General features: G+C 64.4%; 108 protein-coding genes and 1 pseudogene (1 of these 109 running past the window's edge). 60 read left to right on the forward strand and 49 right to left on the reverse strand.

Translation table 11 applies throughout. From position 1 onward, the window contains the following. Nucleotides 1-77 precede the first annotated feature (77 nt). The 13 genes and pseudogenes from PIN01S_RS19065 to gap all read right to left on the reverse strand — a co-directional run bounded on the left by PIN01S_RS19065 (nt 78) and on the right by gap (nt 14,915). Complete coding sequence (locus PIN01S_RS19065) at nt 78-881, reverse strand: putative bifunctional diguanylate cyclase/phosphodiesterase (RefSeq protein ID WP_169715851.1); 804 nt, start codon at nt 879-881, stop codon at nt 78-80. Between the two features lie 237 nt (nt 882-1,118). Continuing rightward, nucleotides 1,119-3,938: a bifunctional diguanylate cyclase/phosphodiesterase gene (locus PIN01S_RS19070; protein WP_084337885.1), complete on the reverse strand. Its 2,820-nt coding sequence runs from the start codon at nt 3,936-3,938 to the stop codon at nt 1,119-1,121. Between the two features lie 96 nt (nt 3,939-4,034). Further along, the gene (locus PIN01S_RS19075) at nt 4,035-5,093 is read right to left on the reverse strand and encodes a protein-glutamate methylesterase/protein-glutamine glutaminase (protein WP_084337887.1); all 1,059 of its coding nucleotides are present in this window, start codon (nt 5,091-5,093) and stop codon (nt 4,035-4,037) included. Beyond that, entirely contained in the window at nt 5,090-5,602 is a 513-nt protein-coding gene (locus tag PIN01S_RS19080; protein ID WP_084337889.1) for a chemotaxis protein CheD, read from the reverse strand. The genes PIN01S_RS19075 and PIN01S_RS19080 overlap by 4 nt, the downstream gene beginning before the upstream one ends. Further along, nucleotides 5,595-6,464 (reverse strand): CheR family methyltransferase, encoded by an 870-nt coding sequence (locus PIN01S_RS19085; protein ID WP_084337891.1) that lies wholly within the window; start codon nt 6,462-6,464, stop codon nt 5,595-5,597. The genes PIN01S_RS19080 and PIN01S_RS19085 overlap by 8 nt, the downstream gene beginning before the upstream one ends. Further along, the gene (locus tag PIN01S_RS19090; protein ID WP_084337893.1) at nt 6,461-6,985 is read right to left on the reverse strand and encodes a chemotaxis protein CheW; all 525 of its coding nucleotides are present in this window, start codon (nt 6,983-6,985) and stop codon (nt 6,461-6,463) included. Before PIN01S_RS19090 ends, PIN01S_RS19085 begins: the two co-directional genes overlap by 4 nt. A gap of 58 nt (nt 6,986-7,043) precedes the next feature. Further along, entirely contained in the window at nt 7,044-7,757 is a 714-nt protein-coding gene (locus PIN01S_RS27635) for a methyl-accepting chemotaxis protein (protein ID WP_439958248.1), read from the reverse strand. 195 nt (nt 7,758-7,952) lie between these two features. After that, a pseudogene (locus PIN01S_RS27640) lies at nt 7,953-9,587 on the reverse strand (MCP four helix bundle domain-containing protein); the annotation flags it as partial. After that, nucleotides 9,584-11,761: a chemotaxis protein CheA gene (locus PIN01S_RS19100; RefSeq protein WP_084337897.1), complete on the reverse strand. Its 2,178-nt coding sequence runs from the start codon at nt 11,759-11,761 to the stop codon at nt 9,584-9,586. The gene PIN01S_RS19100 and the pseudogene PIN01S_RS27640, both read right to left, overlap by 4 nt. Nucleotides 11,762-11,774: 13 nt before the next feature. Continuing rightward, entirely contained in the window at nt 11,775-12,083 is a 309-nt protein-coding gene (locus PIN01S_RS19105; RefSeq protein ID WP_084337899.1) for an STAS domain-containing protein, read from the reverse strand. 16 nt (nt 12,084-12,099) lie between these two features. After that, nucleotides 12,100-12,468 carry a response regulator gene (locus PIN01S_RS19110; protein WP_084337901.1) on the reverse strand — a complete coding sequence of 123 codons (369 nt, stop codon included), beginning with the start codon at nt 12,466-12,468 and terminating at the stop codon, nt 12,100-12,102. A 9-nt stretch (nt 12,469-12,477) separates the two neighbouring features. Then, complete coding sequence (locus tag PIN01S_RS19115) at nt 12,478-13,629, reverse strand: methyl-accepting chemotaxis protein (protein WP_084338111.1); 1,152 nt, start codon at nt 13,627-13,629, stop codon at nt 12,478-12,480. 287 nt (nt 13,630-13,916) lie between these two features. Continuing rightward, complete coding sequence (gene gap, locus PIN01S_RS19120; RefSeq protein ID WP_084337903.1) at nt 13,917-14,915, reverse strand: type I glyceraldehyde-3-phosphate dehydrogenase; 999 nt, start codon at nt 14,913-14,915, stop codon at nt 13,917-13,919. A 327-nt stretch (nt 14,916-15,242) separates the two neighbouring features. On the opposite strand from gap, the gene PIN01S_RS26975 reads away from it, so the two are divergent. From PIN01S_RS26975 to PIN01S_RS27230, 8 genes are all read left to right on the forward strand, one after another. Then, on the forward strand, nt 15,243-16,427 hold the full coding sequence (locus tag PIN01S_RS26975; RefSeq protein ID WP_084337905.1) for a glycosyltransferase: 1,185 nt from the start codon (nt 15,243-15,245) through the stop codon (nt 16,425-16,427). Further along, nucleotides 16,427-17,632 carry a glycosyltransferase family 4 protein gene (locus PIN01S_RS19130; protein ID WP_084337907.1) on the forward strand — a complete coding sequence of 402 codons (1,206 nt, stop codon included), beginning with the start codon at nt 16,427-16,429 and terminating at the stop codon, nt 17,630-17,632. Before PIN01S_RS26975 ends, PIN01S_RS19130 begins: the two co-directional genes overlap by 1 nt. 16 nt (nt 17,633-17,648) lie before the next feature. Continuing rightward, the gene (locus PIN01S_RS26465) at nt 17,649-18,221 is read left to right on the forward strand and encodes a hypothetical protein (RefSeq protein WP_139198585.1); all 573 of its coding nucleotides are present in this window, start codon (nt 17,649-17,651) and stop codon (nt 18,219-18,221) included. 18 nt (nt 18,222-18,239) lie between these two features. Continuing rightward, nucleotides 18,240-18,803 carry a hypothetical protein gene (locus PIN01S_RS26470; protein ID WP_139198584.1) on the forward strand — a complete coding sequence of 188 codons (564 nt, stop codon included), beginning with the start codon at nt 18,240-18,242 and terminating at the stop codon, nt 18,801-18,803. A gap of 56 nt (nt 18,804-18,859) precedes the next feature. Then, nucleotides 18,860-19,414 carry a hypothetical protein gene (locus tag PIN01S_RS26475; protein ID WP_139198583.1) on the forward strand — a complete coding sequence of 185 codons (555 nt, stop codon included), beginning with the start codon at nt 18,860-18,862 and terminating at the stop codon, nt 19,412-19,414. A gap of 21 nt (nt 19,415-19,435) precedes the next feature. Then, complete coding sequence (locus PIN01S_RS26480; protein ID WP_139198582.1) at nt 19,436-19,660, forward strand: hypothetical protein; 225 nt, start codon at nt 19,436-19,438, stop codon at nt 19,658-19,660. 39 nt (nt 19,661-19,699) lie between these two features. Further along, nucleotides 19,700-20,269 carry a hypothetical protein gene (locus PIN01S_RS26485; protein WP_139198581.1) on the forward strand — a complete coding sequence of 190 codons (570 nt, stop codon included), beginning with the start codon at nt 19,700-19,702 and terminating at the stop codon, nt 20,267-20,269. 118 nt (nt 20,270-20,387) lie between these two features. Then, nucleotides 20,388-27,917, forward strand: a complete 7,530-nt coding sequence (locus PIN01S_RS27230) for a calcium-binding protein (protein ID WP_169715852.1) — start codon at nt 20,388-20,390, stop codon at nt 27,915-27,917. 284 nt (nt 27,918-28,201) lie between these two features. On the opposite strand, the gene PIN01S_RS19145 is transcribed toward PIN01S_RS27230, so the two are convergent. Then, the gene (locus tag PIN01S_RS19145) at nt 28,202-28,873 is read right to left on the reverse strand and encodes a COG3650 family protein (protein ID WP_084337913.1); all 672 of its coding nucleotides are present in this window, start codon (nt 28,871-28,873) and stop codon (nt 28,202-28,204) included. Nucleotides 28,874-28,940: 67 nt separating this feature from the next. Between PIN01S_RS19145 and PIN01S_RS19150 the strand changes: the two genes are divergently transcribed. Beyond that, nucleotides 28,941-29,342: a DUF488 domain-containing protein gene (locus tag PIN01S_RS19150; protein WP_084337915.1), complete on the forward strand. Its 402-nt coding sequence runs from the start codon at nt 28,941-28,943 to the stop codon at nt 29,340-29,342. A 4-nt stretch (nt 29,343-29,346) separates the two neighbouring features. Here PIN01S_RS19150 and PIN01S_RS19155 read toward each other — a convergent pair whose 3' ends face one another. Then, nucleotides 29,347-29,946 (reverse strand): short chain dehydrogenase, encoded by a 600-nt coding sequence (locus PIN01S_RS19155; RefSeq protein ID WP_084337917.1) that lies wholly within the window; start codon nt 29,944-29,946, stop codon nt 29,347-29,349. A 108-nt stretch (nt 29,947-30,054) separates the two neighbouring features. On the opposite strand from PIN01S_RS19155, the gene PIN01S_RS19160 reads away from it, so the two are divergent. Then, nucleotides 30,055-30,969: a LysR family transcriptional regulator gene (locus PIN01S_RS19160; protein WP_084337919.1), complete on the forward strand. Its 915-nt coding sequence runs from the start codon at nt 30,055-30,057 to the stop codon at nt 30,967-30,969. 193 nt (nt 30,970-31,162) lie between these two features. On the opposite strand, the gene flhA is transcribed toward PIN01S_RS19160, so the two are convergent. The 7 genes from flhA to PIN01S_RS19195 all read right to left on the reverse strand — a co-directional run bounded on the left by flhA (nt 31,163) and on the right by PIN01S_RS19195 (nt 37,941). Further along, the gene (gene flhA / locus PIN01S_RS19165) at nt 31,163-33,259 is read right to left on the reverse strand and encodes a flagellar biosynthesis protein FlhA (protein ID WP_084337921.1); all 2,097 of its coding nucleotides are present in this window, start codon (nt 33,257-33,259) and stop codon (nt 31,163-31,165) included. Then, on the reverse strand, nt 33,256-34,395 hold the full coding sequence (gene flhB / locus PIN01S_RS19170) for a flagellar biosynthesis protein FlhB (RefSeq protein ID WP_084337923.1): 1,140 nt from the start codon (nt 34,393-34,395) through the stop codon (nt 33,256-33,258). Before flhB ends, flhA begins: the two co-directional genes overlap by 4 nt. Then, nucleotides 34,388-35,188, reverse strand: coding sequence for a flagellar biosynthetic protein FliR (gene fliR / locus PIN01S_RS19175; RefSeq protein WP_084337925.1), 801 nt, complete (start codon nt 35,186-35,188; stop codon nt 34,388-34,390). Before fliR ends, flhB begins: the two co-directional genes overlap by 8 nt. Nucleotides 35,189-35,193: 5 nt before the next feature. Next, nucleotides 35,194-35,466, reverse strand: coding sequence for a flagellar biosynthetic protein FliQ (locus tag PIN01S_RS19180; RefSeq protein ID WP_084337927.1), 273 nt, complete (start codon nt 35,464-35,466; stop codon nt 35,194-35,196). 515 nt (nt 35,467-35,981) lie between these two features. Next, nucleotides 35,982-36,740: a flagellar type III secretion system pore protein FliP gene (gene fliP / locus PIN01S_RS19185; protein ID WP_084337929.1), complete on the reverse strand. Its 759-nt coding sequence runs from the start codon at nt 36,738-36,740 to the stop codon at nt 35,982-35,984. Beyond that, nucleotides 36,737-37,105, reverse strand: coding sequence for a flagellar motor switch protein FliN (gene fliN, locus PIN01S_RS19190; protein WP_084337931.1), 369 nt, complete (start codon nt 37,103-37,105; stop codon nt 36,737-36,739). Before fliN ends, fliP begins: the two co-directional genes overlap by 4 nt. Continuing rightward, on the reverse strand, nt 37,102-37,941 hold the full coding sequence (locus PIN01S_RS19195) for a FliM/FliN family flagellar motor C-terminal domain-containing protein (protein ID WP_084337933.1): 840 nt from the start codon (nt 37,939-37,941) through the stop codon (nt 37,102-37,104). Before PIN01S_RS19195 ends, fliN begins: the two co-directional genes overlap by 4 nt. A gap of 527 nt (nt 37,942-38,468) precedes the next feature. On the opposite strand from PIN01S_RS19195, the gene PIN01S_RS19200 reads away from it, so the two are divergent. The 9 genes from PIN01S_RS19200 (at nt 38,469) to flgN (ending at nt 46,549) form a co-directional block, all read left to right on the forward strand. Next, nucleotides 38,469-39,860 carry a sigma-54 dependent transcriptional regulator gene (locus tag PIN01S_RS19200; RefSeq protein WP_084337935.1) on the forward strand — a complete coding sequence of 464 codons (1,392 nt, stop codon included), beginning with the start codon at nt 38,469-38,471 and terminating at the stop codon, nt 39,858-39,860. A gap of 17 nt (nt 39,861-39,877) precedes the next feature. Then, a complete protein-coding gene (fliE, locus tag PIN01S_RS19205; protein WP_084337937.1) occupies nt 39,878-40,210 on the forward strand; it encodes a flagellar hook-basal body complex protein FliE in 333 nt (110 codons plus the stop codon). A gap of 20 nt (nt 40,211-40,230) precedes the next feature. Next, on the forward strand, nt 40,231-41,919 hold the full coding sequence (fliF, locus tag PIN01S_RS19210; protein ID WP_084337939.1) for a flagellar basal-body MS-ring/collar protein FliF: 1,689 nt from the start codon (nt 40,231-40,233) through the stop codon (nt 41,917-41,919). Beyond that, on the forward strand, nt 41,891-42,955 hold the full coding sequence (locus PIN01S_RS19215; RefSeq protein ID WP_084337941.1) for a FliG C-terminal domain-containing protein: 1,065 nt from the start codon (nt 41,891-41,893) through the stop codon (nt 42,953-42,955). Before fliF ends, PIN01S_RS19215 begins: the two co-directional genes overlap by 29 nt. Nucleotides 42,956-42,966: 11 nt before the next feature. Beyond that, the gene (gene fliH, locus PIN01S_RS19220; RefSeq protein WP_084337943.1) at nt 42,967-43,659 is read left to right on the forward strand and encodes a flagellar assembly protein FliH; all 693 of its coding nucleotides are present in this window, start codon (nt 42,967-42,969) and stop codon (nt 43,657-43,659) included. A gap of 5 nt (nt 43,660-43,664) precedes the next feature. Next, nucleotides 43,665-44,990, forward strand: coding sequence for a flagellar protein export ATPase FliI (gene fliI, locus PIN01S_RS19225; protein ID WP_084338113.1), 1,326 nt, complete (start codon nt 43,665-43,667; stop codon nt 44,988-44,990). Then, nucleotides 44,990-45,415, forward strand: a complete 426-nt coding sequence (locus PIN01S_RS19230; RefSeq protein ID WP_084337945.1) for a flagellar FliJ family protein — start codon at nt 44,990-44,992, stop codon at nt 45,413-45,415. Before fliI ends, PIN01S_RS19230 begins: the two co-directional genes overlap by 1 nt. A gap of 415 nt (nt 45,416-45,830) precedes the next feature. Beyond that, nucleotides 45,831-46,112 carry a flagellar biosynthesis anti-sigma factor FlgM gene (flgM, locus tag PIN01S_RS19235; protein WP_084337947.1) on the forward strand — a complete coding sequence of 94 codons (282 nt, stop codon included), beginning with the start codon at nt 45,831-45,833 and terminating at the stop codon, nt 46,110-46,112. Beyond that, nucleotides 46,109-46,549 carry a flagellar protein FlgN gene (gene flgN / locus PIN01S_RS19240; protein WP_084337949.1) on the forward strand — a complete coding sequence of 147 codons (441 nt, stop codon included), beginning with the start codon at nt 46,109-46,111 and terminating at the stop codon, nt 46,547-46,549. Before flgM ends, flgN begins: the two co-directional genes overlap by 4 nt. 15 nt (nt 46,550-46,564) lie before the next feature. On the opposite strand, the gene PIN01S_RS19245 is transcribed toward flgN, so the two are convergent. Continuing rightward, the gene (locus tag PIN01S_RS19245; RefSeq protein ID WP_084337951.1) at nt 46,565-47,215 is read right to left on the reverse strand and encodes a DUF2931 family protein; all 651 of its coding nucleotides are present in this window, start codon (nt 47,213-47,215) and stop codon (nt 46,565-46,567) included. After that, nucleotides 47,212-48,819 (reverse strand): T6SS phospholipase effector Tle1-like catalytic domain-containing protein, encoded by a 1,608-nt coding sequence (locus PIN01S_RS19250; RefSeq protein WP_084337952.1) that lies wholly within the window; start codon nt 48,817-48,819, stop codon nt 47,212-47,214. Before PIN01S_RS19250 ends, PIN01S_RS19245 begins: the two co-directional genes overlap by 4 nt. A 357-nt stretch (nt 48,820-49,176) precedes the next feature. On the opposite strand from PIN01S_RS19250, the gene fliD reads away from it, so the two are divergent. The 8 genes from fliD (at nt 49,177) to PIN01S_RS19290 (ending at nt 55,413) form a co-directional block, all read left to right on the forward strand. Then, entirely contained in the window at nt 49,177-50,505 is a 1,329-nt protein-coding gene (gene fliD, locus PIN01S_RS19255; protein WP_084337953.1) for a flagellar filament capping protein FliD, read from the forward strand. After that, nucleotides 50,502-50,900 (forward strand): flagellar export chaperone FliS, encoded by a 399-nt coding sequence (gene fliS, locus PIN01S_RS19260; RefSeq protein ID WP_084337954.1) that lies wholly within the window; start codon nt 50,502-50,504, stop codon nt 50,898-50,900. The genes fliD and fliS overlap by 4 nt, the downstream gene beginning before the upstream one ends. Further along, the gene (locus PIN01S_RS19265) at nt 50,884-51,195 is read left to right on the forward strand and encodes a hypothetical protein (RefSeq protein ID WP_084337956.1); all 312 of its coding nucleotides are present in this window, start codon (nt 50,884-50,886) and stop codon (nt 51,193-51,195) included. The genes fliS and PIN01S_RS19265 overlap by 17 nt, the downstream gene beginning before the upstream one ends. 3 nt (nt 51,196-51,198) lie before the next feature. Next, nucleotides 51,199-52,305 carry a flagellar hook-length control protein FliK gene (locus PIN01S_RS19270; RefSeq protein WP_084337958.1) on the forward strand — a complete coding sequence of 369 codons (1,107 nt, stop codon included), beginning with the start codon at nt 51,199-51,201 and terminating at the stop codon, nt 52,303-52,305. Between the two features lie 62 nt (nt 52,306-52,367). Continuing rightward, nucleotides 52,368-52,847, forward strand: a complete 480-nt coding sequence (locus tag PIN01S_RS19275; RefSeq protein ID WP_084337960.1) for a flagellar basal body-associated FliL family protein — start codon at nt 52,368-52,370, stop codon at nt 52,845-52,847. Between the two features lie 9 nt (nt 52,848-52,856). Continuing rightward, nucleotides 52,857-53,591, forward strand: a complete 735-nt coding sequence (locus PIN01S_RS19280) for a FliA/WhiG family RNA polymerase sigma factor (protein ID WP_084337962.1) — start codon at nt 52,857-52,859, stop codon at nt 53,589-53,591. A gap of 2 nt (nt 53,592-53,593) precedes the next feature. Beyond that, nucleotides 53,594-54,466 (forward strand): flagellar motor stator protein MotA, encoded by an 873-nt coding sequence (motA, locus tag PIN01S_RS19285; protein WP_084337964.1) that lies wholly within the window; start codon nt 53,594-53,596, stop codon nt 54,464-54,466. Further along, entirely contained in the window at nt 54,463-55,413 is a 951-nt protein-coding gene (locus PIN01S_RS19290; protein WP_084337966.1) for an OmpA family protein, read from the forward strand. Before motA ends, PIN01S_RS19290 begins: the two co-directional genes overlap by 4 nt. 247 nt (nt 55,414-55,660) lie before the next feature. On the opposite strand, the gene PIN01S_RS19295 is transcribed toward PIN01S_RS19290, so the two are convergent. From PIN01S_RS19295 to flgA, 4 genes are all read right to left on the reverse strand, one after another. Next, nucleotides 55,661-56,116 carry a hypothetical protein gene (locus PIN01S_RS19295; RefSeq protein ID WP_084337968.1) on the reverse strand — a complete coding sequence of 152 codons (456 nt, stop codon included), beginning with the start codon at nt 56,114-56,116 and terminating at the stop codon, nt 55,661-55,663. Beyond that, nucleotides 56,113-56,943 carry a winged helix-turn-helix domain-containing protein gene (locus tag PIN01S_RS19300; protein ID WP_084337970.1) on the reverse strand — a complete coding sequence of 277 codons (831 nt, stop codon included), beginning with the start codon at nt 56,941-56,943 and terminating at the stop codon, nt 56,113-56,115. The genes PIN01S_RS19295 and PIN01S_RS19300 overlap by 4 nt, the downstream gene beginning before the upstream one ends. Before the next feature lie 360 nt (nt 56,944-57,303). After that, the gene (gene lafA, locus PIN01S_RS19305; protein ID WP_084337972.1) at nt 57,304-58,182 is read right to left on the reverse strand and encodes a lateral flagellin LafA; all 879 of its coding nucleotides are present in this window, start codon (nt 58,180-58,182) and stop codon (nt 57,304-57,306) included. Between the two features lie 276 nt (nt 58,183-58,458). Next, the gene (flgA, locus tag PIN01S_RS19310; RefSeq protein WP_244506005.1) at nt 58,459-59,271 is read right to left on the reverse strand and encodes a flagellar basal body P-ring formation chaperone FlgA; all 813 of its coding nucleotides are present in this window, start codon (nt 59,269-59,271) and stop codon (nt 58,459-58,461) included. Nucleotides 59,272-59,349: 78 nt separating this feature from the next. Between flgA and flgB the strand changes: the two genes are divergently transcribed. The 14 genes from flgB to PIN01S_RS19380 all read left to right on the forward strand — a co-directional run bounded on the left by flgB (nt 59,350) and on the right by PIN01S_RS19380 (nt 71,357). Beyond that, nucleotides 59,350-59,715: a flagellar basal body rod protein FlgB gene (gene flgB / locus PIN01S_RS19315; protein WP_084337974.1), complete on the forward strand. Its 366-nt coding sequence runs from the start codon at nt 59,350-59,352 to the stop codon at nt 59,713-59,715. Nucleotides 59,716-59,719: 4 nt separating this feature from the next. Beyond that, nucleotides 59,720-60,148 (forward strand): flagellar basal body rod protein FlgC, encoded by a 429-nt coding sequence (gene flgC, locus PIN01S_RS19320; protein WP_084337976.1) that lies wholly within the window; start codon nt 59,720-59,722, stop codon nt 60,146-60,148. Continuing rightward, nucleotides 60,148-60,828 carry a flagellar hook assembly protein FlgD gene (gene flgD / locus PIN01S_RS19325; RefSeq protein ID WP_084337978.1) on the forward strand — a complete coding sequence of 227 codons (681 nt, stop codon included), beginning with the start codon at nt 60,148-60,150 and terminating at the stop codon, nt 60,826-60,828. The genes flgC and flgD overlap by 1 nt, the downstream gene beginning before the upstream one ends. A 21-nt stretch (nt 60,829-60,849) precedes the next feature. Beyond that, nucleotides 60,850-62,037, forward strand: coding sequence for a flagellar hook protein FlgE (gene flgE, locus PIN01S_RS19330; protein WP_084337980.1), 1,188 nt, complete (start codon nt 60,850-60,852; stop codon nt 62,035-62,037). Between the two features lie 8 nt (nt 62,038-62,045). Further along, nucleotides 62,046-62,777, forward strand: coding sequence for a flagellar basal body rod protein FlgF (locus PIN01S_RS19335; RefSeq protein ID WP_084337982.1), 732 nt, complete (start codon nt 62,046-62,048; stop codon nt 62,775-62,777). A 16-nt stretch (nt 62,778-62,793) separates the two neighbouring features. Then, nucleotides 62,794-63,579: a flagellar basal-body rod protein FlgG gene (flgG, locus tag PIN01S_RS19340; RefSeq protein ID WP_084337984.1), complete on the forward strand. Its 786-nt coding sequence runs from the start codon at nt 62,794-62,796 to the stop codon at nt 63,577-63,579. An 8-nt stretch (nt 63,580-63,587) separates the two neighbouring features. Then, on the forward strand, nt 63,588-64,250 hold the full coding sequence (gene flgH / locus PIN01S_RS19345) for a flagellar basal body L-ring protein FlgH (protein WP_170837212.1): 663 nt from the start codon (nt 63,588-63,590) through the stop codon (nt 64,248-64,250). A gap of 12 nt (nt 64,251-64,262) precedes the next feature. Beyond that, on the forward strand, nt 64,263-65,366 hold the full coding sequence (locus PIN01S_RS19350) for a flagellar basal body P-ring protein FlgI (protein WP_084337985.1): 1,104 nt from the start codon (nt 64,263-64,265) through the stop codon (nt 65,364-65,366). An 11-nt stretch (nt 65,367-65,377) separates the two neighbouring features. Then, nucleotides 65,378-66,574, forward strand: coding sequence for a lytic transglycosylase domain-containing protein (locus PIN01S_RS19355; protein WP_084337987.1), 1,197 nt, complete (start codon nt 65,378-65,380; stop codon nt 66,572-66,574). Continuing rightward, on the forward strand, nt 66,571-67,938 hold the full coding sequence (flgK, locus tag PIN01S_RS19360) for a flagellar hook-associated protein FlgK (protein WP_084337989.1): 1,368 nt from the start codon (nt 66,571-66,573) through the stop codon (nt 67,936-67,938). The genes PIN01S_RS19355 and flgK overlap by 4 nt, the downstream gene beginning before the upstream one ends. A 29-nt stretch (nt 67,939-67,967) precedes the next feature. Then, a complete protein-coding gene (gene flgL, locus PIN01S_RS19365; RefSeq protein WP_084337991.1) occupies nt 67,968-68,882 on the forward strand; it encodes a flagellar hook-associated protein FlgL in 915 nt (304 codons plus the stop codon). 17 nt (nt 68,883-68,899) lie between these two features. Then, nucleotides 68,900-69,940, forward strand: a complete 1,041-nt coding sequence (locus PIN01S_RS19370) for a hypothetical protein (protein ID WP_084337993.1) — start codon at nt 68,900-68,902, stop codon at nt 69,938-69,940. A gap of 15 nt (nt 69,941-69,955) precedes the next feature. Beyond that, the gene (locus tag PIN01S_RS27645; protein WP_425287684.1) at nt 69,956-70,516 is read left to right on the forward strand and encodes a hypothetical protein; all 561 of its coding nucleotides are present in this window, start codon (nt 69,956-69,958) and stop codon (nt 70,514-70,516) included. Between the two features lie 475 nt (nt 70,517-70,991). Further along, complete coding sequence (locus PIN01S_RS19380; RefSeq protein WP_084337997.1) at nt 70,992-71,357, forward strand: histone-like nucleoid-structuring protein, MvaT/MvaU family; 366 nt, start codon at nt 70,992-70,994, stop codon at nt 71,355-71,357. 262 nt (nt 71,358-71,619) lie between these two features. Here the strand turns inward: PIN01S_RS19380 and PIN01S_RS19385 are convergent, their stop codons facing one another. Then, nucleotides 71,620-72,498, reverse strand: coding sequence for a DUF6279 family lipoprotein (locus PIN01S_RS19385; protein ID WP_244506004.1), 879 nt, complete (start codon nt 72,496-72,498; stop codon nt 71,620-71,622). Between the two features lie 227 nt (nt 72,499-72,725). Between PIN01S_RS19385 and PIN01S_RS19390 the strand changes: the two genes are divergently transcribed. Beyond that, nucleotides 72,726-72,905, forward strand: a complete 180-nt coding sequence (locus PIN01S_RS19390) for a hypothetical protein (RefSeq protein ID WP_084337999.1) — start codon at nt 72,726-72,728, stop codon at nt 72,903-72,905. 12 nt (nt 72,906-72,917) lie between these two features. Here PIN01S_RS19390 and PIN01S_RS19395 read toward each other — a convergent pair whose 3' ends face one another. Continuing rightward, entirely contained in the window at nt 72,918-73,445 is a 528-nt protein-coding gene (locus tag PIN01S_RS19395; protein WP_084338001.1) for a hypothetical protein, read from the reverse strand. Nucleotides 73,446-73,570: 125 nt separating this feature from the next. On the opposite strand from PIN01S_RS19395, the gene PIN01S_RS19400 reads away from it, so the two are divergent. Further along, nucleotides 73,571-74,473 (forward strand): NAD(P)/FAD-dependent oxidoreductase, encoded by a 903-nt coding sequence (locus PIN01S_RS19400; protein WP_084338003.1) that lies wholly within the window; start codon nt 73,571-73,573, stop codon nt 74,471-74,473. 5 nt (nt 74,474-74,478) lie between these two features. On the opposite strand, the gene PIN01S_RS19405 is transcribed toward PIN01S_RS19400, so the two are convergent. Then, a complete protein-coding gene (locus PIN01S_RS19405; protein ID WP_084338119.1) occupies nt 74,479-75,657 on the reverse strand; it encodes a GGDEF domain-containing protein in 1,179 nt (392 codons plus the stop codon). 165 nt (nt 75,658-75,822) lie between these two features. On the opposite strand from PIN01S_RS19405, the gene PIN01S_RS19410 reads away from it, so the two are divergent. Continuing rightward, nucleotides 75,823-76,899 (forward strand): M4 family metallopeptidase, encoded by a 1,077-nt coding sequence (locus PIN01S_RS19410; protein ID WP_084338005.1) that lies wholly within the window; start codon nt 75,823-75,825, stop codon nt 76,897-76,899. Continuing rightward, nucleotides 76,896-77,219 (forward strand): protealysin inhibitor emfourin, encoded by a 324-nt coding sequence (locus tag PIN01S_RS19415; protein ID WP_084338007.1) that lies wholly within the window; start codon nt 76,896-76,898, stop codon nt 77,217-77,219. The genes PIN01S_RS19410 and PIN01S_RS19415 overlap by 4 nt, the downstream gene beginning before the upstream one ends. A 175-nt stretch (nt 77,220-77,394) precedes the next feature. On the opposite strand, the gene PIN01S_RS19420 is transcribed toward PIN01S_RS19415, so the two are convergent. Then, nucleotides 77,395-78,105, reverse strand: coding sequence for an rRNA pseudouridine synthase (locus PIN01S_RS19420; protein WP_084338009.1), 711 nt, complete (start codon nt 78,103-78,105; stop codon nt 77,395-77,397). A 122-nt stretch (nt 78,106-78,227) separates the two neighbouring features. Here PIN01S_RS19420 and PIN01S_RS19425 point away from each other — a divergent pair, with 122 nt between their 5' ends. Then, nucleotides 78,228-79,382, forward strand: coding sequence for a PQQ-dependent sugar dehydrogenase (locus PIN01S_RS19425; RefSeq protein ID WP_084338011.1), 1,155 nt, complete (start codon nt 78,228-78,230; stop codon nt 79,380-79,382). A gap of 360 nt (nt 79,383-79,742) precedes the next feature. Here PIN01S_RS19425 and PIN01S_RS19430 read toward each other — a convergent pair whose 3' ends face one another. Together PIN01S_RS19430 and PIN01S_RS19435 are read right to left on the reverse strand one after the other, a co-directional pair. Beyond that, nucleotides 79,743-81,659, reverse strand: coding sequence for a sodium:solute symporter family protein (locus PIN01S_RS19430; RefSeq protein ID WP_084338013.1), 1,917 nt, complete (start codon nt 81,657-81,659; stop codon nt 79,743-79,745). 87 nt (nt 81,660-81,746) lie between these two features. Beyond that, nucleotides 81,747-82,463, reverse strand: coding sequence for a TorF family putative porin (locus PIN01S_RS19435; RefSeq protein WP_084338015.1), 717 nt, complete (start codon nt 82,461-82,463; stop codon nt 81,747-81,749). A 533-nt stretch (nt 82,464-82,996) separates the two neighbouring features. On the opposite strand from PIN01S_RS19435, the gene PIN01S_RS19440 reads away from it, so the two are divergent. Both PIN01S_RS19440 and PIN01S_RS19445 read left to right on the forward strand, forming a co-directional pair. Beyond that, nucleotides 82,997-84,166: an MFS transporter gene (locus PIN01S_RS19440; protein ID WP_084338121.1), complete on the forward strand. Its 1,170-nt coding sequence runs from the start codon at nt 82,997-82,999 to the stop codon at nt 84,164-84,166. A 63-nt stretch (nt 84,167-84,229) separates the two neighbouring features. Next, nucleotides 84,230-85,066 (forward strand): CvfB family protein, encoded by an 837-nt coding sequence (locus PIN01S_RS19445; RefSeq protein ID WP_084338017.1) that lies wholly within the window; start codon nt 84,230-84,232, stop codon nt 85,064-85,066. Between the two features lie 4 nt (nt 85,067-85,070). Here PIN01S_RS19445 and PIN01S_RS19450 read toward each other — a convergent pair whose 3' ends face one another. Further along, complete coding sequence (locus PIN01S_RS19450) at nt 85,071-85,646, reverse strand: DUF488 domain-containing protein (protein ID WP_084338019.1); 576 nt, start codon at nt 85,644-85,646, stop codon at nt 85,071-85,073. Next, entirely contained in the window at nt 85,643-85,855 is a 213-nt protein-coding gene (locus PIN01S_RS19455) for a hypervirulence associated TUDOR domain-containing protein (RefSeq protein WP_084338021.1), read from the reverse strand. Before PIN01S_RS19455 ends, PIN01S_RS19450 begins: the two co-directional genes overlap by 4 nt. A 221-nt stretch (nt 85,856-86,076) precedes the next feature. Here PIN01S_RS19455 and PIN01S_RS26490 point away from each other — a divergent pair, with 221 nt between their 5' ends. From PIN01S_RS26490 to PIN01S_RS19485, 5 genes are all read left to right on the forward strand, one after another. Further along, nucleotides 86,077-86,721 (forward strand): ATP synthase subunit B family protein, encoded by a 645-nt coding sequence (locus PIN01S_RS26490; protein ID WP_090257274.1) that lies wholly within the window; start codon nt 86,077-86,079, stop codon nt 86,719-86,721. After that, nucleotides 86,721-87,161, forward strand: coding sequence for a phage holin family protein (locus PIN01S_RS19470; RefSeq protein ID WP_084338027.1), 441 nt, complete (start codon nt 86,721-86,723; stop codon nt 87,159-87,161). Before PIN01S_RS26490 ends, PIN01S_RS19470 begins: the two co-directional genes overlap by 1 nt. Then, a complete protein-coding gene (locus PIN01S_RS19475; protein ID WP_084338029.1) occupies nt 87,161-87,892 on the forward strand; it encodes a DUF3618 domain-containing protein in 732 nt (243 codons plus the stop codon). Before PIN01S_RS19470 ends, PIN01S_RS19475 begins: the two co-directional genes overlap by 1 nt. 266 nt (nt 87,893-88,158) lie before the next feature. Continuing rightward, the gene (locus tag PIN01S_RS19480; protein ID WP_084338030.1) at nt 88,159-88,434 is read left to right on the forward strand and encodes a DUF3509 domain-containing protein; all 276 of its coding nucleotides are present in this window, start codon (nt 88,159-88,161) and stop codon (nt 88,432-88,434) included. Between the two features lie 1,033 nt (nt 88,435-89,467). After that, complete coding sequence (locus PIN01S_RS19485; RefSeq protein WP_084338031.1) at nt 89,468-90,982, forward strand: M4 family metallopeptidase; 1,515 nt, start codon at nt 89,468-89,470, stop codon at nt 90,980-90,982. 54 nt (nt 90,983-91,036) lie between these two features. Here PIN01S_RS19485 and PIN01S_RS19490 read toward each other — a convergent pair whose 3' ends face one another. Both PIN01S_RS19490 and PIN01S_RS19495 read right to left on the reverse strand, forming a co-directional pair. Further along, nucleotides 91,037-91,216, reverse strand: a complete 180-nt coding sequence (locus PIN01S_RS19490; protein ID WP_084338032.1) for a PFL_1563 family small protein — start codon at nt 91,214-91,216, stop codon at nt 91,037-91,039. A gap of 83 nt (nt 91,217-91,299) precedes the next feature. After that, the gene (locus PIN01S_RS19495; RefSeq protein WP_084338034.1) at nt 91,300-91,509 is read right to left on the reverse strand and encodes a cold-shock protein; all 210 of its coding nucleotides are present in this window, start codon (nt 91,507-91,509) and stop codon (nt 91,300-91,302) included. Between the two features lie 362 nt (nt 91,510-91,871). Here PIN01S_RS19495 and PIN01S_RS19500 point away from each other — a divergent pair, with 362 nt between their 5' ends. Continuing rightward, nucleotides 91,872-93,371, forward strand: a complete 1,500-nt coding sequence (locus tag PIN01S_RS19500; protein ID WP_084338036.1) for an FAD-dependent oxidoreductase — start codon at nt 91,872-91,874, stop codon at nt 93,369-93,371. Nucleotides 93,372-93,410: 39 nt separating this feature from the next. On the opposite strand, the gene PIN01S_RS19505 is transcribed toward PIN01S_RS19500, so the two are convergent. From PIN01S_RS19505 to PIN01S_RS19515, 4 genes are all read right to left on the reverse strand, one after another. Then, nucleotides 93,411-93,965 (reverse strand): NAD/FAD-utilizing enzyme apparently involved in cell division, encoded by a 555-nt coding sequence (locus PIN01S_RS19505; protein ID WP_084338038.1) that lies wholly within the window; start codon nt 93,963-93,965, stop codon nt 93,411-93,413. Between the two features lie 280 nt (nt 93,966-94,245). After that, nucleotides 94,246-94,524: a VF_A0006 family four-cysteine protein gene (locus tag PIN01S_RS19510; RefSeq protein WP_084338040.1), complete on the reverse strand. Its 279-nt coding sequence runs from the start codon at nt 94,522-94,524 to the stop codon at nt 94,246-94,248. A 107-nt stretch (nt 94,525-94,631) separates the two neighbouring features. Continuing rightward, nucleotides 94,632-94,763, reverse strand: coding sequence for a hypothetical protein (locus PIN01S_RS27365; protein WP_280141671.1), 132 nt, complete (start codon nt 94,761-94,763; stop codon nt 94,632-94,634). Nucleotides 94,764-94,916: 153 nt separating this feature from the next. Next, a complete protein-coding gene (locus PIN01S_RS19515) occupies nt 94,917-96,134 on the reverse strand; it encodes an esterase-like activity of phytase family protein (protein ID WP_084338042.1) in 1,218 nt (405 codons plus the stop codon). A 208-nt stretch (nt 96,135-96,342) separates the two neighbouring features. Between PIN01S_RS19515 and dgt the strand changes: the two genes are divergently transcribed. After that, on the forward strand, nt 96,343-97,836 hold the full coding sequence (gene dgt, locus PIN01S_RS19520; protein ID WP_084338044.1) for a dGTPase: 1,494 nt from the start codon (nt 96,343-96,345) through the stop codon (nt 97,834-97,836). A gap of 5 nt (nt 97,837-97,841) precedes the next feature. On the opposite strand, the gene PIN01S_RS19525 is transcribed toward dgt, so the two are convergent. Both PIN01S_RS19525 and PIN01S_RS19530 read right to left on the reverse strand, forming a co-directional pair. Continuing rightward, on the reverse strand, nt 97,842-98,090 hold the full coding sequence (locus PIN01S_RS19525; protein ID WP_244506003.1) for a hypothetical protein: 249 nt from the start codon (nt 98,088-98,090) through the stop codon (nt 97,842-97,844). Nucleotides 98,091-98,175: 85 nt separating this feature from the next. Further along, nucleotides 98,176-98,919 carry a polysaccharide deacetylase family protein gene (locus PIN01S_RS19530; RefSeq protein ID WP_212633087.1) on the reverse strand — a complete coding sequence of 248 codons (744 nt, stop codon included), beginning with the start codon at nt 98,917-98,919 and terminating at the stop codon, nt 98,176-98,178. A 130-nt stretch (nt 98,920-99,049) separates the two neighbouring features. Here PIN01S_RS19530 and PIN01S_RS19535 point away from each other — a divergent pair, with 130 nt between their 5' ends. Next, nucleotides 99,050-99,298: a hypothetical protein gene (locus PIN01S_RS19535; RefSeq protein ID WP_084338048.1), complete on the forward strand. Its 249-nt coding sequence runs from the start codon at nt 99,050-99,052 to the stop codon at nt 99,296-99,298. 211 nt (nt 99,299-99,509) lie between these two features. Here PIN01S_RS19535 and PIN01S_RS19540 read toward each other — a convergent pair whose 3' ends face one another. From PIN01S_RS19540 to PIN01S_RS19560, 5 genes are all read right to left on the reverse strand, one after another. Further along, complete coding sequence (locus PIN01S_RS19540; RefSeq protein WP_084338050.1) at nt 99,510-100,232, reverse strand: 4'-phosphopantetheinyl transferase family protein; 723 nt, start codon at nt 100,230-100,232, stop codon at nt 99,510-99,512. A gap of 469 nt (nt 100,233-100,701) precedes the next feature. Beyond that, a complete protein-coding gene (locus PIN01S_RS19545) occupies nt 100,702-101,487 on the reverse strand; it encodes a dienelactone hydrolase family protein (RefSeq protein ID WP_084338052.1) in 786 nt (261 codons plus the stop codon). 216 nt (nt 101,488-101,703) lie between these two features. Continuing rightward, nucleotides 101,704-102,087 (reverse strand): putative zinc-binding protein, encoded by a 384-nt coding sequence (locus PIN01S_RS19550; RefSeq protein ID WP_084338054.1) that lies wholly within the window; start codon nt 102,085-102,087, stop codon nt 101,704-101,706. Nucleotides 102,088-102,180: 93 nt separating this feature from the next. Continuing rightward, complete coding sequence (gene narL, locus PIN01S_RS19555) at nt 102,181-102,834, reverse strand: two-component system response regulator NarL (protein WP_084338056.1); 654 nt, start codon at nt 102,832-102,834, stop codon at nt 102,181-102,183. Between the two features lie 19 nt (nt 102,835-102,853). Beyond that, nucleotides 102,854-104,737 (reverse strand): histidine kinase, encoded by a 1,884-nt coding sequence (locus PIN01S_RS19560; protein ID WP_244506002.1) that lies wholly within the window; start codon nt 104,735-104,737, stop codon nt 102,854-102,856. Nucleotides 104,738-105,069: 332 nt separating this feature from the next. On the opposite strand from PIN01S_RS19560, the gene PIN01S_RS19565 reads away from it, so the two are divergent. The 4 genes from PIN01S_RS19565 to PIN01S_RS19580 form a co-directional block, all read left to right on the forward strand. After that, a complete protein-coding gene (locus PIN01S_RS19565) occupies nt 105,070-106,671 on the forward strand; it encodes an MFS transporter (RefSeq protein ID WP_084338057.1) in 1,602 nt (533 codons plus the stop codon). 22 nt (nt 106,672-106,693) lie between these two features. Next, nucleotides 106,694-107,152, forward strand: a complete 459-nt coding sequence (locus PIN01S_RS19570) for a universal stress protein (RefSeq protein WP_084338059.1) — start codon at nt 106,694-106,696, stop codon at nt 107,150-107,152. 29 nt (nt 107,153-107,181) lie between these two features. Beyond that, entirely contained in the window at nt 107,182-108,669 is a 1,488-nt protein-coding gene (locus PIN01S_RS19575; RefSeq protein WP_084338061.1) for an MFS transporter, read from the forward strand. A gap of 74 nt (nt 108,670-108,743) precedes the next feature. Next, nucleotides 108,744-111,938, forward strand: the 5' portion of a protein-coding gene (locus PIN01S_RS19580) for a nitrate reductase subunit alpha (protein WP_084338063.1). It continues 561 nt past the right edge of the window; 3,195 of the gene's 3,756 nt are visible here — the first part of the coding sequence; its start codon is at nt 108,744-108,746; the stop codon falls past the right edge of the window.

A 111,938-nucleotide genomic window follows, 5' to 3' on the forward strand; every position in this document is an offset into this window, starting at 1 on the left:
GCATTACCATCCTGCGGTGGGCCTTTTCTTTTACAGCGGTTCTTTCAGCCAGCGTATGCCGTGGATCGGGTGGGCGCTCAGAGCGCTGCACCCGTATCGAACAGCAATTGTTCGAAGGTTTTCTTCGCCATGGGACGGCCGTAGAGGTAGCCCTGGGCGCTGTGGCAGCCGTAGCGTTGCAGCATTTCTTCTTGGGAGGGGTCTTCGACGCCTTCGGCCATCAGGCTCATGTTCAGGCTACGGCCAAGAGAAATGATCGCTTTGACCAGTTCCGTGCTCTCGCTGTCGCGTTTCATGTTGCGGATGAAGAATCGGTCGATCTTCAGGCTATCCACGGGGAGGTGCTTCAGGGGGCTGAGCAGCGACGCACCCTTGCCGAAGTCGTCGATGGCGATGGAGACACCCAGGTCGCGCAGTTGTTCGAGGGTTTCGCAGGCGGCGCCGTTGTCGTGCTGGAGCAAGGCTTCGGTGACTTCCAGGGTAAGCCATTCCGCTTCGCATCCGGTGATCTGGAGAGTGCGGCAGACCGAGGCGAGCAGGTCGTTCGGGGCGAACTGGTGCGGCGACAGGTTGACGGCGATCGTCAGGACACGTCGCCGGTCCTGGTTCCAGTCCACGGCGGTCCGGCAGGCGTTGTGCAGGACCCACTCGCCGATGTCGACGATCAGCCCGCTCTCTTCGGCGATGGAAAGGAATTGGTCGGGTGTGAGCTGGCCCTTCTCGGGGTGGTTCCAGCGCAGCAGGGCTTCCGCGCCGATGAGCAGGCCGGTGCCGAGATCGACCTGCGGCTGGTAGTACACCTCCAATTCGCCGTTCTGTTGGGCCTGGCGCAGATCGGCGGCGATGGCCTGGCGCTTCGGGTGGGTCGTGGGCTGGTTCAAGGTGGACTCTCCGTCCGAAGCGATTCAGCGTTGCAAAAAGTGTTTCTTCCGCATGATTTTGCACCATGAAGAAGAGTGGCTAATTGATATCAAAATGATGCTTCTCCGGGGTTGGGAACCACCATCGGATGCGACTGATTTTCGGGTAAGCCGGCTGGGACGAGGGGTAGGAAATTTCCTAGTTTCCCTGGTTTTGCTCTCCAGCCGTTTTCTTTGCCTCGCTCTCCGACCTTGGGTTCATCGGTCGGCGAGCAGTCGTTCGAAGGCTTCTTTCGGCATGGGGCGGCCGTAGAAGTAGCCTTGGGCGTTGTGGCAGCCATAGCGTCGCAGCAGGGCCTCCTGGGAGGGTTTTTCGACGCCTTCGGCGATGAGGGTGAGGCGCAGGCTGTGGGCCATGGAGACGATCGCCTTGACCAGCTCGGCGCTCCGCTTGTTGTGCTCGATATCGCGGATGAAGGAGCGGTCGATCTTCAGGGTTTCCACCGGGAAGCGATTCAGGTAGCCGAGCGCCGAGTAACCGGTACCGAAGTCGTCGATGGCGATGGAAAAGCCCATGTCGCTCAGTTGCTTCAGGGTTTCGCGCACCACCGGGTTGTCGTCCAGCAGCAAGCCTTCGGTGATTTCCAGGCCGAGCCAGGCGGGCCGGCAGCCGGTGGCTTGCAGGGCATTGCACACCGAGGCGAGGAGGTCGTTCAGCTTGAACTGGCGGGGCGAGAGGTTGACGGCGACCTTGATACGGCGCCGCCGGTCGCGGTTCCATTCCACCGCCGTGCGGCAAGCGGTGTGCAGGACCCACTCGCCGATGTCGACGATCAGGCCGGTTTCTTCGGCGATGGAGATGAAGTGGTCGGGCTGGATCAGGCCATCCCGTGGATGGTTCCAGCGCAGCAGGGCTTCCGCGCCGATCAACAGGCCACTGCTCAGGTCGATCTGCGGCTGGTAGTACAGCTCCAGTTCGCCGTTCTGCCGGGCATGGCGCAGGCTGGCGGCGATGGCCAGACGCTGGGTGGTCTTTTGGGTCAGGCTCGGCGTATAGAACTGGACATTGTTCCGTCCCTGTTCCTTGGCGTGGTAGAGCGCGGTGTCGGCGTATTGCAGCAGTTCCTCGATGGTTTGCCCATCGTGCGGATAGCGGGAAATGCCGATGCTGGAGTAGATGAACAGCTCGCGGTCCTGGATCAGGCAGACTTCGCCGATGGACTGGAGCAGCGCGTGGCCGGTTCGCTCGAGATCGGCGGCGTCGTGCATGCCGGTCAGGACCAGGGCGAATTCATCGCCGCCCAGGCGGGCAACGGTATCGCCATCGCGTATGGCATCGCCCAGGCGGCGGGCGATTTCCTGCAGCAGATCGTCGCCGGCGGCGTGGCCGAGGGTGTCGTTGACGATCTTGAAGTTGTCCAGGTCGAGGATCATCACCGCGATGTGCCGGTCGCCGTGGTCGGCCTGGCGCATGGCTTGTTGAAGCCTGGCATTGAACAGCTCGCGGTTGGGCAGGCCGGTCAGGGAGTCGAAGAAGGCGAGGGTATGCAGTTGTTTCTGATAGGCCTTCAGCTTGCTGATGTCCTGCACGGTGCCGAGCATCTGCAATGGCGTGCCGTCTTCGGCATAGGCGATGCGCAGCCGGGAGTGCAGGTGCAGCGTACGTTGGCCGGTGTCGATGCTGTAGTCCATCGCCAGCTCGGTGGTGCGCGCCAGATAGGCCTGCTGGATGCTGGAGGCGATTCGGTTGCGCTCTTCCTCGGGCAGCATCGCCAGCACCTGTTCGGGGTAGGGTGCCCAACCGCGTGGCTGGCCGAGCAGGCGGCAGAGTTCCGCCGAGAGCCGGGTCTTGCGGGTGCGGAAGTCCAGTTGCCAATGGCCGAGGCGGGCGAGTGCTTCGGCCTCCTCCAGGCGGCGGCTGGTTTCCTTCAGGGAGGAAATGTCTCGGGCGATGGTGAGCACGCTGGCGACCTGGCCATGGCGGTCGAACTCGGGGACGACGCGGACATGCTGGAAGACCTGTTCACCGGTGCCTTTGACCCATTCGACTTCCAGCGAGGTCGGCGTGCCCTTGGCGATCACGTCCAGCAGTCCGGCGTGATAGCGGGCGGCCTGTTCCGGGAGGTAGAAGCTGCGCTGGAGCAGCGAAGCGCCCAGCACGTCCGCCGCGTTGGCACCGAACATGGCTTCGTACGCGGGGTTGCAGTAGATGCGCCGGCCCGTCCGGTCGAAGCGCACGATGACGTCCGGTGAGTTCTCTACCAGCGTGCGGAATTCCTGCTCCTTGATCCGCAGTACCTCTTCGGCCTGACGCTGTGCCGTGATATCTCGGCCTACCGCCAGCACGCTGACGATCTGCCCGTCGGCCGTGCGTTCTGGAGCGATGCGGATATGGCTGGTGACCGTCCGTCCTCCCGGCGTCTGCCAGGTCAATTCGTGCTCGGCAGGTTGGCCGCTGTGCAGCACGTCGAGGAGTTTGGCCTCGTATGCCAGCATTTCGGCGGTCGCGACATGGCTGGGTTTCTTGCCCAGGAGGCTTTCCACCGGCACCTCGGCCAGGTGGGCGAAGGCGGGGTTGGCGTAGGTCCGCAGGCAATCGCGGTCGTAACGGGCGATGGTGTCGGGCGTGTGTTCCGCCAGCATGCGAAACGACTGGGTATCGTTCAGCAATTGCTGTTCGTGATGCTTGTCCGCCGTGAGGTCACGGAGGATATGCAGCACCTGGCGGTAGCCCAGCGGGACCAGGCGTTGCAAGAACTGTCCGCGGCCATGGGGCAGTTGCAACTCGATTTCGCTGTCGCGTACTTCGCCGGCGGCGACACAGGCCAGGCTGTCGGCTTCCAACTGGCGTGCTGCACCGGCCGGCAGACACTCGTCCAGAGCCACGGACGGGGCCTGCTCCGCCACGCCCAGCAACCGACGCCAGGCCGGGTTGCTGGTGTGCAGGTACAAGCGGGCCTGGTCGTCCAGCGCGTAGATCGCCATGCCATCCAGGCTGGAGGCGAAGGCCACGAGGTAAGGCTGAATGGCAGCGCTGTCGTGGTGCGGTGCTGGCGGTGAGGCGAGCAAGTCGTTCATGTCGTACGGCCTGGCGATACGGCCGCTGGTTGCCGCGGCTTTCGGTTGTGTTCACCGGCCACTCCATGGCCGGCCTTGAATAGTGGCTTGTGTCGATCAGCCCCGACCCGTCCGGGCCGCAACGATCGCCCCGGGAATCTCGCCGAGGGGCAGGACCTGTTCCGCGGCACCGAGCTTCACGGCTTCCCTGGGCATGCCGAACACCACGCAGGTGGCTTCGTCCTGGGCCAGGGTGCGGGCGCCGGCGTCGCGCATTTCCTTCAGTCCCCGGGCGCCGTCGCTGCCCATGCCGGTCATGATGATGCCCAGGGCATTGGCCCCGGCAGCGCGGGCGGCGGAGCGGAACAGTACGTCCACGGAAGGCCGGTGCCGGCTGACGGGCGGCCCGTCGCGAATCTCCACACGGTATTGCGCGCCACTGCGCTGCAGCAGCATGTGCCGGCCGCCCGGCGCGATCAGGGCCCGGCCCGGCATCACCCGGTCGCCGTCCTCCGCTTCGCGTATCTCGATCTGGCAGAGCCGGTCGAGCCGCTCGGCGAACGCCTTGGTGAAGCGTTCCGGCATGTGCTGGACGATCACCAGGCCCGGACAGGTGCGTGGCAGAACAGTGAGTATCGTTTCCAGCGCCTGGGTTCCACCGGTCGAGGTGCCGATGGCCACCACGCGGTCCGTGGTGTGCAGCATCGCCTGGGTGCCCGAGAGCGGCAGAGCGGGCAGGGCGGATACGGCGGGGCGCGCGGTCAGCCGGCCGAGGTTGGCGCGGGCCGCGCCCTGGATCGCGTGGACCAGTTCCTGGCGGCTGTCGATCAGAAACTGCCGGAGGCCCATGCGCGGCTTGGTCACGATGCTGACGGCGCCTTCAGCCAGGGCCTGCAGGGTGGTCTGGGCGCCGGCTTCGGTGAGGGTGGAGCAGATCACCACCGGCGTCGGGCGCTCGGCCATCAGCTTGCGCAGGAAGGTCAGGCCGTCCATGCGCGGCATTTCCACGTCCAGTACCACCACGTCCGGCCAGCGGCGCTGCATCTTCTCCAGGGCGAACAACGGGTCGGCGGCGACGCCGATCACTTCGATGTCTGGCTGTTCGGCCAACAGGGCAGAGAGCACCTGGCGCACCACGGCGGAGTCGTCGACGATCATCACGGCGATCGGCTTCATGCGCGTCTATCCGCCTTGTGGCCAGCCTCGGGAGCGCTGTGCCGGACCGAGACATGGCCGTTCCACAGATCGAAGATCAGGCTGCGATGGCCGACGCCCTCGACATGGGCGCCGCTGCAAGCGAGCCCATGGGCGTCGAGCAGGCGCCGGGCGGCCTCGACGTTCTTGCGTCCCACTTGGCCCGGGTTCCCACGCATGACATCGGGAAACATGCTGCCGCCGCCGAAGAGCTGGATGCGGAACTCGTCGGGGCGCGCCTTGGCGGTACGGATCTCGCGCAGCATCAGTTCCAGGGCCTCGTCGGCGTAGCGGCCGTCCAGTTCGCCGCCAGCCATGGTCGGTCGGGTCGGCAGGAGGAAGTGGAACATGCCGCCGATCTGCCGGAACGGATGCCAGCAAACCAGGGAGACACAGGAACCCAGCACTGTGCGGATGCGTGTGTGGCGGTCGCCGAAGTACAGCTCGCCCGGCTGCAGGAAAACCTCGATGAGCGGGGCGGGCTTACGCATGGGGCTTCCGGTAGATCGAGGGGCTGACCAGGCGCAGCTCGTCCGATACCCCGTTGAGGCTTTCCGAGTGGCTGACGATGAAGTAGCCGCCGGGACGCAGTCGGGGCAGCAGGCGCCGGACGACGCGGCGCTTGGTCTCCTGGTCGAAATAAATCATCACGTTGCGCAGGAAGATGACGTCGAAGTCTCCCAGGTCGGGCAAGGGGGCGTTCAGGTTGACCTGCATGAAGCGGATGCGCTCGCGCAGCTCGGGCTTCACCAGGAAGCAGCCCTCGTGTTCGCCGACGCCCTTCAGGCAGTGCCGTATCAGCGTCGAACGCGGCAGGGTCTGTGCATCGTCCAGGCGGTAGAGGCCCGTCCGTGCCTTCTCCAGCACACGGGTGCTGATGTCCGAGGCAACCACCTCCCACGGCTGCTGGCCGAGGCTGTCGGCCAGGGTCATGGCGAGGCTGTAGGGTTCTTCCCCGCTGGAACAGGCGCCGCTCCAGATGCGTACCTTCTGCGGGCCACGGCGTGGCGGCAGGATCTGTTCGCGGAGGAACTCGAAGTGCTTCGGCTCACGGAAGAAATAGGTTTCGTTGGTGGTCAGCAGGTCGACTGCCACCTGGAGTTCGGCCTGCTCGCGCGCCAGCAGGCGGAAATAGTCGCTGTAGCTGCCCAGGCCGCATTGGCGGATGCGCTTGGCCAAGCGCCCGCTCACCAACGGCTTCTTGGCATCGCTCATGCTGATGCCGGCCACTTCGTGGAGCAGGGTGCGGAACTGCCGGAACTCCTGGTCGCTCAGCACGGGCGGGCACGAGGCGCCGCGTTCGCCGGAGCGCCCGGGAGCCCCGTCCGGCTCACCCCGCCGGTATCCGGTCATGGCTGCTCGTCCGCGTGCTGCGCGGCGCTGGCCAGGTCGGCGAGTTCGTCGACGGAAAGCACCCGGCCGATGTCGAGCAGGATGACGAAACGCCCGCCGACCTTGCCCATGCCGAGGATGAAGTCGGTGCGGATGTGGGTACCGAAGGCGGGGGGCGGCTCGATGTCCGCCGGGGCGATTTCCAGCACTTCGTTGACGGCATCGACCACCACGCCGAGCACTTGCCGACCCTCGGCGTGCTGGACTTCGAGGATGACGATGCAGGTACGCCGACCGACCGCCGTGACGGGGCCGCCGAAGCGCGCACCGAGGTCGATCACCGGGACCACCGCGCCGCGCAGGTTGATCACGCCACGGATGCTGGGCGGCATCATGGGGATCGCGGTGACCTGGCCGTACTCGATGATTTCCTTGACGCAGAGTGTACCCACGGCGAACTGCTCGCCGCCCAGGGTGAAGGTGAGGTACTGGCGGGATTCCGCGGCGAGGTCGCGCATGTCCGCTTTGATCAGTTGACCCATGAACGTCTCCTGGAGGGGCCGCCGCCGTGTGCGCGGCCCTCATCTCTGTTGGACCGCATCATTCCTCGAAAACGGTAAAGCCCGCCGGTATCGCCGTCGCCGGGCGGCGCGGCACTGCGCCGCCGAGGGCGCGCTCCGCAACCGGCGCGGTGGCATGCGGACGGCGTGTGTCGCCGGAGGGCTCGTCCAGGGTGAAGAACGCCATCAACCGCTGCAACTGCTCGGCCTGTCCGCTCATCTCCTCGGCGGTGGCGGCCAGTTCCTCGGAGGAAGAGGCGTTTTGCTGGGTGATCTGGCTGAGCTGGTTCATCGCCATGTTGATCTGGCCGACACCGGAGGACTGCTCGGACGAGGCGGCTGCGATTTCCTGCACCAGGTCGGAGGTCTTGGCGATGCTCGGCAGCATGTCGTCCAGCAGGCTGCCGGCGCGTTCGGCCAGGGCCACGCTGCCCTTGGCCACTTCACCGATTTCCTGCGCCGCGACCTGGCTGCGCTCGGCCAGCTTGCGCACCTCGGCGGCGACCACGGCGAAGCCTTTGCCATGCTCGCCGGCGCGGGCAGCTTCGATGGCGGCGTTCAGGGCGAGCAGGTTGGTCTGGTAGGCGATGTCGTCGATGATGCCGATCTTCTCGGCGATGGATTTCATGGCGGCAACGGTGTCCTTGACCGCCTCGCCACCCTCGCTCGCCTGGCGGGCAGCGCCGGAGGCCATGCCATCGGTGACCCGGGCGTTCTCGGTGTTCTGCTCGACCGAGGCGGACATCTGTTCCATGGAGGCGGAGGTCTCTTCGACGCTGGCCGCCTGCTCGCTGGAAGCCTGGCTCAGGCTCTGGGCGGTGGCCGAGACCTGTTCCGAGGCGCTGGACAGCGAATCCGCCGCGCCGCGCACGTCGCCGATGATCCCGGACAATGTGTGGATGGTGGCGTTGACCGAATGCTTGAGGCCATCGAAGGCGCCCTGGTAAACGTTCTCGATCACCTGGGTCAGGTCACCGCGCTCGAGGCCGGCCAGGACCCGCTGGACATCCGCCAGTGCGTTTTCGCTGGTACCGACGATGCGGTTCATGCCCTCGGCGACCAATTGGTAGAAGCCCGTCTTGTTCTCCTCGGCGACCCGTGCGGAGAAGTCGCCGGCCGCGGCGGCGGCTACCACTTGGCCGATTTCCTGTTCGGCGGCCACTTCGGCGGTGCGGTCGATCCATTCCAGCACGGTACCGAGCCGGGTTCCGGCCAGGTCGTAGATGGGGCTGGCACTGAGGCGGAAGGTCAGGCCGCCGACGGAAATCTGGGCGACATGCGTGCCGCGCAGGTGGCTAAGCAGGTTGCGCTGGTGGCTGGGGTTCTTGTGGAAGGCATCGAAGTTCGTGCCGATGATTTGGTCCGCGCGGAACTGCGGCAGCAGCTTGCGGAAGTTCGCCTCGGACTGGCGCATCAGGGCTTCGGTGGCCTTGTTCATGTAGCGGATGATGCCGTCGTTGTCCGCCATCATCACGTTGACCGAGGCGTTGTCCAGGGTGGTGCGGATGGTGGTGGCCACGGCAGCGGCGGCTGCGGCGTCCTTGAGTTGCTGGCGGGTCCGCTCGATCACCTCGTTGATGAACGCCTTCTTGCCGGGGAAGCGCTCCAGCGGCGCGTCGAAGTCACCCTCGCCGAACGCGGCGATGCAGGCCATGGCTTTCTTTTTCACGGCGATGTGCCCTTCGACCATGGTGTTGACCCCTTCCGCCATGGCCCGGTAGGCCCCCTGGAAGCGCTCGGTATCGACGCGGACGTCGATATCGCCCCGGTCGTGCTCGGCGGACATCCGGTTCATTTCGGCGATCAGCGACTGCAGGCTGGCCGACACGCCCTGGATGGCGGTTTGTAGCTGGCCGGTCTCGTCGCGGCGGTCGATGACGATATCGGCGGCCAGGTCGCCGGCGGCCAGGCGGTTGGCCACCTGCATGGACTCGGCCAGCGGACGCACGATGGAGCGGGTGATAAGGACCGCGACCAGGGAGCCCAGCGCCACGGCGACGCCCAGCAGGATCAGCGTCATGCGCACGCCGGCGTTATGGTTCGCCTCGGCCTGGGCCACCGCTTCGCCGGTCTTGCGCTGCTGGTAGGCGAGCATGGCGTCCAGGGCCTTGAAGAGGCTTTCCTGCACGGGCGCCACTTCGTTCATCAGCAGGTCGACGGCCTCGGTGTTGCGGCCGGATTCGCTGAACCGCAGCGCCCGGTCCACCAGCGGAACGGCCGCCTCGAAGTGTGTGCGGATGTCGCCGCTGAGCGCCTTGGCTTCGTCCGTGGTGACGCTGTCGCTCATGGCATCGAGCACCTTGGTGAACTCCGTCCGCGCGGCCAGGACGCGGTCGGTTTCCAGGCGGATGCGCGCGCTGTCGTCGGTGAGCAAGGTGTTGCGGGTGGCGCGGGCGACGATGTTCATCTGGTTGCGCAGGGTGGCGACCTGCATCACCCGCTGCATGCGCAGGTTGACGATCTCGTCGAGATCCTCCCGGGTGTGTTGCAGGCGGCTGATGCCGTTCCAGGCCAGGAGAGCCATCAGCACCAGGATGCTGGCGAAACCCAGGACGAGGCGGATACCGATTCGCATGTTCTTCATAGCGATTCCTTCAGGAAAGTGTGGGGATGCGCCTCGTGGCGCTGGCTGGCGAGGTGCTGGATCAGCCCTGCCACGTCGAGGATCAGGGCGACCTCGCCGCTGCCGAGAATGGTGAAGCCGCCGATGCCGCGGATGCGGCCGAAGACTTTGCCGAGTGGTTTGATCACGGTCTGGAACTCGCCCATCAACTGGTCGACCACCAGCCCGGCGCGCAGGCCGCCGAACTGCACGATCACCACGTTCTGCCGGCGCGGTGGCGCGCCTTCGATGTCGAACAGGTTGCGCAGGCGAATGAACGGCAGGACCTCGCCGCGCAGGTTGAGGTAGTCGTGGCCGCCTTCGCAGTCCAGCTCGATGCACTCCACCACCAAGTCCTGAGGGACCACGTAGGCCGCGTTGCCGACGCCTACCAGGAAACCGTCGATGATCGCCAGGGTCAGCGGCAGGCGGATGCGCACCGTGGTGCCCAGGCCCTCGGTGCTGTCCAGTTCGATGCTGCCGCGCAGGGCGGCGATGTTGCGTTTCACCACGTCCATGCCGACGCCGCGGCCGGAGAGGTTGCTGATCTGTTCCGCCGTGGAGAAGCCGGGTTCGAAGATCAGGTTGAGAATCTCCGCATCGCTGAGTGCCGCGCCTTCGGCAACCAGGCTGCGCTCGATGGCCTTGCGCAGGATGCGTTCGCGGTTCAGGCCGCCGCCGTCGTCGGCCACCTCGATGACGATGCTGCCCGACTCGTGGTAGGCATTCAGCCGCAGCAGGCCCTGGGCCGGCTTGCCTCGGGCGAGGCGTGCCTCGGCGGGCTCGATGCCGTGGTCCATGGCGTTGCGCACCAGATGGGTGAGGGGATCGCCGATCTTCTCCACCAGGGTCTTGTCCAGCTCGGTCTCGCCGCCGCTGATGTCCAGGCGGATGTCCTTGCCCAACTCCTTGGCCACGTCGCGGACCACCCGCTGGAAGCGGTTGAAGGTGGAACCGATCTGCACCATGCGCAGGGTGAGCGCCGAGTCGCGGACTTCTTCCACCAGCCGCGAGAGCAGGGCGGTGGCTTCCATCAGTTCGCCGTTGCCGGCGCGCTGGGCGACCAGGCTGGCCCCGGCGCCGGCGATGATCAGCTCGCCGATCAGGTCGATCAGTTGGTCGAGCTTGCCTGCATCGACCCGGATCAGGTTGTTCGCCGCCTGGCGATTCTCCTTGGCCTGCTGTTGCTTCTTCAGCGCCGCCTCGACCACTGGCGGGTGGACGATGCCTTGCTCCACCAGCAGTTGGCCGACCGGTGCCGCCGGAACGTCATGCGCCTGGCTGCGCAGCACCTCGGCCAGCTCGGCTTCGGTGAGCGTGCCGCAGCGCACCAGGATTTCGCCCAGGCGCATGTCGTCCTCGGGCAGCGCCTGGATGAGCTGCTGGTACTCGGCCGTACGGCTGTGCGGCGGCAGGATGCGGATCAGACTGTCGTCCCGGACGAACTCGAAGACGTCCTCCAGCGTGGCCTTGTCGGCATCGCTGCGGAAGGCGATCTCGAAGCCCAGGTAGCAGCTTTCCGGGTCCATGTCGTCCGCGCCCGGCAGGCTGTCGGTGAGGGTGACGATGTGCTGGACCCGGCCGAGGGTAGCCAAGTAGCGGACGAACGCCAGCGGGTCCATGCCGTTACGCAGCAGGTCCTGGCCGAAGCGCAGGGAAATGTGCCAGTGGTCGGTCCCGACGGTATCCGCGGCGCGCTCCACGTTGGCCGTGGTCTCGGCGGGGCAGGTCGCCGGCGGCTGAGCGGTTGCGTCGCGTGCAGGATCGTCGTCCAGCAGGCCGTTCAGCCACTCGAGCAGGTGGGTGCCGTTTTGCCGCACGCTGTCCTCCGGTTCTCTGTGTTCCGCCGCCCGTTTCACCAGGACGCCGATGTGATCGCAGACCTGCAGGAACAGCGCGGCCAGCTCTTCGGTGAAGTGCAGCCGGCCGGCGCGGACGAGGTCCAGCACGCTCTCCGCCACATGGGTGAAGGCGACGATGCCGTCCAGGCCGAACAGGCCGGCGGAACCCTTGATGGTGTGCGCCGCCCGGAAGATCGCGTTGATCGTGTCCGGGTCGTCGGGCGCCTGTTCGATGTGCAGCAGGGCCTCTTCCATCTGCTGCAGCAGCTCCAGGCTCTCGGCGATGAAGGTATGCAGTGCGTCGTCCAGGTTCATGGGCGTGCGCTCGTCATGGCCCGGTGGGGCTGAGCAGGACAGGGTCGCCGAAGAAGCCCGCCAGGCCGCAGAGCTCGATGGCCTCGAGGGCCGCCGGGCTGTGGTTGCAGAACAGCAGGGTCAGGCCGCGTGCGCGAGCTTCCTTCTTCGCCAGCAGCAAGAGCTGCAGGCCGGCCGTATCCAGCTCCTGCACCGCGCCGAGGTCCAGTTCGAGGTGTTCTCCCTCGAGCAGGGGGGCGAGCAGCCGGGGCTTCCACTCGCTGGCGGTGTAGATCGTCAGTTCGCCGGCGACAGACAGCAGCCGGGCTGGGTTGTGGGTCATGGCTACTTCCCTCGGATTACGGCAGGACCAGCTTGGAGACCGCCGCGAGCATCTGGGCGGGCTGGAAGGGCTTGACCACCCAGGCTTTGGCGCCGGCGGCCTGGCCCTCCTGCTTCTTGGCGTCGCTGACTTCGGTGGTGAGCATGATCACCGGGGTGAACTTGTAGGCCGGTAGTTGCTTGGCCGCGCGGACGAAGGACAGGCCGTCCATGTTCGGCATGTTCACGTCGCTGATGATCAGGTGCAGCTTGCGGCCGTCGAGTTTGCTCAGCGCGTCCTTGCCGTCGCAGGCCTCGACGGTGTCGTAGCCGGCACCCTTGAGGGCGATGCTGACGACTTGGCGCAGGGAGGCGGAGTCGTCGACGATCATGATGGTCTTGGCCATGTCTGGGTCCTAGAAGAAGGTGATATCGGATTCGGAAGAGGCGGTGCGGTGGGCGCCGCCGTGGTGAACGGCGTGTTGTTCCGGCACGGTATAGGTCCGCGCCAACTGGTCGAGCCAGGCGTCGGCGTCGATGGGCTGGGGAGTCCGGCCGGCGTCGCGGTCGCTTCCCCGCTGGCCGATGTGCTGGTGAAGCCGCTCAAGGTCGTTGCGCACCAGCACGAGCACCTGGCTGACGCGATCCTGGAACTGCAAGGCGACCAGCACCTCGGCGACTTCCTGGCCCACGGCGGCGCTTTCTTCGCGCAGCAGCCGGGAGGAGCCGAGGAGGGCGTCGGTGGCATCGCGGAAACGCTGGATCACCTGCTCGATCACCTGGCCCGAGTGGTCCACGGTGGCTTCGTCCTGGTCGGCGTACTGGCGGGAGATCGCCAAGGTGCCAGCGATGGCGGCGCTCACCGTGTCCACGGTTTCGCCGATGCGCTTGCCGGTTTCGCCGGACAGCGACGACAGCTTGCGAATTTCGTCGGCCACCACGGCGAAGCCACGTCCTACCTCGCCGGCGCGGGCCGCCTCGATGGCCGCATTGAGCGCCACCAGGTTGGTCTGCTTGGCGATGTTGCCGACGTCCAGCGCCATCGCGCGCAGTTGCTCGGTCAGGTTGGCCAGCTCGGTCACCTGCCGCAGCAACGCCGATTTGTTGGCCAGCGCGGTGCGCAGGGCGCCGATGACGGAATCCAGCTCCTGCTGGCTGCCGCCGAGCAGATCGACCAGGGCCGTGTCCGCACCGCCATCGCGGCTGCTGGCGAGGGCCTGTTCGACACGCTGGGCGAGACTGGCGAAACGCGCGGTCAGCGCGGTGATGGCATCCTCGGTGTGCTCACGGGCGAAGTCGATCTGCCCGGACCAGACCGGCAGGACGCCCCGGCAGGTGGGCTCGAGGCCGCACTGGCACAGGGCTTTCTCCGCGGTGGCCCGATCCGCCTGGATCTGTTCGCCAAGGCTATGCAGGGCCTTGTCCCGCGCCTGGATCAAGGAGGACAACAGCACGGTCATGCCGAGACCTAGCAGTAGCAGCACGACGGCAAGCGTGACGGGTAGACGCTGGAGTCCTCCCACCAGCACGATGCAGCCGCTGCCAAAAAGCACGGATAGGAGAGGCATCAGGAACACCCAGGCAGAGCATTGGCCCGGGGCGGTGGCAGGTTGTTTCAAGGAGGATCTCCATCCGGAACGCGGCAAGGCGGGCTCACTACCTGTCCACGGCAAGCGTGCGGTGTGGCTTTTTGATAGCAAAATGATGCCTATTGAGACGTCTGTGCCACCATCGGATGAGACTGATTTTCAGGTAGGTGGATTGGAGGTATTGAGTAGGGAATTCCCTAGGCCGGAGAAAGGCGAAGAAGGAGGCTTTTCCGGGCGCTCCGGCGGAGCGCCCGGAAAAGCCGGACTCAACCGGCCGGCCAGGCCAACGCCACGTCCAGCATGCGGTTGGCGAAGCCCCATTCGTTGTCGTACCAGGCCAGGACCTTCACCAGATCGCCCTGGACGCGGGTGTGGCTCAAGTCCGCCACGCAGGACACCGGGTAGCCATTGAAGTCGCTGGATACCAGCGGCAGCTCGTTGCACTCCATCACCCCGGCCGGCATGTGTTGCGCACCTTCGCGCAGGGCATCGTTGATCGCTTCGACGCTGGTGGGGCGCTCCGCGGTGAAGGTCAGGTCCAGCAGCGAGACATTCGGCGTCGGCACCCGCACGGCCAGGCCATCCAGGCGACCGGAAAGTTCCGGCAGTACCAGCCCGATGGTTTTGGCCGCACCGGTACTGGTGGGGATCATCGACTGGGTGGCGGCGCGGGCGCGGTAGAGATCGTGATGCGGCCGGTCCAGCAGGTTCTGGTCGTTGGTATAGGAGTGCACTGTGGTCATCAGGCCCTGGCGGATGCCCACCGCTTCATGCAGCACCTTCGCCAGCGGCGCCAGGCAATTGGTGGTGCAGGACGCGTTGGAAACGATTTGCTGACTGCCCAGTTGGCGGTGATTGACGCCGTAGACCACCGTCAGATCAGCGCTTTCCATCGGGTGCGACAGCAGCACCCGTTGGGCGCCCGCATCCAGGTGCAGCTCAGCCTGCGGCCGCTTCTTGAATTTGCCCGAGCACTCCAGCACCAGATCGACACCCAGCTCGCCCCACGGCAGATTGCCCGGCTCGCGCTCGCGCAACAGGCGGATGCGCTGGCCGTTCACCTCCAGGCTGTCTTCCTCCTGGGCGATACGCCCGGAGAAGCGGCCGAAGGTGGAGTCGAAGCGGGTCAGATGGGCGAGGGTGGGGGCATCACCGAGATCGTTGATCGCCTCCAGATGAATCGACCGCTCCAGACCGCGTTCATACAGCGAACGAAGCAGGGCGCGGCCGATGCGTCCGTAACCGTTGATGGCAATACGCAACATGAGCATTCCTCCGCGGGGTGAGCTGCCTTTTCAGCTTAGGTGGGCCCTGGCGGAGGGAGTTCGGCGAGAGTGTGGCAAAAGGTCTCGGGATTAAAGTGACTGGCATCTAGGAATAGGTGTGAGCAGTCTATCGGTGGTCGAAGTGAGGCTGGTAAGCCCTAGGGAGTTCTGTTCTAAGGCTTTTCCGATGCGTGTAAGTGTTTGGATATCCGACACTTTTTTGTGACGCGTTCTGCTCCGGCGATTTCCCTTCCCTTAGGACAATGATGGTATTCGGGTGGCGGCGACGACCGTGACCGCGCATGGCTGTCGGACAGGGAGCGAGTCATGGGGCGACATTTCGTAATGTGCTGGGAGCTGGGCGCGGACCTTGGCCATGTCAACCAGATGGCCACCATCGCTGCGGCATTGCGTGAACGGGGGCAGCGCGTCAGCGTGATACTGGCGGACGTCACCCAGGCTCCGCGCTATTTCGGCCCGCTCGGCGTCCCCTGGTTTCAAGCGCCCCAACCACCCGCCCATCATCCAGGCGAAATACCGCTCAATCATGCCGACCTTTTCTGGCGAAGCGGTTACCACGACCCTGTTTCCCTGAACGGCCTGCTGCACGCATGGCGCTCCCTCTTCGACCTGCTCCAGCCCGACCTGATCATCGCCGAGGCCGCGCCGACTGCGACCCTGGCGGCGCGCTGCGATGGTGTGCGCTGTGTCTGTCTCGATAACGGATTCTTCGTCCCGCCGCCCGGCGACCCCCTGCCGGCGCTGCGCAGTTGGGAGCCCGTGCCGCTTGCCGAACTGGAGCGGCGGGAGACACGTGTCCGGACAGTGATCGACGAGACCCTGGCACGCCTGGGAAAGCCGGAGCTGGGACGCTTCTCCCGACTGTTCGAGGTGGAAACCCATTGGCTGACCTGGCTGGAACTCAACCACTTCGGCCCACATTCGCCCAACCTGCACCTGGGCGCTATCCAGGGCCACATATCCGGCCAACGCCTGCCTTGGCCCGACGGTATGGGGCGCAAAGTCTTCGCCTACCTGAAGCCGGACCACCCCCACGCCATCCCTGTGTTGGAGGGCTGCCTCCGGCATGGCGACCGCGTGCTCGCCTACCTGCCGCGCTGGCCGGTGGGCGAATTGAAACGTCTGGCGAAACTGGGCGCGATTCATATCAGCCAGGCCCCCTTGGACATGCACTCGCTCCTGGAAAGCTGCGATCTGGTCGTCTGCCACGGTGGCTTCGGCACCGTCAGCCAATCGCTGCGCGCGGGCAAGCCGCTGTTGCTCCTGCCATCCCATGTCGAGCAGGTCCGTACCGCCCGGGCGGCGGCCGCCTTGGGTGTGGCCGTCGTGCCCGAGGAGGACCGGGCGTCGCGGCGACTGCGTATCGATGGCGAGGCCTTGGAGCGAGCCCGTATCAGGGCCGCCGACCATGCGCCGTGCCTGGGTTCGGCCGAGGAGAGCCTGGGGCGCCTGCTGGACATTCTTCTTTCGGCTGCCGGGAGGGCTGCCTGATGCGCATCTTGATCATCCACCAGAATTTCCCCGGCCAGTTCCGCCACGTCGCCCGTTGCCTGCTGGGGCAACCGGGCGTGGAGGTGCTGGCCATCGGACGCGACACCGCCCCTGGCCTCGCCGGTGTGCCGCTGCTGCGCTACAAACCGCATCGCCCGGTGAGCGATACCCTCCACCCCTACCTGCGCCCGTTCGAGGACGGTGTGCTGCATGGCCAGCAGGTCCTGCGCCTGCTCCTCGACCTCAAGCGCAAGGGCTATCGGCCGGACATCATCCTGGCCCACCCGGGCTGGGGTGAAACGCTCTACGCCAAGGACGCCTTTCCCGCTGCCCGGCTCATCCACTTCTGCGAGTTCTACTACCACGCCCACGGTGCCGACGCGAACTTCGACCCGGAGTTCCCGCTGGACCTCGACGGCGCCGCACGCATCCGCACCCGCAATGCCTTGCACCTGCTCAATCTGGAACACTGCGACCAGGGCATCGCACCGACCCGCTGGCAGCTCGACCTGCACCCCGAGGCCTATCGGCACAAACTCATCCAATTGCACGAGGGCATCGATACTCGCGCCCTCCAGCCCAACCCCCTCGCCACTCTGCAACTTCCCAACGGAACCGTCCTGCGCGCCGGCATGCCGGTGCTCACCTACGTCGCCCGCAACCTGGAGCCGTACCGCGGTTTCCATACCTTCATGCGCGCACTGCCGTCGATCCTCCGCGAACACCCGGACTGCCAGGTCGTGGTCATCGGCGGCGACGACGTGAGCTACGGCGGCCGCCCGAACGATGCGGAAAACTGGCGCAGCAAACTGCTCCGGGAAAACCCCATCGATCTCACCCGCGTGCACTTCCTCGGCAAGGTGCCCTACGCCACCTACCGCCAGGCCCTGCAGGTGTCCGCGGTACACACCTACCTGACCTACCCCTTCGTCCTCTCCTGGTCGCTCCTCGAGGCCATGGCCTGCGGCTGTCTTATCGTCGCTTCCGACACCGCTCCCGTGCGCGAAGCGATCCACCACGGAGAAAACGGCGTACTCGTGGACTTCTTCGAACCCCAGGCATTGGCCGAGGCGGTTCTGGATGCACTGAACAACCCGGCACGGCATCAGGAAAAAAGAAAACAGGCCCGGAGAACGGCGGAGGGATATGACATTGAAGTGGGTAATGGGCGGTATTTGAAATTGATGGGAGTGAGTCGTGGGTAATTACAGGGAGTTAATAATGCGGTGGGGAAAGTTCGGTGTTGTGAAAAAGGGAATGATTCTTCTGGGAGGTTTGGGGCTGGTTTGGTTCGGCTGGTGGGGCTCTGATATTCCCATTGGATATTATGAGTTTAGAGAACGCTGCAATAGGGAGGGTGGGCCTAGGCTGTTAGGGATAATAGCGAAGGACTCAGGCTGGATGGTTTCTTCTGAGATTCAGGCTAAATCTGTTGTCGCAGCTTATCGCTTCGTACCGTTTGCTAGATACATATCGGATGATGATCAATTAAAGGATGTGCTCTATAAGGGTGGTAATCCTTGGTGGAGTAGTTCTTATGCTATTGAAGAGGCTGATTTGAAGCGAAGTGTCAATTATAAGTATTTCGTGGAGAGTGAAAATGTTTCCGGTGCAATTCGGTTGCGTAGAGATATCAGTCTTCTGGTTGATTTGTTTACCGGGGAAGAGTTATTCGTCTCAACTAGTTTTACTTATACATGGACTAATCCTGAGCGTACTTTGTTGGGTAGGAGTGATAAGGTTCGTTGTCCTGGTTTCGCTGAGGAAGATAGTGCTGTTGATAGTTTGTTCTAGTTGTGTGTGGAGGGCTATATGGGGATAAAGGCTAGAGTTTTCACTGTTGCAGGGGTTTTAAGTATTTCCTTGCTCGGGTGGTGGATGTCTGATGTTTTTATCGGTTATTTGAAGTTCAAGGAGCTTTGCCGTTTGGATGGAGGGTTAAAAACTTATGGGAAGGTAGAGATCGGGACAGGATGGTTGACTAATAATGAATGGGTTGCAAGAGATGTTGTGGCTAGTTATTCAGCTGTCTCTTTTGCTAGGTTTCATTTGAATAATGGAGTGAGTCATGACGTTATTTATGTGGGTGGGGCACCGTGGAAAGATAGTTCTTACAGGATGGATGATGTAGGTGGAGGGGTTGTCCGATATAGGTTGGATCGTAAATCGGAAACTGTCTCGAAGAAATATCGTATTAGAAAAAATTCTCTAACCCTCATGGATTTGGAGAGTGATGCAGTAATGCTGAGTTCAACACGTTTTATTTTAACTCTCACTGATCCAAAGAATACGTTATTTGGTATGAGCGATATGGTGGAGTGCCAAAGTCATCTAGATGAGATGGCCCAAATAAGAAATTACCTTGGGGCAAAATAATGCGTTGGACGGATCGCCTGGTTACTTTTTTGATGTTAGACCTGGGAGGATAAGTTGTGGGGATAAAGACGAAAGTTCTCGCTGCTATAGGGGGGGTGGGCCTCTTATGGTTCGGGTGGTGGGGTGCCGACATTCCTATCGGTTACTACCAGTTTAGAGAAATGTGTGAAAAAGAGGGAGGATTTTCCAAATTTGGGAAAGTTGATCATGCGCAGGGATGGCTAGCTGAAGATGAGTCGGAGGCGGAATTCATCGTTTTCAGCTTTCCAAATGTTCCGTTTGCAAGATTAAAATCAAAAAAGGGAGAGTGGTTGGATGTGAAATTCAAAGGAGGTGGAAGATGGCGTTCGGAGTCATACCTTATTCAACCGGCGAAGGATGGTAAGGTTGGTTATAAGTTGTCTCATTATTATGAGAGTGTGGCGGATTCTATCCGATTGAAAAGATCAATCGATGCTTTGATCGAGATTGGAACAGGCGAGGCTGTTTTTAAATATACGAGCTTTGATTTTACTTGGACTGATCCAAGTAAAACTCTACTGGGTCGAAGTGGGGTGATTCAATGCCCTGCGGCCAAAGAGATGGTTAAGTCGTTTCGTTCAAGTCTGTAATTATATTCATTTGGAGGATATATGAGCGTTTCTTCTGTTGGGGAGTCATTTGAGTATGTTCAGCTTGCTTTGGCAAGTTATGCGCTGTTTGGTGAGGGTCTTTCTTTATCTCAGGCCATTATTCGGACGGAAAATTTTTCGAAAGTTCAGGCTGCCGATTTTCAAGAAAAATATCGCTTGGTTGATCATTCGCCAAATGATGTTTTTGGGTTTAGTGCAACTGTCTTCTGGATAAGGAGGAGGTAAATTTATGAATAGATTGGAGGTTTTTCTGATGGAGGGGTTATGGGAATAAAAGCTAGAGTTTTCACTGTTCTAGGTGTCATGGGTATCTCATGGTTTGGGTGGTGGGTCTCTGATATTCCCATTGGGTATTACAAATTCAGGATGATCTGTCAGAAAGAAGGTGGCATTAAATCGTTTGGTGTTGTTGATCCTAAGTTGGGATGGGAAGTTGATAGTAAAGAAGAGGCTAAAGAGATTTCCTCTCAGTATCCTTCAGTTCCGTTTGTACGATTTCGCTCAGAGAGTGGGTCTTTTAGCGATATTAGATATGTTGGGGGGAATCCGTGGTGGGATACTTCTTATGTTATTGGTGGAGTTGGTGATGATAGTGAGGTCGGTTATCGTTGGGAAAGAAAAACTGAGAAGGTAAAGGAGGGTATTCGTTTGCGAAAGGAGGTGTCAGTTTTGAAAGGTATTACTAGTGGGAGGGCAGTTTTTGTTTTCAATAGGTTTGTATTTACTGTGACAAACCCTGAGACAACGTGGACGGGTATGAGTGATGTGATTAGTTGTCCTAAATATTATGACGGGGTTTCATTTGTAAGGGCATTCTTGGAGCATAGGGATTGATATCAGTATGACAATTTTTTCGGTTGGTCGACTTTACAAATTTACCAAGCTTTCCGTTGCGTCTTACGCATTATTTGACTCCGCCCCTCCTCTACCAGCGTTGGCAGATAAGGCCAGCATGACTGCGATCCAGGCAAAAGATTTTTTGAAAGATTATTTATTAATTTATCACTCACCAAATGACTCTGTTGGGTTCAGTGCGAGCCTGTTTAAGGGCGAAAAGGATGGACAGCTTTATTTGGCTGTCCGTGGTACAGAAATTCCTTCGGATATCGTTCCGGACTTGCTTGTTTCCGATATTCTTCAGATAGGTCCGGAAGGCTACGCTAAATCCCAGGCAGCATCCCTTTATCGATACTGGCGAAAAATCACGACGGCAGGCGGGGAAACGGTCAATTACAGTAGTCTGGAAATCTCTCAACTTTATGCAATTAGCCGAGGGCTTTCAGGGCTGAATTCTATCGACCCCAATGCAATCGATTACTTGGGTTTTCGGGCGGACCTATTAGGCGATAAAGGCATTGAAGGAGGGCAACCAGCAGGCACTTCTTTGGTTGCACCCGATGCGGTCGTCAATGTGGCTGGACATAGCCTGGGTGGTCACCTGTCCATGCTGTTCGCCCGGTTCTTCCCTGAGAATACCGGGGAAGTCGTGACGCTTAACGCACCGGGTTTTTTCACCAACAGCTCGTTGCTGACAACGCTCGGTTTTCCACCGCCAGAGAATAATAAAATCACACGACTGGAGGCCGATGGTGATGGTATCTCCGAGTTAGGTGCCCCGGGCTTCTGGCCGGGTACGAAGATAGCTATCGCCCAAGAAAATGAGCCGGGGGCGGTAGCTGCCATCAGCACCAACCACTCCAGTGTCAACGGTAACGATGCCTTGGCGCTGATGCGCGTCATTGCGCTGCTGGACTCTCGGTTGGATCGCGATATCGCTACGCTGTCGGACCTGATCCGCGCTGCATCGACGGAGCCAGGAAGTTCGTATGAAGAATTGCTGGATGGTTTTCGCACGTTGGTGCTGGGCAAAGGTCTTGCTGCAACTCGTCGCACGACGGGAACCGATCCCGTAGAGCGTGAGCCGTATTACAAGCACCTCCAAGAGCTGGAAACGGCGATCAGCGACGGCCAGCTTCTCAATGCCGTAACCATCGAGTCGCTTACCAATCTGACGGCAGAAGATCTCATCGGCCAAGCTCATTCGAGCCTCGCCTATCGTTACGCGCTGGTCGAGGCCAACCCCTTCGTGGTTCTGGGACGGGAGAGCTTATATGAGCGCCACAACCAGCAAGGCGAACTCGAACTTTACGACCCCGTTACCGGCACCGGAAAACTCACCGCCGAATGGCTGACCGCCCGCGCCGACCTGCTCAGCCGCCAGATCCAGGCGGCCTTGGTGGACCGCGCACTGGCGCAAGATTCGCTTATCCGCTTCGGCACCGACGATTCGGAAGAGCTGACGGTGGGCTATTCGAATGAAGGGCGTGGTGGATCGCTCTTCGGGGGAGACGGCGATGACCTGTTGAGTGGGTTGTCGGGTCGGGATTATCTGGAGGGTGGTGACGGGCAAGACCATCTGCAAGGCCGGGCCGGCGCCGACACGCTCCGCGGCATGGCCGGCGAGGATGTGCTCACGGGTGGCGAGGGCAACGACTACCTCGAAGGCGGGCTCGGTGCGGATTCCTATGGCTTCGTGAAAGGCGATGGCTTCGACCGCATCGTCGATGTGCATGGCCTCAACCAGATCGTGATCGACGGGCTGCCGCTGACCGCCGTGCGGCAATTAGCTCCTGGCAGCAACACCTACCTCAGCGAGGACGAGCGGATTCGCCTGGTGTTGACCGATGCGGACAAGGGCACGCGCAATCTGTTGATCGAGTACGGCCAGAACGACCGCATCCTGATCGAGGATTACCGGGCCGAGGCGTTCGGCTTGAAGCTGGAGGATTACCAAGAGCCGGAGGCGGCTGCGGAGCCCGAGCTGAATCCTCTGCTGGGCGACCTGAAACCGGTGGACTTCGATGAGTCCGCCGAGGGCGAGCAGGTCGACTACGACCAGTGGGGCAACGTCCGGGTGACCGACACGCGGGACGCGGATCGCGAAGACCGGCTGTTCGACACCGACGGCAACGACCATCTGCAAGGCCTGGGTGGCAATGACAGTCTGCGCGGCACCCACGGTGGGCATGACCGCCTGGATGGCGGCGCGGGCGACGACGTGCTGCACGATGACAAGGGCGACGACACCCTGATCGGCGGAACGGGGTCGGATCGCCTGCTGGCCGGCGAGGGCAATGACCGCTTGTTCGCCGGGCAATCGCAGAGCCTGTCCGAAGCCTTGCAGGCCGAACCGGAGAAAGGCCTGGCGACACGCGGCGACTGGCTGGACGGCGGCCGGGACGACGACCTGCTCATCGGCAGCGATGGCGTGGACATGCTCCTCGGCGCCGAAGGGAAAGACACGCTCTACGGCGGGGAGGGGGACGATCACCTGCATGGCGATGGGGTCACCGGCTGGGTGAATCGGGACTGGTCGGCGGTGTTGGGCGTCAAGCAACAGGGCGGGACCACGATTTATACAACCGAGGAGACGGGTGCCGATTTGGGAAGCAACGCCACGGAGGGTGACGACGATGTGCTGATCGGAGGCGGCGGAAATGACCATCTCCGAGGCAACGGCGGTAACGATCTGCTCGACGGCGGGCAAGACAACGACGTCGTCTTCGGCGATGCCGGTAACGACACCCTGCGGGGCGGTGCGGGCAATGACTTCCTGAGCGGGGATAACCTCGACACCGAAGGGCCGGATTCCAGTCTGATTGCGGCGTTGCACGGTAGGGATGTGCTGGACGGCGGCGAGGGCGACGATGATCTGGCTGGCAACAGCGGCGACGACGTGCTGTTCGGTGGAGCGGGCGACGATGAATTGAAAGGGGACGATTCCAGTCTCAAGGGGCGCTTCGGCAACGCCTACCAGTTTCATGGCAACGACTACCTGAGCGGCGGCACAGGCAATGATTCGCTGTGGGGTGGCGGTGGCAACGATACCTTGCTGGGTGGCGAGGACAACGACTGGCTAGGGGGCGACTACGCCGACCTGCCGACCGAGTACCAGGGTGCCGACCTGTTGGACGGCGGCTCGGGCAACGACACGCTGGTTGGTGCAGGCGGCGACGATACGCTGATCGGTGGCGAGGGTTCCGATCAGTTATCGGGTGATGCCGAAGATATCGACCCTGCTGCCCATGGCGATGACCTGCTGCAGGGCGGCAACGGCAACGACTCCCTTTGGGGGCAGGGTGGCGCGGACACCCTTCTGGGCGGCGATGGCAATGATTTCCTGCGTGGCGATTCCTCTGACCTGCCCGACTGGGCCCAAGGCTCGGACTCCCTCGAAGGCGGCCTCGGCAGCGACACGCTGCTGGGCGATGGCGGCAACGACACCCTGCGCGGTGGCGATGGGATCGACTATCTCAGTGGTGATGCCGGCGACAACCTGTTGGATGGCGGTGCTGGGGACGATGTGTTGCAGGCGGACATTGGCAACGACCACTACCTCTTCAACCGGGGCTATGGTTTCGATTCCATCCGCGACAAGGGCGGACGCAATGTCGTGGAGTTCGGCGCGGGAATCGGCCTGGACACGTTGAGCGTTTCCGTGGGCAGGCTGAATGGTGACGAACGCATGGTTCTGTCTGCCAACGGGGATACCGTGCTCCTCCACGACTACCAGAAATGGGCGGGTTCCACCTTCCGTTTCGCCGATGGCCGCGTACTGAGCTTCGCCCAGATGATGAAGCGCGTTTCCTCACCGATCACGGCTGCCGGTTCCGCCAGCGCCGACACGCTCTATGGCACCGACAATGGCGACACGCTGCGCGGTGGCCAGGGCGACGATGTGCTGACCGGCCAGGGCGGGACGGACGTTCTCGCGGGAGGCGAGGGCAACGATACCTACGTGTTCGAGCTCGGCGACGGCGACGACATGCTGGCGGACGACCAGGGCGACAACGTGGTCCGTTTCGGTGAGGGTATTGACCGCAGCAGTCTCAGCTTCGCCGAGCGCTACACCGTTTCCGGCACGCCGGTGCTGGAGGTGAAGCACAGTGACGGCTCGGTGTCGATTCTCAAGGGGCTCACCGGTGCGGTCTCCCGCTTCGAGTTCGCCGATGGTTCGTCGCTGTCCCTGGCCGAGGCGATACGCGGCTTCTCCGGCCTCGATCTGCAGGCGGACGACAACGGTGACCGCTTCTTTGGCAGCGATGCCGCTGACGTCCTGACGGGGGGCAATGGCAGCGATGTCATCGATGGCCAGGGCGGCGACGACCAGATTCGCGGCGGTGCGGGGGACGATTCGCTGTTGGGCGGTGCGGGTAACGATGCCCTGCAGGGCGGGGCCGGTGATGACCACCTGCACGGTGGTGGCGGTGACGATACGCTGGTCGGCGGTCTTGGCAACGATACGTTGGATGGCGGAGCGGGGAACAACCTGTTCGTCTTCCGCCAGGGTTCGCAGAGCGATCGGCTGGCCGCCGAGGCGGGCTCCGTCAACACCCTGCAATTCGACCCCACGCTGGATATCGGCAAGCTGACCAGCCAACGGCTGGGCGACGACCTGATCCTCGCCTACCGCGATAGCGACGACGCGATGCGGATCGAAGGCTACTTCGCCGGCACCGCGCAGTGGAGTGTGCAGGTGGGCGAGGGCCCGGTGCAGGGGCTCGAGGCGTTCCGGCAGCAACTGGCTGCGGAGCGGGCCGCCCTGGATATCGCCCACTACGAGCGGCTGTTCAAGCGCGAAGTGCTTAACGAGTTCGGCGATCTTATGGTGGAACAAGGCTATGTCCTGAGGGACGACGGTCTCTACGCCAAGAAGTCGATCAATGAATACCGGAAGGAGGTGGTCGAGACGCTTTCCATCCGTGAGGCCCACTTCAGTGATGTGCAGGTATCGCCCGAAGATGGGAAAGTCTCCGCTACTGGTGACAGCCAGTCGTCGGCACGATCCGTGGTCAAGCAAGTCAGCACTCTGTCTCCCTCGGGCATGCGCAGCGGATTGGCGCCCGGTAAGCCTGATTACCGTTCGTTCACGCCTGAAATGCTCGAGCATAACGATGACGGAAGTATCACGGTTTACGTCAGCCGGTTTGCAGAAGGCAGCATCGAGTACAACCTGAGCGGCGGAGGCGGCGGACTGGTCGGATTCGTCATCTACCCCGAAGACTACCTGAGTAGCGATTGGCTCGGCGCAAGCCGGGAGATGGAATACATCTGGCGGACGGAGACTACCCGCACGGACTACAAGGTTGCCTACGGGCATGACGAAGGGGGACTGACGTATGTTGATCCTGGCAACATCTTCCATGCCGGTGCGGGGGACGATCTGATCTTTGGCCGCAATCGCCGGGAGTGGTTCGAAAAGGTCAAGGGCGTGATGCTGTCCGGCGGGGCCGGGAACGATACGATCCGTGGCTCCGAAGATGACGACATTCTGGTCGGCGGTAGCGGAACCGATTGGCTGTATGGCGGTGAGGGCGTGGATACCTATCTCGTTACCGAAGAAGCGGGCGCAGAAATCATCGCGGACTTCATGCAGCCGAAGATGACTTCTTTCCCGTTTGCCTATCCAGTGACGATGGAATACCCGAATCCGCAGGATCAGCTGCACGATGAAGTCGTGCTGCCGGAGGGGGTTAGCCTGGACCGGCTCGTCCTGAACTGGGGAACCCAATTGATGGATGGGATCTACCTGGATGAGCTGCAAACCACCCGAATCTATTGGGTGCCACCGGAATATGGCCATAGAGCACGGATGCTGTATGCCACCTTGGATATTTCCTGGGGAACGGATCAACTGGTGCGCGTGGTGATGCCCAGGGCCAACGATCCACAGGGTTCGGGCATCGAACTGTTCCGCTTTGCCGATGGCTCCACGATCAGCCTGGAGGACTTGTTGTCGCGGGCTGGGATGAGTGAGGTTCCCGACCCTTATTTACGGGGCGGCGTACTGGAGGACGATGGTTCGTATGATCGTTCCTCCGGCTCACGGCTGCCTCTTGCAGGCGGCAAGGGAAACGACACGCTGAAAGGCAGCGGGGAATTGCATGGATGGGACGGCGACGATGCCTTGTTCGGTGGAGAGGGCAACGATTCGCTCAATGGCGGCCGGGGCGCCGATACGTTGGTGGGCGGAGACGGCAACGACCGGCTGGGTTACACGCTCGAGGAATACTTCAGCCAGGGAAACACCTACGAAGGCGGCCAGGGCAATGACACCATTTATGGTAGCCAGGATGCCGACACCTATCGCTTCGGCAAGGGCGATGGCCAGGACATCATCGTCGATCTGTATCACCTGAATAGAGACCGGTATTCCTCTTCTCTCTACATGACGCTTCGATACGGCGGGCCGGAGTGGGCGGGCATGCCGGCTGATCTGAGGGAGTCGCTGTATCGAAATGAGCCGGTGAGCTGGCTCCAGGAAGCAGACCCTCACTATGTCGGGCGCGATACCTTGGCGTTTGGCGAAGGGATCGCTCCCGGGGACGTTACCGCTCGCCTCCACGGTGCCGATCTTGTCTTCGAACTGGCCGGCGGAGAGGACAGCGTCCGTTTCGAGAACTGGGTGTTGCAGAAGGCCAAGCCCCTGAAGGAAGTGGTCTTCGCCGACGGCACGGTCTGGGGCGAGGACTGGCTCGACCAGTTGTATCCCTACGGGACGGCGGGCGACGACCTGCTTTATCTGGACGAGCGGGACGATTCCCTGTCGGGCCTGAGGGGCAACGACACCCTGTACGGATACGGTGGCAACGACTGGCTGGCGGGAGGCCCAGGCGACGACCGGCTGTATGGTGGTGTCGGCGACGACGAACTGCATGGGGCTACCGGAAATGATGAGTTGGATGGCGGTGCTGGCAACGACACGCTGGTCGGCGGCGCCGGGGCTGACACCATGGAAGGTGGTAAGGGCGACGACCTCTACCATGCGGATGCGCTCGATACGCTGATTGAGTACGCCGATGGGGGGACGGACACTGTCATGACCTCCGAAAGCTGGACGCTGGGCGAGCATTTCGAGGACCTCGTTCTGGTAGGGAACAAAGCCGTTCAGGGTATCGGAAACGACCTCGACAACCGGATCCGGGGCAACGATGCCGACAACTACCTGACCGGTGGCGAAGGAGCGGACCTCCTGTGGGGGCGTGGAGGTAACGATGTGCTTGAGGGCGGTGCGGGGGACGATACCCTGGTGGGAGGCGTTGGAGACGATACCTATAGGTTCGGCCGTGGCGATGGCCGTGACACTGTGGTGGAGAACGATGCAACGCCTGACAACGTCGACTTTGTGCGCTTTCTGTCCGATATCAATCCCGAGCAGCTTTGGTTCCGCCAGACGGGCCAGGATCTGGAAATCCAGCTATCCGGCACCACGGACAGCCTGCTGATCCGCGACTGGTACAAGGGCAGCGCCCATCATGTGGAGCGATTCGACTCAGCCGATGGCCGGACCCTGCTGGACAGCCAGGTGCAAAACCTGGTCGATGCGATGGCGGCGTTCGGTGCGCCAGCGGGCGGGTTGTCCTCGCTGCCCGATATGCAGCGGATGCAACTGGAGACCGTGATCGCCGCTAACTGGCACTAAGCGCGCCGGAAAGAGAAAGGCCCATCCTGGTGATGGGCCTTTTGTTTTTCCGTATGTCCAGCCATTCCATCTCGGGCCCTGCCAGATCCACCCTGTGTAGGAGCCAGCTTGCTGGCGAAGCTTTCATGGTCCTTTCGCGAATGGATTCGCTCCCACAGAAAGGAGATGGGTTTGCATTGTGGGAGCGAATTCATTCGCGAAAAAGGTGCTCGTCCGAACCATCACCGGTGAGCCCGCCTGCCACCCATTACCGGCACCATTGAATTCGTCGATGTGGCGCGTGCTCAATCGCTCCGCGCCGCCCCGTAATAGGCGCAGCCGCGTTGCACCTGCCCATCCAGGCGCAGTTCGGCGGCGAGGTGGGTGATGGCGCCGGTCATGCTGTCGACGCAGCGTTGCGGGGCGATCCAGAGTTGGAGGCGTTGGCCATTGGCTTCGCTGGTGATATTGAACAGGCCGTCCGGCAGTTGTTCTTCGAGGTAGGGCAGGGCGAGGGGCGGTTGGCCTTGCCGTTCGAGGACCAGGCCCTTGCCGCTGACGTTCAGGTTCCACTCCGGTTCGTGGCCGCTGGCGCGGACGATGAGGCGTTTGAAGTTCGGGTCGTCGCAGCCGTGGCCTTCGTGCTGCACGCGGTAGTAACGCTTCACGGTGAGTTCGCCGTCGACGCCGGCCGCCTGGCTGCCGCCGAGGGTACCGCGCAGGTCGGCGAACAGCGGGGCGGGGTTTTCCGCGAAGAGCAGGGCGGCTTCGCGGGTCAGGCCGCTGTCGCCGCTATCCTTGACGGTGAAGCGGCGTTGCTCCTGGCACGGACGGAACAGCAGGTGGCCGGCTTCGGCGCTCAGTTCGCCTTGCAGGCGGGTCTGGACGGCGGCCGGATTGGCGGGCTTGTCGTTGAACGTCTGGCAGGCGGCGAACAGGGGCAGCAGGGCAAACAGCAGAATACGGGTGCTGGGCATCGGGGGTCTCCGGGCAAGTGCGGCCACGTTACCCAGGCGTCTCGACGATCTCAAGGGTGGAGAGCGAATGATCCAATGCAAACGCGTTTATGAACCGGCAGCCGCGTCGGATGGCTACCGGGTGCTGGTGGACCGGCTGTGGCCCCGCGGCTGCCGCAAGGAAACGCTGGCCCTGGATGGCTGGCTGCGTGACCTGGCGCCCTCGGCGGAGTTACGCAAGGCGTTCTGCCACGAGGCGGAGCGGTTCGACGAGTTCCGCCTGCTCTATCGCGGCGAGCTGGCGGCGCACCCGGAGCACTGGTGGGGCCTGTTGGACAAGGCTCGCCAGGGCACCCTGACGCTGCTCTATGCCGCCCGCGACGAGGTGCACAACAACGCGCGGGTGCTGGCGGAGTTCCTCGAGGACGAGCTGGAGCGCCAGGGGGAGGCCAGCTCGCCGGTGTGTTATGCCGGCGAGGGTCCGGGCTGACGCATTACCAGACCTTGTAGACCTGCCCGGTCTGCAGGCCCTCGGCGCTCTTCGCGTAGGCGAGGGCGGCGTCGGCGGCGGGGATGGCTTTCCAGCCACGGAAGTACTCGCCCAGGGCCGGCAGCGATTCGCGCACGATGGTCGGGCTCACTGCGTTCAGGCGCAGGCCGCGCGGCAGTTCGATGGCGGCGCCGCGGACGAAGCCTTCGATGGCCGCGTTCACCATGCTCGCCGAACTGCCGTAGCGGATTGGGTCTTCGCTGAGCACGCCGGAGGTGAGGGTAAAGGAGGCGCCCTCGTTGGCGTATTCGCGGCCGATCAGCACCAGGTTCACCTGGCCCATCAGTTTGTCGCGCAAACCGACCGTGAACTCGGCATCGCCCATGTCCGCCAGGTCGGCGAAGTGCACCTTGCCGGTGGCGCTGATCAACGCATCGAAGGGGCCGGTCTGCTCGAACAGGTGGCGGATCGAGGCGGTGTCGGTGATGTCCACCTGGAAATCGCCGCTGCTGTGGCCGATGCGGACGATCTCGTGGCGCTCGCGCAGTTCCTGGTCGATGGCCTTGCCGAGGGTGCCGCTGGCGCCGATCAGAAGAATCTTCATGCTGTGTCTCCTTGCGGGTGAGTGTTTACGACAGCGCCAGTCTAGGGCGATGATTCATCGCGATAAGCCAGCCAATCGGCAACCTTTGGTTTTCCTGAGGAAACAATCGTGAGCGAGATGGACGATCTGGCCGCCTTTGCCGTGTTGCTGGAGGCCGGCAGTTTCACCCGTGCGGCGGAGCGGCTTGGTTGCAGCAAGGGGCAGTTGTCCAAGCGCATCCGGCTGTTGGAAGAGGGGTTCGGCGTGAGCCTGCTGCACCGCACCACCCGGCGGCTCACGCTCACCGCAGCGGGTGCCGCGCTGCTGCCGGAGGCCCAGGCGCTGGTCGCCCAGGCCAGTCGCGCCCGGCAGGCGCTGGCGCGGCTGCGCGAGGAAGTGGCCGGGACGGTACGCATCACGGTGCCGGTGTCGTTGGGCGAGACCTTCTTCGATGCGCTGCTGCTGGACTTCACCCAACGCTATCCCGACGTGCGGGTGGAGCTGGACCTGCACAACGGTTACCGCGATCTGGTGGCCGAGGGCTTCGATCTGGCGATCCGTTCCGGTGTCCAGGGCGACGAGCGCCTGGTGGCGCGGCCGTTATTCGCCATGCAGGAGCTGACCTGCGCCAGCCCGGCCTATCTGGAGCAGTACGGCGAACCGCTGACACCCGCGGACCTGGCCAACCACCGCTGCTTGCTGAACACGCACTACAGCGGCTACGAGGAATGGCTTTACCACCGCCAGCACCGGCTGGAGCGGGTGAAGGTCTCCGGGGCGCTGGCGAGCAATCACTACAGCCTGCTGAAAAAGGCCGCGCTGGTCGGGGCCGGGGTGGCGCGGCTGCCGTCGTACATGCTGCACGCGGAACTGGCCGACGGTCGCTTGCGCTGGCTATTGCGCGATTACCAGACGCGCAGCACGCCGGTGTTCCTCGTCCACCCGTACCAGGCGGGCCTGCCCAGGCGGACCCAGGTATTGGCCGATTACCTGCTGGCGTGGTTCGAACGCAGCCGGGTGGCGCTGGCCGCGTTGACGGCGTAGCGGGGCGGGTTGGGCGAATGAATTCGCCCCTACGCCACACCCAAGCCCGAACACTGACCTTTTGTAGGAGCGAGCTTGCTCGCGAAGGGGGGCACACAAAAGCTTCGCCAGCAGAGCTGGCTCCTACAAAAGCGGGGCGAGTGGCATCGAACCTGTAGGGGCGAATTTATTCGCCCAGCTTCCCGGCTTGTTCTCAACCCAACGTCCCGAGAATATTCACGCCAACCCGCTCCGGAATCTCGTTCTGCGACAGCACGTGCAGGCCGGGGCTGAAGACGCGGGCGTAGCGGGCCAGCAGCGGGCGCAGTTGCGGGATCACGGTGAGCACCGGCGGGTGGCCGGCCTGGCGCAGTTTTTCCTTCATCACCGGCATGGTGCTCTGCAACTGATTGAGCAGGCTCGGCTCCACCGGGATGTTGTCCAGGCTCACCGGGCCGGCCTGCTGGGCGATGCTGAGGGCGCTGAGCAGGGTGTTTTCCAGGGCGTTCTCCAGAATGAACACCGCCAGTTCGCTGCGTTCTCCGGCGATGGCCGAGACGATGCTGCGGCGCAGCGCGTAGCGCACATCGGAGGCGAGCAGCACCGGGTCCTTGGTGGTCTCGCTGGACTCCAGCAGGGTGCTGGCGATGGTGACGATGTCGCGCAGCGGCACCTGCTCCTGCAGCAGTTGGCGATACACCCGGTGCTGCTGGCTGTAGCTGAGCTGACCCTTCAGGTTCTCCGCCAACTTGGGCGCCTGCAGGGCGAGGCGCTGCATCAGGTGCTCGACGTCATCGTGCTTGAAGATGTCCGGCAGGTGATCGCGGATCACCTTGTTCAGGTGGGTCGCCACCACGCTGGCGCAGTCGATCACCTGGTAGCCGAGGTTGAGCGCGCGTGCCTTGTCGGTCGGCAGAATCCACACCACCTGCATGCGGTAGGCCGGGTCGGTGCCGAGGATGCCATCGATCTCGCCGTAGAGTTCCGGCGAGGGAATCGCCATCAGCCGGTCGGCATGGATTTCCGCGCCGTCGATGCGTTCGCCGTTGATGAAGATGCTGTACTGCGAGGCTTTCAGGCGCAGGCTGTCGCGAATCTGCACTTCCGGCAGGAGGAAGCCGAGGTTCTCCGAGAGGGTCTGGCGTACCCCGCGCACCCGCTGCGCCAGGGGCGCGCCAGCGGCTTCGTTGACCAGCCCGACCAGCTTGTAGCCGAGGGAGATGGACAGCCGCTCGACCAGCGGGATGTCTTCCCAGGCCAGGTTCTGCGCGCGGTCCTGCTCCATGGCCTTGTTGATCGCTTCCACCTGCTCCAGGCTGGCCGCTTCGTCGGGCGAGGGGTTGCGGCCCACGGCCCAGCCGACGAAGGCGATCAGCGCGGCGAAGGCGATGAAGGCGAAGTGCGGCATGCCCGGCACCAGCGCCAGCACGAAGAGGATGCCGGCCACGGTGTAGAGCAGCGATGGCGAGGCGAGGAGCTGGCGGCGGACCTGGCCGGTGATTTCCGCCGATTCGTTGATCCGGGTGACGATGATCGCCGCCGCGGTGGACAGCAGCAGCGCCGGAATCTGTGCCACCAGGCCGTCGCCGATGGTGAGCAGGGCGAACTGCTGGAACGCCTGGGCGGCCGGCAGGTTGTAGACGAACATGCCGATGGCGAAGCCGCCGAACAGGTTGATCAGCAGGATCAGGATGCCGGCGATGGCGTCGCCGCGAACGAACTTCGAGGCACCGTCCATGGCCCCGTAGAAGTCGGCTTCCTTGGCCACTTCCTGGCGCCGCGCCTTGGCTTCTTCCTGGGTGACCAGACCGGCGTTGAGGTCGGCGTCGATGGCCATCTGCTTGCCGGGCAGGGCGTCCAGGGTGAAGCGCGCGGTGACTTCGGAGATCCGCTCGCCGCCCTTGGTGACCACCATGAAGTTGATGATCATCAGGATCACGAAGACGATCAGGCCGACGATGAAGTTGCCGCCGATCACCACCTGCCCGAAGGCCTCGATCACCTTGCCCGCCGCACCGGTGCCGGTGTGGCCTTCCAGCAGCACCACGCGGGTCGAGGCGACGTTGAGGGTCAGGCGCAGCAGCGTGGTGACCAGGATCACCGTGGGGAACAGCGAGAAGTCCAGCGGGCTCTTCGACGAGACGCTGACCAGCAGCACCAGGATCGCCATGGCGATGTTGAAGGTGAACAGGATGTCCAGCAGCTGCGGCGGCAGCGGCAGGATGATCATCGCCAGGATCGAGAGGATGAGCACCGGAATCCCGATGCGTCCGCTGCGCAGGGTCGGCATGAGTTGCTGCATTACATTCATGGTTGGGACCTGTTCGCCATGCTGTCAGGAATGGGGAGGTTGGCCGCCAGTACCGGGCGGCCCCGGCGGCCCTGGCGGTAGGCCTTGAGCTGCAGGATGTAGGTGAGGACGTGGGCCACCGCCGTATAGAGCGGGGCCGGAATCTGCTGGTTGACCTGGGTGCTGAAGTAGATGGCCCGCGCCAGTGGCGGCAGCTCCAGCACTTCGAGCTGGTTGGCCTGGGCCATCTTGCGGATGTACAGCGCGGTTTCGTCGACCCCCTTGGCGATCACGTAGGGCGCCTGGGCCTTCTTCGGGTCGTACTTGAGGGCGACCGCGAAGTGCTGCGGGTTGACGATCACCACGTCGGCGTTCTTGATCACCCGGCTGATCTGCCGTTGCAGCAGTTGCCGCTGCACCTGCTTGATGCGCGCCTTCACCTCGGGGCGGCCTTCCTGGTTCTTGTGTTCTTCCTTGCGCTCCTGCTTGGTCATGCGCAGCTTCTTGAGGAAGAAGAAGCGCTGTAGCGGAATGTCGATCAGCGAGAACAGCACGAACACCAGCAACAGGCTCAGGGTCATGTCGAAGGCCAGGGCGACGGCGCTGCCGATGGCGGTGCGGATGTCCGTGCGTTGCAGGGCGATCAGTTGCGGCGTGGCCTCCGCCAGCAGCCAGCCGGCGATGGCGAACAGCACCAGGATCTTCAGCACCGACTTGAGCAGCTCGCTCCAGTTCTGCATCGAGAACATCCGTCCCAGGCCGGTGATGGGGTTGAGCTTGCTCAGCTTGGGGGTGAAGTTCTTCGAGGAGAACACCCAGCCGCCCGGCACCAGGGAAAACACCACCACCAGCAAGGGCGTGATCAGCAGCGGGGCGAGCAGCTTGATGAAGATCAGCAGGTTATGGCCGAGGATCAGGCTGAGGTCATCCAGGCCGATCTCGCTGTGGCCGAAGTCGAGGTAGGCGAGGCGGAAGCTCTCCTGCAACCCCTCATGGAACAGCCCGGTGCTGAATTTGAGGGCGAACAGGGTCACCAGCAGCGAGAGGGTTGTGGACAAGTCCTTGGAGCGCGCGACTTGGCCTTCCTCCCGGCTTTTCTTCAGTTTCTGCTGGGAGGCCTCTTCTGTTTTTTCCTGGGCGCTGTTCTGCTCAGACACGGCCACCGCTCCGCAACAGGATGCCGATGTTGTCGAGCAGCTCGCGCGACAGGTGCAGGTAGTTTTCCGGCAGGTGCGGCAGGGTCAGCCAGATGCACAGCAGGCCGCCGAGGATGGTCATGGGGAAGCCGAGGGAGAACAGGTTCATCGCCGGAGAGATGCGGTTCAGCAGGCCGAAGCAGAACTGCATCAGGGTCATGAAGAACACCACCGGCAAGGTGACCAGCACCGCCGCCGAGAGGACCCAACCGAGGGAGTAGACCAGGGTTTCGAAGCCGAGATAGTGCAGGCCGCTACCCACCGGCCAGTAGACGAAGCTCTGGTAGAGCACGCTGACGATCAGCAGATGGCCATCGGTGGCGAAGAACAGGAACACCAGCAGGATGAAGTACAGCTGCGACACGATGGAGGACGACGACACGCCGTTCACCGGGTCGTTGTAGCGCGCCATGCTCATGCCCATCTGGGTGGAAATCACTTCGCCGACCAGGCCGAACACGGTGAACACCAGTTGCAGCGCCAGGCCCATGAGCAGGCCGAAGGCGATCTGCTCGGCCGCCACCAGCACGCCGTGCAGCGAGAGCGCGTCGATGCGCGGCGGATCGGGGAGGGCCTTGGCCAGGGCGAAGGTCAGGGCCAGGGCGAGCAGCACGCGGATGCGGATCGACACCGCCTTGTGGCTGAACAGCGGCGCCAGGCTGAACAGGGCCAGGATGCGGCAGAACGGCCACCAGTAGCCCTGCAACTGATGCAGGTACTGGCTGGCCTGGAGGATCGGCTCGCTCGACGGCATCGCGCTCAACCGACCAGCCGACCGGCCTGCTTGAAGGTTTCGATGAACAGGTCGCCGAGGGTCCGCAGGATCCAGTTGCCGGCGAAGATCAGCATGCCCAGGGTGATCAGCAGGCGCGGCAGGAAGCTCAGCATCTGCTCGTTGATCTGGGTCGCCGCCTGGAAAATACTCACCAGCAGGCCGCCGATCAGGCTGGGCACGACCAGCACGCAGACGATCAACGCGGTGATGTGCACGGCGTTGGAGACGATGGCGACGGCGGTCTCCGGGGTCAGCATGGGGCTACCTCGTGGTGGCGCGGACGCTGAGCGTCCAGGGCTGCATTCCCACGCGGAGCGTGGGAACGATCGGGAAACCAAGCGGCTTTTCGTAGGAGCGAGCTCTGCTCGCGAAAGAGCGCAATCGCGTTGGCAGAGGCGTTGCGCCAGGCACTGAGCCGACGCGGAGCGTCTGGGGCTGCATTCCCATGCGGAGCGTGGGAGCGATCGGGAAACCAAGCGGCTTTTCGTAGGAGCGAGCTCTGCTCGCGAAAGAGCGCAATCGCGTGGGCAGAGGCATTGCGCCCGGCACTGAGCCGACGCGGAGCGTCCAGGGCTGCATTCCCACGCGGAGCGTGGGTACGATCGGGGAGCCAGGCGGCTTTTCGTAGGAGCGAGCTCTGCTCGCGAAAGAGCGCAATCGCGTGGGCAGAGGCATTGCGCCCGGCACTGAGCCGACGCGGAGCGTCTGGGGCAGCATTCCCATGCGGAGCGTGGGAGCGATCGGATATCGGTTGCATGTTCGCCCGGCCCCGCTAGAACGGCTGCACGCTGGTGGTCAGGGTCCCCATCATCAGGGCCCAGCCGTCGACCAGGACGAACACCATCAGCTTGAACGGCAGCGAGATCATCATCGGCGAGAGCATCATCATGCCCATGGCCATGAGCACGCTGGCCACCACCAGATCGATCACCAGGAACGGTATGAAGATCATGAAGCCGAGCTGGAAGGCGGTCTTCAGCTCGCTGAGCACGAAGGCCGGCAGCAGCAGGGAGAAGTCCAGCTCCTCGAGGTTCTGCGGCAGTTCTTCGCCGGCCAGGGAGACCATGGTTTCCAGGGAATTCTTGTTGGTCTGCGCGAGCATGAAGCGCGACAGCGTCTGCTTGGCCTTGCCCAGGCCCTGCTCCAGGGTGATCTGGTCGGCCTGGAAGGGCACGTAGGCCTCGCTGTAGATCTCCTGCCAGACCGGGCGCATCACCAGCAGCGTCATGCACAGGGCGATGCCGATCAGGATGTTGTTCGGCGGGCTCTGCTGCAGGCCGATGGCCTGGCGCAGGATGGCCAGGACGACGATGAAGCGGGTGAAACAGGTCATCATCATGAGCATTGCCGGCAGGAAGCCGAGCAGGGTCATGACGATCAGGATCTGCAGCTTGACGCTCAGCTCCTGGCCGTTCTCGGTGTCGTTCAGGTTGAGCAGGGTGATGTCCCCGCCGGCCGCCTGGGCGACCAGAGGGCACAGGCCGACGATCAGCAGCAGGACGAGGACGGCGAGGCGACGCAGGCTTTTCATCGGGTCAGGTCGTTCAGGCTGGTGCCGCTGAGTTCGACGATGCGCAGGCCGTAATTGCCGTTCATCACCACCACTTCGGCCTTGGCGAACAGGGCGCCGTTGACCTTCACGTCGAGGGGCTCGCCGGCCAGCTTGTCGAGCACGATCACGCTGCTGGTGTCCACCTCCATCAGCTCCTTGAGGGAAATCTCGGTGGAGGCGACTTCCAGGGTCACGTTCACCGGAATCTTGCCGAAGAAGCTCAGGTCTTGGTGCGGCAGTTGCGCCGGGGCTTCGACGTTGACCACCTCGTCGGCGGCATCGAGACCCAGGTCGCCTTCGCTGATCAGGCTTTCGAAATCGTTGTCGGTCAATTGCGCGGTCATGGGTTTTTCACGCTCTCAAGAGAGGTCAGGAACAAGGCGCCGTCTTCTTCGAAAAGGCTGCCGCGGAACAGCTTCTGCTGGTTGATCTGTACCTCGCAGCGCTCCAGCAGACGCACCATGAGGATGTCGCCGGGCTTGAGGGCGAGGACCTGCGCCAGCGGCATCTGCAGGGCGGCGATCACGCAATCCAGGCGCACCGGCAGGTGGCGGATGTTGTTCGCCGGGCTGCCGGTCGGCCGCGACGCCGCGGGGCCGGTCAGGCGGCTGGTGAGTTCGTCCACCAGCGGGTTGTCGAGAAAGATGAAGATGGACGACTGGCTGCCGGTGAGGTGGCTGGTGTAGGAAAACTCGGCCACGTACTCCCACTCCACCTGCTCGTAGGCGTTCTCGTGCCGGACCAGCTCGCCGAAGGTGGCGCCGGACAGCAGCTTGCGGGCGAACAGGTTGGCGATGTCCTTTCCCAGTCGCTCGCGCATCCGCTGTTCCGAGGTGCTGATCGGCGGTTCGTCGTGGCTGGGCAGGCAGGTGCCGCCGTAATAGCACTCCAATGCCTCGGTCAGCAGGGCACGATCGATGGCGAAACCCACCTTGCCGAACGGGCAGCGATAGGTGCATTCGGCCGGGCGCTGAAGTTGTTCATGCACATCCACCCGGTTCAATTCCAGATTGATCCGGTAATTGCGCAGGAAATAATCGCTGATGATCCGCGGATGTTTACTGGTCAACTCGCGGATGTACTGCGGAATCTTGTGGTAATGCCGACCCAACTTCTGCGGCTTCAACCGGGTCAGCCTGTCGGCGGGCACGCCATGGTGGACTTTCGAATTACCGGTCATGTGCTGAGCTTTGTTCCTGGTTGTTACGGCAGAAGATCGAATCGCTGTTTTCTTTCGGGAAAGCTGCTCTGTTCTTCGCGTTCATCATCGATAAGGGCTCGATGGCGAGGCGTTTGCTGTTTTGCCGGCCTTCTGGCGCCGGTTCCGGAACCTTGGGCGTGGAAGTGCGCCGTCATTCCGCAAGCGCCCGCGCAGGGCGGGCGTTTTCGGGAGTCGCCAGTCTAGGGAGGAGGGGGCTGGAGATTAAATCAATAGATATCAAAAGCCGTTTTTGACAGGTTCTGGGCGTTTTTTGATGCGATTTGACGCTAAGTAATTAAGCGAAACGGAGAGGGCTTGTTAGGGTTGCGCGCTGTGAACTCGATCACGCTGTAGAACGTAGGCGAGTTCATTGAAAGTCGCCTCCCACCACCCGGGAAAGACGACGCAAAGTTCCAGACGATTAAATGCCACGAGAACTTTCGGAACGTCCTCGATGTTCCTCGGCGCAAACTGCCGGCAGGCAATAAACGAGCAGGTGAATTACGTTGAAGCGTGTCAGTCAATCGGTGAGTTATTCATATGATGAGCTGCCGGCGCAGAAGACCGTTATTGTTGGCGGCAGCGGCGAAGAGAGTCATTCGTTGCTGGCCGACAGCCTCGTGCGCCAGGGCTGCCGGGTTGTCGTCTCGGCCACCTGTGCCGAGCTGGACAGCGAGAGCCTGGCCGGTACCGGGCTGGTCTTCGTGTTCGCCAGCAGCCTGCCGGAGCACAGTTTGTATGCTCAGGTGGGCGCCCTGTTGCGGCGGACCCGCAGCCTCAGTGTGATCCCCATCGTCGAGTACGCCGACCAGGAGAAGGCCGCCGCGCTGCTGGAGCTGGGCTGCGTCGACTACCTGCTGTCGCCGTTCAGCGAATCGCAACTGGAGGCGCTGCTGCGCCGTCAGGAGTTCGCCTGCGCCGCCGAGGAGAGCTTCGTCTCCTGTTCCCAGGCCGGCCGCCGCCTGCTGGCCATGGCCCAGCGCGTGGCGCTGACCCGCGCGCCGATCCTGATCACCGGCGAAACCGGCACCGGCAAGGAGCTGATGGCGCGCTATATCCACCGTTTCTCGGCGAGCGACGACGCACCCTTCGTCGCCGTCAACTGCGCGGCGATTCCCGAGCAGATGCTCGAGTCCATTCTCTTCGGCCACGAGCGCGGCGCCTTCACCGGCGCGGTCACCGCCCAGCCCGGCAAGTTCGAGCTGGCCAACGGCGGCACCCTGCTGCTCGACGAAATCGGCGAACTGCCTCTGGGGCTGCAGGCCAAGCTTCTGCGCGTACTCCAGGAGCAGCGGGTGGAGCGCCTGGGCGGGCGCAAGGAAATCGAACTCAACGTGCGCATCATCGCCGCCACCAACCGCGACTTGCAGGCCGAAGTGGCGGAAGGCCGCTTCCGCGCCGACCTGATGTTCCGCCTCGATGTGCTGCCGCTGCACATCAGCCCGCTGCGCGAGCGCAAGGAAGACGTGCTGCCCCTGGCGCGCCGCTTCATTCGCCAGTACGCGCCGCAGGAAAAGCATGACGACCTGCTCACCGAAGACGCCTGCCGTGCCCTGCTGGCCCACGACTGGCCGGGCAATGTCCGCGAGCTGGAAAACACCGTGCAGCGCGCCCTGGTGCTGCGCAACGGCCTGTTCATCCAGCCCCGCGACCTTGGCCTGGCCACGCCCGAGCCGCTGCCGGTCCGCGAGGAAATCCGCCCCTTGGCCATGCCCGAAGGCGGCAAGGCGGCCCTGCGTGCCAGCGGCAAATGGGCCGAGTACCAGCACGTGCTGGACACCATCCGCAAGTTCGGCGGACACAAGACCAAGGCCGCCGAAAGCCTCGGCATGACCCCGCGTGCCCTGCGCTATCGCCTCAACGCCATGCGCGAGCAGGGCGTCCAGATACCCGTCTAGTTCGATTGGAGAACCGCATGACATCCATCACTCAGGTCCGGCAGGACATGCTGGACCGGATGAATCAGATCCGAGAACTGTCCGAGGGCGCGGCGATCAAGCCCGCCGCGCTGCAGGGAGACGCCGGGCCGGCTGGCCCCGCGGCGGCCTTCGACAGCGTGCTGCGTGCGGTGGACGCCCAGCAGCATCAGGCCAGCGCGGCGATGGCGGCGGTGGACAGCGGCAAGAGCGAGGACCTGGTGGGCGCGATGATCGACAGCCAGAAGGCCAGCGTGTCCTTCTCCGCGTTGCTGCAGGTGCGCAACAAGCTGACCAATGCCTTCGACGAAATCATGAGAATGCCGCTGTGACCGGGCGTGGGTGCTGAGCCGTGCTGCAGACAATCAAGAGCAAGCTGCCCGCGCAAGGGCTGAAGCTGGACCCGCGCCTGTCGCTGCTGGCGATGGCGGCGGTGGCCGCCCTGCTGGCGGTGGGCGTGGTGTATTACCTGTGGCGCGACCAGGGAGCGTTCCGCCCGCTGTACGGCTCCGGCGAGGCCTATCCGGCTGCCGAAGTGATGCAGGTGCTGGACGGCGAGGCGGTGGCCTATCGCATCCATCCGCAGAGCGGCCAGGTGCTGGTACGGGAGGACGATTTGGCCCGCGCGCGTATGCTGCTGACCGCCAAGGGCGTGAAAGTCTCGGTGCCGGCCGGCTATGAGCTATTCGACCGCGACGAGCCGCTGGGCACCAGCCAGTTCGTCCAGGACGTGCGCCTCAAGCGCAGCCTGGAAGGCGAGCTGGCCCGCACCGTGATGTCGCTCAAGGGCATCGAGTCGGCGCGGGTGCACCTGGCGCTGGAGGAAACCAGTTCCTTCGTGGTCAGCAAACGCGACCCGGCCAAGGCCTCGGTGATGGTGCAACTGGCGCCCGGTTACCGGCTCAAGCCGGAGCAGGTGGCGGCTATTGTCAACCTGGTGGCCAACAGCGTGCCGCAGCTCAAGCCGGAGGACGTCGGCGTGGTCGACCAGCACGGCGCACTGCTGTCGCGCGGGCTGAATGCCTGGGGCGGGCCGGCGCAGAGCTGGCAGGTGGCGGATGACTACCAGCAGAAGGCGGTGGCCAACGTGGAAGAGGTGCTGGCGCCGATCCTCGGCAATGGCAACTACCGCGTCAGCGTGGCCGCCGACTTCGATTTCAGCCAGAAGGAAGAGACCTTCCAGGCCTACGGCGACGCGCCGCGCCTGCGCAACGAGGTGCTGCGCGACGAGAGCACCCTGGACCAACTGGCCCTGGGCGTGCCCGGCTCCCTGAGCAACCGCCCGGTGCCGCAGCCGGAGGACGAACAGGGCAACGCCGGGAACGCCGGTAACGAGCAGCAGAAGAAGGACACCGAGAACAAGGCGGCCACGTCGCTGCGCAAGGAGTCGACCCGTCAGCTCGACTACGACCAGACCGTCACCCACGTCAAGCACGCGCCGTTCTCCCTGCGTCAGCAGAGCGTGGCGGTGGTGCTGAATGCCGCCAGCGCGCCGGAAGGCGGTTGGACGCCCGAGGCGCGGGCGGAGCTGGAGGCGATGGTGAAGAGCGCGGTGGGCTTCAACCAGAGCCGTGGCGACCTGCTCACCGTCAGCGTGTTCCCCTTCGCCAACGAAGCCGTGACGGAAGAGCCGCTGCCCTGGTGGGAAAACAGCCGCATCCATGAGCTGATCAAGCTCGGTGTGTTCGGTCTGATCAGCCTGCTCCTGCTGTTGATGGTGGTTCGCCCGGCGGTGCGCAACCTGACCAGCCCGGCGCGCCCCGACGAGCCCCAGGCGCTGCCCGAGGGCGATGCCCTGGCGGCGCTGGCCAGCGAGCGCAGCGAACGCCTGCTCGCCCAGGTGGGTGAGGAAAGCCCTGGCATCAACATCCTCGGCGAATTGAGCCCACTTTCGGAAATCCGCCTGCCGGCTCCGGATTCCGGGTTGGAAATGCAGATCGAGCATTTGCAGATGCTGGCGAAGAACGATCCCGAGCGTGTCTCGGAAGTCATCAAGCAGTGGATAGGGCGAAATGAAAGAGACCTCAACCCGGCAAGCTGACGCTGGCCAGTCCACGTCGAAGGAAATCAGGGTGCGCAGCCAGGCCCGGCCGCTCAGTTCGGTCGAGCAGGCGGCGATCCTCATGCTGAGCATGGGCGACGACGCCTCCGCCGGCGTGCTGCGCCATTTCACTCGCGAAGAGATCGTCAGCATCAGCCAGGCCATGGCGCGCCTGAGCAACATCAAGCAGCCGATGGTCTCCGAGGTGATCGGCCGCTTCTTCGAGGATTTCAAGGAGCAGAGCAGCATCAAGGGCGCCTCGCGCAGCTACCTCTCGCGCATGCTCGGCAAGGCGCTGGGCGGCGACATCACCCGCAGCCTGCTGGACAGCATCTACGGCGAGGAAATCCGCGCCAAGATGGCCAAGATGGAATGGCTCGATCCCAAGCAGTTCGCCGCGCTGATCGCCAAGGAGCACCCGCAGATGCAGGCGGTGTTCCTCGCTTTCCTGCCGCCGGGCATGGCCAGCGAGGTGCTGGAGTGCATGCCGGCCGAGCGCCAGGACGAGCTGCTCTACCGCATCGCCAACCTCACCGAGATCAACAGCGATGTGATCGAGGAACTGGAGCAGCTCATCGAGCGCAGCCTCTCGGTGCTTTCCACCCAAGGCTCGCAAGTGCGCGGGGTGAAGCAGGCGGCGGACATCATGAACCGCTTCAAGGGCAATCGCGACCAGATGTTCGAGCTGCTGCGCGCCCACAGCGAAGAGTTGGTAGAGAAGATCGAGGACGAGATGTACGACTTCTTCATCCTCTCCCGGCAGAACCAGGAAGTGCTGCAAACGCTGCTTGAAGCCATCCCGCTAGAAGAGTGGGTGGTCGCCCTCAAGGGCGCCGAGCCCGAGCTGGTCCGCGCCATCCAGGGCGCGCTGCCCAAGCGCCAGGCGCAGCAGATGGAGTCGATCAACCGGCGTCAGGGCCCGGTGCCGCTCAGCCGCGTCGAGCAGGTGCGCAAGGACATCATGGCGGTGGTCCGCGAGCTGTCGGCCCAGGGCGAACTGCAGGTCCAGCTGTTCCGTGAACAGACGGTGGAATGAGGAGCGCGGCGATGACGGTCAAGGTGATCAAGGATGGCCGCAACTGGCGGCCCTATCGTTTCCCGCCGCGGTGCAGTGCGCCGGTGCAGACGGACTGGAGCGGCGATCCGTCGGCCCTGCAGCGGGCGATCTCCGACGGGTTCCAGCAGGGCATCGAGAAGGGTTACCAGGAGGGCTTGCTGCAAGGGCAGGAAGCCGGTCAGCGCGAAGGCTTCGAAACCGGCCGCCAGGAAGGCTTGCGCCAGGGCCGTGAAGAAGGCCGCCAGCAGGGTCGCCAGGCTTTCGAGGCGGCCAGCCAGCCGCTGGACCGCATCACCGCCGAGCTGAACCGCTTCCTCGCCGAATTCGAACGCAACCGCCGCCAGGATTTGCTGGAGCTGGTGAAGAAAGTCTCCAAGCAGGTGATCCGCTGCGAGCTGACCCTCAATCCCACGCAACTGCTGACCCTCGCCGAAGAGGCTTTGGCGGCCATGCCGGGCGAGCAGGGCGACGTGCACATCCACCTCAACCCGGAAGAATGCACTCGCATCAAGGACCTCGCCCCCGAGCGGGCGGCGGCCTGGCGGCTGGTGCCCGACGAGCGCCTGGCCCTGGGCGAGTGCCGCGTGGTGACCGCCCAGGCGGAGGCCGACATCGGCTGCCAGCAGCGCCTGGATTCCTGCATGGACACGCTCTCCGAACACCTGAACGTGGCTGAGGCCTGATGAGCATGTCGCTGCTGGAAAGCTTCAAGCTCGACGACGCCCTGCGCTCCCTGGAGTCGGTCCAGTTGGCCAAGGTCAGCGGCCGGCTGGTGCGGGTTTCCGGCATGCTCCTGGAAAGCCTCGGCTGCCGCCGCATGACCGGCCAGCGCTGCAACGTCGAGCAGGCCGACGGCAGCATGCTGGAAGCCCAGGTGGTGGGCTTCAACCGCGACATCACCTACCTCATGCCATTCAAGAAGCCCATGGGCCTGACCGCCGGCTCGCGGGTGTTCCCGGCGCGGGACGAGGCCCTGCTGCAGATCGACGATTCCTGGCTGGGACGGGTCATCAACGGCCTCGGCGAGCCGCTGGACGACCTCGGCCGCCTGGGCGGGCGCGATCCGCTGCCGGGCGAGCTGCCCTCGGTCAACCCGCTCAAGCGCAAGCCGGTGTCCGAGCCGCTGGACGTCGGCGTGCGGGCGATCAACGCCATGCTCACCTTAGGCAAGGGTCAGCGTGTCGGCCTGTTCGCCGGCAGCGGGGTGGGCAAGAGCGTGCTGCTCGGCATGATCACCCGGCAGACCAAGGCCGACGTGGTGGTGGTCGGCCTGATCGGCGAGCGCGGCCGCGAAGTGCAGGAGTTCATCCTCCATGCCCTCGGCCCGGAAGGGCTGCGCAAGGCCGTGGTGGTGGTGGCGCCGGCCAACGAGTCGCCGTTGATGCGGCTGAAGGCCACCGAGCTGTGCCACAGCATCGCCGCCTATTTCCGCGACCAGGGCAAGGACGTGCTGCTGCTGGTGGATTCCCTGACCCGCTACGCCATGGCCCAGCGCGAGATCGCACTGGCCCTCGGCGAGCCGCCGGCGACCAAGGGCTACCCGCCGTCGGTGTTCGCCATGCTGCCGGAACTGGTGGAAAGCGCCGGCAACGGCGAGAGCGAGCGGGGCAGCCTGAGCGCGCTGTACACGGTGCTCGCCGAGGGCGACGACCAGCAGGACCCGATCGTCGATTGCGCGCGGGCGATCCTCGACGGCCACATCGTCCTGTCGCGCCGGCTGGCGGACGTCGGCCACTACCCGGCGATCGATATCGCCGCCTCGGTGAGCCGCTGCATGAGCCAGGTCACCAGCCCGGCGCACCAGGGCGCGGCCCGGCAGCTCAAGGAGTTCTACAGCACCTACGGCAAGATCAAGGAACTCATCCCCCTGGGCGGCTATACCCCCGGCATGGACGCCAAGACCGACCGCGCGGTGCAATTGGCCCCGGCCATCGAACGCTTCCTGCGCCAGGAGACCGGCGACGCCGCCGAGCTGGCGCCGAGCATCGCCACCCTGCAGAGCCTGGTGAAATGATGAAAGAGCAGATCGAAACCCTGTCGCGGCTGGCCAGCCTGCGCGAGAACAAGGTGCGGCAGATGCTCGGCCGGGTCGCCTACCAGCAGAACCTCTGCCAGCGCTACCGCAACAACATCGCCGGCCTTAGCCGCCTGTGCGGATTCACCGTGCCCATGACCACGCCGTTGCAGCGCGACAACCAGCAGAAATACAAGGCGACCCTGCACAAGATGGTCGAACTGCAGCGCCGCGAACTGAGCGTCGCCGAAGCGGCGTTGGCGCGCATCCAGGCCGAGCTGCTGCAAGCCATGCGCAACGAGAAGATCCTCACCCAGGTGATCGACATGAAGATGATGCAATGGCAGGAAGACCTTGCCCGGCAGGAGCAGAAAATCCAGGATGGCCTCGCCGCCCAGAGCTGGTGGCGGGCACATGGCAGTTGAGCGAATGCCAGACGGTTTGCAGAAGAGGTTCGGCTAACTCGGACGCCCCGTCAGGAGGCCGAGCGGAATCGTCGTGTAGGGGGACGAGCGGCATGGATGCCGCGAGAGGCGCGATTGGCCAGGGATGGCCGTTCGTGCGGGGCCGCCGAGGTCGGCCCCCGGAACGGCGATGGAGGGAGGGAAGTCGAGCGCAGCGAAACCTGGATGTCGGGGCAAGCCCTCTTGGTTACCTTCTGGGGCGACTGCCAGAAGTAACTCGCCGGGGGGCGAAACAAGAAGTCTCTACTGAACTCGATAATCGGTTTGGCTAAGGGCTTCAGTAAATGCATACAGAGAGAAATTTTTTAAAAACCATTTAAGTCTTGCCGGGTGACGGTCGCTTATACCCCGTGACACCCAGCGTTTGGATCACACCATGGAAATCAACCGGCACTTCAAATCCAGCTTCACGGCCCAGGCCGAGGCCCCGAATGTGGCCCGGAACGACCGCACCAGCCCGGCGAAATCCACGTCCGCCAGCCGCGTTTCCGCCGAACCGAGCCTCGAGCCGCTGCAGGATGCCCTGCGCAGCCTGCCCGACGTCGACCTGGACAAGGTCGCCGCGATCAAGGCCGCACTCCAGCGTGGCGATATCCGCAGCGATGCCGACAGTCTCGCCGGCAGCATGCTGGCCTACCACAGCGGTAGCGATACGTGAGTCGAGCCGCCCAGTTGCTGCATGTCTTCGAACAGGACCTGCAGCAGGACTGCGCCGATTACCTCGGCCTGCGCGGCCTGATGCAGGAACTGTACGACCAGTTGCTCAAGCGCGACTGCGGGCGGATCGACCTGCTCAACCGGCAGATCGGCGACATGCTGGAGCAGATGGGCGCCCGCGCGCAGCGGCGCAGCAAAATCCTCACGGCCTTCCGCCTGGACAAGGGCGCCGAGGGCATGCAGAAGCTGCTCGACCATTTCCCCCCGGCCCAGCGGGCACGGCTCCGTGAATCCTGGGAACAACTCGGCCAACTCGCGGCCCAGTGCAAGCGCCTGAACGAACGCAACGGCAAACTACTGGCCATGCACCACGAGATTCTCGACCAGTTGCTCGGCGAAACCGACCCCGCCCAACTCTACGCCCCACAGCCGTGCTGAATGCCGGAGGAGCATTCACCAACTGCCGTAGGGAATGCCGAAGCGTTCGATGTAGCGTTTGGAGGCTTCCTTTTGTGGGTAGTAGTGTCCTTTTGATTCACCTTGGTGTGGTCCGAGGGGCTCTTCTTCTGCCTGGTCGCGGGCGACTTCAATTGGCTTTAAGCAAGGATCGCGCACCCAGACGACTATCGCTCCACCGGGGGCCAGACCGAGATGGATGGAGATACCCGGAATGCCGAAATCTGGATCGTTGGGGCAGGTTTGGGTTTGGCTGGCTCGCATAAGGGTGCGTGCCTGTTCAGGTATTTCGATCCATGCCCTGTAGGTTTTTCGTTCGACGATGGACTGCCAGCGGACATAAATCCGCTTGGGCAGGTCCGCCCCGGGAACCTGCCGACCGCCTACCCCAGGACCCTGCCATCCCCGGGCTACTTCCGTCGAGTTATTGCCGGGGCAGTTATAGGCGGGGAGGCCACTGCCGATGCGGTTGAACATCTGTCCCTGGATATCTTCCGTAGCGGCCCACTCCACCCAGGCGTCCATACAGTCGGGGACGGTAAAACCCAGTTGCCACCAGTCGGGAGGTGCTTTTAGGGAAGGATGTGGTGCGGGCGCGGCTTGGCAGCCGGCGAGCAGAGCGAGCAGGGCTATCCGTAATCGTTTCATGGGCGTCCTTGGGGCTTGTGGGGATGGATGACCCGTATGCCATCGTTCGTGGGCGTGTTGACGTAGAGCAGGCGGTTGTAATGCCCATTGAGGATGGGTGTCCAGTGTGCCGAGCAATGAATGTAGCGCCTGCGGAGCACACGGTACTCGGCGTCGGTCACTTGGTAGTCGCCGGCTAGGAAGCGCTCGCAGAGGAGCGCCAATTCGTCGGGGATCTCATACTTTGGATCATGGATATCGATGACATCCAAGGGGACGCCTCTTTCGGTGACCAGCTTGTGCATCAGTCGCAAGTAAACCAGCGACAGCTTTCCGCTCATGGGGCGGCTCAGTTCCACACCGGCGAAAACTCGCTTGAGGCGGGGCGCCAGTCGATCCTGGGGATCGGCCGGCAGTGGTTCGGCGGGCGGCGTGTGGATGCTCAGGGCGTCGGCAGGCCAGCCTTGGGCGATCTGCCGGGCCAGGTCTTCCTGGACTTCGGCATAGATGGCGGTTTCTTCGATGGGCGTCTGCAGGGGTACGGTCTGGGCGCGCATCGGGCCGACCAGGACACGTTCCTGATCCTCGGCCAGGTAGCCACCGCCGATATCCGAGTGCACGCCGGGCAGGGCGATTTCCAGGTGATCCGGGGCCAGGCTGCTGAGCGGGAAGTTGGCCCGTTGTTCATCGGCGGCGACCAGATGCACCACATGAGGAAAGTGGGACTGGGGCAGGGCGATCGTCAGGCCCGGTTCCACTGGGTTGCGCACGCTCCAGTCGGTCCAGCCGGCGGTGGCGGCCACGCTGTCGAACAGGCCGAGCACGCCGGCGCGAATACCCTCGCCGAAGCGATGCACGAAATGGCTTTCCAGGTGCCTGCCCAGGCTGGACAGCAGTTCGTACACCGGCCAGTCCTTCACGAAGAGGAGCTGATGGGCGAAATGCCGGGCGGCCACTGCGCCACGGCTGAAGCCGAAGACATCGAAGGTGATGGATTCGATCTGGAAGTCGGCGTTCTGCTGAAGCATCTGCTTGATTTCGCTCCGGATCGCCTTGAAAGCGTCATAGACACGGGCGGCAATACCCGTTTCCCCGCGTCCGGTCGCGGAGCTGAACACTTGATCCGGCTGGCCGGCTACGGTGCCTATGCCTTGGACATAGATGCTCAAGGATGCCCAGCGCTTTTGCCCTTCGCCTTGAAGCGCGCGAGAGGCCGGGTATAGGTCGTACAACCGCCACACATTGGTCACATCGTTCGCATAGCTGCCGGTCAGCTTGTAGGGCTCGCAGCGGTCGACGATGGCGCGGGCCTGGTCTTCCGGCATGCTCCGGGAGCGGCGGCAGGCGGCGCCTTCTTCGGCGTTGGCGGTGTTGTTGCCGGTGCCGTCGAAGAACACGCCGATGCGCAGGCTGACGGCGACCTGCCGTTCGAGCCGCCGCCGTTCCAATTCGTCGGCGATCCGGACCTGCTCATCCAGGAAGCGCTCCTGGCGGGCGCGGGCTTCATCGGTGGCGCGTTGTCGAGCCTCATGTTCCTCCGCGGTGACCACCCGGCGGACCAGCAGGCCCTGGCCGTTCTTGTACCACTTCCACTCCGTGACCAGCGGGCGCTTGTCTCGAGCCATGCCGTTCTCCCTGTTTCCCTGGCATCCGCGCGGCAGACTGCCTGCCGCCGGGACTGCGCTTCAACGCGAATGTCGGGATTTGCGGGGCATCCCAGCCGGCCTGCGTGGGGCATCGCACAGCCTCGGGCGATTTCATGAACCGGCTCGCGGTTGTTTAAGCGGGGAGGCGGATGGGTCGCCTTTTCCCTCTGGGAGTCCGCGGGCGTGCGGAAGCGGAAACAGGGCTTCCGCATCGCCGCCTCAGGCCCGCGAGCGGAAGCCGTCTTTCACCGTCCCATGCGGTATGACCCCGTTAAATCAAAGGGTTACGCATTGGCATCGTTATTGCTCAAGAGCAGAAAAGGGGTATTCGACACCATGGCGATAGATTCGGATTACGTACAGCAGATGGCCTCCCAACTGGCTTCCTATGAAGTCCAGTCGGCGCTGACGCGGGCCAACCGCAACCAGGCCACCTACAAGGCCCAGTTGAACGCCGTGACCACCCTGGAGACGGCGTTGCGCTCGTTCGCCTCGGCGGTCAAGGGGCTCAAGGGCAGCAGCGGCAGCATGCTGGTCAACAGCGCCACCTTCAGCCAGAGCGGCTATGCCACCGCCACGGTGGGGGCCACTGCGGTACCCGGCAGCTACCAGTTCTTCGTCGAGCAGTTGGCGACCCGTCACCAGCTCGCCCTGGAAGGCCTGCAGAACAGCGACGTCGACACCAGCGGCACCCTGACCATCGGCCAGGGCGGCAGCAGCTTCAGCATCGACCTGGCCGGCGTGGACAAGGACGGCGACGGCATCAACTCCCTCGACGAGCTGGCGGCGGCGATCAACGGCGCGGCGGACAACACCGGCGTCAACGCCACCCTGGTACGCAGCAACGGCACGGTCTCCCTGGTGCTCGGCAGCGAGGAAACCGGTACCGCCAATGCCATCAGCCTGTCCGCGTCCGGTACCAGCGGGGGGGCGTTCGATAGTGCCCTGGCCAGTGCACGTGAACTGTCTGCGGCGAAGGATGCCCGGGTACGCCTCGGCGGTGAGAACGGCATGCTGCTGACCAACGGCAGCAACACCTTCGACCAGATCATCGATGGCGTCAGCCTGACCTTCACCCAGGCCCACCAGGCCGGCGGCCAGCCGCTCACCGTGGACATCGGCCAGGACCAGAGCGCGACCAAGGACAAGGCGCAGGCCTTCATCAGCGCGTTCAACACGCTGATGGGCAGCTTCGATTCGCTGACCGTCAGCGGCAACGAAAGCACCGCCCGTGGCGTGCTGGCCGGCGATTCGAGCATCCGCGCCATCGAGAGCATGCTCAACCAGGTGCTGCGGACCTCCTACGGCGGCGCGACGCTGATGGATTTCGGCATCGTCGCCGACCGCAACGGCAAGCTGACCCTCGATGCCAAGCGCTTCGAGAAGGCCGTCGCCGCCGACCCTGACGGCTTCGAAAAGCTGTTCACCGACAAGGGCAATCTGATCGACAGCCTGGACAAGAACCTGGCGGTCTACACCAGCAGCGTCAACGGCGTGATGAAGAGCCGCAAGGAGACCCTCAACGCCATGCTGCGCCGGGTCGGCGACCAGTTCGACAACCTCCAGAAGCAATACGACAGCTACTACGGTCGCTACCTCAAGCAGTACACCGGCTTGATGCAGACCATGGCGGCGATGGAACAAACCTACGGCATGTTCTCATGAGCACCTATCACCTGAACGACAGTTACGACAGCTACCGCTCCGTCGACCTCGAGGCCCGCGCGGCCGCGGCGTCGCCCTATGAACTGGTCCTGGTCCTGTTCGACGGCCTGCTCGACGAGCTGGCCCGCGCCCGCGGCCACATCGAGGCCAAGCGCTACCAGCAGAAGGGCCAGTCGCTGGAGAAATGCCTGAACATTCTCAACGGCCTCAACGGCGCCCTCGACTACGAGAACGGCGGCGAGATGGTCCAGGGCCTGGCGCGCCTCTACGACTACTGCATTTACCGGCTCTCCGACGTCAGCGTGACGCTGTCGCTGGAGGGGCTGGACGAAGTGGTCCATCTGCTCGAAGTGCTGCGCGAAGGCTGGGATGGCGTGAATGCCCAGCGTGGATGACCTCGGCCGCCGGCTGCTCGCCGTGCAGGGCGAGCTGACCGAAGCCCTGGCGAAGAAGGACTGGGAGCGCATGGCCGCCATCGACGCGCATATCCGCGAGCTGTTGCAGGCCCTCGCCGGGCGCGAGCCGGAGCCGGAATTGCAGCGCGCCAAGCGGGCCTTGCAGCGGCTGCACGGCCAGGCGCTCCAGGCGTGCGCCGAGGAGTGCGAGCGCCTGCGGCGACTGTTGCTGACACACCTGGAGTATGCCGAGGGACGTTCGGCCTACATGCGGACCGAGATGTATGGGAGATAAGGCGTGCTTCATTCGATAACCCAGCGCGGGCCGGTCGTCGCCGTATCGGCCGAGGGCATGGCGAAGCCAGGTGGCGACCCGCGGGGGGCCGTCGCCCGATCCGGCGAGACGTTCATCCTGCCCGACACGGCGCTGCTTCCCGAGAATGGAACGCCCAATGAGAGCGACCGCGACGAGTCCATCGACGCGCTGTCGGCCGAATCCGGGGCGGATGAGCTGCAGCCGCAGGTGGCCGATATCCTGCCGGTGGAGCTGACCGTGACGCCGGAAACGGAATCGCGGGCCGAACGCTGGTTGTTGAGCATGCTCGACCAGCGCGCCACCCGCGTGCAGGCACAGGACAGCGATGAAACACCGGCCCGGCAAGCCATGGACATCGCCCTGCGGAGCATTCCCCAGGTGGTGGTGAATCCGCTGCGGCAGGACGGGCTGACCCAACCGCTGAGCGTGCCGCCCTCGCTGGGCGTCGGTGGTGCCTTCGTCATGCCCGAAGCGACACCGGCGCTTCACTCTGCCGAACCGGCCGAGAGTGGCGAAGTGGCGTTGCTCGCCTCCCTGGAACGTGCCGGTGGCAAGGCGTCGTCGCTGCCGCAGGCCGCTTCGCCGGCGATCGACGGCGCTAACCCGATCGCATCGCCCATGGCGGCAGTGCAGCCGGCGACGACACTGGAACGCACGCTGAAGCTGGAGGCACCGGAGGCCAAGTGGGGCGAGCAGATGCTGCATGCCTTGCGCGACACCGTCGAGTTGCAGGTTCAGCAGCGCGTACAGAACGCCTGCATCCGTCTCGATCCGCCGGAACTGGGCAGCCTGGAGATTTACCTGAGCCACGAGTCGGGCCGCCTGAACGTGCAGATTTCCGCCGCGCAAAGCGATGTCGCACGGCTGCTCAACCAGACCAGCGAACGCTTGCGCCAGGAACTGGTGGGGCAGAACTTTCTGCAAGTCAGCGTGCAGGTTTCCGCCGACGGCCAGTCGGGGCAGCAGCACGCCCGGCAGGGGCGGGCCTGGGCGCCGGTCGAGGATGAAATCGCGGCGAACGTCCTGCGTGAGAGCTCATCGTCGGGCAGCCGGCGGGCGGCGTCGGACGATGTCCTGGTCACCGTGTAAGCGCCCGTCGGCTGTGGTCGGGCTTTTTCAGTCATTCTTTTGATGTGAGTCGAGAACTGTTTATGGCGATGCCGCGAATCATCCTGTTGATGCTGGTCCTGAACACGGTCATCGCCCTGGGCGGGCTGGCATTCAACTACAGCATGCTCAAGACCTTGCAGGCCGGTGGCGGTGTGGCGAACGGCGAGTCGGTCGAGGGGCGGACCGAAGCCGAGGCAGAGGAAGCGTCGGAATACACCTTCTTCCCCATCGAAAAGGTCATCGTCAGCCTGCCCGGCAAGGGACGCGAGCACTACTTCGTGCTGGACCTGGTGCTGCAGGCCGAGCTGGATACCGACCGCAAGAAGCTCGAACAGGTCGACCCCATGGTGCGCAACTCGGTGGTGGCGCATCTCTCCACCCTGAGCTTCGACCAACTGCGCGGGCTGCCGATCACCGAGCTGCAAGGGACCCTGGAAAAGGTCCTGCTCGACGATTTCGCCAGCAAGAAGGTCGCGGTGCCTTTCGTCCACGTGCTGGTCAGCAAACTCATCGTGCAATAAGAGCCGATCATGAACGCGAACTGCGCTATCGATTACGACTACGCCCTTGGCCAGGCGGCGCCCGCGCTGCTGCGGCCGGAGGACGAGCGGAAGTGGCTGATGCAATACCTGCCGCTGGTCAAGCGCATCGTCAGCCAACTGTCGCTGCAGGCCAACCAGGTGCTCGACCGCGAGGACATGGAGCAGATCGGCCTGATGGGCCTGCTCGATTGCCTGCGCCGCTACGGCGAGCCGGACGAGGGCTTCGGCCGCTACGCCGCCCTGCGCGTGCGCGGCGCCATCCTCGACGAGCTGCGCCGCCAGGACTGGCGGCCGCGCCAGGTGCGCCAGCAGACCCACAAGATCCGCGACGCCATCCGCCAACTGGCGCGCCAGCTCGGCAGGACGCCGAGCGACGAGGAAATCCTCGCCGCCACCGGCCTCGCCGAGAAGGATTACCAAGCCTTCCTCCAGGCCGAGTCCTGCGAGGCCATCGAGAGCCTGGACGAGCTGTTGCAGAACGGCCACGAAGCCTTCGCCGACGGCGCCCAGGGCGTCGAGGAACGCGTGCTCAAGGAACGTCTGCTGGCGCAGGCGCTGAGCCGGCTGGACGAGCGCGAGCGCCTGGTGCTGACGCTCTACTACCAGCACGACCTGAGCCTGAAAGAAATCGCCCTGGTCCTCGATGTGAGCGACGCCCGGGTATGCCAACTGAGCAAGCAGGCGCTGAACAAGGCCTGCCGCTACCTGACCGAGAGAGCCTGAACGTGCAGAAGTTATTGGGTGCATTGATCATCGTCGCCTGTGTACTGGGCGGTTACGCCATGGCCCATGGCGACATGCGGGTGCTCTGGCAGCCGGCCGAGGTGGTGATCATCCTGGGTGCCGCCCTGGGCAGCCTGATCGTCGGCAACCCGAAGGAGGTTCTGATGGAGATGTGCTCGCAGATCAAGGGCGTGTTCGTCTACAAGCGACGCGGCGAGGAATTCCAGCGGCAGTTGCTGATGCTGCTCTATGAACTGCTGGAGATGGTCGATGTCGGCGGTCTCAAGGTGCTCGACGCGCACATCGAGGAGCCGGAGCAGAGCGAACTGTTCGCCAAGTACCCGCTGATCCGCCAGGAAAAGAACCTGATGGCCTTCATCGCCGACAACTTCCGCCTGATGGCCATGGGCAAGATCAGCGCCCATGAGCTGGAAGGTTTCCTCGAGCAGGAGCTGGAGGCCATGGAGCACACGCTGCTGCTGCCGTCGAAATCGCTGCACAAGATCGGAGAAGCCATGCCGGGATTCGGCATCCTGGCGGCGATCATGGGCATCATCATCACCATGGGCAACATCGGCGGTTCGGTCGCCGACGTCGGCACCCACGTGGCGGCAGCGCTGGTCGGTACCTTCCTCGGCATCTTCTTCTGCTACTGCCTGATGGACCCGTTGAGCAACGCCATGGCACAGCGGATCAAGACCGAGCTGTCGGCCCTGGAATGCGTGCGCACCACCCTGGTGGCGCATGTCGCCGGCAAGCCGACGCTGCTGGCGGTGGATGCTGGGCGCAAGCTGATCGAGCAGGACGTGAAGCCTGCCTTCAAGCAGTTGGAGACCTGGGTCAACCGCTACGAGGATGAAAGGGACGTGGCATGAAGAAGCGTTCCGACAAGGACCACGAGATCATCGTCAAACGCCGCTCGAAGAAGGGGCATGACGAGGAGCACGGCGGCGCCTGGAAGGTGGCCTTCGCCGATTTCACCCTGGCGATGATGGCGCTGTTCATGGTGCTCTGGGTGGTCCAGCCGCAGAACCAGTCGCCTGTGCCGCCACAATCCGATCTTATGACCAACCCGTTGGTCGATGGCGGCGCGGGTGTGTTCGACGGAACCAGGCAGACCCCGCTCGACCTCGACGGCGTACCGCTGCCTGAGCGCCAGGACAGCCAGCCTGTCGCCGATGCCGATGCCGATGCCGAGCCGCTACGGGACGGCGAGCGAACGGAAGGGGAAGCCTCGCGCAAGCGCTACGGCTCTTCGGCGGAAATGGCCGAGCTGGCTGAGCTGATGGAAAAGATGGCGCTGGAAGTCGATGCGATGGCCAACATCGAGGTCAACGTGGTGCCCCAGGGCCTGCGCATCCTGATCAAGGACGACCAGCGGCGCTTCATGTTCCAGCGCGGCAGTGCGGTGCTCAACCCGCATTTCCAGGGGCTGCTCGGCGCGCTCGCCGGCATCCTGGCCAAGGTGGACAACAAGCTGATCATCAGTGGCCACACCGACGCCACACCGTACCGGACGCGCGCCGGCTACAACAACTGGAACCTCTCCGGCGACCGCGCACTGCGGGCGCGCAACGTGATGGTCGATGCCGGCCTGCCGTCGGCCAGCGTGCTGCAGGTGGCGGCGCAGGCGGATGTCATGCCGCTGCGACCGGAGGAGCCGGAAGACGGCGCCAACCGGCGCATCGAACTGTTGCTGCTGACCACCCGCGCCGAAGCGCTGTACCGCGAACTGTTCGGCGATGCCCAGGCGCAGGTGCATTACTCGCCGAAGGGCAGCGACTACGTGGCACCGGTACAGCCGGAAAAACAGCCGCTCTGACACCGCTTGCGTAGGGGCGAATTTATTCGCCTGGCGAGGGTAGGGCGGGCGAATGAATTCGCCCCTACGACGAGGTATGGCCTATTCGTTGTAGGAGCGAGCTTTGCTCGCGAATGGAACCGCGCAAAAGCTTCGCCAGCAGAGCTGGCTCCTACGAAAAGCGGGTTCGGTGCAACGAGTTTGTAGGGGCGAATTCATTCGCCCGGCGAGGGGGCGTCCCTACCCAAGAGCGATCACATCCAGCGGCTCACTGCGCACAGTAGACCTGGCGGATTTCCTGGGCGTAGAGGCAGCCGTGGAGCGGTTCGAGCTTGAGTGTCGAACCCGGCTTGCGGGCATACAGCAGGTTGAACAGGAGGTCGTCGTCCAGCGCGTTGTTCGGCCAGAGACCGGAAATGCGTCCGCTCTCCACACGCAGCAGGTAATGGCCGAGAAAGCCGAACTCGACGCTGCCGCTGGTCTCCAGGATGGTGTCGCCCTGGCGGGTCATGGCGTGGAAATGGTCCTTGCTGAACTGGATGCTGTGGCGCACCTCGGTCAATTCGCCCTTGCTCGACAGCACTTGTCCGCTCGAGGTGTAGCGGCCGCTGAGTTCGGCGGCAGAATTGATATTCGTCCAGGTTGCCAGCAGGCCGCCGCCGAACAGCACCGCGACCCCGGACAGGGTAGCGATGCCCCGGCCGGTCAAAGACGGCAGATTCATGGCAGGCACTCCAGCAGCATCTGGTCGGTCAGGTCGTCGATCCGTTTCCTGCTCACCGTCAGCGTGCGCATGCCGCCGTCCGGCTGACGGCAGAACACTTCGAAAAAGCCGGTGGTCATGGCGATCACCACGTCGACCGGTTTTTTCGCCAGGGTTGCCATGCGCGTGGTCAGGCCCTGGGTAGCCTTGCTCAGTTCGGGGAGCGCCTGTTCCTTTTCATCGATGTACTCGACGTGCAGCTTTCCCACCTGGGCATGGCTCCTGGCCAGTTCGCTCTGCAGGCCGATCCGGTGGATGTACTGCGCCACGTTGATGCCGAACAGGGCCAACAGGGCGAGCGCGAGCAGCGGCCATGTCGCGGTGCGTTTCATGGCCACCGGGGGTATGGCTGGCGGTGATTCGCTTTCTTCCGCTTCGACCACCGGTTCGTTGGCTGGCACCTGGGTCAGCAGGAACTGCGGATTGAATAGATAGCCCCGGCGCGGCAGGGTCTGGATGATCTGCCGCTTCTTTTCGTCGGCGAGCACCTGGCGCAGGGTATAGATCTGCTGGTTCAGGCTGCCCTGGCCGACGACCCGGTCCGACCAGGCGTGCGACATCAGCGCTTCGCGCGACACCACCTCGCCGGGCTCGAGCAACAAGCGCTCCAGCAACCGGCTTCCGGAGAAGCCGAGGTCGACTTTTTCCCGTTTGCCATCCACTTGCAGATCCAGCTGGTACAGGGCCGGATAGAAGCGCGCATAGCAATCGTCCTTGCCTGTTTTCAGTACCAGGCAAGAAAGATTCCCTGCTTCGCCGGTCACTTGAGGATCGTAAGGTGCGTTCATGTAGTCGACTGACGGTTTTACGGTGGAATGCCGTACATACTGAATAAAAGTGATGGCATTTTGACGTCAGAAAAATAGTGATGCAAGTACTGGTTTGAGTGTGACGATAGTGGTGGGTTCGTCAACGCAGCCTGTCTGGTTCGGGGAAGCGATTGGGTAAGCGAAGGGCAGGCCGGGCGGCTGCGGTTCCGGATTGCGCCAAGGCTTATCCGGGTTATGGACGCGTGTTTTTTGTAGGAGCCAGCTCTGCTGGCGAAGCGTCTGTGAGACCCACTTCGAGTGGCTAACAAACGAAAACGCCCCGAACCAGTCGGGGCGTTTGGGACGGGGTGGCGGATGCACCCCGCGCGTCGCTGCGGCTTAGCCGAGCAGGGACATGACCATGCCAGGCATCTGGCCGGCTTGCTTGAGCATGGAGATGCCGGACTGCATGAGCATGGAGTTCTTGGTCATGTTCGCGCTTTCCTTGGCGAAGTCGGCGTCCATGATGCGACCCTTGGCCATGTCGGTGTTGTCCTTCATGTTGGCCAGGTTGTTGTTGGTGTGGTTCAGGCGGTTGATGTTGGCGCCGAACTGGGCGCGCAGCGAGCCGACGTCGTCCAGGGCGGAAGCGATGGTGTCGATCATGGTGTTGGCGCCAGCGGCGGAAGCGATTTCAGTGCCTGCGGTGCCCGGAGTGGTGTAGTTGCTGGACAGGCCGTCCAGGGTGGTGCCCAGCGCGGCGGAAGCGGTGGTCACGTCCAGGGTCAGCTTCTCGGCAGTGGTGGCGCCGATCTGGAAGTCCACGGCGGCGGCGCCGAACTTGCCGGTGCTGCCGTCCAGGCCGAACAGTTTTTCGCCGGCGTAGCTGGTGTTGGTCATGATGTTGGCCAGCTCTTTGCCCAGTTCGTCGAACTCGGCTTGCAGGGCGTCACGGTCGGCCTGGGCGTTGGTGCCGTTGGCGGACTGGGTGGCCAGGTCCTTCATGCGCTGCAGGATGTCGGTCATTTCGTTGAACGCGCCTTCGGCGGTCTGCAGCATGGAGATGGCGTCGCCGGTGTTGCGCATGGCGACGTCCATGCCGCGGGACTGGGCGTTCAGACGGGTGGCGATCTGCAGACCGGCGGCGTCGTCGGCGGCGGAGTTGATGCGCAGGCCGGTGCCCAGACGCTGCTGGTTGGTGCCCAGGGCGTTGTTGGTCTTGGACAGGTTGGTTTGGGTTACCAGGGAGGAGTAGTTGGTGTGGATCGACAGAGCCATTTGGGTATTCCTTCTGCTTGAGCTTGAGAGAAGCTGGCTGTGTTTGCCTGCTGAAGGGGTAAGGCGACCGACTTCCGGCGCCGATTAAATGACTCTTCGAAAAATTTTTTGGTTCTGGCTATCAAGTGTTGTTGGAAAGACCCACCCCATCGCCGTTCCGGTATTCCCGGAGCCCGGGCATTTGTAGGAGCGAGCTCTGCTCGCGATGGAACCGCTCGGACGCTTCGCCAGCAGAGCTGGCTCCTACAAAAGCATGCGCCCGGATAAGCCTCATCCTCACTGAAACGTACTGGTCACCACCCCTGCTTCGAGCACCTTGGCGTCGATGACTTTTTCGCTGCTGAGGTTCTTCACCCGGATCACCGCGCCTTCGCGGCCGTTTTCCAGGGCTTCGCCCTGGGCCGAGGCGGCGATGCCGTCCTGGTTGGCGACGATGGTCACGCGCTGGCCGCGGCGGACCAGCAAGGGCGTGCCGAGCAGGGCGGGGGTGATCAGTTGGTTGGCGCGGATACGGCGCTTGGCGCCCTGGCCGATGACGTCGTCCGGGTCGTTGAAGAAGCCGCGCGGGGCCTTGGCGATGTTCAGTTCTTCCCGCTTGAGCTGGTCGGCGCCGATGGTCTGGCCGCGCTCGATCACCGTGCGCGCATGGACCACGGGCAGGAAGACGTTCGCCTGGCTGACCACGGCGACGGTCCAGCCGGGCTGGTCGGGGCAGTGCACGCTGTAGCGCTGGCGCGCCAGCAGGGACGGGTTGTCGCCGCTGACGCTCACTTGCGGCGGGACGGAGCAGGCCGGCAGAGCCGCCGTGGCGGACAGCGGGCTGCTGTCGTGGGTGAAACGCAGGCCCTGCCAACCCTGGCGGCTGGCTTCTTCCTGCAGCCGTTGCGCCAGATAGGCATGCACCGCCTCGTCGATCTGCTGCCTCGCCTCGGCGACGGCATGCAGCGGCGACAGGAGCGCGGCGAGCAGGAAAACCAGGCGGCGGCAGGCGGAAAGAACGCTTCCGCTTCCGCCCCGGCGACCCGCCGAAAGCGGAAGCAGGATGGCCCGAGGAGTCTCGGTTTCTCCAAAAAAGTCCAGGAAAATCAATCAGATGCTCGCATTTGTCAGGTTGGGCATGGTTTGTGCTCAAGCAAGGCCATGCTGAAACCTTGGTAGGTGTGGGTGATGAGTATACGGATTGAAGACGCGCTGGGCGTCCATGCGCGAGCGCTGGAGCTGCGGATGCAGCGCAGCGAGATTCTGGCCTCCAACCTGGCGAACGAGGACACCCCGGGCTTCCAGGCGCGGGACATCGATTTCGCTGGCGAAATGCAGCGGCTGGACAGCGACCGGCAACTGCACGTCGCCACCGCCGGCGCCGACCCGCAACTGAAGTACCGCGTGCCGACCCAGCCGTCGCAGGACGGCAACACGGTCGAGCTGAGCGTCGAGCAGGGCGCGTTCTCCAAGAACGTCATGGATTTCCAGACCAGCCTGACCTTTCTCAACATGAAATTCCGCGGCCTCAAGCAGGCCATCGAGGGACGTTGACGCCATGTCGTTCGATTCCATCTACCGCATCGCCAGTTCGTCGATGAACGCGCAGACCGTGCGCCTGAACACCGTGGCCAGCAACCTGGCCAATGCCGAGTCGGCCGCGACCAGCGCCGAAGATGTCTACCAGGCGCGCAAGCCGGTGTTCGCCGCGGTCTACGAGAACGGCGAGCTGACCCGCGACGCCGGCCTCGGCGGCGCCCATGTGCAGGTGCTCGACGTGGTCACCGCCGGTCGCGATCCGGTGCGCCGCTACGAGCCGGACAACCCCCTGGCCGACCGCGACGGCTACGTGTTCTACGCCAACGTCAACGAGATCGAGGAAATGACCGACATGATGTCGGCCAGTCGCAGCTTCGAGACCGGCGTCGAGGTGCTTAACCGGGTCAAGAGCATGCAGCAGAGCCTGCTCAAGCTGGGAGACGCCTGATGGCCACGGTCAACGCAACGAGCCAGTCGAATGCCGCGTCGCTCGATATCGATGCGGTGAAGAACCAGGCGGTGAACGTCAGCGACGCCACCCAGATGGAGAACAACTTCATCAGCCTGATGGTCGCCCAGATCAAGAATCAGGACCCGACCAAGCCGGTGGACAGCACCGAGTTCCTCAACCAGTACGCCGCCATGTCCCAGGTCAAAAGCATGGAGAACATGACGGCGCTCACCAAGAGCAACCTGGTGTTGCTCGACAACTTGCAGACCCTCACGGCGGCCGGCCTGGTCGGCCAGGACGTGAAGGTGGCGGCGAGCAGCCTGCAACTCGACGGCGACAGTGTCAGCGGCCGGCTCACCCAGGCGCATGCCTCGAGCAAGACGGTGCTGGTGCTCACCGATGTCAACGGCGTGAAAACCGAGGTGCCGCTCGGCTCCCAGGAAGCCGGCGCGGTGGAGTTCGTCGTCGATCCGAAGGCCCTTGGCCTGGCGCCCGGCAAATACAGCATCGAGGCGAAGACCGACAGCGGCGAGTACCCGACGGTGGAGGTCGCCGGCCGGGTGAAGCAGGTACGGGTCAGCAGCGAGGGCCCGGTGCTGGAAATCGAAGGCGTCGGCTCCGTGCCGTTCTACAACATCACCGAATTCGGTCAGACCCCGGTGGCCGGACTGCTCTAGCTCCTAACAGGAAGAATCGATATGAGTTTCAACATCGCCCTGACCGGCCTGAACGCGGTCACCGAACAGCTCGATGCCATCAGCAACAACATCGCTAACGCCGGCACCACGGGCTTCAAATCGTCGCGCGCCGAATTCGGCAGCATCTATGCCGACAGCCAGGCCATGGGTGTGGAGGTCCTCGGCCTGACCCAGAGCATCAGCCAGGGCGGCGCCCTGGTGACCACCGGTCGCAGCCTGGACCTGGCCATCTCCGGCGGTGGCTTCTTCGTCACCAAGGCGAGCAACGGCGACGTCAACTACACCCGCGCCGGCGTGTTCGGCGCCGACAAGAGCAACTACCTGGTCAACGTCTCCGGCCAGCGCCTGCAAGGCTACCCGGTGGACGCCGCCGGCAACCTGCTGGTGGGTGCGGTGGGCGACCTGCAACTGCAATCGGCCAACCTGCCGGCCAAGGCCACCGATGCGCTGGCCTTCGTCGCCAACCTGGACTCCAACGAGAGCGTTCCGGCGGTGGGGCCGTTCGATCCGGCCAACGTGGACACCTACAACTCCACCTACACCACCAAGGTCTTCGACTCCCAGGGCAAGGAACACACCCTGACCCAGTATTTCGTCAAGACCGCCGACAACACCTGGGATGCCTACTACTACGCCGACGGCGGCTCGGTGGGCGGCCCGCAGGCGCTGACCTTCGCCACCAACGGCTCGCTGGCGACGCCGGTGGGCGAGGTGACCGTGGGCTTCCCGCTGGCCGGGGTCGACCCGATGAGCGTCGCCATCGACTACAGCGGCACCAGCCAGTACGGCTCCGATTTCGTCGTCACCACCAACCGCGCCACCGGCTATTCGGCTGGCGAGCAGACCGGCCTGGCGGTGGAGAAGGACGGCATGGTCTACGCCAACTACAGCAACGGCCAGCGCATGCTGCAGGGCCAGGTGGTACTGGCCAACTTCACCAACCCCGGCGGCCTGCGCAACGTCAACGGCACCGCCTGGAGCGAGACCTCCGATTCCGGCGCGCCGCTGGTGGGGGCGCCGGGCGTCGGCATGTTCGGCGAGCTCAGTGCCGGGACCCTGGAAAGCTCCAACGTCGACCTGACCCAGCAACTGGTCGGGCTGATGGAAGGACAGCGCAACTACCAGGCCAACACCAAGGTGCTGTCCACCGACAAGGAACTCACCCAAGTGCTGTTCGGCGCGATCTGAGGTAAGCCATGGACCGTCTGGGATACACCGCGATGACCGCCGCGAGCCGCACCATGACCTCGCTGCAGGTGCGCGCCAACAACCTGGCCAACGTCAACACCCCCGGCTTTCGCGCCGACCTGGAGCAGGCCAAGGCCGTGGACGTCCAGGGCTACGGCTACGACAGCCGGCACATGGCGCTGGCCAAGAGCAACGGCGTGAGCCTGGCGCCGGGCGCGCTGATGGCCACCGGCCGCGACCTCGACTTCGCCATCCAGGGCAAGGGCTTGATCGCCCTGGAAGGCGCCGACGGCAAGGAGGTCTACACCCGCCACGGCAGCGTCCAGGTGGATGCCGAGCTGCGCCTGACCGTCAACGGCCGGCCGGTGCTCGGCGAGGGCGGCCCGATCGTCCTGCCGGAATACGACAGCCTGCACATCGGCTCCGACGGAGTGGTCTCGGTAATGCCGCGCGGCGATTACCTGATGGTCGAGGTGGACCGCATCAAGCGCGTCGACGTGCCGGCCTCCGACCTGGTGAAGGACGCCAGCGGCCTGCTGCGCACCAAGGACGGCCAGCCGGCCGAGGCCAGCGAGGAGGTGGCGCTGGTATCCGGCTACCTGGAAGCCAGTAACGTCTCGGCCATCGAACAACTGGTCGGCACCATGAGCCTCAATCGCCTGTTCGAGACCCAGGTGAAGATGATGAAAGCCGCCGAGGACTTGTCCGATGCGGGCAATCGCATGATTCGCGGCAGCTAAGCGGGAGTACGCGCAAATGAGTTCGGCACTTTGGGTCAGCAAGACCGGCCTGGCGGCACAGGACACCGCCATGGCGGCGGTGGCCAACAACCTGGCCAACGTCAACACCACCGGCTTCAAGAGCGACCGGGTGGTTTTCGAGGACCTGTTCTATTCCATCGAACTGCAGCCCGGTGCCCAGGCCGACCAGGTCAACACCGTGCCGTCCGGCATCCAACTGGGCAGCGGCGTGCGCGTCGCCGGCACGCAGAAGGTGTTCACCGAGGGCAGCATCCAGACCACCGGCCAGCCCATGGACCTGGCCATCATCGGCCACGGCTTCTTCCAGGTGGAAGCGCCGTCCGGGGAGATCTTCTACACCGAGAACGGCCAGTTCCAGCTCAACGCCGAGGGCGTGATGGTCAACGCCCAGGGCCTGCCGCTGGTGCCGGCCATCGAAGTGCCGGCCGGCAGCAGCCGTTTCACCGTGGGCAGCGACGGCACCGTCACCGCCGTGCTGGCCGGTGAGACCGTGCCGGTGGAGCTGGGCCAGATCTCCCTGGTCAACTTCGCCAACCCGGCCGGCCTCGAGGCCCTGGGCGGCAACCTCTACAAGGAAACCGTGGCCAGCGGCGAGCCGGTGGAAGGCGCACCGGGCGAGGAAGGCCTCGGCAGCCTCAAACAGGGCGTGCTGGAAGGCTCCAACGTGCAGGTGGTCGAGGCCATGGTCAACATGATCGCCATCCAGCGCGCCTATGAGGCCAACGCCAAGGTGCTGGACGCTTCTTCGAGCATGCAGCAGTTCCTCAACCAGACCGTTTGATGCCGATGATGCGTACCTTCAGCCTGTTCGTCCTGCTGGCCCTGCTCGCCGGCTGCCAGAGTTTCGACGAGATGCGCCCGGACGAGGACTCCAGCCAGTACGAGCCGCTGGAACTGGACTACAGCCTGCCGCCGACGTCGCGCGGCGGGCTGTTCCGCTCCGGCCATGCCGGCTCGCTGCTGCAGGACAAGCGCGCGCTACGGGTGGGTGACATCCTCACCGTGGTGCTGGACGAATCCACCCAGTCGAGCAAGAGCGCCGGCACCAGCTTCGGCAAGTCCTCCAGTGTCGGCATCGGCGTGCCCACCGTGCTCGGCAAGACCTACCCGAAGCTGGAAAGCTCGGCGGAGGCGGAGCGCGATTTCGAGGGCTCGGCCAAGAGTTCGCAGCAGAACACCCTGCGCGGCTCCATCGCCGTCACCGTGCACAAGGTCCTGCCCAACGGCGTGCTGCTGGTGAAGGGCGAGAAATCGCTGCGCCTGAACCAGGGTGACGAGTTCATCCGCCTGACCGGCCTGGTGCGCCTGGACGACATCGACCGCTTCAACCAGGTGTCCTCGCAGAACGTCGCCAACGCACGCATCTCCTACGCCGGTCGCGGCGTGCTCAACGACAGCAATTCGGCAGGCTGGCTGACGCGTTTCTTCACCCACCCCCTGTTTCCCCTCTGAGTGGTATCGCCCATGCGTCAGTTTTCCCGGTTCCTGCTGGCCGCCTGCGGCCTGATCTGGCAGACGGCCGCCCATGGCGTGCCGCTGATGGACCTCGTCGACATCGAAGGCATCCGCGGCAACCAGTTGATCGGCTACGGCCTGGTGGTCGGCCTCGACGGCACCGGCGACAAGAACCAGGTGAAGTTCACCAGCCAGTCGGTGGCGAACATGATCAAGCAGTTCGGCGTGAATCTGCCGCCGAACACCGATCCCAAGCTGAAGAACGCCGCCGCGGTGATGGTCACCGCCAACGTGCCGCCGTCCTACAGCGCCGGTCAGACCATCGACGTCACCGTGTCCTCCCTGGGCGATGCCAAGAGCCTGCGCGGCGGCCTGTTGCTGATGACGCCGCTGCAAGGCGTGGACGGCGAGACCTACGCCCTGGCCCAAGGCAACCTGGTGGTGGGCGGCCTCAAGGCGGAAGGCGCCAGCGGCTCCAGCGTGGCGATCAACAGCGCCACCACCGGCCTGATTCCCAACGGCGCCACCATCGAGCAGATGATCCCCAGCGATTTCGCCCAGCGCGATGACGTCATGCTGAACATCCGCAAGCCCAGCTTCCAGACCGCCAGCAAGGTGGTGGAGGCGGTCAACGCCCGCTTCGGCAGCGGCACCGCCACCGCCCTCGACGCCACCAAGGTATCGCTGCGCGCGCCGGTGTCGAGCAACCAGCGCATCGGCTTCATGGCCATGCTGGAAGCGGTCGAAGTGGACGAGGGCCGAGTCCGGCCGAAGGTGGTCTTCAACAGCCGCACCGGCACCGTGGTGGTCGGGCAGGGCGTGCGCGTGAAGGCGGCGGCGGTGGCCCACGGCACCCTCACCGTGACCATCAGCGAGAACCCCCAGGTCAGCCAGCCCGCGCCGTTCTCCCAGGGCCAGACGGCGGTGGTGCCGCAGTCCGACGTGGCGGTGACCCAGGACAAGAACGCCATGTTCAAGTGGCCGGAAGGCGCCAGCCTGGAAAGCATCATCAACACGGTGAACAGCCTCGGCGCCACGCCGGACGACGTGATGAGCATCCTGCAATCCCTGGAGCGGGCCGGCGCCCTGAACGCCGAGCTGATCGTGATCTGAGTGCGGACCCCATGAGCATCGTTTCCCTGAATCGCAATACCTCCGCCTCCGTCCAGGCCGATGGCAGCGGAGCCGCGCCGCGCGAGCAGTTGCAGCAGGCCGCCGAACAGTTCGAAGCCCTGTTTCTCCAGCAGATCCTCAAGCAGATGCGCAAGGCCGGCGACGTGCTGGCGGCGGACAACCCGATGCGCAGCCGCGAGCTGGACACCATGCGCGACTTCTACGACGAAGTGCTGGCCGAGACCCTGGCCGGCAAGAAGCAGACCGGCATCGCCGACCTGCTGGTGAAGCAGCTCTCCGGTGACGGCGCTTCCATCGCCGACATCGAGCAGGCCGGTGCGGCGGCACGCTCCGCCGAACTGTCGCGCGGCTCGCTGATCGAGCCGCTGGCGAGTACCTGGCGACGCGGCATGGATGGCCTGGCGGAAGCCTGGCAGCGCGGTACGGCCGGCTTCAAGGCGCTGGTGGAGAGCGTCATCGCCCAGGAATCCGCCGGGCGCATCGATGCGGTGTCGTCCAAGGGCGCGCGCGGCCTGATGCAGCTGATGCCGGAGACCGCCCGCGAGATGGCCGCCGAACTCGGCCTGGCCTACGACGAGGCGCGCCTGACCAGCGACGCGGCCTACAACAAGACCCTCGGCAGCGCCTACCTGAACAAGATGCTGGCGCGTTACGACGGCGAGCACGCGCTGGCCCTGGCCGCGTACAACGCCGGTCCCGGCCGGGTCGACGAGTGGCTGGAGCGCAACGGCGACCCGCGCCGCGGCGAGATCAGCGTCGGCGCCTGGATCGAGCGCATCCCGTTCAAGGAAACCCGCGACTACACCACGCGCATCCTGCGCAGCCTGCGGAACGCGCCACTGGCCGAAACCCCACGGGCGGAGCCGGGCGGGCTGGCCCAGGCCCTGCCGTTGCAGCCGCGCTGGACGGCGCAGACCCGTGCCCAGGTGGAACTGGCCGAGGGCGTGCGCCAGGGCGAGCTGCTGGGCGCCGCAGTGGGCAAGCGCATCGCCGTACAGGAGACGCCACGCGAACTACCGTCCGTCAGCGGCCCGGTGATCGAGCTGGCGCGATTTAAGTCCGCCGTCGATCCGGTCGCCTTGCAAGAGAAGAGCATCTCTCGATCCGCTGCCCCGGGCACCCATCAATCCCTGTCGGCGGCCTTTGCCCAACCGATCCGGATCGAGCGCAAGGAGACCTTGTCGTGAGTATCTTGAGCCAGATCGGCTACAGCGGTGTGCGGGCGTCGCAGGTGGCGCTGACCACCACCGGCCAGAACATCGCCAACGTCAACACCCCCGGCTTTAGCCGGCTCAACCCGGTGTTCGGCTCGCTGGCCGGGCAGGGCGGCCTGAGCGTCGGCGGCGGCGTGCAGGTCACCAGCATCCGCCGGCTGGCCAACGACTTCCAGAACCAGCAGCTGTGGCGCGCCAACACCGAGTTGAGCTACTACAGCAACGCCCAGCAGTACCTGACCTCGCTGGAAGGCCTGATGGCAGGTGAAGGCTCGAGCATCAGCGTCGGCCTCGACCGCTTCTTCGCCGCAGTGAGCGAAGCCAGCGCCTCGCCGGACTCCATCGCCCTGCGCCAGCAGATCCTCAGCGAAGCGAAGAACCTCAGCCAGCGCTTCAACGGCCTGGGCAGCAACATCGGCGCCCAACTCAACGCCCTGCACGAACAGCGCAGCGCCATGGCCGGCGAAGTCAACGGGCTGATCGGCAACATCGCGCTGCTCAACCGCAAGATCGTCGAGACCGAATCCGTCGGCGGCGACAGCACGGCGCTGCGCGACCACCGCGAAAGCCTGGTCAAGGACCTCAGCCAGTACGCCGCCCTGCGCGTCCACGAGACGCCGGACGGCGCCCTCAGCGTCGCCCTGGCCAACGGCCAGCCTTTGGTGGCGGGCAGCACGGCGGGGCAGTTGCAGGTGAACACGACCGCCAGCGGCGAACAGGTGGTGGCGCTGTCCTTCGCCGGCACCAGCTTCCCGCTCAAGCAGGACGGCTTCGGCGGCGCCCTGGGCGGTCTCTACGACAGCGAATACGCCAGCCTGCGCCCGGCGCTGGAGGCCCTGCACGACATGGCCGGGGCGCTGGCGCAGATGCTCAACGACACCCTGGTCACCGGCTTCGACCTCGCCGGCAACCCCGGCCAGCCCTTGCTGACCTACAACGCCGCCAGCACCACGGCGATGCTCAGCGTCAACGCGCTTGCCCCGGAGCAGTTGGCGTTCTCTTCCACGGCCGGCGAAACCGGCAACAACGAAGTGCTGCTGGCGCTGCTCGAACTGAAACGGCAGACCATCACCCTCGGCGGCAGCCAGGTCACCCTGAACGATGCCTATGCCGGGCTGCTCGGCCAGGTGGCCAGCGCCAGCCGGCAGAACCAGGCCGACCTGAAATCGGCCACGGCGGTGGCCGAGCAGGCCCAGGCCCAGCGCGACAGCGTCAGCGCCGTGAGCCTGGACGAGGAGGCGGTGAACCTGATGACCTACCAGCAGGCCTACCAGGCCAACATGAAGGTGATCAGTACCGCCAACCAGATGTTCGACGACATGCTCGCGGCGTTCTGACGGCGCCCCCGGAAACAGGATCGACTTCCATGCGGATCACCAACGCCCAGACCACCGCCCTGATGCACAACGCCATGAGCGCCAACTCCGCGCAACTGGGCAAACTCATGCAGCAGATGGCCACCGGACAGCGTCTCATGCTGCCCTCCGACGACCCCATCGCCAGCGTGCGCATCCTCCGCGTACAGCGCGAAGAGGCCAGCCTGACGCAGTACCGCAGCAACATCGCCAACGTCTCCAGCAGCCTGTCGGTGCAGGAAGCCAACCTGCAATCCACCTCGGACGCCATGCTCAACGTGCGCGACCTGCTGCTGTGGGCGGCCAACGGCTCCAACACCAGCGAGGACTTGTCGGCCATCGCCGGCGAACTGAGCAACATCGAGAAGACCCTGCTCAGCTTCGCCAACGTGCGTGACGAGGAGGGCCGCTACCTGTTCTCCGGTACCCTCAGCGACACCCCGGCGGTGACCTTCGATGCGGCCACCGAGACCTACGCCATCACCGGCAACGGCAAGCACCGTCAGGCGGCGGTGGCCAACGGCGTGCTGGTCGAGGAGAACGTCACCGCGCTGGACGTGTTCGGCACCGGCATCCCGATGCTCAACGAGCTGCACGCCCTGGTGAAGACCCTGCAGGACCCGGCCCTCGACGCGAACGACCCGGCGGTGCGCCAGCAGATCGACGACACCTTGCTGCGCCTGGACGAGACCCACGCCGGCGTACTCGGCGCGATCACCGAACTGGGGGGGCGGCAGAACACCCTGACGCTGCTCACCGACAGCAACGAGGAAGTCTCCCTGGTCAACCAGAAGATCGAAGGCGAACTGTCCCGGCTCGACTACGCCGGCGCATCCATCGACCTGAACAACTACCAGTTGTCCTTGCAGGCCACACAGAAGACCTACCTGAAGATTCATGAACTGTCGTTGTTCAGCCTGTTGTAAGCAGCCGAGGTAAGGCCATGAAGGTCGAAAAGCAGCTACCGGCCGTTGCCACCATCGATTCCCGTGAGCGGCGCCAGGCGGTCCTGCCGGATGCGCCGGCGACCGTGTCGCGCAAGGCTCCGGCCAATCCCGTCGATACGCACCGGGCGGAACGGGCCGCGGGGAAGAATGCGAATTTCAACCTGCAGCTCAACCAGCAACTGTCGTCGATGCAGTCGGCGGACAGCTACCTGGGCGAGCTGGCGGATCGCCTGGCCCAGCTCAAGCTCAGCCTCGGCCGCGAGCTGAGCAATTCGCAGCCCGGCGCGCGGGAAGCCGTGAAGCAGGCCATGCAGCAGGCCGACAGCCTGCTCCGGCAACGCGCCGAGCGCTCCGGCAACAGCCTCGACGCCAGCTTCAAGCTGCGCCTCAACGAGCCGGTGCGCAGCCGCTTCAGCCTGGAGGGCCTGGAGTCCATCGACGCCATCCGCCGTGCCGGCAAGGAGACGCTGCTGTTCAGCGGCGGACGCGCGCTGGCCGAGCCGGTGGCGGTGGTGCTCGACGAGGACATGAGCGAGCAGCAGATTCTGCGCCGCTTCAACGCCAGCCTCGGCCAGTCCGGCATCCGTGCCGAGCTGGATGCGGGCGGCGCAGTGAAGTTCACCGCGAAGGAGAGCGACTGGCAGCAGCTCAAGGGGCAGTTGGCGGTGCAGGGCGAGGGCAAGCTGTTCGCCAAGGGCAAGCCGACCCGCCTGGACAGCCACGAGGACGAACTGCTCAGCCTGCCGGCGGACAGCAGCCTGGACAGCTTCCGCGAGCTGCGCCGGGTGCTCGACGACGTGGTGCGCGCGCTGGACAAGATCGCCTCGCTGCGCGAGCAGCTCAGCCATCGGCAGGAGGAAATCCGCGAGTTTCTCGCCCGCCAGTCCCACCAGGACGAGAAGCAGTGGGCGCAGGATTACGCCAGCCTGGTGTTCAACCTGATGCGCCAGAGTCCATCCAGCTATGCGGCGGTCACCCAGACCGTGATCGCCCAGGCCAATATCAACCGTTTCACCGTGGTCAGTCTGCTTTCCTAGCGTTTGGGTGTTGTCGTGCCGATAACGGATCTTTTCAAGGGCGGCGGCAAGTCCGGCGCTTTTCGCGGGCTTTCGGAAGTCCTCGCCATACTGTTCCGCGACAAGCGGAGTTTGACGGAGGAGGCCGCGCTGGGCGATCTTGTGACGCCGCGTCGCGCCATTCCTGATGCCAGAAGCTCGGGCTCCGGGGCGCGATCGCCGCATCAGGACGCCGTTTCGGGCGATACACCGAGGAGCAACATGGTTTACGTACAACGGGACGCGGACGGACACATTCTTCGGGTCGAGCACGAGCCCTTCGACGAAATGACCGAAGTGCTGGCCGTCGAAAGCGAAGAGCTGCAGCGCTGGATCACCGCCAAGGAAGAAATGAAGGCGCGCCTCGACGCGCTGCGCAGTTCCGACCTCGACCTGATCCGCGTGCTTGAGGATGTGGTCAGCGTGCTGGTGGTACGCGGGCTGATCAGCTTCACCGACCTTCCCGAGGCCGCACGCCTCAAACTCGACCAACGCGCCTTGGCCCGCGCCGAAATCGAAGGCCTGGCCGACGTGCTCGGCGAAGAAAAGGACGTTTGAGTCAGTCCTGGTCTCCGTAGGCGAATAAATTCGCTCCTACAAGGAAAAGCCGGCCTCGTTCTTGTAGGAAAGGGCTCTGCTCGCGAACCGGGCCCCGCAAGAGCTTCGCCAGCAGCGCTGGCTCCTACGAAGCCACCGTGCCTGAAGCGAATCCCTGTAGGGGCGAATTCATTCGCCCGGCGAGGGCGGGTTGGCGCATCAATCCGCACCCTGAGAAAGGCGTAGCCCGCATTTCCTATATTCCCTCGAACCTGATTTCCGAAGAGCGACCAAGCCCAATTATTCATGGCCGCTCTTAATCGCCATGCAGCCTTAGTTCATCGAACTTGAACTGAAAGTACATATTTTCTCTTTTGCTAAACCTGTGCTAATCCTGAATCGAGCGGAGTTTGTTTTCTCCGGCTATTGTTTTTTTCGGATCGACACAGTAGTTTGCCGACATTCGTCAGCCACCCCTTAGCTCGGAGAGAAGAGATTGTCCAAGCTTGCCGAATTCCGCGCCGCCGAAAGAGCGCTTCAAGAACACCTGGCCCAGCTTGAATCGCTGAAAAAGGATGCGGCATTAAAGAAAGAACTCGAGTTCGAAGAAAAACTGCTGGCGCTGATGCAAAGCTACGACAAGGGCTTGCGGGATATCATCGCGATCCTCGATCCGGAGCCGGTCAGCGCCAAGCCGGGCAAGGCCGCCCGTGGTCCGCAGCGCCGCCAGCGCGCCGTCAAGGTCTACAAGAACCCGGAAACCGGTGAGGTCGTCGAGACCAAAGGCGGTAATCACAAGGTTCTGAAAGCCTGGAAAGAAAAGTACGGTGCGGAAAAGGTCGAAGGCTGGCTCCAGGCCTGATCTGCCCACCGTTAAGAAGCCCCGCGTAGCGGGGCTTTTTTATTTCAGGATATTCCGCTGCCAAGTTTCCATGTTATCTATCGCCTCATGCCGATATAAGCACTCGCGTACTACCGGTTATTGGCCGGGTTAAAGCGCTCGCGAGCTGTTTGGCAAAATGCTATCTCCGCTCTCTCGACAATATTCCCGTCGTTGCCGGTAAGCCAGCCGCGCAGGGACGAAGACTCACTTCGTTAGCAGCGATTTTCTGGTTTCTTTTCGATCAACCCCCACCGTTCAGACAGGCCAGGCTGGCGAAGTCGGTATGCATGCCGTCCAGGCGATTCAGCAGGCGGGTGCGCTGTTTGTCGTCGGCGAGCGCCATGACATCCACCAACAAACGAATGGCAGCCTGTTCGTTGCGGGCGAAGGTTTGTCGGTACTGTTCGTTCCAGAGTTCCTCGCGGCGTTGCAGCAGACGTGCGATGCGGGCCGGGAAGTCGTCGGCCTGGCGATGGGCGAGGGCGTCGCGGAATTCCGCCTGCCAGCGGGCGCGGTTATCCAGCCAGAGGCCATTCTGGTCGCCGAGCGACAGGGCCCACTCGCTCACCCGCTGGCGTTGCGCCGGGCTGAGACGGCCGAGCCAATTGCCCAGGCGTTTCTCCATGCGCTCGGTGCGCTCCTCCAGACGGTCGTCCCATTCGTCCCGTAGCTTCTCGCGGCGCTGGCGCATGTCCTTGTCCAGCGAGTCGTACAACTCCTGCACCTGGGCATCGGTCAGCTTGCGCAGAAGCTGGACGGTGGAGGGGGTGATTTCCTTGGCGATCTCCTCGATGGCGCCCTTCGCTTCCTCCAGGCGGGCACGCAGGTTGGCTTCGGTGACCTGCCCGGTCTCGACCTCGCGGTTGATCTCGTTCAGCCACTCGAGATAGGCCGGCAGCTGAGTCTTGCAATGCCAGGCGAGGTGTTCCTGCAAACGGGTCTTGAAGGTCTGCTCCTGCTCCGTGGTCATGCTCAGGTACTCGTTGACCGACCAGGGAATCAGCACGTCGAGGTTGCGATAGACCAGGCCGACTCGGGTACAGGAGACGAGCAGCAACAGCGCGCCGAGCGCCGCCACCAGCGGGAGTCGTTCGCGAAGGCGAGGAAAGATGCTGCGCATGAGGGCCTCTTCGTCGCGGATGTTTTCTTTAGGAAAACCTCTGGCGCGCAGAGTTTCCAGGAACCGCCGCTGCGTTGCCGACCATTGGCGTGAGCAAAGGACCATTCGGCGTGGTCTGGATGGAAGAGAGCAATGCGAAGGGCGCCATGGCCGCCATTCGAGGGGCCAGGGGCGGCCGGCGGACGCTTCGCGGCAATCGAATGAACTCGTCGACTGTGGAGGTGGACATGAAAACCGAAGTGATACAGCTCAAGGGCGACCAATTGCCGGATGTCTGGCGTCCCGCCTGGGAGGTGTGCTGGGCGATCGTCATGGACGGCTCGCTGATGGCTGGCCCTTACGCCTCGGAGGAGGAAGCACGTGCCTCGCTGGCGCAATCCTCGGTGTTTTCCGTCGACCTGGGCTGATTGCGCGATTCTCTAAGGATCGGGTGCATGGGCGCCGGCCAGGGCGGCGGGTTGGTCCACCAGGGCGCCGACCAGGCTCAGGGCCTTTTCGAACGAGGGATAGCCGCTCTTCGCCACGTCCAGTTCGGCGTAGCGCGCCCGGTAGGTTTCCGCCTTGAGCGGGTCGGGCGTCTCGAGCAGGTAGGGTTCGGCGTAGATCTTGTACATCAGCGCCGTGGCGTGTGGATGGCCCTTGTCGACCGCCTGTTGCAGCAGCTCCAGCACTTCGTCCACCTGGGGACCCATGCGGATCAGCATCACCGCCTTGTAGAACTCGGTTTCGCCGGTTTTGTCGTGGGGGGCTGCACGTTTGAGCAGCACATTGGCCAGTTCATAGGTTTCCGGGTCGCCGGACACGATCAGCAGCTTGGCCTGCAACAAGTCGTTCTGGTAGAGCAGGCTCTCCTCACGGCAACGGCTTTCGCTCCAGGGCGTGTCGCAGGGCTGCGAAGCGCAGCCGGCGAGAGGCAGCAGCAGAGCGAAGATGGTCCATCGTTTCATGGCGTTCCTCATGATCGGCGCGTCGGCTCCGCAGGTTCGACCGTCCTTCGCCCGTTGCGTTCGCCGCGCGGCTCTTCGCTTGAGTAAAGATGATCCGGGCCGAACGGGCCAAAGGGGGGAAGGCAATGCTGGATTGCATCATCGTCGGGGCGGGCCCGGCCGGGTTGACCGCGGCCATCTATCTGGCGCGCTTTCACCGGTCGTCGCAGGTGATCGACGGCGGCCCCGGTCGGGCGTCCCTGATTCCGATGTCCCATAACTACCCCGGTTTCCCGCCGGGCATCGCCGGCCCGGAGCTGCTCGAACGCTTGCGCTGCCAAGCACTGGATTTCGGGGCGACGATCACTGCCGCGCAGGCCCGGGCCCTGCGCCAGGAAACGCTGGGTTTCTGCCTGACCCTCGATGACGGGCGTGAGCTGGAGGCCCGGCGGGTACTGCTGGCGACCGGCATCGAAGACGAGTTGCCCGATATCCCCGACGCGGCGGAGGCCATTCGCTCCACCCGCGTGCGTCTGTGCGCGATCTGCGACGGCTACGAGGTGAACGGCGATGACGTGGCGGTGTACGGTCCGGCGGAGCGGGCGATTCGCCACGCGGTGTTCCTACGGACCTTCACCGACCGGGTCACCGTGATCGCGCATGGCGACTCGCAGGCCTGCGAGGACGCCCTGGCCTTGGCGCGCCACTATGGCATCCGGCTGGTCGGCGACCGTGTCGAGCGTCTGCAGATCGCTGCCGATCGCCGTGTCGGCATGCGTACCCGCAAGGGTGAGCAGTACTGGTTCGATGTGGTGTACCCGGCTTTGGGCGCACGGGTTCGCTCCGACCTGGCGCGGCCCCTGGGGGCCCGTTGCGACGAAGAGGGCCGGCTGTTCGTCGATGCTGCGCAGTGCACCAGTGTGCCGGGGCTGTACGCGGCGGGCGATGTGGTCAGTTCCTTGAACCAGGTCAGCGTCGCCACCGGCCAGGCGGCGCAGGCGGCCACATCCATTCACAACAGCCTGGAGGCCAATCCCTGGCGGCGTTGAGCGGCTCAGCCGCGCTTGCGCACCTGCGCGATGCTTTCCGGTACCAGGGCCTTCACGCAATTGCGGCCGTTCGCCTTGGCCAGGTAGAGGGCCCGGTCGGCGGTGGCGTAGAGCGCTTCGTAGCTGGCCGAATGTCGCGCCGGCAAGCTGGTCAGGCCAAAGCTGGCGGTGAGCCGTACTTCGCCGTGGTCGAGCGGCACGGGCGTAGTTTCCAGCAGGCGGCGCAGGTTTTCGGCATGTTTCGCCGCTTCCGTGGCGTCGGTGTCGGGCAGCAGCAGAATGAATTCCTCGCCGCCGAAGCGGGCGACGCTGTCGCCGGCCCGGGTGTGGCGCAGGAGCAGGTCGGCGGTCTGGCGGATCACTTTGTCGCCGACGGGGTGCCCATGGCGGTCGTTCACCTGTTTGAAGTGGTCGAGATCGACCATCAGCAGACTGAGGGGTTGCAGGCTGCGTTCCGCACGGGCCAGTTCGGCACGGATCAGGCGGTCGAACTCGCGGCGGTTGAGCAGGCCGGTGAGGGCATCGTGTCCGGCGAGGTATTCCAGTTGGCGGTGCTTTTCCGCCAGCTCCTCTTGTTGCCGCTGAATGCGTGCGAAGCCCTGCCAGAGAATCACCGACAGCAGCATGCCGAGCCCGCAGGCGCTCAGCCCGTTGACCTGGTTGGACAGGCGCAGCTGCGGATCGGGCTGGCTGAACTGCATGCCTGCTTCGAAGGCGGCCAGGGTGGCTGCATAGAAGGCCGCGGCCTCGCCGGGACGCATCAGGAATGCCAGGCCGGCCAAAGTGCAACCGAGCAGCAGGGGCGTGATGTTCGGGGTGACCCACTGGTCGATGCAGGCGATCGCCACGGCAAAGGCGAGTACCGCACCGATCGCCAGCCTCGTCAGCATCCCGATCGCCCAGGATGGCGGACGTCCGTGGCGCAGGCGGCGGGCGAGCAGGCCGAAACTGGTGAACAGCAATGCCAGTACGGCATGGCTGAGCATGATGCCCTGGCGCCAGAGGACTTCTTCCGGGTTGGCAGGGACCTTGGTCCAGAACACCAGGATATGGATCAGGTTGAAGGGCACCGCGAACAGCGCCAGCAGCGCGAGGCGCTTGAGGTTTTCCTGGCTGGCGAGCGGCTGCAGCGCGTCGTTGACGGCCGAGGCGGCGCGGAGCTTCTGTAGCGACGGACGGAACACGACGGATGACCCTAAGTGGCTGATGGCCAGCATAAAACATGGCGTCGCGGCTGTCGTCCGACTTGAGTCGAGTACCGGCACCGGAACGGCGGCCGGAGCGAAGCGAATGAATTGGTCCGGCGGGGGTCTGATCAGCAAGGACCGCATTCCATCAGGAGGATCGCCATGCGTGACCGTACCGCCCAACAGAGCCCGTTCCTTTCGCCTGCTTTCGTCCTGCCGCCCTACCTGCTCGATCGGGTGGCCCGCCACGGCAATGCACGGCTGCGCGCCCTGGCCAGCGACACCCTGGCGCTCGACCAGCATATGCGGGGCCTGCGCGCCGGGATGCCACGGGTCTCCAGCATTTCGGCACAGGCTCGCGCCTCGTCGCCCGGTCAGGTGCAGCGCGCGGTATACAGTGCCGAGCAGGGCAACCAGTTACCCGGCACCCTGGTGCGCGGCGAAGGCCAGCCGGCCAGCGGCGATCCGGCGGTGGACGAAGCCTACGAATACCTGGGCGCTACCTATGCACTGTTCTGGGAGGTCTACCAGCGGCATTCCATCGATGGCGCCGGCCTGCCGCTGATCGGCACGGTGCATTACGGGCAGGGCTATGAGAACGCCTTCTGGAATGGCGAGCAGATGGTGTTCGGCGATGGCGATGGGGAAATCTTCAACCGCTTCACCATCGCCGTCGATATCGTCGGCCATGAACTGGCGCACGGCGTCATCGAGCACGAGGCGGGGCTGATCTACCAGAACCAGGCGGGCGCGCTCAACGAATCCCTGTCCGATGTGTTCGGCAGCCTGGTCAAGCAATACCGCCTGAAACAGAACGCCGAGGAGGCCGACTGGCTGATCGGTGCCGGCCTGTTCACCTCGGCGGTCAAGGCCCGCGCATTGCGCTCCATGGCCGAGCCCGGCAGCGCCTACGACGACCCGGTGCTGGGCAAGGACCCGCAGCCGGGGCACATGAAGGATTTCGTCGACACCCACATTGACAACGGTGGCGTCCACATCAACTCGGGCATACCCAATCGTGCCTTCTACCTGGCGGCCATCGCCCTCGGTGGCCCGGCCTGGGAAAAGGCCGGGCGGGTCTGGTACGACGCCCTGCGCGACGAGCGCCTGGGCAGCAACGCCGATTTCGCTGCCTTCGCTCGCCTGACCCTGGACAACGCCGCTAAGCTTTTCGGGGCCAACAGCACCGAGCAGCAGGCCGTGAAGGCCGGTTGGGACGGTGTGGGAGTGACGACATGATCGAACTACCGCCTCTGGCTGCCGCCACCGGCCTGCGGGTAACCCGCGAAGGTGGGGTGGCCCATCTGCCCGGCCTGGTCCGGGCCTGTTCCATTGACCTGGCCAACTGCCCCGAGGCCGAGCGCCAGCAAGCCTGCGCTGCCGTCGAAACCGCCGCGCCGAAGGCCAGCGAACCCGGCCAGGCTGGGCGCGGCGACCAGCGCTATTTCCGTGTGGAGGTCAGCTTCCAGGGGCTCGAAGTGGAGCGGGTCAGCTTCAACGTACCGGAAACCGAAGCGCCGGAAGCGCTGGTGAACTTGTGGAAGCAGCGCGGGGAGTGAGGCTAGAGCCTGTTTACGATCTCGCGAGCTAGAGCCCTACAAGGCCTCGGCGGTCCCACAAAAACAGGCGAGGACGCGGAGTTTACGAGCTGTAAATGAGCAGTCCGACCGGGCTGGCGATCCAGCCTGTTTTCAACGCAGTAGGGCCGACGCGCAGCAGATCGTAAACAGGCTCTTAGAAGCGTTCGTGGACGCCGAGGAAGCGCCAGATGCCTGACGGCAGCTTGGCCATGGCCAGCCGGCCGATGCGGATGCGCTTCTGCCCCAGCACCTGCAGCCCGACGCTTTCGCACATATGACGGATCTGTCCGCTGCGCGGCGCCTTGAGGGCGAAGCGCAGGCGGTTCTCGCTCTGCCAACTGACCTTGCACGGCGCCAGCGCGACGCCTCGGTAACTGAGCCCATGATTGAGTCGGGCGAGCCCGTTCTCGGCGATCTGCCCGCTCACCTCGACGATGAACTCCTGTTCCAGCCGGTCGGCGTCCTCGCTCAACTTGCGCAGCACGCCGCGGTGCTGGCTGAACACCAACAGGCCACTGGCATCGGTATCGAGTGGCAGTGGCGCGCTGAGGTGGCGGAAGTGGCGTTTTACCGGGCGAATGCCGGAGCTGTCGTCGTCGGCCCGGCTATTGATGGCGAGCAGCGCCAGGGCTGCTGCCTCGTCCAGCCCGGCAGGCTTATGCAGCAACAGGGTCGCCGGCTCGATTGGCGCGGGCGTGGCGCCGGGCAGCAGTTCGATGCGCTGGTCCGCCACCTTGAACTGCGGCTCCTCGATCACCTGGCCGTCGACCAGGACCCAGCCGCCCTCGATATAGAGTTCGGCCTCGCGGCGTGAGCAGGGCAGCAGTTCGGCAAGGCGTTTGGATAGGCGGATGGGGTCGGTCATGGGAGGCTCGTGTGACTGAGGCGCGCCGGAAGGGCCGTCATTGTAACCGCAGATGTAGACGCCGCCAGGAATCGTCCGGCAGCGCCTACTGTTTTCCGTTCATGACGAACGAGGAGAGCCCCATGACCCGGACAACCCTGTGGATGGCCTGCGCCGTCGCCCTTTTTCTCCTCGGCGGCGCTCAGGCTGCGGAGACGTCGAAGCACGACAGCGAACGGGGGCCGCTGATGGTCACCGAGGTGGTCGGCGGGTTGGAGAATCCCTGGGCACTGGCTTTCCTGCCCGGCGACGAGGGGATGCTGATCACCGAGCGGCCGGGGCGCCTGCGCCTGCTCGAGCGCAGCGGCAATCTGTCCAGACCGCTGGCCGGTGTGCCGGAGGTCTTCGCCCGCAGCCAGGGCGGCTTGCTCGATGTGGCGGTGTCGCCGGACTTCGCCACGGATCGCCTGGTCTACCTGTCCTACGCCGAAGCGGGTGAGGGCGGGCATGCCGGTACCGCCGTCGGACGCGGCAAGCTGTCCGTCGACCGCACCCGCCTGGACGATTTCCAGGTGATCTTCCGCCAACAACCCAAGCTGTCGACCGGAATCCACTTCGGCTCGCGGCTGGTGTTCGATGGTAAAGGCCATCTGTTCATTGCCCTGGGCGAGAACAACGAACGGGCCACCGCCCAGGACCTGGACAAGCTGCAAGGCAAGCTGGTGCGCCTCTACCCGGACGGCAAGGTGCCGGATGACAACCCCTTCGCCGGCCGCAAGGGCGCGCGCCCGGAGATATGGTCCTACGGCCACCGCAACCAGCAGGGTGCCGCGCTCAACCCCTGGACCGGCCAGCTCTGGACCCACGAGCACGGCCCGCGCGGCGGCGACGAAATCAACATTCCCCAGGCTGGCAAGAACTACGGCTGGCCGCTCGCCACCCATGGCATCAACTACTCGCTGCTGCCGATTCCCGAAGCCAAGGGCAAGACCGCGCCGGGTACCGAGCTGCCGCACTACGTCTGGGAGAAATCGCCGGCCATCAGCGGGATGGCGTTCTACGACGCCGACCGTTTCCCGGCCTGGCAGCACAACCTGTTCATCGGCGCCCTGGCGGCGCAGACGCTGATCCGCCTGCAACTGGACGGCGACAGGGTGGTGCATGAGGAACGCCTGCTGGCAGACCTCGGCAGCCGCATCCGCGACGTGCGCCTGGGGCCGGATGGCTATCTCTACCTGCTGACCGACGAAGCGGACGGCAAGCTGTTGCGGGTTGGGTTGGAGGAGGGGAGTGAATGAGCGCTTCGTGCGGGCGCATTGGTGGGTTCGCCCAATTCGGGTGAAGCGGGCGAATGAATTCGCCCCTACCCGGAGACGATGGCTCTTCGTAGGAGCCAGCTCTGCTGGCGAATGACGTTACATAGCAGCTTCGTCAGTAGAGCCGTGGTGGTTTAGGGAAGTGTCCGACTCAACTCCGCCCCCTCACCCCCAACCCTCTCCCCAGCGGGGAGAGGGGGCAGTCCGTGCATCCCGTCACTCCGTGTAGGGGCGAATTCATTCGCCTGGCGGGGCTTCGTGGGCGAATGAATTCGCCCCTACCGGAGCCGCTGGCTCTTTCATAGGAGCCAGCTCTGCTGGCGAATCGCACTCCCTCGCAGATCACTTACCCATGGCCGGCTTCGCCTCCAGATGCTCTTCGTGCGGCGCTTCGTTGAGCAGCATGCGCAGCCAGAACGGAATCAGCACCAGGCCGAGGCCGATGCAGATCCAGGTGAACAGCGGGCCGCTACCCGGCGGCGGAAACAGCAGCCGGCCGACCCCGACGAGCAGCGCGAACAGCGAGACCGCGGTCACCGCCACGGCGCCGAGGCGCTCGCCCAGCGCATACAGCGGAGCGCTGGGCATATCGCCGACGGCCTGGGTACTCCTGCGCCAGATGCCGAACGGGCGGACGCGCTTGTAGAAACGCTGCAGGGTCTTGTCGTCGGTGGCCGGGGTGAAGAAGGTCACCAGGATCGCCGCACTGGTGGTCACCAGCGCCATGATGCCGAGGCGAATCCATTCCTCGTCCGGGTCGGTGCCGAGGAAATACAGCAGCAACGGGGCGGTGACCAGCGACACGGCCATGGCGGTGAGTTCCGAGTACAGGTTGATCCGCTCCCACAGCCAGCGCAGCAGCAGCACCGAGCCCATGCCGGCGCCGAACAGCAGGGAGATGAACCAGGCGGTCTGGATCGAGCCGAGGTTGGCCATGATCGCCAGGGCGATGATCATGATCAGCACGTTGGACAACCGCGCCACCAGCACCAGCTCGTGGCCCTTCGGTTTGCGCTTGAGCAGGCGCTGGCAGACCACGCCGTCGTAGATGTCGTTGCTCCAGTACGAGGCGCCCCAGTTCAGGTGGGTGTCCACCGTGGAAGCCAGGGCCGCCAGCAGACCCACCAGCATCAGGCCGCGAAAGCCCGGTGGCAGCAGGTCCTGGATGCCCTGGACGAAGAGAATTTCCCGCGCGGCGGTGAAGCCCTCGCTGTTCATGTCTTCCGGTGTGAAGGGGTAAAGCACCAGCAGACCGATGGCGATGCCGAGCCAGAACAGGCTGCGCAGGAATATCTGCAGCCAGGCGAACACCACGCCGGCGATCCGTGCGTCGCGGTCGCTGCTGCAGGCCATGCTGCGCTGGGCGAGATAGCCGGTGCCGTCGGAGTTCATCTGGAACAGCCACTGCATGCCGATGATCATCAGGAACGGCAGCAGCAGATCGCTGGCATTCTCCGGTGGGCCGAAGGAAAGCATCTTGCCGGCTAGGTCTTCGCCGTAGAGGCTGACCACCCGATCGCTCAGCCCGCCGAGCCCGCCAGCCGCGTCGATGACGAACCAGGCGTAGGCAAGAGTGCCGATCAGGGCGACGGCGAGCTGCATCACGTCCGTGCGGATCACCGCACGCAGGCCGCCGGTGATGGAGTAAGCGGCGGTGAACAGCATGATCAGCAGGATCGAAATGAGGTTGTTGGTGGTCATCACCTGCGGATCGAGGCCGGTCATGCTGTCGCCCAGCTTGAGGCCGGTGGCGGTGACGAAACCGAGTATCGGTTCGTAGAGCGCCGCGGGCAGCCAGTCGTGCCAGGGCAGGAAGACTTCGGCGATGCGGACCGCCGCCACCAGCACCATGGCCAGCACCACGCAGTTGATCACGGTGCCGTAGTAGATCGCCTTGAGCAGGCGCAGCAGGGTGACGCCGGTGCCGCTGTAGCGCACGTTGGTCAGCTCGGCGTCGGTGAGCACGCCGGCGCGGCGCCAACCGACGGCGAATACGAATGCCAGGAGCAGGAAGGCGAGACCGTAGATCCACAGGCGCCAGAGGGCGAAGACGCCGGCGGTGGCCACCAGGCCGGTCACCAGCAGGGGGGTGTCGGCGGCGAACTGGGTAGCGGCCATCGAACAGCCCGACTGCCATCCCTTGATCGTCTTGCCGGCGAGAAAGTATTCGCCGAGGTTCTGTGAGGCCTGCTCTCGGGCGCGCAGGCCCGAACCGATGGAGTAGACGACGAATGCCAATACGATGAGTAAGTCCAACATCTTCTTATTCCTTTCCGTTGGAACACTCTTGGAGAGAGCATTCGGAAAAGGAAAAGTGCTGGCTGTCTGACGAATGGCTCACCCGCGTTACAGAGCCCTCGACGCCTTGAAGGTCAAGGCCCCGTCGCAGTAGCGGTTGAAGCCCGAATAGGCCGAGCATTCCAGGGCGTTCAGGCTGGAGTCGGAATAGCTGAGGTTGAGGTCGAAGCCGAGCCAGGGGCGCACCAGGTTGATCGACCAGTCGTTGAAGACCCGCACGTTGCGCCCGTTGCCGACGCCCACCGGGTTGTCCAGGGCGTGGTTGCCGTACTTGAGCGTGACGCTGAAGCCGAGATCGTCCTGCAGGCCGAGGTCGGCCAGCAGGGTGCGGTCCGAGCGGCCGGGATCGAGGCTGAACGCCGCACCCAGGCGGCTGCCGAACACCGACAGGCCGGCGTAGTACTCCTCGACATTGCGTTGGCTGAGCGTCGGGTAGCTGTGCAGCAGCGTGCCCAGTTCATAGCCGAAGCGCTCGTCGAGCGGCTGCTTGAAGCCGGTGTAGCTGTCCAGCTTGATCATCTTGCCTTCGGTCGGATCGAGATTGGCGGCCCACTGGCCGAAGTACCAGCCGCTGCTGTGGGTCACGTCGAGCCCGCCGTGGGCGAGGGTTCCGCTGTTCGGTTGCACCAGCCCCTGGGCCATGCTGCGCGGCGGCGCATAGCTCATCTTGAGGTCGTAGTCGCCCAGCTCGCGCTCGACCGGCTGGTTCACCGCCGCCGCGCAACCGGCGAGCAGCGGAAGGATGAAAAGTACATGACGAATCACGTCGCACACTCCCTCAGTGAAACAGGAGTGGCCTGTCACGCGGCCCCGGAACCGGCGCGGCGGAAGTGCCGACGCGTCTGGCATGCGGCCCGCGCCCATGCCCCCGGCCCGTTTTTAACAGCTACCGGCATTCGGCTGAACCGCCATTCGTCCCGTAGAGGGTTGTTCGTCGGTTTTCCGTCCTCGCCCCGTTTGAGACAGGCCTGTGGCGGTGAATTCAACCTCGTTGGGCGAATAAATTCGCCCCTACACACTTATCCGGCCGGCGCCTATCCGTAGGAGCCAGCTCTGCTGGCGGGCCTCGTCTGTAGAGGCGCATTTATTCGCCTGGGTGTTAAGCCGGACGAATAAGTCCACCCCCTGACGCCCCACTGAAACTGTTGAGCGCAAATAGCACCTGACTGTTCCTTGTGAGCGGTGCGACGTCCGTCGGATAGTCGGGCGCCGGCCCGCCATTACGAGGAACGCAGCATGGCCATGAGTCTTGTGGTACCGAACGGTTCGCCGAGCCCGTCCATCGTGCGGTGCTGGCCATGAGCGCGTCGCGGCGCCATGCCGGCTGCCTCGCCTTCGGCCTGTGCCTGATCACCTTCGCGGTGAACCTGCAGGCACCGCTGTACACCGTCTATGCGCAACTGTCCGGGCAGGGCGCGGCGGCCACCGCCATCGCCTTCTCCGGCTACGTGCTGGGAGTGATGCCGGTGCTGCTGGCGTTGGGCGGACTCGCCGACCGGGTCGGGCGGCGACCATTGATCGTCGCCGCGTTGTGCCTGTCGATGCTTGCCACCCTGGTCATGCTGATCTGGCCGCGCCTGGAGGTGCTCGGCGTCGCGCGTTTCCTGCTGGGGATCGGCACCGGGCTGGCCTCGGCCACCGGCACCGCCTACATGGCCGAACTCAGGGGCAGCCGCGATGCCCGCGCCTCGGCGAACTGGGTGACGGCCAGCACCTCGCTGGGCTTCGGCCTGGGCGCCGCCCTGACCAGCCTGTTCCTGCTGGCCGGGCCGACGCTGGCGCCGGGCAGCTTCTGGCTGCACCTGGCGTTTGCCGCCATCGCCTTGATCGTGGTGGCGCGGCTGCCGGACCCGGCGCCCCGTGGCCGGGCCACGCCCATGCTGCGCCTGCCGTGCTTTCCGGGCGGCAGCCTGCCGTTCGGTTTCGCCATCCTGCTCGCCTGGGCGACGGTCGGGCTGGTGATCGCCATCCTGCCCTCGGTGTTGGCGGCGCATGGCCTGGCCGCCTGGTCCGGCTTCTCCACCTTTACCGTGATCAGTTGCGGCCTGCTGTTCCAACCGGCGGCGCGCAGGCTGCATCCGGCCCAGGCGACCTGCCTCGGACTGGCCATCCTGCCGTTCGGCTACGCCCTGTTGGCCTGGGGTGCGACGAACGGCTCGCTCGCCGCCGTGCTGTTGGGAGCGCTGGCGGCGAGCAGTTCCTGCTATGGCTTCGTCTACCTGGGCGGGCTGTCCGCCGTCACCCTGCTGGCGGAAACGGAGAAGCCTCGCGCCAGTGCCGGGTTCTTCCTGATGGCCTACCTGGGGTTCAGCGTGCCGGTGATCTTCACCGGTGTGCTGGCTGACCGCTACGGCGCTCCGGCGGCCTTGCTGGCATTCGGGCTGCTGCTCGGCCTGGGCGCCTGCCTGGTGGCGCTGGGTGTCGTGCGGGCGCTGCCGAGCGTCCGGGCCGCTCTTTCGTCTTCCTAGCCGGTGCGGCAGCCGCTCCGGCAAGCGGGTAGAATGCGCGGCTCGCAGGCGAGGTAATGACGAATGGCGTTGATCGGGCGGTTCAATTCTCTACAGGTGGTCAAGCACACCGATTTCGGGCTCTACCTGGATGGCGGCGCGGAGGGCGAGATTCTTCTGCCCAAGCGCTACCTACCCAAGGAGCAGCCGAGCGAGATCGGCGACTGGTTGAACGTGTTCGTCTACCTGGACAGCGACGACCGGCCCATCGCCACCACCGAGAAACCCAAGGTGCAGGTCGGCGGGTTCGCCAGCCTGAAGGTGGTGGAGATCAACCGCATCGGCCTGTTCCTCGACTGGGGGCTGCCGAAGGACCTGCTGCTGCCGCATTCGGAAGAGAAGCGGCCGTTGCAGGTCGGCGATTATTGCGTGGTCCACGTCTACCTGGACCGACGGACTCGCCGCATTACCGCCACCGCCCGGCTGGATCGCTACCTCGACAAGACCCCACCTCACTACAAGACCGGTCAGGCGGTGGACCTGCTGGTGGTGGAACCCACGCCGATGGGCTTCAAGGCCATCATCGAAGGGAAGCACTGGGGGCTGATCCATCGCAACGAGGTATTCAAGTTCCTCCGAGGCGGCATGCAGGAGAAAGGCTTCATCAAGGAGGTGCGCGCCGACGGCAAGATCAGCCTGAGCCTGCAACCGATCGGCCAGGTGGCGGTGAGCGGCCTCGGCGAGCGGATCATGCAGGAGCTGCGCACCAATGGCGGTTCCCTGCCGCTCGGCGACAAGAGTCCGCCGGAAACCATCAGCCGGCTGTTCGGCGTCAGCAAGGGCACCTTCAAGAAGGCCATCGGCGGTCTCTATAAGCAGGGGTTGATCGTTATTCGTGAGGATCGTATCGAGCTGACCTGAGCGCTCAGCCGCCGAACAAGTCCCCCTGACCCTGCTCATCGCCGGCATAGCTGAGGCGGCCATCTTCGATCCGCGCCGCCGAGGTATAGGGGTGGACGATGGCGGTATGCGGGTCCTGGATGTGTATGACCTCGATACCGCGCACCTTCAGCACGTCGGCGATCAGCGAGCGGTGGCAGCGCCACCAGAGCAGCTCGGCGCACATCATCGCGGTGGGTTGTGCGCTGGCGAACGTCAGCAGTTCGTCGAGCCCGGCGGCGAATTCGGCGCTGGCCAGATGATCGGCATAGCCCCGGAAGGAGCTGTTGCGCCAGACCATGTTCGGCGAGTCGGGCCGCGGTCGGCGGCGGCCGCCCAGCGCCGGTAGCCAGCGATAGGCGATACCGTGCTCGGCCAGGCCGTCACGCAGCGCCGCTTCGGCGAACTGCGGCAACCGCCGCGAACCCGGAAAGCGGCGTACGTCGGCCAACCCGCGAATGCTGTAGTCGGCGAGCAGGCGGACGAATTCCTCCAGGGAGCGGGTCGAGTGGCCGATGGTCCAGATCCGCTCCGGTTGTCCTGTCGTCGGGTGCTCGCTCATTCGATCTTCTTCAGCGCGGTTTCCTTGTGCATGGCCAGGTGGCCGGTCTTGTCGCTTGTCACTTCGTACTGCGGCTCCTCTTCGCTGGCATGCCGGGTGCGTCCGCGAAACTCGATCTCGCGGGTATGGACCCGGGTTACCCGGCCTTCGATCCAGCCGGCCTCGGAGTTCCAGCGCACGGCGTCGCCGACCTTGAAGCGTGGAGACATGGTCGTTCCTCCTTCCTGAACGGGTTCTCTTTCTGACCTTTCCGCCGGCGAATGAATCCCCCGCCGATGATGGCCGATCCAGAGCGCCCGAGGCGTCCGCCTCGCTAGAACTCGTCGGAATGGACCCTGTCACCTTGAAAGAGGCAACCCATCAACGACAAGGCTTTGCCAGCGGGGCCAAACCCCCTGGTTTCCGGCCAAGCGAAGAGGTGAACCCGACCATGCATACCCCCAACCAGACGACCCCTGGTCCCGATGGCCAAACCCGTGGCGGCACTTCGAGGGAGGCGCTGACCGAAGAACTGCAGGACAAGGCGAAACAGGCGACGGAAGAGGTGAAAGTCCAGGGCAAGGAGCAGTTGGACAGATACCGCGAGACGGCGGCCGACGAACTCGACCGGGTGGCCCAGGGCGCCCGCGCCGCCGCCTCCGAACTGGAGCGCCAGGACGACGCGTTCCTCTCCCACTACGTTGCCGATATCGCCGGCAGCCTCGGCCGGTTGGCCGACAACCTGCGCGGCAAGAGCGCCGACACCTTGTTTCGCGAGGCCAGCCAACTGGCCCGGGACAACCCGGCGCTGTTCATTACCGGCAGCATCGCCCTCGGTTTCGGCCTGACGCGCTTCGCCCGTGCTTCCGGCAGGCGTGATACGGACGAGCGCAGCAGCACGTCCGAGACCGGCATGTCCGCTACCGGCATGTCCACCAGCGCCATGGGCGCCACTTCCGGCAGTCGGCCGGCACCCGGTTCGTCGGGCTACAGCAGCCCGGCAACCCCCTCGGACAACGCCTCGACCTTTGCCAGTGCATCCTGCTGCCCACCCAACCGGGGCGATGGAAAAACCAGCAACGGAGGAACCCACTGATGAGCCAGACGCAACCCCGTCAATTCGATAGCGCCGTTCGCCAGCCGACCCGTAGCCACCCGGAGGATTCGCATTCCGTCACCGGCCTGTTGCACCAGCTCGGCCGGGAGGTGCCTCTGCTCTTCACCAAGGAGCTGGCGCTGGCCAAGTCCGAAATCACCTCGTCCATCCACGCCACCAAGGCCGGAATCGCCAGCGTGGCCAGCGGCGGCGCAGTGCTCCTGGCCGGCTTCATCATTCTGCTGCAGGCCGCGGTCTATGGGCTTTCCCTGGTGGTACAGCCGTGGCTGGCGGCCTTGATCGTCGGTGCCGTGGTGGTGGTCGTCGGCCTGGCCATGGTGCAGGCCGGCAAGAAGAAACTCGAGCCGTCCGCCTTCACCCCTGACCGAACCCTGCACGCCCTGCAGAAGGACCATGAAGCCATTCGGAGGAACGCCTGATGAGTACGCAAAGCCGAATCGCCGCCGAGGCGCAGAAGGACCCGGAAACCCTGGAAAGGGAAATCGACCAGCAGCGCGAATCCATCAGCAGCATCGTCCACGAGCTGGAGAACAAACTGTCGCCCGGCGAACTGCTGGACCGGGCGTTGCGCTACGCCAAGGGCAATGGCGGGGAGTTCTTCGGCAATCTTGGTGAGACCGTCAAGGCCAACCCGGTGCCGACCCTGCTCACTGCGCTAGGGCTGACCTGGCTGATGATGGGGCAGAACCGCTCGGCGTCCGCGTCGGGCCATGCCAGCCTGTCGGACCAGGCTGCCGGTGCCAAACGCCAGGCTCAGCATCTGAAGGACAAGGCGGGCCAGCTGCGTGACGAACTGGGCAGCAACTGGGATTCCACCCGGCAGCGACTGAGCGATTCCAGCCACCAGGCTGCCGATACGCTGCGGCATCAGGCCGAGCGGGCCCGTGATGGCGTCGAGCACATGCTCGCCGAGCAGCCGTTGGCGCTGGGGGCCATCGGCATTGCTGTGGGCGCGCTATTGGGTGCCGCCTTGCCGCCGACCCGCCAGGAAGATCGCCTGCTGGGCGAAACCAGCGACCGGTTGACCGACAAGGCCAAGGCGCTGGCCGAGGAGGGCTACGCCAAGGCCAGCGAGGTCAGCCAGGAGCTGAGCCGGGAGGTGGCCGATCGGGTCCGGCAGGATGGTCGGACCCACAGTGGAATCCAGTAGTCCGCAGGCGCCCGCGGTCGGGTCGGCATGATTCGATCGCGGCGCCATCAGCTCTATCTCGCGGTATGCATCGCGGTTGTTGTGTGACATGAGTCTCGCGATTTGCACGGTCCGACGAGTGCTTGGTCTTGCGAAATGCACGATGGCAAGAGCGAAGCGTTTTCATAAGCGATTGATTTTTAAAGAATTATTTTTTGAGAAAAATTGGCACGGAGCCTGCTCCTAGGGATACGCACGGAATTCAACTGCCTATCCGGAGCTCAAAGATGAAACAAGCATTCGAAAGAGTTGCCGCCGCATTCCCCGATTTCAAACTGGCCACTCAGCCCCGACCCGATGGGTACTTCCTGCTGGTGCTGCAACGCCAGGACGGCAAGGAACTGAAGCGGGCCGTCCCTTCGGCGCAGTTCAGTGCGCCGGAGCGGGTGGACTGGCTGATCAGCGCCATCCGCCGCGACCTGGCCCAGGAAGCCGGGCTGCCGCCGCCATCGGTCACTACGCTGCAGAGCCAGAGTCGTTCCTGCCTGCCGACCTACCTGTGAGTTCCGAGAGCCCGGAAAAGCCGCTTTTCCGGGCTTTCCCATGGGCTCCACCCGGCGGACGCCTCGGTTCTTCAGCGAACCTTGCCGTTGGGCAAGGGCCTAAACAGAACAGTGTTGCCAAACGGAGGACGCACCATGCAAGGCGATGACGACGAGGTCGTCGAACGGCCGCCTACCGATGCCGATGACGACCAATTGGACGAAGCGCTGGAGGAAACCTTTCCGGCCAGCGATCCGATCTCTCCTTGAGACTTGGCAGCTTCGCACCGCGAAGCTGCTTTTTTTGATTCGAAGGTAGGGGAGCTGGGCGAATTTATTCGCCTGGCGGGGTGGAATTTGGGCGAATGAATCGCCTTACGCGGGAGTAACGGGGTGCACGGATTGCCCCCTCTCCCTGCTGGGGAGAGGGCGGGGGTGAGGGGGCGGAGCTGGGTCGGACATTTCCCCTTAAACCACCCACAGCTCTGCTGACAAGCTTGCCCTGTAACACCGTTCGCCAGCAGAGCTGGCTCCTACACAAAAGCATCTGTAAGGGCGAATTTATTCGCCTGGCGGGGCGGAATTTGGGCGAATGAATTCGCCCCTACGCGGAAGTGACCGGGATGCACGGGCTGCTCCCTCTCCCCGCTGGGGAGAGGGCGGGGGTGAGGGGGCGGGGCTGGGGCGGACACTTCCCTCAAACCACCACAGCTCTACTGACGAAGCTGCCCTGTAACACCGTTCACCAGCAGAGCTGGCTCCTACATAAAAGCCATCGGTGGGGCGAATTTATGCGTTCCATTCATCTCTCGGCCTGCTGGCAGCTTGCAGCTATCTCCATCGAATTGACATGATGTCATTGCAAATGTGCAGCCATTTGTCAGGAAATTCCTGCTTTTTCTTACTTTCTTCCAACTCCTGCCTATACATAACAACTCAATTCGGCCGAAGGTGATGCGGTTACCGCCGGTCATCGAGGCTGAAAGGGGCTCCGTCGTCCAAAAGGCGGCGGGGCAAATCTCGGAGCGACCCTCCGATTTCAGGAGAAACCTAGATGAAGCATGCTTTACGTATCCCCGCGCTGTTCCTCAGTGCACTGAGTCTGCCTGCCGTTTCCTTCGCCGCCGATCTGGTGGATGTCTCCAAGGTCGAAGCGCGGCGCACCGTCGCCGGCGAAGCTGGCCTGCATGCCGATCTCGGCGCCAGCCCCGACGAGTTGAAAGTGCTGCGCCAGAGTGCGGTCGGCAAAGGCCGTGTGGTCACCCGTTACCAGCAGTTCTACAACGGCGTGCGAATCCGTGGGGAAGCCATCACCGAAGTGAGCGGAGCACAGGACGGCGAGCGCACCAAGCGCTCCATCGATACCCCGGCTCCCGTGCGCCGCGGCCACTTCGTGACCAATATCGCCCCCGATCTGGTCGCCGATACCCGGCCGACCCTGAGCGCGGAGCAGGCGCTGAACCAGGCGAAGCTGCTCAAGGCGCAAGGGCGCAGGACGGAGAACGAACGCACCGAACTGGTCATCGACCTGGATGCGCAGAACAAGGCGCGCCTGGTGTACGTGGTGTCCTATTTCCTGCCGGACGTGCCCTCGCGCCCGCACTTCCTCATCGATGCCAACGACGGCAGCGTGCTCCAGCAATGGGAAGGCCTCGCCCATCGCACCGAGGCCAGCGGTCCCGGCGGCAACGAGAAGACTGGCCGCTACCTGTATGGCAGCGACTACGGGCCTCTGGTAGTCACCAACGATTGCCACATGAACAGCGGCGACGTGCTGACCGTGGACCTCAACCACAGTACCAGCAACGCCAAGCGCACGCCGTTCCAGTTCGCCTGCTCGTACAACGATTACAAGCAGATCAACGGCGCCTTCTCGCCGCTCAACGACGCCCATTACTTCGGCAACGTGGTGTTCCGGCTGTACAACGACTGGTTCGGCCTGCGCCCGCTCAGCCAGAAGCTGTACATGAAGGTGCATTACAGCCGGGGCTACGACAACGCGTTCTGGGATGGCGAGTCGATGACTTTCGGCGATGGCGCTCGGACCTTCTACCCGTTGGTCGCGCTGGACGTGGTGGCTCATGAGGTCAGCCACGGTTTCACCGAGCAGAACTCCAACCTCCAGTACTACGGACAGTCGGGCGGAATGAACGAGGCGTTCTCCGACATGGCGGGGGAGACCGCCGAGTACTACATGAAGGGGCACAACGACTGGAAGGTTGGCTTCGACATCACCAAGGGGACGGGGGCATTGCGCTACATGGATGACCCGACTAAGGACGGACGTTCCATCGGCCATGCCGCCGATTACCGCAGTGGCATGAACGTGCACTACTCCAGCGGGGTGTACAACAAAGCCTTCTATCTGCTGGCTAATACGGCGGGTTGGGATACCCGAAAGGCCTTCGAGGTTTTCCTCGATGCCAACCGCTTCTATTGGACCGAGACCAGCAGCTTCGACCGGGGGGCCTGCGGGGTGATCCAGTCGTCGCAGAACCGCGGCTACGGCACCAGCGCCGTGGTGCAGGCATTCCGGCAGGTGGGGGTGAACTGCCCGAGCGCCCTGTGAGGGGGAGCGAGCGGGCGGAGGCATCGGCCTTCGCCCGCTCGTTCGGACGGGGACTTACTTCTTGCCGAGCTTGAGCTGCCGGGTGCCGGTCCAGACCTGGCCGCTGACGCCGCCGGCGATCTCCTGGATCGTGCCGCCCGACTGGAGGAAGGCCGCCACCTGCGCTTCGATGGATTCGCGGGTTTCGACGGCGGGTTCCTGTTTCGGTTTGCTGTTCGAGCCTTTGATGCGCATGGCTGTTTCTCCTTGCCTGGGGGGATGGCGGAACCCCAAATAAAAAAACCGGCCCCGAGGCCGGTTCTTTTGTCGGAGGACGGTCAGATCACCTGAACGTCATCGGCTTGCATGCCTTTCTGGCCTTTCACGGCCACGAAGGAAACCTGTTGGCCTTCCTGCAAGCTCTTGAAGCCGGTGCTCTGGATGGAGCGGTAGTGAACGAACAGATCGGGACCGCTCTCAGGGGTGATGAAGCCGAAGCCTTTTTCATCGTTGAACCACTTGACGGTACCGGTTTGGCGATTGGACATGAGTGTCTCCTTGGACAAAGTGAACACGGTCTGGAAAAGCCCAGGCCGGACTGAGTGCAAAGAGAGTGAAACCGATGGACGTTGGATCGAAATCTAAGCAGCTCGGTGACGCATGCAACACAGTGGGGACCACCATACGCGCCTACCTGGCGATTACCTAATCTTTTCTTTTTTATTTTCCGGACGGTCATTCGTCCCGTGACCTTTCCGCCGGCCTTTCAGACGCCGTTGAAGTGAACTCTCCACAGCGCAACCACTCCGAATTCTCAGAACACCATCGTCCTCGCCAGGCACGAATCTCGGGCGTGTCTGCAGCGGCAGTGGACACACTCGGCCCGGCAACGAATGGCAAGAGGCGCGCGATGGCAGCGATCTGGCAGGTGGCGAAAGACGACAACCAGGCCTATCCGGCGCTGGACGGCGACATCGAGACCGACGTGCTGGTGATCGGCGCCGGCATCACCGGGCTGACCACGGCCCTGCAAGTGGCCGAAGCCGGCAAGCGTGTGGTGGTGCTCGAGGCACTGCGGGTCGGCGGCGGCACCACCGGGGCGTCCACCGGCAATCTGTATGCGCCGGTGACCAAGGGCCTGTCGACCTTGCGCAAGAAGTGGGGCGATAGCGTCATTGGCCAGGTCGCTGCCTCCCGTACCGAGGCGGTCGATTACATCGAAGAAACGGCCCGGCGCCTCGGCGTCGACTGTGCCTTCCACCGCCGTCCGCTCTACCGGGTCCTGACCGACGACGATTCAGCCCTGAACAACAGCCTCGACGAAGAACTCGATGCGCTGCTCTGCGCCGGTCTCACAGCCAGCCTGGTGAGCGAGACGCCTTTGCCGTTCCCCATCCATCGCGGCCTGAAGCTGGACAACCAGGCTCAGTTCGATCCGCTGCGCTACGTGCAGGGATTGGCCCGCGAGCTGAGCCGGCTGGGCGTTGGCCTGTACGAATACAGCAGCGTGCTGGACATCGATTTCGACCATTGCCGGGCCGAGACCGCCACCGGCAAGGTCAGCGCAGAGAGCATCGTCCTGGCGACCCATACGCCCAAGGGCATCAACCTGCTGCAGACCGGCATGGAGCCCTTGCGGGAATATGGCATCGCCGCCCGGCTCTCCGGCCAGGACTACCCCCAGGGCATTCTCTGGGTGCTCGATCCCTTCCATTCCATCCGCAGCTACCAGCATGCCGGCCAGGATTACCTGATCATGATCGGCGAGCAGCACAAGACCGGCGAAGGAGAGCCGGGCGTCGATTACTACGGGCGGATGGAAAGCTACCTGCGTTCGAAATTCCCGGTGGCCTCCGTCGACTATCGCTGGTCGGCCCAGCAGTACGGCTCGGCCGACGGCCTGCCATACATCGGCCGGCGCCATGGTAGCGAGCGGGTATTCCTGGCCACGGGCTTTGCCGGCGATGGCCTGACCTGGGGCACGGTGGCCGGGCGCCTGCTCGGCGACCTGATCCTTGGCCACGACAGCCGCTGGAGCGAGCTGTACGACGCGACCCGCTTCACTCCGGTCAAGTCAATGAAGGAGTGGGTCAAGGAAAACACCGCCGTAGCCAAGCACTTGGCCCAGGACTACCTGACGCCGACCGAGGTCAAGGCCCTGGACGATGTGCCGGTGGGAGAGGGACGGATCGTGGCCCTGGAGGGCGACAAGCTGGCGGTATACCGCAACGAGCTGGGGCAGGTCAGCGCCGTGTCGGCGGTTTGCCCGCACCTGAAATGCCTGGTGCACTGGAACCCCGGCGACCGGACCTGGGACTGCCCCTGCCACGGCAGCCGCTTCGAGATCGACGGCAGCGTCATCGAAGGGCCGGCCTATCATCCCCTGGCCCGGCGCCTGTCGTCGGAGTGAGCGCGCCGGGTGCCGGAATGGCACCCGGTGGCCAGGGCATCAGATCATCTTGCGGAAACGATGCAGCTTCTGTTGCCCGCTCATCACCCAGTGGGGCATGGCCGCGCCGGTCCCCGCCACCTGCAGGTGGGGATGGTGGCGGATGACCTGTTCCAGCACCGGCTCCTGCGGCGGCTCGACATCCACGAAGAACACGTGCTTGCCTTCCCGCAGCAGCTCCTGGAAGCGCCGGAAGTAGCCATTCGGTTCCTGGATACCGAAGAAGCCGCCTTCCCACGCTGAGAAGCCCAGCAACACCAGGGCGAGAAACACGAAGGGCACCCAGCCGGCGACCGTCTGCGTCCAGCCGCTGAAGTAGGCGACGAGCAGCACCGCGGCGGCGAGCACCAGGCCGACGTAAATCCCGCGCCGGCCCGAATTCACCACGTCGGTCTTCATGAAAGGGGAGACGCTGTGCAGACGATGCTGATCCATGTCGGCATCCTTCTCGCTCAGCACATGAATCTGCTCGGTGCTGATGCCGCTGGCTTCCAGTTCCTGCTCGACCTGTTCCAGCTCGTCCAGGTCATCGCTGATGTAGTAGTGCCGGTTCATGAGCACCTCCATCGAGGTCTAACGGAATCCCCCCGTTCCGATGGTTGCCGAAAGCGGCCGGAAAGGGCCGCGAAGGCGCATGTGGCGTGCGCTCTGGATAGTTGAGTGTAGCACTCTGACTTTGTCGCGAACGCTCGCAGGACGGGCGGTTCGCTGGCGGCCCGTGCGGTATGGCGATCGGGTGCCGGAAGATTGGCAGACGGGTGCGGCGACGCCCACGCCCCTTGTAGGAGCCAGCTCTGCTGGCGAAGCGTCGGTTCGGTTCAATTCGCGAGCAGGGCTAGTTATTGATCTCATTACAGGCGCTACGGATCTTCTGCACGGCGAAGCTGTGCTCGACCCCCGGCAGGTTCTCCAGCAGGCAGCGGTAGTAGGCCTTTTCGCGTTCGAACAGGAACGAGCCCTCGTTGTGCAGCTTGTTGCAGGCCTGTTCGATCAGGTAGACCGCCTGTCCTTCCTTGGCCTGGCGCTGGTAGGTGAGGATGCACTGGTGGTAGGCATCTTCGTCGGCGAAGGCGGGCGTACAGAACAGAGCGAGGAGCCAGAGATGTCGGATCATGGTGCGACTGTCGAAAGGAACTGCCGGGAAGTCTGCACCAGAGATCGAGGCGTTTTCCAGAGCAGGAGAGGCCGTGCCCGGCACTGCCGCACCGGGCGCGGGTTCGTTCACGGGTTCTGCGAATGGCTGCCCAGCAGCGTATGCCCGGATTTCCGGTCGCGCTTGGCCATGCGCTTCTCCTGGGCGGTCTTCTGCGGCTTCTTCTTCGTCTCCCGTTTGATGTCCATGCCTTTGCTCATAATGATCACCTTCGAGGTTGCGGTAGGGGTTCGAGTCATCGATAGGCACTCTTGGCCATTACCACCTCCCCAGGCTGCCTGAGCCTGCCGGCTGCGAAATCGAGAGCGCTGCTTCAAGCATAGTCGCCGCACCGGGCGCTGCAGGCTTTCGATCTATCGCTCCGGATATGGGCGGCAACGGCGGCCGGGCTTGCCCTGGCGCGGCGTGGCGATCACCTCGAAGGCGATGAACTGGGTGGCCTGGGCGGTCGAGAAGTTGTTGTCGGCGACCACGATCAGGGTGCGGTTGCCGTTGGCCAGACGATGGCCCCAAGACAGCCCTTCGGCATTGTCCAAGGTGAGACCGTACTGCGCCTTGAGTTCATCGAAATCCAGCAGGTAGCGCTTGCGCATCGGCACGTAGCGGGCATCGACCAGGCTCGGCAGGCGCAGCACGTCGGTGGCGCACTCGGTGCTCGCCAGGGCCAGGCGCAGGGTATTGCCGGGACCGGAGGCGAAGCCGCGCTCCAGGGCGATGAACTCGCGGTCGGACAGGGCCAGCAGTTCGGGCAGGCCGTTGTCCATGAAGCCGGGCGCTTCGGTGGGTGCCTTGGGAATCGGCGGTAATTCGTAGGCGTATTGGGCGCGGGCATCGGCAGTGAGCGGGTCGAGCGCGGTGACCCGTACCCGGCTGCCGGCCTCCAGGCTGGTCAGTTCGCCGTCCTGGATCAAGGCGTCCTCGTTGGCGGTGAACAGCAAGTGGCTGGCGTGGCCCGGCCGCCAGAACGGCCCGCGGGGTGCTACGGCCAATGCTTCGAAGACTTTGTTGCTGCGCGCACCCCAGGTGGCGTTGTCCACGTAGTCGAACATCGCCGGGGTACGGAATTCACGGACGAAGCGGCCGTCCGGGCGCATCTCGCGGATGAAAGGTTGATGGCGCAGGGCCGGGTCGGCGTTCCAGTTGCCTTCGCTGGACCAGTACAGGTTGCCGTTGGGCGCCACGCGGATGCCCTCCGGGTCGACGGTGCGGGCGTCGGCGGGGAAGGGCGTGCCGTCCGGTCGCTTCATGAATACCTGGCGGTACAGGGTCGCACCGTAGAAGCCATTGCCGTCGTACTCCAGGCTGAGCTGGTAGAAGCGCGGCGTGCCGCGTTCGCCGCCGCGGTCATCGGAGATTGCGTAGTAGGAGCCGTAGCGGCTGCCGTCCTCGACACGGTCGATGCCGGAAATGCCGCCGAATTCGATGCCGTCGAACAGCGTGCCGGTGGGAATGACGTGCTGGCCGATGTAGCGCAGGTGGATGTCGGCTGACTGGCTGTCGGCAAGGGTCGGGGTGGAGGCCAGGAGACTGGCGGCGAGCAGCGGAGCGGCAACCTGAATGTAGCGGGCCATGGGTATCTTCCTGAAGGCTTGCGAAGGTATGGCCGAACTACCGCCTACAGGGCTCGCCCGTTGGCGTCCGCCAGGGTGTCGAGGCGCAGGATAGGGTGGGCGCGTGACCGCCGGATGACAGGGCTTCGGCTTGTCAATGCGCGGCCGATCTGGCTAGTCTGGCCGCCTGCCCGGCGCGAGAGACCGGCATCGACTGAAAGGAGAACCGATGGGCGAGCGGTTGGATTTCAAGGAAAAGATCAGTTGGCAGCGGCCCTACCACACGCGTAACGAAACGGCCTTCAAGGTGCCGGATTGCGACGTGCAGCGCCTCGTCGATCAGCTCGAAAGCGACCGTGGCCGCATCCTCAACTCCGCCGCCATCCGGCGTCTGCAACAGAAGACCCAGGTCTTCCCGCTGGAGCGCAATGCGGCGGTGCGCAGCCGTTTGACCCACTCGCTGGAGGTCATGCAGGCGGGGCGCTTCATCGTCAAGACGCTGTTCAAGCAACTGGGCGACAGGGCGGCGGAATACGGCCTCGATGGCCTCGACGGAGCCCTGGAAAGCCTGGTGGAAATGTCCTGCCTGATGCACGACATGGGCAACCCGCCGTTCGGTCATTTTGGCGAATACGCCATCAACCAATGGTTTGAGAGCCGGCTGGATGCCCTGTTCGAACAGGCCGTGCCGGAACCGGGCGACGCGGCGTTGAAGCGGCGCATGCTCACTGACCTGAAGAACTTCGAGGGCAACGCCCAGGCCATCCGCCTGGTGGTTCGCCTGCTGCGCCTGAACCTGACCTACACCCAGACGGCCGGATTGCTGAAGTACGTGCGCCCGGCCTATGAGCCGAAGGAGGGCGCGGCGAATCCCTACCTGAACAAGAAGCCCGGCTTCTACCTCTCCGAGAAGGATTTCGTCGAGGGGCTCTGCAAGGCCCTGTCGATGCAGCCCGGCACCCGTCATCCGGCGGTCTACATCATGGAAGCCGCCGACGATATCTCCTACTGCCTGGCGGACATCGAGGATTCGGTGGAGAAGGGCATCCTCGATATCGAGCAACTGAGCGACCTGTTGATCGAGAAGTTCGCCTCGCTATGGAAAACGCCCGGGGACGCCATTCCCGAAGCGCGCAAGACGTTCGGCGAGGTTGTCGAGTACGCCCGCGACCGGGCCCGGCGCGAGCCGGTCAACAAGGTCAGCGAATACTTCATCTGGCTCCGTGTTGGCATGATCCATCCGCTGATCAAGCATGCGGCCGAGCAGTTCATCGGCAACATCGAAGCCGTGTACCACGGGCGTCTGGATCGTGCGCTGATGGAAGACGACAGCCTCTACAGCGCCATCGTAGGTACCTTCAAGGAGGTTGCCCGGGAGCGGGTGTTCTGCCACCGCGAGGTGGAAACCCTGGAGTTGCAGGGCTTCCGTATTCTCCAAGGGCTGCTGGATTTCTATGCGCCGCTCCTGGCGGTGGACAGCGAAGCATTCAAGAAACTGGCCGAAGGGGCAGCACGCAAGCCGCTGCATCTCCACCTGCTGGTCAAGCGCCTGGCCGACAAGGACATCAAGGCTTATCTCGAAGCCTTGCATGCCCTGGAGGTTCCCGCCGAGAACCGTCCGCAGTGGGAGTTCTACTACCGCTGCCGCCTGCTGCAGGACTTCGTCAGCAGCATGACGGACCAGTCGGCACTGGATGAATACCGCACCCTGTCGGCGCTGTGATCGGCTCAGCCGCCCACCGATAGATGCTCCAGCTCGGCCGGATCGCGGATGGCGTTGGACATCCGGTGATTCGGATCGAGCAGGGCGCTGCGGATTTTCATGTAATCCTCGTAGGGCAGCCCGCTGCGGTTGAGCATTTCCAGGGCGAACTGCTTGATCTCGGCATCGGTGTACGGGCGCTGTTCCGGCGACGGCTGGCTGGCGCAACCGGCAAGAACGAGGGCGGCGAACAAGAGGCTGGCGAAGCGCATCATGGCGGCACCTGTGGCGTATCGGGGAAGAGTGCTCACAGGCTATCCGCCGCGTGGCATCGGCAAAAATCATTCGATTCGATAATGACTATCGGCGCTGTGCCGTCTCTTCGGCCGCGCCGGCGTCGAGCAGCTCCGACAGGCGCACGAAGCGGTATCCCCGCTCGTGGAGCGCCGCGATGACCCCGGGCACGGCCCGCATCGATGCGGTGCGCTGCGGCGACATCACGTGGAGCAGGACGATCGAGCCCGGTCGGACCTTGGCTGTCACGTCGGTGATGATGCTTTCGGTCGTTGGCGGGCCGTCCCGGCCGATGTCCGGCTCGATGTCCCAGGTAATGCTGAGGATGCCGTGCTCGGCGAGATAGCGCGGCAGCGTCCAGAATTTTTTCCCGTAGGGTGGGCGGAAGTGCAGTGGCCCGCGGTAACCGGCTTCGCGCAACAGCCGCTCGGTACGCTCCAGTTCGTCGGCCACTGTCTCCCGGCTCATGAACAGCATCCGCCGGTGGCTGTAGGAATGGTTGCCCAGCTCGTGTCCAGCCTCGACGATGGCGCGTGCCTGCGTCGGATTGCGCGACACCGCCTCGCCCACCAGGAAGAAGGTCGCCGGCACCCGCTCGTGGGCGAGGATGCCGAGCAGCTCTTCGGTGAAGCCGGGCTCCGGGCCGTCGTCGAAGGTCAGCGCGACCCACTTGCGCTCGGTTTCCACCCGGCTCACCAGTTCACCGGCGAGCTGGAAATGGCGTGCATTGACCAGCCACCAGGCGCCGAAGAACAGAGCACCGAGCACGAGCGGCGGAATCGTCAGGAGCAGTGCGCGGCGCCAGGTCATTTCTATCATTTTTTCTAAGACGCATGGCGCCCCCGTGGGTTCTGGCTCAACGAAGGGTCGGACGGAAGGCACGAACGCGGGCGCGGCCAAGGCCTCGAATGCAGAGCAGCCACCAGAACCGGAGGTCGATATGAATCCCGCAGCGAACCTGCCCGACGACGAACAATCCGCAGGCTTCGACGACGGCCCCTCGCGACCGGCGGCCGACCTCGGCGACAACATCGCCGAGCTGCCGACCGCAGTGTCCGCACAGACCAGCGACGACCCCGCGGAAGCCCCGATCCCCGACCCGGACATCCAGGACCCAAGCATCCCCAAGGCTCCACCGGTGGACGAATCGGAAGCCGACATGCCCGATGACGGCGACAAGACCGGATGAGCGGGTTCTGATAAGCCCCGGCGCCAGCCGGGGCCGCGCAGTCCCGGGACCGATGTTCTTCGTGGGAGCGAGCGTTGTTCGCGAATGGGGCTTCGCCAGCAGAGCTGGCTCCTACAAGAGCAGAGCGGTGGCGCATACGGTTTTTTGTAGGGGCGAATTTATTCGCCCACGAAGCCCCGCCGGGCGAATGAATTCGCCCCTACGACACGGGTTAAAGACCCGGACGCGCCGATACCGCCACCAGGCTCAGCAGATACTCGTCGAAGGTGGCGAATTGTGCCTCCAGCTCGACGCCTCGGCACCAGTCGTCCGACAGGTCGCACAGCAGGCGCAGGCGCGCCGTGCCGTCGGACTGCCAGTCGAGCAGCTCGGCATCCTCGAAGTAAAAGCGCTTGCCCACCAGCGGATAGAGCGCCTTGAACAGGCTTTCCTTGAGCGAAAAGGTGAGGGTGACCTGCAGGGCCGTCTGCCCTGGACGCAGCCGCTGCAGCTCGGCCGGTGTGAGGATTTCTCCGGCGAGGCGCTCGGCACGGGTTTCGGTGAGCAGTTGTTCGACATCCAGACCGAGCCCGCGCCAGTCGGATTTCTGGGCCACCACTGCGGCGGCCCAACCCTTGCCATGGGTGATCGAGCCGCTGAAGCCGGTCGGCCATTGCGGCGCCCGATCCTCTCCCAGCGCCGGCACCACGGCCGGCCCGCCTAGACCGCGCATCGCCTCGCGCGCGCAGAGCCGCCCGGCGAGGAATTCCGCCTGCCGCTTGGCCACGGAGCGCTGGATACTGGCTGGCGCCTCGATGCCGCAGCGGAGAAAATCCTCCGCCATCAGCATGTCGGGTTGGAAAAGACAGGCCACCAGACGGGCGCCAGGCAAGGCCTGGGGCAGCGGCCACTGGGAGTCGAACGGCGAACAACAGGCGGGATGGAAAGCGGACATGCGCGCATTCTGCCGTGCAGCGCTTCCGCCAGCCAGCCCCGAGCGGCGTTTACATTTCTTTGCAAAGCGGCAACAAAGGGAAACGGTGGTCCGTCCCGGGTTTTGCCAGACTAGCGCCGCGTTTCCTTTGGGAGCGCAGGTGAGGTTGCTATCGGAATCCTGTGGGTTCCGGTTTTCTCTGCTTGAGTACGGGAGTCCCGAATGGGGCTCCCGTTTTTTATTGGGCGTTCGTTGGGATGGCAGCTCTTGGTCAGTCGCTGTTGCCAGGCCTGGAGTGGGTCGTGCTTGGCAGTCTTGCCTTGATGAGCCGAATAAACAACGTATTCGGCTCATTCCGTGAGCCGATCAGGCGGGCTGTTCGGCTCAACAGGGAGCTGAGAGCTGTGCCCAATCGGTTCTATGACCTCCTCACGACAAAGCTCCGCCGATCATCTCGGCGGGGCTTTGTCGTTCCGGGGAACGCCATCGGTTACTGAGCGAAGACGTCCTTGAAGAAGGCTTTCATGTCGGCCCAGGAGCGTTCGTCGGCTTCCTTCTGGTAGGCGATGTCCAGGCCGTGGCCTTTGTGGGCGTCGGCATCGGGGTTGGTGAAGCCGTGCTTGGCGCCGGGGAGGCTGACGAAGCGGTAGTCGGCGCCGGCGGCGTCGAGTTCGGCCTTGAAGGCGGCGATCTGCTTGGGCGGGATAAAGCTGTCGGCCTCGCCGTGTTCGACGAGAATCTTGGCCTTCACGGCGCCGGGTTTGGCCGGGGTGTCGGTGGCGAGATTGCCGTGGAAGCTGACCACGCCGGCCAGCGGGACGCCCTGGCGGGCCATGTCGAGGACGACCTTGCCGCCGAAGCAATAGCCGATGGCGCCGAGGCGGGCGGGGTCGGTCTGCGGCTGGGCTTTGAGCAGGTCGAGGCCGGCGAGGAAGCGGGCCTGGGCGGCTTCGCTGCTGGCCAGGGCGGCCTGCATGAACTTCATGGCGTCGTCGGGATGCTGGGTGTTCTTGCCGTCGCCGTACATGTCGATGGCCAGGGCGCTGTAGCCGAGGGCGGCGAGGTCACGGGCGCGGCGCTTGGCGTAGTCGTTCAGGCCCCACCATTCGTGGACCACCACCACGCCGGGGCGCGGGCCTTCGATGGCGTCGTCGTAGGCGTGGTAGCCGACCAGCTTGGTGCCGTCGGCGGCCTGGTAGGGGATTTCCTGGGTCTTGATCTCCGCCTGGGCGACGGCGGCGAACAACATGAGGAGGCCGAACAGTGAACGGCGCATGGCAACTCTCCTTGTGAGCGAACGGAAAGCAGCAAGCATAGTGGGTGTGGGGTGGTCGGGGCGAGGGATGAGTTCGTCCCTACGGTGTGCACTGATTTATGTAGGAGCGAACTCTGCTCGCGAAGCGGCGGTTCGCCGGAGGCATGGATCGCCAGCAGAGCTGGCTCCTCCGGTTTTCGTGTAGGGGCGAATTCATTCGCCCGGCGGGGGGCTGGTTCAGGCGGGCTGGGTGAAGCGGTGGTCGCTGGCGATCAGGTGGCTGAGTTCGTCGAACAGGGCGTCGGCGTCTTCGTCGCGGCAGTCTTCGCCGTAGCGTTTGCGCAGGCCGTAGTGGCTGAGGGTGAGGTGGACGTCGGCGTCGACGCCGTGCTGGGCCAGGCAGCCGCGGACGCAGTGCAGGGGGCAGCCGTCGAGGGCAAGGATGGGGCGGCCGGAGCGGGCCTTGTTGACCAGCGAGGGGACACCGCCGCCGACCCCGGCGATGCAGGACATCTCCGCCAGCCCGGCGCGGTCCAGGCGCAGGGCCAGGGTGTTGGCGAGCTGGGCGACGTTGGAGCAGCCGGAGCAGGAGTAGACGAGGGGCAGGGCGCTGTCGGGCATCGGGATTCTCCGGGGCGGACCGTGGACCGATTGTCCGGATGCGCGGCGAAGGCGGCCTTGATAACGGTCAAGTCACGGCCGCCGCATCGCCCCTCACTGCAGATGATTCTCCACCACCCACACCGCCGCTTCGGTCCGCGAGCGCATGCCGAGCTTGTTGAGCAGGCGTTTGACGTGGACCTTGACCGTGCCTTCGGTGATGTCGAGCTTGCGCGCGATCATCTTGTTGGTCTGGCCCTTGGCGATCTGCCGCAGCACGTCCTTTTCGCGTTTGGTGAGGCTGGCGGCGCTCACCGACTGGCCCTGCTTGGGCCGTTCGCGCAGTGCTTCGGCGAGGACCTTGGTCAGCTCCGGGCTGAGGGCCAGCTTGCCCTGGGCGGCGGCGCGGATCTGGTCGATGACGTCGTCCGGCTCCATGTCCTTGAGCAGGTAGCCGTCGGCGCCGTTGCGCAGGGCTTCGAGCACGTTGCCGTGTTCGTCGGAGACGGTGAACAGGATGATCCGCGCATCGACGCCGGCTTCGCGCAGGCGCTTGATGGTTTCCAGGCCGTCCATGCCGGGCATGTTGAGGTCGAGGAGGATCAGGTCGACATCCAGGGTGCTGGCCAGCTCCACGGCCTCCTGGCCGCTGCCGGCCTCGCCGACCGGCAGCAGGTCGTCTTCCATGGCCAGCAGGTCGCGCAGGCCACGGCGCATCATGGGATGGTCGTCGACCAGGAGGATGCGGGTTTTTTCGTCGTCGCTCATAGGTTCAGGCTCAGGGTGCTTACGGGCTGCGCAGCGCGAGGGGCTCGGCCGGGGCCGTGTCGGGCTCCGGAGTTACGTTGATGCGCCGGTAGTCCGGCAGGAAGGTGAGGTGGACCCGGGTGCCGCCTTCGGGGCGGCGGCCCACCTCGACCCGGCCATGCAGGCTGCCGGCGCGTTCGTGGAGGATGCTCAGGCCATAGTGGCCGCCGGGGCTTTCCAGGGTGGGAATGCCGATGCCGTCGTCGTCCACACGGATGTGCACGATGCCCTGGCGGTCCTGGTAGAGGGCCAGTCGGCAATGTTTCGCCTGGGCATGCTTGATCACGTTGCTCAGGGCTTCGCGGAGAATCTGCAAACAGTGGATTTCCTCGTTGGGGCTCAGCGGGCAGTGGCCGAGGGCGTAGTCCAGGTCGATCTCCACGCCGGAATGGCTGCCGAATTCCTTGATGGTGGCCTGCACCGCCGGGGCGAGGCCGGGCGCGTCCATCTTGATGCGGAAGGTGGTGAGCAGTTCGCGCAGTTGCCGGTAGGCGGCATTCAGGCCGCCCTGGATTTCGCCCAGGGTGGTTTCCAGGGCTTCGCTGGGGTGCTGGTTGGCGATCTGCTTCTTCAGCCGGGTCAGTTGCAGCTTCTGGTAGGAGAGGGCCTGGGCCAGGGAGTCGTGCAGCTCACGGGCGATCACCGCGCGCTCTTCCATCAGCGCCAGGCGCGCCTGCTGCTGGCCGAGACGGCTCAGGCCGAGGGAGGCGGCGAACAGGTCGGCGAGGGTCGCCAGCAACTGCTGCTGCCAGTCTTCCAGGCGTTCGCCGACGGTCTGCTCGACGCGCAGGCTGCCCAGCTCGGTGTTGTTGGCGCGCAGCGGGAAGCTGAGGGTCTGCGCCCCGCCCGGCGTCACGCCGGTCTGCTTCACCGGGCACTGGTCGCAGTCCGGCAGGCTGCAGTATTCCGGCGGTTGCAGGTTCACCGAGGAAATCGCCGTGTGGCTGCCGAACGCCGGGTCGCTGTTCAGGCACAGGGAGACCGGGCCGGACTTGAGGGTGTTCTGCACGCCGGCGAGCAGGCTGCCGATCAGCGCGGTGGGTTCGTCGGGACAGGTGTAGAGGGCGCGGGCACTGTTGAACAGCAGTTGCAGCGACTGGTTGCTGCGCTGCAGGGCGGCGGTCTTCTCGTCCACCTTGCGTTCCAGGTGCTCGTAGAGATTGGCCAGCTCGTCGCTCATCTGGTTGAGGGTGGCGGCAAGCAGGCCGAGTTCGTTGTCGCCCTGGTAATTGGCCTTGACGCGGAAGTGGCCGCGGCCGATCTGGCGGGCGAGGGAGACCAGTTCCTTCAGCGGCGTGACCAGGTTGTTGTGGATGCCGTAGACCACCACGAAGGCGATCAGCACGGTGACGAACAGGGTGCCCACCTGCAGGGCGCGGATGACTTCCAGCTTGCCTTCCGATTGCACCTGCAAGGTGCCGACGAACTGGTTCAGCTCCTGTACGAAGGGGGTCACTTCGCGGCGAAAGCCGGCGCTGTCGACTGGCTGGCTGGTGAGCAGCGGGCGCATCTGCAACGCCCAATGGCGCAGGGTGCGCTGGTGCAGTTCGGTGAGGGGCTGGTTGCGGTGCCGGCGCAGGGCCTGCAACAGCACGGGCGCCTGCAGGGTGTGCTCGAACTCGTCGACGGCCTCGCTCAGCTCCAGCGGATTGCCCAGGTCGGCCAGCAGCGCCAGGCGGTAGGACTGCATGCGCAGGCTGCCGGCCTTGTTGATGGCGGCGGCATCGCCCTCGATGGCGTCGGCCATGTACAGCCCGCCGAGCATGCTCGCCAGGGTCACGCCGATGATGATGACGAAGGCCAGGGTGGTGTGCAGGACGATGGAGTGACGGCTGGCGGGCAGGGCGTCTTCGCTGCTGTTCATGGTGGATCTCCGCGCTGTCGCCGATGACCACAGCCTCGTGCCGAACCGACGGCTTTGCAAGAGCCGGACGGATACCCCCAAAGCGCTTCGCCAGCGTGGCATGTTCTGCCGCTGCGCTGGGATGCCTTCGCAAGCCTCTGAAATTAAAGGCTTTTTCTCTTTCAAAGCGGGGTATCTCCAAGGGGGTATGGGGGATAAGTCTCTGATTTTCACGCGGAATCTTCTTTGACCCGAGTCAATTCCGCAGCGCCCCCCGACCCATAGGGTGCCGGTCAAAGGCCGTCACCGTTGCGTTCCACCCGGTGCCGGCTCCCGTACCGAGGAGGATCGCGATGAGCACAATCACCAAGTGGGAAGTGGAGGTACCGGCTTTCTGGGCCTCCACCGGCAAGTCGGTCGCCAACCGCAACCTGTGGATTTCCATCCCCAGCCTGCTCATGGCCTTCGCCATCTGGGCGATGTGGGGAATCATCACCGTGCAGATGCTCAACCTGGGCTTTCCCTTCGCCCCGGACGAGCTGTTCACCCTCACTGCCATCGCCGGCCTCACCGGCGCTACCCTGCGCATCCCGGCCTCGTTCATGATCCGCATCGCCGGCGGGCGCAACACCATCTTCCTCACCACCGCGCTGCTGATGATCCCGGCGGCCGGTGCCGGCCTGGCGCTGCAGAGCAAGGAAACCCCGCTCTGGGTGTTCCAGTTGCTGGCTTTCCTCTCCGGCATCGGCGGCGGCAACTTCGCCTGCTCGATGAGCAACATCAGCGGTTTCTTCCCGAAGAACCAGCAGGGCCTGGCCCTGGGCCTGAATGCCGGGCTGGGTAACTTCGGCGTTACCTCCATGCAGATTCTCATCCCGCTGGTGATGACCGTCGGCCTGTTCGGCGCCGCGGCCGGCGAGCCCATGGCCCTGCTGAAGGACAGCGGCACCCTGATCGGCCGCATCCCGGCCGGTGCCCAGACCTACATCCAGAACGCCGGCTGGATCTGGCTGGTGTTCCTGATCCCGCTGGCCTTCGCCGGCTGGTTCGGATTGAACAACCTGCAACCGATCACCCCCAACCCCGGGCATCCGCTGGGCGCCTTCGGCAAGATCGTCGGCCTCTATGGCGTCGGCTTCCTCACCGCCGGTGTCGGCCTGTACCTGTACATGCCGGCGCCGTTCGGCCTAGGCGTGCTGAACATGTGGGCCGCGCTGGCGCTGATCATCCTCGCCACCCTCGGCCTGCTGCGCCTGCTGCCGGGCAGCATCCAACCGAACATCAAGCGCCAGTTCGCGATCTTCTCGGACAAGCACACCTGGGCGCTGAGCGTGCTGTACATCCTCACCTTCGGCTCCTTCATCGGCTTCTCCATGGCGCTGCCGCTGTCGATCACCGTGATCTTCGGCTTCGTCAACGAAGTGGGCGCCGACGGCACCGTCACCCGCGTGCTCAACCCCAACGCGCCGAGCGCACTGACCTACGCCTGGATCGGCCCGTTCATCGGTGCGCTGATCCGCCCGGTGGGCGGCTGGATCGCCGACAAGGTGGGCGGCTCCATCGTCACCCAGGCCATCTCGGTGGTGATGGTGATCGCCTCCGTCGCCCTCGGCTACGTGCTCCAGCAGGCCTACGGCTCGGCCCAGCCGGAACAGTACTTCTTCCCGTTCCTTGGCCTGTTCCTGGTGCTGTTCGCCGCCTCCGGGATCGGCAACGGTTCCACCTTCCGCACCATCGGCGTGATCTACGACCGCGAGAAGGCCGGCCCGGTACTCGGCTGGACCTCGGCGGTGGCGGCCTACGGCAGCTTCGTCGCACCGGTGGTGATCGGCGGCCAGATCAAGGCCGGCACCCCGGAAGTGGCGATGTACGGCTTCGCGGTGTTCTACGCGCTGTGCCTGGTCCTCAACTGGTGGTTCTACCTGCGCCGCAACGCCTACGTGCGCAACCCCTGATCCCGCCGACCGGAGAGACGCCATGAAAATCATGCTCGCCTACGACAACTCGCGTAACGCCCGGCTGGCGCTGGAGAACACGCTGGATCTGTTCGGCCCGCTCAAGCCGCTGGTGATCCTGGTCGGTGTGGTGGAAGAGCCGCGCGATGCCAGCGACGCCAACCAGGAGAACTACGAGCGCGCTCGCGCCGAGTTCCAGCAGTTCCTCCGCGAGGCCGCCGTCCGCGTCGGCCATCGCGGCTACGACGCCGAGGTGGTCCTGGCCGAAGGCGACGCCCGGAAGATGCTGCTCAAGGCCGCCGAGACCAAGAAGCCCGACATGCTGGTGATCGCCCGCCACAGCCACGAGCCGGACGGCGGGCTGCTGACGCGCTCGCTGAACCTGTTCGTCGATGAGCTGGATTACATGACCTTCGGCAGCGTCAGTGCCTTCCTCGCCCGGCGCGCGCCCTGTCCCGTGCTGATCCAGGCCTGCCCGTGATCCGTCCTGCGTTCGAGGAGTAGTCGAACATGAAAGTTTCCGACCTGTTCCAGTACCGGCGGCCTGAAATCAAGGCCCTGCACCTGACCTGGATCGCCTTCTACATCTGCTTCTTCGTCTGGTTCAACATGGCCCCGCTGGCCACCAGCATGCTGAAGACGGTGAACTGGCTGAAGCCCGAAGACCTGCGCCTGTTCGCCATCGCCAACGTGGCGATGACCATCCCGGCGCGCATCCTGGTGGGCATGGCCCTGGACAAATGGGGCCCGCGCCGGGTGTTCTCGGTGCTGATGGTGGTCATGGCGCTGCCGGCCTTCGCCTTCGCCTTCGGTGACAGCCGCACCCAGTTGCTGGTGGCGCGCCTGCTGCTCAGCTCCATCGGCGCCAGCTTCGTGGTCGGCATCCACATGACCGCGCTCTGGTTCAAGCCGAAGGACATCGGCTTCGCCGAGGGCTTCTATGCCGGTTGGGGCAACTTCGGTTCCGCCGCCGCCGCCATGAGCCTGCCGGCCATCGCCCTGCACATCTTCGGCGGCCCGGAAGGCTGGCGCTACGCGATTGCCACCACCGCCGCGATCATGGCCATCTACGGCGTCTACTACTGGTTCGCGATCACCGACGGCCCGGCCGGCTCGGTGCACCGCAAGCCGCGCAAGGCCAGCGCCATGGAAGTCAGCACCTGGGGCGACATGGTCAAGCTGATCCTGTTCACCATCCCCATGATCGGCATCCTCGCCGTGCTGGTCTGGCGCATCCAGGGGCTCGGCTACCTGTCCGCCGAAGGCGCGCTGGCCTGCTACGCGGTGATCGCCCTGGTGGTGGTCTACCAGATCGTGCAGATCCTGCGGGTCAACCTGCCGATCCTGAAGAAGGGCGTGCCGGAGGACGACAAGTACCCCTTCAACAGCGTCGCCGCGCTGAACACCACCTACTTCGCCAACTTCGGCGCGGAGCTGGCGGTGGTTTCCATGCTGCCGATGTTCTTCGAGCAGACCTGGAGCCTGTCGCCCACGGCCGCCGGCTTCATCGCCGCGTCCTTCGCCTTCGTCAACCTGATCGCGCGGCCCATGGGCGGGCTGGTCTCCGACCGCTTCGGCAACCGCCGCTTCGTGATGCTCGCCTACATGCTCGGCATCGGCTGCGGCTTCGCCCTGATGGGCCTGATGAACCAGAGCTGGCCGCTGATCGTGGCGGTGGCCATTACCGTGGCCTGCTCGATGTTCGTGCAGGGCGCGGAGGGTGCCACCTTCGGCATCGTGCCGTCGATCAAGCGCCGCATCACCGGGCAGATCGCCGGCATGGCGGGGGCCTACGGCAACGTCGGCGCGGTCTTCTACCTGACCCTGTACACCTTCGTCACGCCCTCGCAGTTCTTTTTCATCATCGCCACCGGCGCCTTCATCAGCTTCGCCGTGTGCTTCTTCTGGCTGAAGGAGCCCGAGGGAGCGTTTTCCGAAGACTACTTCGTGTCCTCCGTGGACCGCGAACTCGAGATGAGGGCTGAACGCGTTCACTGACACAAGCACCGGACCCGACCACCGAACCTGATGAGAACCGGGCGCCGCCAGACCGGCGCCGAGAGGAGAAGAAAATGAGCCACTTGCTCGATCAACTGCGCTTCTTCAAGAGGAAGCAGGGCGAGTTCGCCGACGGCCACGGCGAGACCCGCATCGAATCCCGCGACTGGGAGAACGTCTACCGTTCGCGCTGGCAGTACGACAAGATCGTGCGCTCCACCCACGGGGTGAACTGCACCGGGTCGTGCTCCTGGAAGATCTACGTAAAGAACGGCCTGATCACCTGGGAAACCCAGCAGACCGACTACCCGCGTACCCGCAACGACCTGCCCAACCACGAACCGCGCGGCTGCCCGCGTGGTGCCAGCTATAGCTGGTACATCTACAGCGCCAACCGTCTGAAGTATCCGAAGGTGCGCAAGCCGCTGCTCAAGCTGTGGCGCGAGGCGCGCCGCACCCTGGCGCCGGTGGAAGCCTGGGCCAGGATCGTCGAGGACAAGGCCAAGGCCGAGTCCTACAAGAGCAAGCGCGGCATGGGCGGTTTCATCCGCTCCAGTTGGGACGAGGTCAACGAGATCATCGCCGCCGCCAACGTCTACACCGTCAAGCAGTACGGCCCGGACCGCGTGGTCGGCTTCTCGCCGATCCCGGCGATGTCCATGGTCAGCTACGCGGCGGGTAGCCGCTACCTGTCGCTGATCGGCGGCGTGTGCCTGTCCTTCTACGACTGGTACTGCGATCTGCCGCCGGCCTCGCCGCAAGTCTGGGGCGAGCAGACCGACGTGCCGGAATCGGCCGACTGGTACAACTCCAACTACATCATCGCCTGGGGCTCCAACGTGCCGCAGACGCGGACCCCGGACGCCCACTTCTTCACCGAGGTGCGCTACAAGGGCACCAAGACCGTGGCCATCACCCCGGACTACTCCGAAGTGGCCAAGCTCACCGACCTCTGGCTCAACCCGAAGCAGGGCACCGACGCGGCGCTGGCCCAGGCCTTCGCCCACGTCATCTTCAAGGAATTCCACCTGGAGAAGCCGAGCGCCTACTTCACCGATTACGCCAAGCGCTACACCGACCTGCCGGTGCTGGTGCGCCTGGTCGAGAAGGACGGTGCCTTCGTCGCAGACCGCTTCCTGCGCGCCTCGGATCTGGCCGACAACCTCGGCCAGGCCAACAACCCCGAGTGGAAGACCATCGCGGTGGATGCTAGCGGTGAGCTGGTGTCGCCGCTGGGTTCCATCGGCTACCGCTGGGGCGAGAAGGGCAAGTGGAATATCGAGGCGAAGGAGGGCGGTGAAGGCCGCGAGGTCGATCTCAAGCTGAGCCAGATCGATGGCGGCGAAGTGGCCGAGGTGGCCTTCCCGTACTTCGGCGGTATCCACCACGAGCACTTCCAGCACGCCGAAGGCGAGGCCATCCAGCTGCGCCGCGTGCCGGTCCGTACCATCACCCTGGCCGACGGCAGCAGCGCCAAGGTCGCCACCGTGTTCGACCTGATGGCCGGCAACCTGGCCATCGACCGTGGTCTGGGCGGTTCCAACGTCGCCAAGAGCTACGATGACGCCAGCGTGCCCGGCACCCCGGCCTGGCAGGAGAAGATCACCGGCGTGGCGCGCGAGAAGGCGATCCAGATCGCCCGCGAATTCGCCGACAACGCCGACAAGACCCATGGCCGCTCCATGATCATCGTCGGCGCGGCGATGAACCACTGGTACCACATGGACATGAACTACCGCGGGCTGATCAACATGCTCATGCTCTGCGGTTGCGTCGGCCAGACCGGCGGCGGCTGGGCCCACTACGTCGGCCAGGAGAAACTGCGCCCGCAGTGCGGCTGGCTGCCGCTGGCCTTCGGCCTGGACTGGAGCCGTCCGTCGCGGCAGATGAACGGCACCAGCTTCTTCTACAACCACAGCTCGCAGTGGCGCCACGAGAAGATGAGCATCCATGAAGTGCTCTCGCCGCTGGCCGACAAGTCGCAGTTCCCCGAGCACATGCTCGACTACAACATCCGCGCCGAGCGCGCCGGCTGGTTGCCGAGCGCACCGCAGCTGAACCGCAACCCGCTGCAGATCACCCGCGACGCCGCCGCTGCCGGGATGTCGCCGGTGGACTACGTGGTGAAGTCGCTGAAGGACGGTTCGCTGCGCTTTGCCTGCGAGCAGCCGGACAACCCGGATAACTTCCCGCGCAACATGTTCGTCTGGCGTTCCAACCTGCTCGGTTCCTCGGGCAAGGGCCACGAGTACATGCTCAAGTACCTGCTGGGCACCAAGAACGGCGTGATGAACGAAGACCTCGGCAAGCGCGGCGGCTTCAAGCCGAACGAAGCCGAGTGGGTGGACGAGGGTGCCATCGGCAAGCTCGATCTGGTCACCACCCTGGACTTCCGCATGTCCTCCACCTGCGTGTACTCCGACATCGTCCTGCCGACCGCCACCTGGTACGAGAAGGACGACATGAACACCTCGGACATGCACCCCTTCATCCACCCGCTGTCGGCCGCCATCGACCCGGCCTGGGAAGCGCGTTCCGACTGGGAAATCTACAAGGGCATCGCCAAGGCCTTCTCGGCCATGGCGCGCGGCCACCTGGGCGTGGAGCAGGATCTGGTCACCGTACCCTTGCTGCACGACAGCCCCGGCGAACTGGCGCAGCCGTTCGGCGGCAGCGACTGGAAGAGCGCGGGCGTCGATCCCCAGCCGGGCAAGAACTGCCCGAACATCACGGTGGTCGAGCGCGACTACCCGAACACCTACAAGAAGTTCACCTCCTTGGGCCCGCTGCTCGACAAGCTCGGCAACGGCGGCAAGGGCATCAACTGGAACACCCAGCACGAGGTCGAGTTCCTCGGTGAGCTGAACTACAAGGTGCGCGAGGAGGGCGTTAGCGAGGGCCGGCCGAAGATCGAATCGGCCATCGATGCGGCGGAGGTCATCCTTAGCCTGGCACCGGAGACCAATGGTCACGTCGCCGTGAAGGCCTGGGCCGCGCTGTCCGAGTTCACCGGCCGCGACCACAGCCACCTGGCGCTGCCGAAGGAGCACGAGGCGATCCGCTTCCGCGACATCCAGGCGCAGCCGCGCAAGATCATCTCCAGCCCGACCTGGTCGGGTCTCGAAGACGAGCATGTGTCCTACAACGCCGGCTACACCAACGTCCACGAATACATCCCGTGGCGCACCCTCACCGGCCGCCAGCAGTTCTTCCAGGACCACCCCTGGATGCAGGCGTTCGGCGAGCAGATGATGAGCTACCGGCCGCCG

Origin of the sequence: Pseudomonas indica NBRC 103045 (assembly GCF_002091635.1) — a bacterium.
GTDB lineage: Bacteria > Pseudomonadota > Gammaproteobacteria > Pseudomonadales > Pseudomonadaceae > Pseudomonas_M > Pseudomonas_M indica.

Bases quoted from the DNA above. Each gene is read 5' to 3' on its own strand.
- PIN01S_RS19070 (WP_084337885.1), bottom strand. From the start codon at position 3,938: ATGAACGACTTGCTCGCCTCACCGCCAGCACCGCACCACGACAGCGCT.
- PIN01S_RS19075 (WP_084337887.1), bottom strand. From the start codon at position 5,093: ATGAAGCCGATCGCCGTGATGATCGTCGACGACTCCGCCGTGGTGCGC.
- PIN01S_RS19080 (WP_084337889.1), bottom strand. From the start codon at position 5,602: ATGCGTAAGCCCGCCCCGCTCATCGAGGTTTTCCTGCAGCCGGGCGAG.
- PIN01S_RS19085 (WP_084337891.1), bottom strand. From the start codon at position 6,464: ATGACCGGATACCGGCGGGGTGAGCCGGACGGGGCTCCCGGGCGCTCC.
- PIN01S_RS19090 (WP_084337893.1), bottom strand. From the start codon at position 6,985: ATGGGTCAACTGATCAAAGCGGACATGCGCGACCTCGCCGCGGAATCC.
- PIN01S_RS27635 (WP_439958248.1), bottom strand. From the start codon at position 7,757: ATGGAACAGATGTCCGCCTCGGTCGAGCAGAACACCGAGAACGCCCGG.
- PIN01S_RS19100 (WP_084337897.1), bottom strand. From the start codon at position 11,761: ATGAACCTGGACGACGCACTGCATACCTTCATCGCCGAGAGCCTGGAG.
- PIN01S_RS19105 (WP_084337899.1), bottom strand. From the start codon at position 12,083: ATGACCCACAACCCAGCCCGGCTGCTGTCTGTCGCCGGCGAACTGACG.
- PIN01S_RS19110 (WP_084337901.1), bottom strand. From the start codon at position 12,468: ATGGCCAAGACCATCATGATCGTCGACGACTCCGCCTCCCTGCGCCAA.
- PIN01S_RS19115 (WP_084338111.1), bottom strand. From the start codon at position 13,629: ATGCCTCTCCTATCCGTGCTTTTTGGCAGCGGCTGCATCGTGCTGGTG.
- gap (WP_084337903.1), bottom strand. From the start codon at position 14,915: ATGTTGCGTATTGCCATCAACGGTTACGGACGCATCGGCCGCGCCCTG.
- PIN01S_RS26975 (WP_084337905.1), top strand. From the start codon at position 15,243: ATGGGGCGACATTTCGTAATGTGCTGGGAGCTGGGCGCGGACCTTGGC.
- PIN01S_RS19130 (WP_084337907.1), top strand. From the start codon at position 16,427: ATGCGCATCTTGATCATCCACCAGAATTTCCCCGGCCAGTTCCGCCAC.
- PIN01S_RS26465 (WP_139198585.1), top strand. From the start codon at position 17,649: ATGCGGTGGGGAAAGTTCGGTGTTGTGAAAAAGGGAATGATTCTTCTG.
- PIN01S_RS26470 (WP_139198584.1), top strand. From the start codon at position 18,240: ATGGGGATAAAGGCTAGAGTTTTCACTGTTGCAGGGGTTTTAAGTATT.
- PIN01S_RS26480 (WP_139198582.1), top strand. From the start codon at position 19,436: ATGAGCGTTTCTTCTGTTGGGGAGTCATTTGAGTATGTTCAGCTTGCT.
- PIN01S_RS26485 (WP_139198581.1), top strand. From the start codon at position 19,700: ATGGGAATAAAAGCTAGAGTTTTCACTGTTCTAGGTGTCATGGGTATC.
- PIN01S_RS27230 (WP_169715852.1), top strand. From the start codon at position 20,388: ATGACTGCGATCCAGGCAAAAGATTTTTTGAAAGATTATTTATTAATT.
- PIN01S_RS19145 (WP_084337913.1), bottom strand. From the start codon at position 28,873: ATGCCCAGCACCCGTATTCTGCTGTTTGCCCTGCTGCCCCTGTTCGCC.
- PIN01S_RS19150 (WP_084337915.1), top strand. From the start codon at position 28,941: ATGATCCAATGCAAACGCGTTTATGAACCGGCAGCCGCGTCGGATGGC.
- PIN01S_RS19155 (WP_084337917.1), bottom strand. From the start codon at position 29,946: ATGAAGATTCTTCTGATCGGCGCCAGCGGCACCCTCGGCAAGGCCATC.
- flhA (WP_084337921.1), bottom strand. From the start codon at position 33,259: ATGAATGTAATGCAGCAACTCATGCCGACCCTGCGCAGCGGACGCATC.
- fliR (WP_084337925.1), bottom strand. From the start codon at position 35,188: ATGCCGTCGAGCGAGCCGATCCTCCAGGCCAGCCAGTACCTGCATCAG.
- PIN01S_RS19180 (WP_084337927.1), bottom strand. From the start codon at position 35,466: ATGCTGACCCCGGAGACCGCCGTCGCCATCGTCTCCAACGCCGTGCAC.
- fliP (WP_084337929.1), bottom strand. From the start codon at position 36,740: ATGAAAAGCCTGCGTCGCCTCGCCGTCCTCGTCCTGCTGCTGATCGTC.
- fliN (WP_084337931.1), bottom strand. From the start codon at position 37,105: ATGACCGCGCAATTGACCGACAACGATTTCGAAAGCCTGATCAGCGAA.
- PIN01S_RS19195 (WP_084337933.1), bottom strand. From the start codon at position 37,941: ATGACCGGTAATTCGAAAGTCCACCATGGCGTGCCCGCCGACAGGCTG.
- fliE (WP_084337937.1), top strand. From the start codon at position 39,878: ATGACATCCATCACTCAGGTCCGGCAGGACATGCTGGACCGGATGAAT.
- PIN01S_RS19215 (WP_084337941.1), top strand. From the start codon at position 41,891: ATGAAAGAGACCTCAACCCGGCAAGCTGACGCTGGCCAGTCCACGTCG.
- fliH (WP_084337943.1), top strand. From the start codon at position 42,967: ATGACGGTCAAGGTGATCAAGGATGGCCGCAACTGGCGGCCCTATCGT.
- fliI (WP_084338113.1), top strand. From the start codon at position 43,665: ATGTCGCTGCTGGAAAGCTTCAAGCTCGACGACGCCCTGCGCTCCCTG.
- PIN01S_RS19230 (WP_084337945.1), top strand. From the start codon at position 44,990: ATGAAAGAGCAGATCGAAACCCTGTCGCGGCTGGCCAGCCTGCGCGAG.
- flgM (WP_084337947.1), top strand. From the start codon at position 45,831: ATGGAAATCAACCGGCACTTCAAATCCAGCTTCACGGCCCAGGCCGAG.
- PIN01S_RS19245 (WP_084337951.1), bottom strand. From the start codon at position 47,215: ATGAAACGATTACGGATAGCCCTGCTCGCTCTGCTCGCCGGCTGCCAA.
- PIN01S_RS19250 (WP_084337952.1), bottom strand. From the start codon at position 48,819: ATGGCTCGAGACAAGCGCCCGCTGGTCACGGAGTGGAAGTGGTACAAG.
- fliD (WP_084337953.1), top strand. From the start codon at position 49,177: ATGGCGATAGATTCGGATTACGTACAGCAGATGGCCTCCCAACTGGCT.
- fliS (WP_084337954.1), top strand. From the start codon at position 50,502: ATGAGCACCTATCACCTGAACGACAGTTACGACAGCTACCGCTCCGTC.
- PIN01S_RS19265 (WP_084337956.1), top strand. From the start codon at position 50,884: ATGCCCAGCGTGGATGACCTCGGCCGCCGGCTGCTCGCCGTGCAGGGC.
- PIN01S_RS19275 (WP_084337960.1), top strand. From the start codon at position 52,368: ATGGCGATGCCGCGAATCATCCTGTTGATGCTGGTCCTGAACACGGTC.
- PIN01S_RS19280 (WP_084337962.1), top strand. From the start codon at position 52,857: ATGAACGCGAACTGCGCTATCGATTACGACTACGCCCTTGGCCAGGCG.
- PIN01S_RS19290 (WP_084337966.1), top strand. From the start codon at position 54,463: ATGAAGAAGCGTTCCGACAAGGACCACGAGATCATCGTCAAACGCCGC.
- PIN01S_RS19295 (WP_084337968.1), bottom strand. From the start codon at position 56,116: ATGAATCTGCCGTCTTTGACCGGCCGGGGCATCGCTACCCTGTCCGGG.
- PIN01S_RS19300 (WP_084337970.1), bottom strand. From the start codon at position 56,943: ATGAACGCACCTTACGATCCTCAAGTGACCGGCGAAGCAGGGAATCTT.
- lafA (WP_084337972.1), bottom strand. From the start codon at position 58,182: ATGGCTCTGTCGATCCACACCAACTACTCCTCCCTGGTAACCCAAACC.
- flgB (WP_084337974.1), top strand. From the start codon at position 59,350: ATGAGTATACGGATTGAAGACGCGCTGGGCGTCCATGCGCGAGCGCTG.
- flgC (WP_084337976.1), top strand. From the start codon at position 59,720: ATGTCGTTCGATTCCATCTACCGCATCGCCAGTTCGTCGATGAACGCG.
- flgD (WP_084337978.1), top strand. From the start codon at position 60,148: ATGGCCACGGTCAACGCAACGAGCCAGTCGAATGCCGCGTCGCTCGAT.
- flgE (WP_084337980.1), top strand. From the start codon at position 60,850: ATGAGTTTCAACATCGCCCTGACCGGCCTGAACGCGGTCACCGAACAG.
- PIN01S_RS19335 (WP_084337982.1), top strand. From the start codon at position 62,046: ATGGACCGTCTGGGATACACCGCGATGACCGCCGCGAGCCGCACCATG.
- flgG (WP_084337984.1), top strand. From the start codon at position 62,794: ATGAGTTCGGCACTTTGGGTCAGCAAGACCGGCCTGGCGGCACAGGAC.
- flgH (WP_170837212.1), top strand. From the start codon at position 63,588: ATGCGTACCTTCAGCCTGTTCGTCCTGCTGGCCCTGCTCGCCGGCTGC.
- PIN01S_RS19350 (WP_084337985.1), top strand. From the start codon at position 64,263: ATGCGTCAGTTTTCCCGGTTCCTGCTGGCCGCCTGCGGCCTGATCTGG.
- PIN01S_RS19355 (WP_084337987.1), top strand. From the start codon at position 65,378: ATGAGCATCGTTTCCCTGAATCGCAATACCTCCGCCTCCGTCCAGGCC.
- flgL (WP_084337991.1), top strand. From the start codon at position 67,968: ATGCGGATCACCAACGCCCAGACCACCGCCCTGATGCACAACGCCATG.
- PIN01S_RS19370 (WP_084337993.1), top strand. From the start codon at position 68,900: ATGAAGGTCGAAAAGCAGCTACCGGCCGTTGCCACCATCGATTCCCGT.
- PIN01S_RS19385 (WP_244506004.1), bottom strand. From the start codon at position 72,498: ATGCGCAGCATCTTTCCTCGCCTTCGCGAACGACTCCCGCTGGTGGCG.
- PIN01S_RS19390 (WP_084337999.1), top strand. From the start codon at position 72,726: ATGAAAACCGAAGTGATACAGCTCAAGGGCGACCAATTGCCGGATGTC.
- PIN01S_RS19395 (WP_084338001.1), bottom strand. From the start codon at position 73,445: ATGAAACGATGGACCATCTTCGCTCTGCTGCTGCCTCTCGCCGGCTGC.
- PIN01S_RS19400 (WP_084338003.1), top strand. From the start codon at position 73,571: ATGCTGGATTGCATCATCGTCGGGGCGGGCCCGGCCGGGTTGACCGCG.
- PIN01S_RS19410 (WP_084338005.1), top strand. From the start codon at position 75,823: ATGCGTGACCGTACCGCCCAACAGAGCCCGTTCCTTTCGCCTGCTTTC.
- PIN01S_RS19415 (WP_084338007.1), top strand. From the start codon at position 76,896: ATGATCGAACTACCGCCTCTGGCTGCCGCCACCGGCCTGCGGGTAACC.
- PIN01S_RS19420 (WP_084338009.1), bottom strand. From the start codon at position 78,105: ATGACCGACCCCATCCGCCTATCCAAACGCCTTGCCGAACTGCTGCCC.
- PIN01S_RS19425 (WP_084338011.1), top strand. From the start codon at position 78,228: ATGACCCGGACAACCCTGTGGATGGCCTGCGCCGTCGCCCTTTTTCTC.
- PIN01S_RS19430 (WP_084338013.1), bottom strand. From the start codon at position 81,659: ATGTTGGACTTACTCATCGTATTGGCATTCGTCGTCTACTCCATCGGT.
- PIN01S_RS19440 (WP_084338121.1), top strand. From the start codon at position 82,997: ATGAGCGCGTCGCGGCGCCATGCCGGCTGCCTCGCCTTCGGCCTGTGC.
- PIN01S_RS19445 (WP_084338017.1), top strand. From the start codon at position 84,230: ATGGCGTTGATCGGGCGGTTCAATTCTCTACAGGTGGTCAAGCACACC.
- PIN01S_RS19450 (WP_084338019.1), bottom strand. From the start codon at position 85,646: ATGAGCGAGCACCCGACGACAGGACAACCGGAGCGGATCTGGACCATC.
- PIN01S_RS19455 (WP_084338021.1), bottom strand. From the start codon at position 85,855: ATGTCTCCACGCTTCAAGGTCGGCGACGCCGTGCGCTGGAACTCCGAG.
- PIN01S_RS26490 (WP_090257274.1), top strand. From the start codon at position 86,077: ATGCATACCCCCAACCAGACGACCCCTGGTCCCGATGGCCAAACCCGT.
- PIN01S_RS19470 (WP_084338027.1), top strand. From the start codon at position 86,721: ATGAGCCAGACGCAACCCCGTCAATTCGATAGCGCCGTTCGCCAGCCG.
- PIN01S_RS19475 (WP_084338029.1), top strand. From the start codon at position 87,161: ATGAGTACGCAAAGCCGAATCGCCGCCGAGGCGCAGAAGGACCCGGAA.
- PIN01S_RS19480 (WP_084338030.1), top strand. From the start codon at position 88,159: ATGAAACAAGCATTCGAAAGAGTTGCCGCCGCATTCCCCGATTTCAAA.
- PIN01S_RS19485 (WP_084338031.1), top strand. From the start codon at position 89,468: ATGAAGCATGCTTTACGTATCCCCGCGCTGTTCCTCAGTGCACTGAGT.
- PIN01S_RS19490 (WP_084338032.1), bottom strand. From the start codon at position 91,216: ATGCGCATCAAAGGCTCGAACAGCAAACCGAAACAGGAACCCGCCGTC.
- PIN01S_RS19495 (WP_084338034.1), bottom strand. From the start codon at position 91,509: ATGTCCAATCGCCAAACCGGTACCGTCAAGTGGTTCAACGATGAAAAA.
- PIN01S_RS19500 (WP_084338036.1), top strand. From the start codon at position 91,872: ATGGCAGCGATCTGGCAGGTGGCGAAAGACGACAACCAGGCCTATCCG.
- PIN01S_RS19505 (WP_084338038.1), bottom strand. From the start codon at position 93,965: ATGAACCGGCACTACTACATCAGCGATGACCTGGACGAGCTGGAACAG.
- PIN01S_RS19510 (WP_084338040.1), bottom strand. From the start codon at position 94,524: ATGATCCGACATCTCTGGCTCCTCGCTCTGTTCTGTACGCCCGCCTTC.
- PIN01S_RS27365 (WP_280141671.1), bottom strand. From the start codon at position 94,763: ATGAGCAAAGGCATGGACATCAAACGGGAGACGAAGAAGAAGCCGCAG.
- PIN01S_RS19515 (WP_084338042.1), bottom strand. From the start codon at position 96,134: ATGGCCCGCTACATTCAGGTTGCCGCTCCGCTGCTCGCCGCCAGTCTC.
- dgt (WP_084338044.1), top strand. From the start codon at position 96,343: ATGGGCGAGCGGTTGGATTTCAAGGAAAAGATCAGTTGGCAGCGGCCC.
- PIN01S_RS19525 (WP_244506003.1), bottom strand. From the start codon at position 98,090: ATGATGCGCTTCGCCAGCCTCTTGTTCGCCGCCCTCGTTCTTGCCGGT.
- PIN01S_RS19530 (WP_212633087.1), bottom strand. From the start codon at position 98,919: ATGACCTGGCGCCGCGCACTGCTCCTGACGATTCCGCCGCTCGTGCTC.
- PIN01S_RS19535 (WP_084338048.1), top strand. From the start codon at position 99,050: ATGAATCCCGCAGCGAACCTGCCCGACGACGAACAATCCGCAGGCTTC.
- PIN01S_RS19540 (WP_084338050.1), bottom strand. From the start codon at position 100,232: ATGTCCGCTTTCCATCCCGCCTGTTGTTCGCCGTTCGACTCCCAGTGG.
- PIN01S_RS19545 (WP_084338052.1), bottom strand. From the start codon at position 101,487: ATGCGCCGTTCACTGTTCGGCCTCCTCATGTTGTTCGCCGCCGTCGCC.
- PIN01S_RS19550 (WP_084338054.1), bottom strand. From the start codon at position 102,087: ATGCCCGACAGCGCCCTGCCCCTCGTCTACTCCTGCTCCGGCTGCTCC.
- narL (WP_084338056.1), bottom strand. From the start codon at position 102,834: ATGAGCGACGACGAAAAAACCCGCATCCTCCTGGTCGACGACCATCCC.
- PIN01S_RS19560 (WP_244506002.1), bottom strand. From the start codon at position 104,737: ATGAACAGCAGCGAAGACGCCCTGCCCGCCAGCCGTCACTCCATCGTC.
- PIN01S_RS19565 (WP_084338057.1), top strand. From the start codon at position 105,070: ATGAGCACAATCACCAAGTGGGAAGTGGAGGTACCGGCTTTCTGGGCC.
- PIN01S_RS19570 (WP_084338059.1), top strand. From the start codon at position 106,694: ATGAAAATCATGCTCGCCTACGACAACTCGCGTAACGCCCGGCTGGCG.
- PIN01S_RS19575 (WP_084338061.1), top strand. From the start codon at position 107,182: ATGAAAGTTTCCGACCTGTTCCAGTACCGGCGGCCTGAAATCAAGGCC.